Raw genomic sequence first — 115,343 nt, forward strand, 5'->3', positions numbered from 1 at the left:
CACCGGCACCAGCCGGTGGCGTGTGAGATCGACTGATCGACTGCACAGAGGAACCGGCTCTAGAACCGACCGGACCGACTATCGGGGACCTGCCACCCAGGTTGACGTCGGGAAAGCTGCGCCAGCGTTGTTGCGCGGGCGGGCCACATACGATGCCCGTTCAATGCCGAACGCTCAGTCTGATCCGTAACCTCATCAGAAACTTTGAACTGCTAAATACTTTTCATGAACCGTTGGTGAGGCACCTTTCCTGACCATCCTCGATCCCAGCCCGCGCACTGCGTTGAGACCGGCATGCTCAGCCCCCGATGCGCGCCTGATCGAAACCCGCGATGGGCAATTCGGGCCACCTCAAGTGCCCCGCAGGCGCTCTGGCGAGGGCGAGATCGCCCGCCGGGGTGGACGTGCGGTCCGTCAAAATGTGTCCAAATGCTCGCCGATCTGGCCGGTGGACACCGATCCCGCCATCGGCCAACACATGCGTAAATACACTCGGCAGCTGGTGCTGATAATCGACGACTGGGCGATGTGCGAGCACACCGCCCAGTCCTAACATCTCTACGATCTCGCTTCCGTCCGGGCGATCGCCGTCAAGTCACTGCTCTGACGAGTAAGAACGCTACGAAGGACTGGTATTCGCAGCTTCTGAATCCGGTCGTGGCGGAATCTCTGCTTCAAGACCAGTCTCCAGATTTTGAGGACGGCCCGGCCTACTGGCCCCGAATGTCCCGCGAACCGCACCGACCTGAGGTTGGTGCCGGCGCGGGAAGGCGTGGCCGGAACCCGGGGGCGTACACCCGGTTCCGGGGTGAATGGTCCGGGTCAGCGCAGTTTGATGGTCCCGCCGTCGACCATCAGCGTCTGGCCGGTGATGTAGGACGCGTCCTCGCTGGCGAGGAAGACCGCGACGCGCCCGATATCGGCCTGCGGGTCACCGAACCGGTGCAGTGGGGTCTTCGCCAGCAGTTCTTCCTCGACACCGGGATTGGCCGCGATGTACGCCTCGACGCCTTCGGTCAGCGCCAGAGGTGAGATGAGGTTGACGTTGATGTCGTCTGCAGCCCACTCGTTGGCAGCCACGCGGCTGATCGCTCTGATCGCTTCCTTCGCGGCGGCGTAGGACCCCTGCCGCACATTTCCCTCGATCCCGGCTCCCGACGCGAAGTTGATCACCGACCCTCTGTTCACGGCGAGCTCGGGATAAGCGGCCTTCATCAGTCGGAAGGTCGGGTAGAAGCCCGTGCCGAACGACAGGTCGAGCATCTCCTGCGTGGTTTCCAGTAGCGGTGCCTGCCTGGACGCGTGCGCGTTGTTGACGAGGATGTCGACCTTGCCGAATCGCTCGACGGCGGCGGCGACGATCGTCCCGGCGCTTGCCTCCTCGGAGATGTCCGCGCGGAGGAACTGTCCGGCTCCGCCCAGTTCGGTTTCGAGGGCCTCACCCGCGTTTCTGTCGATGTCGACGAACAGGACTCGGGCGCCTTCCTCCACGAACGCCCGGACGATGCCGCGCCCGATCCCTCCGGCACCACCGGTGACGATCGCGACCTTCTCCGCAAGTCTCATCCCGTGCTCCCTTCGCTGACGTGGCGCGGGGCGATCAATCGACTTCGAGTGCAACTTTCTCGAGCTCCGCAATACTGTACGCGGCGTACGTCTCGTACGGGCCGCGACCGGAGAAGTACGACGAGAGCTGCTGGTCGAGCTCTTCGGCCGTGAAGGCGGAACCGGCTGCATCGAAGCGGTTCTCGACCTTCGGTGATGCCATGAGCGCGACCATCTTTCCGTACACCACGAATACCTGCCCGGTGATCTCCGCGGACGCGGGAGATGCGAGATAACGCACCAGCGTGCCTACGCGCTCGGGGGCGAGCGGGTCGAGTCCGGTCGTGGCATCGGCGTCGCCGAAGGCCTCCGCTGTCATCGCGGTGCGCGCGCGGGGGCAGATCGCGTTGGCCGTGACGCCGTAGCGGCCCAGACCCTGAGCCGTGGACAGGGTGAGCGCCGTGATGCCGGCTTTCGCGGCGGCGTAGTTCGGCTGTCCGGCCGGACCGAAGAGGAAAGCTTCCGACGAGGTGTTGACGATGCGTCCGTAGACCGGTCCACCGGCCGACTTGCTCTTCTGGCGCCAGTGGACGGCGGCGGCGTGTGAGGTTGCGGCGTGTCCTTTGAGGTGAACTCGGATCACGTCGTCCCAGTCGGACTCCGTCAGATTGAAGATCATCTTGTCGCGGATGATGCCTGCGTTGTTGACGAGAATGTCGAAGGATCCGAATGCCTCGACCGATTCGTCGACGAGGCGGCCGCCGAGAGACCAGTCGGATACGTCTCCGGTGACGGCGATCGCCTGGCCGCCGGCCGCCACGATCTCCTCCGCGACCTGATGTGCCGCGTCGCCCATGTCGTTGACGACGATCGCCGCGCCGGCTTCGGCGAGAGCGAGGGCTTCGGCGCGGCCGAGACCTGCCCCGGCACCGGTCACTACGGCTGCGCGCCCGGCCAGACTCAGAGATTCACCCATGCAACGTCTCCTGTTCGGTCGCCGAGGTAGGTCATTGCACCGCGGCAGAATTAGTATTCATTCTAGTCTGCGGCGGCGTGTGATCCGGCCGTCGAACCGGTCCCGCTGGCCGGGACGGGTGGGGCTGCGACCTGCTCTGCCTGGAACGTTCGTCGCCGCGACGGTCGAAGTGCCGATCGGTCACCAAGGGGAGGAGTCGAGGATGCCGAGGCTTGCGGAGGCACGGGATGCGGCCGAGCCGAGTTCGGTGGAGCAGCACGCGCGTTACGACAGAATAATCGGTGCCGCAGCGCAATTGGGTGCAGAAAAGGAACTCGAGCGGGTGCGGATGCAGGAGGTCGCCGAACTCGCGGGCGTCGCCATCGGCACCCTCTACCGTTACTTCCCGTCCAAGACCCACCTGTTCGTGGCGGTCATGGTCGACCGGATCGATCGAATGGGGGTCCAGCTCACCAGGCACTCTCGCGCGTCTGCCTCGCCGGTGGACGCCGTCTACGAGGCGTTGTTGCAAGCGACCCGGGCCCTGGTGCGTACGCCGCTGCTGGCGAACGCGATGATCCAGTCCGCCGCCTCGTCGAACGCTGCCACCATTCCCGATGTGGCGAAGATCGATCGGCATTTCGATCGGCTTCTCCTGGCGGCGGCGGGTATCGAGGAACCCACGGTTCGTGACGCGACCCTCGTGCGACTGGTGGTGGCGCTGTGGTTCGGTCTCGTTCAATCCGCACTCAACGGCCGATCCTCGATCCCCGAGGTCGAGGCCGATCTGGGCACAGCCTGCCGGCTGCTGCTGGTCGACCTTTCGGTCCGTTCGCGCTGACCGGCTTCCCGAAGTGCTGCCTGCAAGCGCGGTCCCGCTCGGTGGGACAGCGGGAGAATCTGTGATCTACGTCAATAGAATAAATTTCAATATCGTCAAACAGCTTGGAGTGGGCATGAGCAACGTCGTCATCGTGGAGGCTGCGCGCACACCGATCGGCCGCCGCCGCGGTCAACTCGCCGGGGTGCATCCCGCGGTGTTGCTCGGTGCCGCCCAGAAGGCGGTCCTCGACCGCACCGGCCTCCCGCCCGAGCAGATCGGTCAGCTGGTCGGGGGCGCCGTCACGCAGGCGGGGGAGCAGTCCAACAACGTCACCCGCCAGGCCTGGCTCCATGCAGGCCTCCCGTACACGGCCGCTGCGACGACCATCGACTGTGCGTGCAGTTCTTCGCAGCAGGCGGTGCACATGGTTGCAGGGTTGATCGCCTCCGGGCAGATCGACGCCGGCATCGGGTGCGGTGTCGAGGTCATGAGCCGGGTGTTCCTCGGCCAGGCCAACGCGCCGGGCACGGGAAATCCCTATCCGGACGACTGGTCGATCGACATGGGCGACCAGTTCACCTCGGCCGAGCGGATCGCGGCGAAGCGCGGAATCAAGCGAGGCGACGTCGACGCCCTCGGGCTCGAGTCGCAGATGCGCGCCGCAACCGCATGGGCGGAAGGCCGATTCGACCGCGAGATCGTCCCCGTCCAGGCGCCGGTGGTGACCAAGGAAGGTGAGCCCACCGGCGAGATCGCCACCGTGACCCGTGACGGCGGGCTTCGCGAGACCACCGCGGAGGGGCTTGCAGGTCTCCGGCCGGTGATCGAGGGCGGAATCCATACCGCCGGAAACTCGTCCCAGGTCAGCGACGGTGCTGCCGCAGTACTGCTGATGAGCGAGGAAAAAGCACGGGCTGCGGGATTACGCCCGCGCGCCCGCATCCTCGCGTCCACGCTCGTCGGCTCCGATCCGTACTACCACCTCGACGGACCGATCGACGCGACTCGCGCGGTGCTCGATCGCACCGGGATGTCGCTGTCGGACATCGACATCGTCGAGATCAACGAGGCATTCGCCTCCGTCGTGCTGTCCTGGGCTCAGGTCCACGACGCCGACATGAGCAAGGTCAACGTCAACGGTGGGGCCATCGCACTCGGACATCCGGTCGGTTCCACCGGTTCCCGGCTGATCACCAGTGCCCTGCACGAACTCGAGCGATCGAACCGTTCGACTGCGCTGGTCACGATGTGCGCGGGTGGCGCGATGGCCACGGCGACCATCATCGAGCGCATCTGACGCCGGACACTCTTCCAACAAAAGGACCCGTTCATGACTCTGGGACTCAGTGACGAGGACCGCGAGCTCCGCGATTCCGTACGCGGCTGGGCTGCGCGACACGCGACATCCGAGGTGATCCGCGCGGCCGTCGATGCGAAGGCGGAAGCGCGCCCCACCTACTGGAACTCGCTCGCCGCGCTCGGCGTGCTGGGACTGCACCTCCCCGAGGAGGTCGGCGGTGCCGGCTTCGGCCTGCTCGAAACAGCGATCGTCGCAGAAGAACTCGGCAGGGCCATGGTTCCCGGCCCCTTCCTGCCGACCGTCATCGTCTCCGCGGTCCTCGACGCGGCGGGACGACGCACCGAACTCGAAGGACTTGCGGACGGTTCCCTGTTCGGGGCGGTCTCCCTGCAGCCGGGCGGATTACGCGTCGTTCGGGACGGCAGCTCCGTCACTCTCTCGGGAACCTCGGGTGTCGTCCTCGGGGGACAGGTGGCCGATCTGTTCCTGCTCGCGGCCGATGACGCCGGCAAGCGGGTATTCGTCGTCGTCGCTCGCGATCGGGTCGAGGTCACGAACCTGCCGAGTTACGACGTGGTTCGGCGGAACGCCGAGATCACCGCGAGTGCCGCAGCCTTGTGCGACGAGGACGTGTTGACGCTGGACCCGCAGCGGATCGTCGATATCGCAGCGACCCTGTTCGCTGCCGAGGCTGCCGGGCTCGCGGATCGGGCAACCACCACGGCCGCCGACTACGCCCGGGTCCGAAAGCAGTTCGGTCGCGTGATCGGACAGTTCCAGGGCGTCAAGCACACCGTCGCCCGGATGCTCTGCCTCACCGAACAGGCCCGGGTCGTGGCGTGGGATGCGGCGCGAGCACTGGACGATGATGTCTCTGACGACGAGGCATCGCTCGCCGTGGCCGTCGCCGCGTCCATCGCCCCGGAGGCGGCCTTCCAGGTCACCAAGAACTGCATTCAGGTTCTCGGCGGCATCGGCTACACCTGGGAGCACGACGCGCACCTGTACATGCGTCGCGCTCAATCGCTCCGGATCCTGCTGGGCTCCACGGCGTCCTGGCAGCGCCGGGTCGCCCGACTCACGCTCGGTGGGGTCCGCCGCGTGCTGAGTGTCGACCTGCCGGCCGAGGCCGAGCAGATCCGCGCCGACATCCGCGCAGAACTGGAACCGGCCACGACACTCGAGGGCGGAGCACGCAAGGCGTATCTGGCCGAAAAGGGCTACACCACCCCGCATCTGCCCGCGCCGTGGGGTAAGGCCGCCGACGCCGTCACACAACTGGTCATCGCCGAGGAACTGCGTGCCGCTCGACTCGAGCCACACGACATGATCATCGGCAACTGGGTGGTGCCCACACTGATCGCACACGGAAGCACCGAACAGATCGAGCGATTCGTCCCGCAGTCGCTGCGCGGGGATCTCGTGTGGTGCCAGCTCTTCTCCGAACCCGGCGCCGGGTCGGACCTGGCGGGCCTGTCCACGAAGGCCGTCAAGGTCGACGGCGGCTGGAAGCTCGACGGCCAGAAGGTGTGGACGTCGATGGCGCGGGTCGCCGACTGGGGAATCTGTCTCGCCCGCACCGACACGAACGCTCCCAAACACAAAGGCCTGTCCTATTTCCTGATCGACATCAGGAACACGGAGGGTCTGGACATCCGGCCGTTGCGGGAGATCACCGGCGAGGCCCTGTTCAATGAGGTGTTCCTCGACGGCGTCTTCGTGCCCGACGAGTGCCTCGTGGGCGAGCCCGGCGACGGATGGAAACTGGCTCGCACCACCCTCGCCAACGAGCGCGTCTCTCTCTCGCACGACTCGACCTTCGGGGCGGGTTGCGAGGTCCTCATGGGGCTCGCGGAGAACACTCCCGGCGGGCCGGACGACGAACAGCTCACCGTCCTCGGCAAGGTGCTCGGTGATGCGGCGTCCGGTGGCCTCATGGGCCTGCGTACCGCCATGCGCTCCCTGGCCGGTGGGCAACCGGGTGCCGAGTCGTCCGTCGCCAAGCTGCTCGGTGTCGAACACCTCCAGCAGGTCTGGGAGCTCGCGATGGACTGGGCCGGACCGGCCTCGTTGCTCGACGATCAGGACCGCGACTCGGCCACCCATATGTTCCTGAACGTCCAGTGCATGTCCATCGCTGGTGGGACGACGAATGTGCAGCTGAACATCATCGGTGAGCGGATCCTCGGTCTGCCCCGCGACCCCGAACCCGGAAGGTGACCGCTATGCCCATCGATCCGAATGCCGCGCTCTCTGCCGCTCCCGCCGTCCGCGAGGCCGCCTGGACCGAACGCGACGTGATCCTCTACCACCTCGGACTGGGCGCCGGCGTCGCCTCGCTGGATCCCGGCGAACTCCGGTGGGTGTACGAGAAGGACCTACAGGTCCTGCCGACCTTTGCGATGGTCGCCGGTCAGGGGATCTCCGCCGGGACGGTAACCCCCGCCGGGCTGAACCTGCCCGGAATCGACATCGATCTGCGCCGGATTCTTCATGGTGGCCAGTCCCTCACCGTGCACGCGCCCATCCCGCTCGCGGGTTCGGCCACGATCTCCTCGCGAATCGCGGATGTGTGGGACAAGGGCAAGGCCGCGGTGATCGTGCTCGAGCAGACTGCCACCGATGCTGACGGAAATCCGTTGTGGACCACGGCAATGCAGATCTGGGCGCGTGGTGAGGGCGGTTTCGGCGGTAGCCCCGGTCCCGACGTGCCGAATGCGGTGCCCGAACGCGAAGCCGACAAGATGCTGGTTTCGCCCACGGGCACCCAGCAAGCGCTGGTGTACCGCCTCAGCGCCGATATGAATCCCCTGCACGCCGACCCCGAGTTCGCGAAGGCGGCCGGCTTCGACAAACCGATCCTGCACGGACTCGCGTCGTACGGCGTCGTGTGCAAGGCGGTCGTCGACGGTGTGCTGGACGGGGATCCCACACGGGTCCGGTCGTTCTCGGTCCGGTTCGCCGGTTCGGTGTATCCGGGAGAGACGATCGAGACGGCGGTCTGGCGCGACGGCGACACCCTCACGCTGCTCGCCACATGTCCCGAACGCGACGGGCAACCGGTGCTCACCCACGCCGCGATGGAGGTCCGATGAAAGTCGATCCCGATGTCCACCCCACCGTGGGGACGGCACCCGACGGCACGGTCCTGACGTCGGCGCCGCAGGACACCGCCGTCGACCGCGCCACTGCTGCTGCCCGGCGCGTGGTGGACGCGTTGCTGCGCACCGACCGGGCCAACGCGAACCTCGAGCGGGTCGCGGAGGAACTCGACAGCATCGCCGAGCACCTCGAGGAACATGCCCCGGAAGTGCAGGAGAGACTGATCGACATGTGGCACGGAGAGGGTGTCACCCGGCACGATCCCGTCACGGGACCGGAGAACGCCCTCGCCCCACCGCTGGTGCTCGCCGGTCGCGAGGACGGATCGGTCGAAGGCGTCGTCGAACTGACCTTTCCGTACCAGGGCCCGCCCGGCCATGTACACGGAGGAGTCTCGGCTCTTCTTCTCGATCACACCCTGGGCGTGGCCAACGCGTGGGCCGGACGCAGCGGCGCCACCGCCCAGCTCAATGTGAGATACCACCGCCCGGCCCCCTTGTTCGAGCCGCTGACGATCAGTGGCCGTCTGGTCGGGCAGGACGGCCGCAAGATCGAGACGGTCGGCGAGATCAGAACTTCGGACGGCACCGTATGTGTGTCCGTCGAGGCGCTCTTCATCGACAAGACCGTTCCCCGTCCTCGCTGACGGACATCGGCGGGCACCTCGTCGGCACTCGGGAAAGGAATCGGACTTGGGGAAACTGGATGGACGGGTGGCGATTGTCACCGGAGCCGGTATGGGAGTCGGCCGTGGGGTCGCGGAGGCGCTGGCCCGCGAGGGCGCGAGCGTCGTGGTCGCCGAGATCGACGAGGCGGCAGGGGCGGAAACCGCCCGTCGGCTCGCCGATCGGTGGGGAGTGCGGGCACACTTCGTGCCGACCGATGTCACCGACCGTGAGCAGGTTCACGCAATGGTGGACACGGCTGTCGGCGAGTTCGGCCGCCTCGACATTCTGGTCAACAATGCCTGGCGTTCATTGGGTTTCGCTCGTCTGGAGAAGACGCCCGAACAGAGCATGCAGGCCGGTTTCGACATGGCCGTGATGGCTGCATTCTGGGCGATGCAGCGTGCGTATCCGGAGCTTGCCCGGCGCGGAACCGGACGTGTGATCAACATGTGCAGTCTCAACGGGGTCAACGCGCACATGTACTCGGTGTCGTACAACGCCGCGAAAGAGGCGTTACGCAGTATGACCCGTACCGCGGCGCGAGAATGGGCTCCGAAGCAGGTGTGCTGCAACGTGATCTGTCCCGGCGCGCAGAGCGCGGCGTATCAGCGGGTTGCGGAGGCAGATCCGCAGATGGCGGCGACGCAGGCCACGGCGAACCCGATGGGCCGTATCGGCGATCCTCTGGACGACATCGGCACGGTCGCGGCCTTCCTCGCGAGCGACGACTCGCGTTATCTCACCGGCAACACGCTGTTCGTCGACGGCGGAAGTCACATCAACGGTGTGCAGTGGGCGCCCGATGTGGACTGAAATCCCAATGGAGGATGCATGATCTGTCGTACTCCCCGGAGCGTGGTTGCAGTAGTCGCCGTCGCTTCGGTGCTCGGTATCACATCCTGTTCCGACAGCGGCGGCCACGGCGAGAAGGAAACCGGCGGACCCGGGTCGTTGGTCACCGAACGTCCGCTCGCCGGCGCCGCGGCACTCCCCAGTGCTTCGCGAACGCACCTGATCACCTACCTGTCCGAGGGCGCCGATCGACGTCCCGTCCTGGTGTCGGGCACCGTGGCGATCCCGGAAGGGGAGGCGCCCGAGGGAGGTTGGCCCGTGATCAGCTGGGCGCACGGCACCACGGGTGTGGGCGACGCCTGCGCGCCCTCCGCCGACACCCCCGGCGGCCCGGCCCACTCCTATGTCGGCAGGACCACGGCCGTACTGGATCGCTGGGTGGCCGACGGCTATGCCGTGGTCCAGACCGACTACGAGGGCCTCGGCACTCCGGGCGGGCATCCTTACATGAACGGAGACAGCGCGGCGGCCAGTGTCGTCGACATCGTGCGTGCCGCCCGAGAACTGGATCCGGGTATCGGTGCCCGGTGGGTGGCGATGGGGCACAGCCAGGGCGGGCACGCCGCGCTGTACGCGGCAGCACGGGGCGAAGAACGTGCCCCCGAGCTCGAACTGCAGGGTGCGGTCGCCTTCGCCCCCGGAAGCCGGACCAGCGAGACGGCTCAGTTCTACGCCACCGCCGGTCCCGCGATCGGTCCGGCGCTCGGCTTCCTGCCGGTCCTGCTGCTCGGAGCCGAGGCGGCGGATCCGAACATCGATGCCGACGCGATGCTCACGGACGCGTCGCGCCCCCTGCTCGACGCAGCGCGCACCGGGTGCATGGACGACATCCGCGAGGTGGCGAACTCGATCCCGGTGGATCAGGTGTTCGCGCCCGGTGCGGACCTCGACGTGCTCCGTGAGTACTACGCGGGCCAGGAGCTCGAAGACCTCGCCCTGTCGGTGCCGACGCTCGTCGTGCAGGGCACCGACGATGTGCTGGTCTCACGTGCGACCACGGACGGGGTGACCGCGGCGCTGTGCGGTAACGGCGCCGGTTTGACCTACCGGGTGTACGAGGGAGCCGACCATCGCGCGGTGCTCGAGGAGTCCCTCGACGACGTCCGGGCATTCGTCGACGGAGTCCGCGCGGGCGAGATACCGGAAGGTACGTGCAGCTGAGGTCGATGTCTCAGTCGGTCTTGATGCGCTCGGGTGCGGTGTAGACGTTCATCGAGTCGCCGCGGAGGAAGCCGACCAGGGTCAGGCCGGACTCCGCGGCGAGGTCGACCGCCAGCGAAGACGGTGCCGACACTGCAGCGAGCACGGGAACCCCGGCCATGACGGCCTTCTGCACGAGTTCGAAGGAAGCACGTCCGCTCACCATGAGCACGCTGTCCGACAGCGGGATCCGGTTGTCGGTCAGTGCCCGCCCGAGCACCTTGTCGACCGCATTGTGCCTGCCGACGTCTTCCCGCAGCGTCAGCAGGGCACCGTCGACCGTGAACAGTGCGGCTGCGTGCAGGCCGCCGGTGGACTCGAAGACCTGCTGGTTGCGGCGCAGCGTGTCGGGAAGTTCGGTGAGTGTGTGCTTCCCGATCGACGCACTCGTCGAATCCCGGAGCGGGTACCGGGTGCGGGTGCGTACCTCGTCGAGCGAGTTCTTCCCGCACACGCCGCATGCGGAGGTGGTGGTGAAGGCGCGGCGCCCCGTGCCTTCCGGAATCGTCATGCCGGGAGCGAGAGTGACGTCGAGAACGTTGTAGGTGTTCGCGCCGCTCTCGTCGACCCCGTCGCAGTACCGGACCGAGGCGATGTCCTCGCGACTGCCGATGATGCCTTCGGCCAGCAGGAATCCGTGTACGAGATCGACGTCGTGCCCAGGGGTGCGCATGGTGATCGTCAGCGAGTCACCGCCGACCCTGATCTCGAGTGGTTCCTCGACGGCGAGGGTGTCGGGCCGCCGCCCCACCCTGTCCGCGGTGATCCGCAGGACCGGCCGGCGTGTCGTGACGCGTCCCATCGCCTACCTCCCCGCTGCAGATGCAGTGGATCCGAAGTGTCGTTCTCGCGGCGTTCGGCCGGTGTGGGATACCCGGAAGTCGCGGGCTCCGTGAACCGGCTGGGTGCGTCGCATCATTTCTCCATCTTGCCCGTTCGTTGCGGCGCCCGGCTCGCATCGCCCTGGTGTGGCGGCGTTACACGAAGTTCACCCCGCCCTCGCAGGGACATTACAGAATCGGTCCACTCTCAGGGGACGGTGATGAATGTGGGTCACCGATTGGCGTGGGGGTCGCGTACCCCGGATGAGCAAGGTGGGCAACTATGGAACAGGCACTCGCGGCCGCCGACACCGCCTGGATATTGGCGGCATTCACAGCAGTCGTACTGATGATTCCCGGTCTGGCGCTGTTCTACAGCGGCATGCTCGGCATCAAGAGCGCACTCAACATGATCATGATGGTCTTCGGCGGCTTCGCGGTCACCGCCGTGCTGTGGGTGCTCTTCGGTCCCGCCGCTGTGCTCGGAGACAGCGTCGGAGGGCTCGGCCTCATCGGTGATCCGTTCAGCGACATCGGTCTCGGTTCACTGCTCGAAGAAGACCCGGCCGGCGGTATGCCCGCCGCGTTGACTGCGGCCTTCCATCTCCTCTTCGCCGGGATCACCGTCGCGATCATCGCCGGTGCTGTGGCCGACCGGATGAAGTTCTCGGCCTGGCTGGTGTTCTCGGGCATCTGGGTCGTGCTGGTCTACTTCCCTGTCGCGCACTGGGTGTTCGCCTTCGACGACGAGGAGGCCGGCACGAAGGGCGGATGGATTGCCAACACGCTGGCCGCACACGACTTCGCAGGTGGCACCGCGGTGCACATGAACTCGGGCGTCGCGGCCCTCGCGCTCGCGATTGCGCTCGGACGCCGTCGTGGATTCCCGCACGTGGCACGTCCCCACAACCTGCCCCTGGTCGTCCTCGGCGGTGGCATCCTGCTGTTCGGCTGGTTCGGCTTCAACGGCGGGTCCGCGGGCGGTGCCAATCACATGGCGGGTGTCGTCGTGCTCAACACCCTTGTCGCGGCCATGGCGGGTCTTCTCGGGTGGCTGATCGTCGAACGCATCAGGGAGAAGCACGCCACCACGCTCGGGGCGATCTCCGGCGTCATCGCCGCACTCGTGGGCATCACGCCTGCGGCGAGTCTCGTCTCCCCGCTCGGCGCCCTGCTGATCGGTGCGGTCGCGGGTGCGGTGGGCTGCTTCGCCGTGGGCTGGAAGTTCCGGGCGGGATACGACGACTCCCTCGACGTCGTCGCCATCCACCTCATGGGCGGTGTCGTCGGCACGACCCTCATCGCGTTCGTAGCGACGGCGGCGGCACCGGCGGGAGTCGACGGTCTGTTCTTCGGTGGCGGTATCGACTTCCTCGGGCGTCAGGTCGTGGCGATGGCGGCAGTCTTCGCGTACTCGTTCGCGGTCACCTTCCTGATCGCCAAGGCGCTCGACAAGATCATGGGCATCCGGGTGGACGCCGAAACCGAGATGCAGGGTATCGACGTCCCCGTGCACGGGGAGACGGCCTACGTGATGGACTCGATCTCTCCGGCCGGCCCGTCGTCACTGCGTCCCGAGGCGTTCTCCGAGGATCGCGAGATCATCGTGCCCACGAAGCCCTGACGGACGCATCCGTCTATCGAACCGTAGGAGCCCTCCCCACTCGGTGTGGGGAGGGCTCCGGCGTGTTCACGGCTGGTGATTGTCCGGATACGCCGTGACGGCGAGGAACCGGATGGGCAGAGTCACGAGCTCGTTCGGTCCGTGCAATCCTTCGCCGTCGAGGAGCAGGGCGTCACCCGGTTGCAGGTGATATTCGGAATCTCCGTGCCCGTAGAGCATTTCACCTTCGAGCATGTACAGCAGTTCGGTACCCGGATGCTGGAACAGGGGGAAGACGTCGCTCGCGTCGTTGAGGGTCACCAGGACCGGTTCGAGCCGCTTGTGCTGGCCGCGCAGTGCGCCGAGCAGTTCGTAGTGGTGGCCCACCCGCGTACCGCGGCCGACGATCTCGGCGCCGTGACCGTTCTTGGTGAACACCGCGTCGCGGTGCGCGTCGGCACCTCGGAAGAGCGAGGTGACGGGTACGTCGAGACCGGCGGCGAGCCGGGCGAGGGTCGACAGACTGCACGAGGTCTGGGCGTTCTCGATCTTCGAGAGCATCGCCTTGGAGATCCCCACCTTGGCGGCCATGTCGCCGACGGACAGGCCACTGGCGAGGCGCAGCGAGCGGACCTGATGTGCTATCGCCCGTTCCAGATCGACGCCGGTGGGAGTGCCGCGCGGGACTTCGCGTCCGGAATCGTCGTACAGGACGTCGCGGTCGGGGCTGGTCATGTCGTCAGCGTAGCGCCTGTCCACTGGTAGTGGACACACGTGAGCCCTCCGTGTGCTCCCGGGAGTCGGGAGCACACGGAGGGCGGGGAGTGATCGACCGCTGCGTCAGGCCGGTCGGCCGGGAATCCAGTCGGTTCCGGCGAGCGGCACCCGAGCCATCGCCGCTGCCTCCATCGTGACGGCGACGAGATCCTGCGGTTCGAGGTTGCGCAGGTGTGACTTGCCGCATGCGCGCGCGATGGTCTGGGCCTCCATCGTGAGCACCCGCAGGTAGTTCGCGAGCCGCCGGCCACCCTCGACGGGATCGAAGCGGGCCTGCAGATCGGGATCCTGGGTGGTGATGCCTGCTGGATCCTTGCCGTCCTGGAAGTCGTCGTAGAAGCCGGCAGCCGATCCCAGTGCTTCGTATTCGGCCTGATAGCGCGGATCGTTGTCGCCGAGGGCGATCAACGCGGCCGTGCCGATGGCGACGGCATCGGCGCCGAGCGCCATGGCCTTGGCGACGTCGGCGCCCGAACGGATGCCGCCCGAGACGATCAGTTGCACACCACCCGGTGTGCGGTGCACACCCATCTCCTGCAGCGCCTGCACGGCCTGGGGGAGCGCGGCGAGCGTCGGGATGCCGACATGTTCGATGAACACGTCCTGGGTGGCTGCCGTGCCGCCCTGCATCCCGTCGACCACCACGACATCCGCGCCGGCCTTCACTGCGAGCTTGACGTCGTAGTAGGTGCGGGTCGCGCCTACCTTGACGTAGATCGGCTTCTCCCAGCCGGTGATCTCCCGCAGTTCGATGATCTTGATGGCGAGATCGTCGGGGCCGGTCCAGTCCGGATGGCGGCAGGCGCTGCGCTGGTCGATACCGACCGGCAGCGTCCGCATCCCCGCAACACGCTCGGTGATCTTCTGGCCGAGCAACATTCCTCCACCGCCCGGCTTCGCGCCCTGGCCCAGGACCACCTCGATCGCGTCGGCCTTGCGCAGATCATCGGGGTTCATCCCGTAGCGCGACGGCAGGTACTGGTAGACGAGGTGCTTGGACTGCCCGCGCTCCTCGGGGGTCATCCCGCCGTCGCCGGTGGTGGTGGATGTGCCGACCTCACTTGCTCCGCGTCCGAGAGCCTCCTTCGCGCGCCCGGACAGGGCGCCGAAGCTCATCCCGGCGATGGTCACCGGAATATCCAGGTGCAGTGGGTATTTCGCATTCCGATCGCCGAGGATCACGTCCGTCTCACACTTCTCGCGGTAGCCCTCGAGTGGGTACCGTGACATCGACGCGCCGAGGAAGACCAGGTCGTCGAAGTGGGGAACCTTGCGCTTGGCGCCCCAGCCGCGGATGTCGTAGATGCCGGTCGAAGCGGCACGCTGGATCTCGTGGATGACATTGCGGTCGAAGGTGGCGGACTCGCGCAGTCCGGGGCGGAAGGTCATGGAAGTCTCCTCGGGTGTCGAGCGGGTGAACGATGGCGAGCGATCAGTACGCTGCGGCGTTGTCGACGTGGAAGTGGTAGAGCCGGCGGGCCGAGCCGTAGCGGGTGAACTCGGCGGGGTCCGCGTCGAACCCGGCGGCATCGAGCAGTTCCTGCAGCTCGGCGACGTGTTCGGGGCGCATCTCCTTCTTCACGCAGTCCGCGCCGAGCGAGGCGACGGTGCCGCGCACGTAGATCCGCGCCTCGTACAGCGAGTCACCCAGGGCCTCGCCGGCATCACCGAGGACGACGAGTCGCCCCGCCTGGCCCATGAAGGCGCTCATGTGCCCGATATCGCCGCCGACGACGATGTCGACACCCTTCATCGAGATTCCGCAGCGCGCCGCGGCGTTGCCTTCGATCACCAGCAGTCCACCGTGGGCGGTCGCGCCCGCGGATTGGGAGGCGTCACCGGTGACGCGAACCGTGCCCGACATCATGTTCTCGGCCACTCCGACGCCGGCATTGCCGTCGATGGTGACGCGCGCATGCTTGTTCATTCCGGCTGCGTAGTAGCCGACGTGGCCCTCGATGCGGACGTCGATCGGCCGGTTCAGGCCGCACGCTACGGCGTGGCCGCCTTGCGGATTCGTCACGTACGCCGAGGCCGGTGCTTCCATCGCGTGCAGCGCCGCGTTCAGTTCACGGGTGGTGGTCACGTCCAGGTCGAACCGGGTGGCCTCGGTCAGGCTGTCGGGAGAGAGGATATCGGCGGTCATGGTGGTCTCCGGGGGCGGGATGAGGGCGGATGCGGTCAGCGATGCCATACGTAGACCCGTTCCGGTTCGGGTTCGAAGATGTGGGCGTCGGCGATCCCGGGAAGTCCGGCAAGCGCGCGGAATTCGGATGCCATGGCGACGTAGGCGTCGCATTCGGCGACGATCGCGGGCTTGCAGGCGATGGGATCGCGGACCACGGCGAACGAGTCGGAGGTCGAGACGAGCAGGGTGTAGAAGCCGTCGAAGCGCTCGCCGAGCAGGCGCAGCGACTTCTCGAGGTCGGCGCCTTCGGCCAGATGCTTCGCGACGAACCGGGCACCGACCTCGGTGTCGTTCTCGCTGTCGAAGCGCACCCCTTCCGCTTCGAGTTCACGCTTGATCGACAAGTGATTCGAGAACGACCCGTTGTGGACGAGGCACTGGTCGGGCCCGACCGCGAAGGGGTGAGAACCCGCTGCTGTGACGGCCGATTCGGTGGCCATGCGGGTGTGGCCCACACCTTGCCATCCCGACGCCGCCGGCAGTCCGAAACTCTCGGCGAGATCACGCGGGTCGCCGGTGCCCTTGAGCACGGTCACGTCGTCGCCGAAGCCGATGACGGTGGCCGTCGGAGTGATCGCCCGGACGGTGTCGGCGAGCAGAGCCGCGGGGACGGGTGCGTGAACGACGGTGGTCGGTGCGAGCTCGACCACGCCCACCGTCACTCCGAGGGCGTCGCCCAGTCGTTCGTCGAGGTCTGCGGGTGCGTCCAGCAGCGAGACCGACGATTCGCCGGCGGGCGAGAAAGTCGGGTTGCCGTAGACGGCGACACCCGCCGAATCCGGACCTCGGTCCACCATCTGCCCGAGCATCCCGGTGAGCAGCGCGCCCAGTCGAGGTTCGAGCGTGGTGTCCCGCAAGTGAAGTCCGACGATTCCGCACATGGTCGTCTCTCCTGTTCGATCGGTTCAGAAAGCTGTCAGGTAGCTGTCGATCTCCCATGGCGTCACGGTGTTGTGCCACTGGAAGAATTCCTCCCTCTTGAGGGAGGCGAAGTAGTCGGCGACGCCTGGCCCGGCGGTGTCGAGAGCACCGGAGACGACCGGGTCGGCCGAGAGCGCGTCCATCGCGTGTAGCAGCGTCATCGGCAGGGTGTCCGACGATCCACCGACACCGGGGACGCCCGGGTCGAGGCATCGTTCGATTCCGTCGAGTCCTGCGGCGACCGTCGCAGCCGTCGCGAGGTAGGGATTCGCCGAACCGTCGCCGCCGCGCAGTTCGACGCGGTTGGCGTCCGGGACACGCAGGTAGTGCGTGCGATCGTTGCCACCGTAGGTCGCGTATCGGGGCGACCACGTCGCACCCGACGAGGTGGTGGTCGCGCCGGTGCGCTTGTAGGAGTTCACGGTCGGCGCGATCACCCCCTGCAGCGCGCCGGCGTGTTCGAGGATCCCTGCGATGAACGAGTACGCGGTCTCGGAGAGGCCGAGCCCGCGAGGATCTGCGGCGTCGGGGAAGACAGGAGTCTCACCGCGCCAGAGCGACAGGTGCATGTGCATCCCGGAGCCCGTGCGATCGGCGAACGGTTTGGGCATGAAGGTCGCCGTCATGCCGCGCTGCTCGGCGAGAACCGAGAGCAGATAGCGCAGCGTCACAACGCGGTCCGCGGTGGTCAGTGCGTCGGCGTACTGGAAGTTCTGCTCGAACTGGCCGTTGCCGTCCTCGTGGTCGTTGGCGTAGTTGCCCCACCCGAGCCGGTTCATCGCGGCCGAGATCGATGTCAGGTGGTCGTACATGCGGGTCACGTCGCGGGCGTCGTAGCAGGGCTGACGTGAGGTGTCGAGACGGTCGGCGGTCCGAAGTGCTCCGTGCTCGTCGCGCTGGACGAGGAAGTACTCGATCTCCGCGCCGACCTTGACCGACAGGCCCTTGCGCGCGGCCTCGGCGAGCACACTCTTCAAGATCACGCGCGGTGCGAACGGCCAGGGCTTGCCTTCGACGTGCGGGTCGCAGTGGACGAGCGCGAGGCCTTCGCGCACGAACGGGATGGGGGTGAACGAGCTCGCGTCGGGGATGGCGACGAGGTCGGGATCCTTGGGGACCTGTCCGATGGTGCCGGCGGCGTAACCGGCGAAGCCCACGCCGTCGGTCTGGAGCTCTTCGACCGATTCGACGGGAACGAGCTTGGCGCAAGGCTTTCCGGAGAGCGTGGTGAAGACCGCGAGGATGAAGCGGGTGCCGGTGGTTCGGGCGAGTTCGGCGAGGTCAGGGGATTCGGAAGTTGCAGGCGACCGGCCGTTCGTCGACTGGAGACGCAACACGGACATGTCGGTGGCTTCCAGCGTCATGGGAACTCCTCGGTTTCTACGGCGTGGTTTCACAATATGAATCAGTGTCGAACATTAGGAAACAGTCTTGTCATGACGTGTGTGTTACGCAGCAGTGAGATTGCGGTGACGCTTGCCTGCGGCCGGTGTGGAGGGTCGCCGTGGCACGGCTCTGGACGGTCGCGCGCGATCGGGGGTGGTGGGTCCGAGATCGGTTACACGCGTTAACCGATCGGCAACCATCGCCTCGTTTCTTCGTATTACCGTCCGTTTCACATCAGCGATCGACGTCTCGTCTCAGCGCGTGTTCCGCACCGTTCGAAGGAGTCCTCATGCTCGACATTCGATCCACCCGACTCGGGACGCATGCGCGTACTACTCCGTCTTCCGGGGTGTTACGTCTTCGGGCGCAGCCATGAGTGTCCATATGGAGACCACCAGTGTGCCGCGGTGGGACGAGGAGCGGCACATCGCCGCCGGGGCGCGGACCGTCACGATCCTGTCCTTCGGTGCGGCAGCTGCGACTCGGGCGCGACAGTTGTTGTCGTCCTTCGACGGTTGCCGGACGGACTGGATGTGCCTGCCCGACGAGTGGGGTGAGACCGCCGCGCGCGTACTCGGCAGTCGACTCGGTGGTGCACGCATCGGGTGGCGCCTGGTTCTCGTCGGGCCCGAAGCGGCGGTTCTCTCGGCCGGTGCCGCGGCAAGGGGAGGGGGACTGCTCGACGCGGAGATCCTTCCGATACCGATCGATACCGCCGACCGCACTGTCTACTGCGGGCACTGCCATACGGCCCATGTCGCCACCGTCGAGGTCGGCGGGTGTACCACCTGCCCGACGTGTCGAACGAACCTTGTTGTCTACCATCATGTCTCGCGTATGCACGGTGCTTACCTAGGCTTCATGTCCGATGCGGAGGAACGGCCATGACCCTGATCTCCGAAACCCCCACGAAAAATTCCTCTGCCGGAAGCGATCTGGTGCTCTCGGTCGCCGAGACGACCGAATTGTCTCCGACGGTGCTGCACGTGCGCATGATTTCGCCCGACGGCCACGCGTTGCCGTCCTTCACCCCGGGCAGTCACATCGTCGTCACCTGCGGGACCGGTCCGAATGGGCGGCCGCGCCGGAATTCCTACTCGCTCACCGGACCCGGGTTCGAGCCGGATCACTACGGGATCTCGGTGCGGCTCGACGACCAGGGGAGGGGCGGTTCGAGGTGGATCCACCGATTGCAGGTCGGCGACCCGGTACGGGTGAGTACGCCACGCAGTGCCTTCGCTCCGGTCCTCACCGCCCGCCATCATGTCCTCGTCGCCGGCGGAATCGGCGTCACACCCATCCTGTCGCACGTGCGCGCTGCCGTGCAGTGGGGACGGTCGTTCGAGGTGCATTACGCCTTCCGTGCCGGCGACGGGCCGCATCTGGACGAACTGCGCCGGTTGTGTGGGGCACGACTCCGCACGTATTCCGGCTCGGGTGAGTTCTGGGAGAACATGGGCCCGGCGCTGCTGGACCAGCCGCTCGGCACGCACATGTACGTGTGCGGACCGTCGGGACTGATCGACGAGCTGACGGCACGTGCCCGCAGCGCGGGATGGCCCGACGCCCGCCTCCACTACGAGCATTTCGGTGTCGGCGACCTCGACCCCGGCGCACCGTTCACCGCACGCCTGCGCCGAAGCGGCAGCGAGGTGGGCGTCGACCCCGGTGTCAGCCTGCTCGAAGCTCTCGAAAACCAGGGGATCGCAGTACCCAGCTTGTGCCGGCAGGGCGTGTGTGGTGAGTGCCGGCTTCCTGTGGTGAGCGGCGACGTCGACCATCGCGATCTGTTCCTGACTGCTGCGGAGAAGGAGGCAGGCGACTGTCTCATGCCCTGCGTCTCCCGCGCGAGCGGACCACGATTGGAGTTGGAACTATGAGTGCGGCAGTAGATTTCGCGGTTCACGACGGTGGTGCCGATCTTCCCGATCGAATCGCACGGTTTCCGTTCCCCTTCCTCCGCGACACGTATCGATACAGCACCAACGTCGAACCCGCCGGAAGCGCGGTGGACACCGCTGCGGGCCGATGGGGAGAGCACCCGGTCGATCTCGACGCGCACTACCGGGACGATCTGGCCGAGCGTGAGCGGATTCTTGCCGAGGATCCCACTCGATTCCAGGCCCTGCCCCACATGGACGTCGCCCAGTGGGACGCGATGGTCACCTTGATGCGGATGCTCGTCGACGCCGATCCCCGGACCTTCTCCCTCGACCGTGACGGTGCGATTCTGTGCTTCACGAACAGAGCGCTCGACGTAGAGCAGGCTTTCGTCTTCGGTGAGCGGTCCACCCTGCCCGAGCCGCCCCTGCGCTTCATCGGTCGGCACATCCAGGAGGACATCGTCCTGCTCGACCAGCGCGACGGCGCACTCTGGGGTGACGCCGGACTCGTGACGTTCGCGGCCGACTGGTCGCTGCGCTTCGACGTCGGTATGTCTTTCCTGCAGATCCACGGACCTGTTCCGCGCGTCCACACCGAAGGAGTCATTCCGCGCGCACAACAGTTCCTCATGGGCCTGCAGCCCGGTCAGTGCTACCGGCGCACGAACTGGTCGCTCAGCGTCGACCGGAGGCTCGATCAGTCCACCGAGGCCTACCCACAGTGGGGCCGCGATCGGCGGCTGCTCGCCGAAGGCCCGCTCGAGGAGGTCGGGCGACGATTGAATCTGCGAGTCGAGGTCCAGCACCTAGTGCGTCTCGGCGTTTCCGGCACGATCATGTTCCTCATCCGCACCCATCTGCTGCCGTTCGAGGACATCGCCAGAGTGCCCGAGTGGTCCGACCGTCTCTACCGTGTGCTCGACGAGCTACCGGCGGACATGGCCGATTACAAGGGCATCACCCGTACCCGCGAGCCGGGCCTGCGCTGGTTGCGAACCTTCGGGGGCGTGCGGGCGTGAAGACCTCCGGATTCGTTCTCGGCGGCCCGCCCCGAACTCGATGGTGCGGATCGTCCTGATGCCGTCGAGACCGGGGTTGTTGCGGATCTTCTCGATCTCTCGCGAACAACCCCGGTCTCGGGAGCACTCCTAGCGCATTTCGCCTGCTCCGGCATACGGATTCAGGCTCGCGAGCGGCTTGCCCTCCTCGAACCGCGAATAACGGAAGTCGGTTCCGTCGACCGCCGGGTCGCTGGAGATGCCGTCCAGCAGGAGGTCGGCAGCGAGGCGGCCCACCGCCGGGGAGATCTTGTATCCGTGCCCGCTGAAGCCCACCAGCAGGAACAGTCCGGGGGCAGGGGAGGGGCCGATGATCGGGTTGTAGTCGGGAGTGGTGTCGTAGCAACCGGCGTAGGTCGACGAGAGCTTCGGGTCGGGCATGTCGGGAAGCAGTCGATCGAGCTTGGCGATCGCGGTCTCGATGTAGTCGTCGGTCGCGTGGTTCGAATAGTTGTCGGGATCGGCGAACTCCGGAGCGGAGTGGTCGCTGTTGCCGACGAGCAGATCGCCGTTCGGTTCGCGACGCACATAGTGCAGGTTGACCAGGTCGGAGAATGTCGGCACGTCGGGGGTGGGTTCACCCTGGTCCACGAGGAGGATGGGCTCACGCTGGGCTCGGATCGGGATGTCGACGCCGGCGGTCGCGCCGAGCGTCGGCGACCACACGCCGGTCGCGAGAACCACCGTATCGGCGTGGATTTCGTCGCCTGCAGCGGTGCGCACGCCGTAGACCTCGCCGTTGTCGCGCTGCAGGAGAGTGGCGACGGGGGTGGACTGTCGCACGCGCACGCCGAGTCGGCGGGCTTTCGCCCCGTATGCCATTCCGGTCATGTAGGCGTCACCGTGACCACCGAGGGGTTCGTAGGCGAAGGCGGCGAAGTCGTCGAGGGAGATCCCCGGCCAGAGTCGGCGCACCTCGTCGGCTCCGATTCCCTCGACCGGCACCCCGAGTGCGCGATGCATCGCGACATTCGCCGCGAGCGGCGCGGTGTTGTTCTCACCGACACCCACGATGTACCCGGTCTGCCGGAAGCCGATGTCGGTGCCGAAGATGTCGTCGGCCTCGGAGAACACCCGGACGCCGTGCCACGCCATCGCCGCGAGGGACGGGACGCCGTAATGGCAGCGGACGATGCCGCTCGACTTGCCGGTCATGCCCGAGCACAGTGTTTCCCGTTCCAGGACGAGGACGTCGGTCTCACCCCGCTCGGCGAGAGACCACGCTGTCGCGAGTCCTTCGAGTCCGCCGCCGACGATGACTACTCGTGCGCTCTCTGCCATTGGGTTTCCTCACCGCTCCGATATGGCGTCTCCGCCTGTGTCTATTGACGATAAACACTGTTGCAGCTTAAGAAACAGATGTGAACCTCGGTACGTGACAACAACGTAAATTCTCGACCACTGGTGTCGTACCTCGCACCTACCATGCCTTCATGGCTGTGCGGAGGATCGGGGCAAGCGAACGCCGGGCACGACTGGCCGCCAGGCATCGCTTGCATCCGAAACACCGCGCGTTCCACGCCGTCGAGGCTGCGACGAGCATGGTGTGTCTGCACGGCACCGATCCGTCGAGCGTCTTCCTGTCCGCGTGGGCGCGGGTCGACGACTTCACGGTCCGCGACCTCGAGCAGGCGCTCTACAGCGATCGCTCTCTCGTCAAGCACATGGCGATGCGGCGGACGGTCTTCGTCGTCCCTCGCGACGTGCTTCCGGTCGTGCAGGCGGGCGCGAGTGCGCGGGTGGCCGCGGCGCAGCGTCGGCAGGTGATCAAGGACGCCGAGAAAGCCGGACTGCACCGAGACGGAGGGCAGTGGCTCGACGACGTGAGTGCGCACGTCCTCGAAGCCCTGTCCGGCGGACGAGAAGCGACGTCGAGCGAATTGCGTGCCGAGATTCCCCTCCTCGACAGCGCTGTCGACTACGGGATCGGCAAGTCGTGGGGCGGCAAGGTGCCCTTCGCCCCGCGGGTCCTCACGGTGCTGTCCGCCGAGGGAAAAGTGGTACGGGCGTCCAACAAGGGATCATGGCGGGTGTCGCGTCCGACCTGGGCGTCGACGGAATCGTGGCTCGGTGCAGCGATCGAACCACGCGACGAAACCGACAGTGTGCGTGCGCTCGTGGAATCGTGGTTGCGGGTCTTCGGGCCGGGGACCGAGGCCGACATCAAGTGGTGGCTGGGCTCGACCCTTGCCGCAGTGCGCGCGGCCCTCGCCGAACTCGATGTGGTCGAGGTCGACCTCGACGGCCGTCCCGGATATCTCCTTCCCCACGACCTCGAGGAGCCCGCTCCCGTCGAACCGTGGGGTGTGTTGTTGCCGGCGCTGGATCCCACCGTGATGGGGTGGACCGAACGAGACTGGTATCTGGGGCCGTACAAGAACGATCTGTTCGACTCGAACGGCAATGCCGGTCCCACAGCCTGGTGGGACGGCCGGATTGTCGGAACGTGGTGGCAGAGCGAGTCGGGAGCTGTGGAACTGCACCTGCTCGAGGACATCGGAGCGGACGGGAGGTCGGTGCTCGAGCAGGAGGCCGAGCGCCTCGACGAGTGGCTCGGCAAAGTCAAGGTCATGGCCCGATTCCCGACGCCGCTCGCGAAAGAACTCGCGGGCGCGTCCGAAGGCAACCGGCCGGGAATGTCCTCGTCGTAGGCTTCGGACATGCCCGTGGAATCGAGAGCCGCCACGCCCGGCGACATCCCCACCTTCGCTCCGGTGCTGGCCGAAGCATTCTCCGACGACCCGACCTTCATGTGGATGTTCCCGGACGAACAGCATCGGATCCGGCGCATGACCCGCTTCTTCGCGGCCGACGCCCGCCACCATATGGTCCCGCTCGGTGCCACGGACCTTGCCGTGTCCGACGGCATGGTCGGAGGCGCAGCGATGTGGGCTCCGCCCGGTCGGTGGCGCGGCGATCTGTGGACCTCGCTGCGGCTGCTTCCGGCGTTCTACGCAACGCTCGGCAGGAACATGGGACGAGGGCGGGACGTGAGCGAGACGCTCGACGCGGCGCACCCGGAGGAGCCGCACTGGTATCTGTCGACGATCGGCACGTCGCCTGCTGCACGCGGCGGGGGCTTCGGGTCGGTGCTCATGAACGTCGGGCTGAGCCGTGCCGACGCCGGACATGCTCCTGCCTACCTCGAATCGAGCAAGGAGCAGAACATCTCCTACTACGAGAGGTTCGGGTTCGAGGTCACTCGCGAAATCGTCGTCCCCCGTGGAGGACCGACACTCTGGGGGATGTGGCGACAGCCGCGCTGACCGGGCGGGCATCCGGAGCGAATCTGTTCATCGACGTGATAGGAGGAGGCGAGTGACGGATACCGCGTCGTATGCCGCCTTCCTCCCCGAGCGTCACCGTTCCGACGCGGTAGCGCTCACCTCGACTTGGTGGGAGTGGCGCGGCCGGCGTGTGCACATTGCGCGAGCTCCGAACCGCGATGCGCAGGTGCGCCTTCTGGGCATTCACGGAGCGGGCGGGTACTCCGGAGCGCTGTGGCCGTTCACATCCGCCGCGGCCCGGCAGGCGGAGATTCTCGTCCCGGACATGCCGCTGTACGGGCACACCGTCGAACCCCGGCCCGGACGTGTGCGCTACGGCCACTGGCTCGACCTCCTGTGCGATCTCGTCGTTGCCGAACGAACCACCGACCCGCGTCCGCTGATCCTGTTCGGCGCGAGTATGGGCGGAATGATGGCCTACGAGACGGCAGCACGAACAGGGCAGGCCGACGCGGTGATCGTCACGTGCCTGCTCGACCCGTCCGACCCGGACGCGAGAGCCGCCGCGGCACGGTGGGCTGCGGTCGGGCGCACCGCTCCCCGGACGCTCCCGGTGGCTTCGCGCGTCGCAGGAGATGTGCGCCTGCCCATCCGGTGGCTCACTCGCATGGACCGGATCAGCAACGATCCGGCCCTGTCGAGCCTGTGTGCCTCGGACCCGCGTGGGGGAGGCACTCGCGTCCCCATCGGGTTCCTCGACAGTTGGTTTCGGTACCGCCACACTCCGCCCGAGGACTACGACGGCCCGCCGGTCACCCTGGTGCATCCGGCCGACGATCGGTGGACGCCACCGTTCGTCAGCACCCGCTTCGCCGATCGCATCGCCGCGCCCACCCGGACAGTGATGCTCGACGGTTGCGGGCACTTCCCGATCGAGGAACCAGGCCTGACTCAGATGAGGGAAGCGGTCGAAGACGTCGCGCGATCCTTGCTCGCCTGATCCGAAGGCACTGTTCGCCCGACTGCACCGGTCTGCGATGGCTAGCATGGCACCCGCACGTGCACCCACGAATGCTCGAGGAGCGCCGACATGCAGGTACTCGTGGTCTACGAATCCATGTACGGCAACACCCGTCACGCCGCCGAGGCCATCGCCCGGGGAATGGAAGGACGTGCCGCCACCGAGGTCGTCGCGGCCTCCGAGGCCGTCGGCAAGGACACATCCGCCTACGACCTGATCGTGGTCGGCGGACCCACTCACGTCCACGGTATGAGCCGAGCGAGCACCCGGCAGGGGGCAGCGGAGGCGGCGCACCAGCCGGACAGCAACCTCGAACTCGAACCCGACGCGGAAAGCGACGGCGTGCGTGAATGGCTCGCCTCGCTCGACGAAGTGTCAGGTGCTGCTGCGGCATTCGATACCCGCCGCGACGTTTCGCCGACGTTCAGCGGGCGTGCTTCGAAGACGATCGCCAAGAAACTACGTAAAGCGGGGTTCACGCTCGTCGCCGACCCTGAGAGCTTCCTCGTCGACAAGCAGACGGTCCTCGAGCCGGGCGAAGTCGACCGCGCGAGCCAGTGGGGGCGGGCGCTCGTCGACGGGCGCTGACGCCGCATGGTGACGAAGCGGAATGCCTCGCCCGGCCGCAAAGTGGGCTATTCGATCGGGATCGCCGTCGATGCGGTGCTGCTGTACCTGGTGAACGGATGGCCGGGTTGGGAGGCGGTGCCGTTCCTCACCGAGGACACCACCCGGGTCCTGGGGTGGGTGAACGCCTCGTTCATCGCCGGCATCGTCACGAACGCACTGTATCTCGTCGTCGACCCGCCACGACTCAAAGCAGTGGGCGACCTGGTGGTGGCCGGCATCGGCCTGTCCGGGCTCGTGCGGATCTGGCAAGTATTTCCGTTCGCCTTCCCCGACGAATCGGTGCCGTGGGATCTGATCGCCCGGAGCCTGTTGGCGGTCGCCATGTTCGCAACGATCGTCGCCCTGATCGTTGCGGTGGTCCGGTTCGTCACCGGTCGCGCGTAGGTGAGCCCGTCGAAGTCCCTCCGCGTCGAAGTGCCTCAGGGGACGGTGTACTCGGAGGAGCAGTCGAGGGTCGTGACGTCGTTGCCGTTGTCCGCGATGTTGCTCACCCCGGTGACCGCGGTGATCCGGCCAGGTCCGGTGTCCTGAACTGGGATTACGATCGTCGTCTCGCCGGGTTCGACGCGGGCCGACACGGTGTCCCCTCCGCTGATGCCGCTGTCGAGATTCGCCCAGATGACCGATGCGCGCTGCGTGTACGGCGCCGTGCTTCCGGAGCGGGTGTGAAAGGTGAACTCCACCCTTCCCGCGCCGGGTGACGACACCGTGACATCGCTTCTGTCGTAACGGTCGAAGTCGTTGGGGTCGGGGTACTCGATGCTGCAGAACGGTGTTTCGACCGGATCGGCCGACGACCCGAAGTCGAGGGAGCCGAGGAGGTCGGCGTGAGCGACACCTGCGTTCAACGATGCTGCGACGGCTGCAGTTACAAACGATCCAGCGATGAGGCGGGTCAGCTTCCCGGTCATACCACTCCTGACGAGTTCGGCGAAATATCCGACGCTGTTCGAGCAGTTGTCCAGCCGATTGTGTCACCCGGCCTCCGATTGTGCGGCCGCATCGCCGAATTCGCGATCAGCGTGCTTCGGCAGAAGGCGCGGGCCGAGAAGAGACCGGGCTCACGAACTCCTACGGCACGCTACGAACCCGTCGATGCGAACACGGAGCCGCGCGCCCCGACATACAAGTCGGAAGCCGTGCGGAACCTCAGACGCCTTGCCAGACGGTATCGAACGGGGTGTTGGCCGACACCCGCGCCTTGATGCCGGCGGTGACGAAGTCCTTGGCGCGCGCCGCAGCGTCCGCCACCGACGCGCCCTTCGCGAGCTCGGCGGTGATCGCAGCAGCGAGGGTGCAGCCTGCGCCGGACACTCGCTCGTTGCCGATCTTCGGGGCCTCGAGCAAAGTGACCTCCGAACCGTCGAACAGCACGTCCACCGCATTGTCGCCGTCGAGTTCGACGCCGCCCTTCGCGACGACGTACTTCGGACCGAGATCGTGGATGCGGCGCGCTGCCTCCACCAGATCGTCGATCGAGGTGACGGCGTCCATCCCGGACAGGGTGCGTGCCTCGAACAGATTCGGGGTGACGACCGTGGCGTGCGGGAGGATCTGCGCGCGCAGTGCATTGTCGGTATCGAGCGCGGCGCCCGCCTCCTGGCCCTTGCAGATCAGAACCGGATCGAGCACGACGTGCCGCCAGTTCTGCTGCTCGAGACCCTCCGCGACCACGTCGATCGTCGCGGGCGTCCCCAGCATGCCGATCTTCACGACGTCGAGGTCGTGGGCCGAGGTGGCTGCCTCGATCTGCTCGGCGATGACCTCGGCGGGCACAGGGAAGAAGCGGTGCCCCCAGTTTTTCTTCGGATCGAACGAGACGATGCAGGTCGTGGTGCCCACGCCGTAGACGCCGAGCTGCTGGAAGGTCTTGAGATCGACCTGCAGACCGGCGCCGCCGGTCGCTTCCGAGCCGGCGATGACGTATGCGAGATCGACCATGTGAGTGCTCCGTTCGGACTGGGAGACGATGTCTCGGCGGTGTGCACCCGCCGGGTGACCAGGTTACAGAGGCGTTCGGCGCCAACTTCGGACCGCCCACCTTCGCTGCCGATATCGTCCAGGCATGACAGCTTTCGGCGAGCTCGACGACTACCTGGCACTTCCGCGGGTCACTTCCCTCACGATGTCTCCCGACGGAACCCGCCTGGTGATCACTCGATCGACGCTCGACGACGAGGCGACCTCGTACACCGGGGCACTGTGGGAGGTGGATCCCGAAGGCCGTGCCCCGGCGCGGCGCCTGACGCACGGCATCACCGGAGAGTCGAATCCGGTGTTCACCTCCACCGGTGACCTGCTGTTCACCGCCGCGCGCGGCAAAGGCGAGCCGCCGGTGTCCGTCTGGCGCCTGCCCGCGGCCGGTGGGGAAGCCGAGCAGTTCGCATCCCGTAAGGGCGGGTTCGTGTCGGTATCTGCGGCGTCCGGCGAGGACCGGACCCTGTTCACCGCACCCGTTCTCGGCCACAGCGACTCGGACGACGAACGGATCCGAGACGCCCGCAAGGACGGGGAGGTCACCGCCGTGCTGCACACGGGCTATCCCGTGCGCTACTGGGATCACGATCTCGGACCCGACCAGCCGCATCTCCTCGTCCTGGACGGCAGTGGCGGATTCACCGATCTCACCCCGGGTATCCGGGGGTCGCTGCGTGATGCGCACATCGATATCGCTGCGGACGGTTCGTTCGCTGCCGTCACCTGGGTGGTCCCGGGACCGCTCGCATCGCGCCGGGTCAGTCTTGTGCGGGTCGATCTGGGCACCGGCCTGCGCACTCCGCTCATCGACGACGAGACGGGTGACGTGACGCAGCCGGCGATCTCACCCGACGGGACGAAGCTCGCCTACCTGCACGAATCTCTCGGCGATGCGGAGAATCCGCCGCGGGTGACCGCCCGTGTCCTCGACATCGCGGCCGGGACTGTGAGCGTCGCGGCCTCGGAATGGGACAGGCGTCCCACTTCGGTCGCCTGGCTGCCCGACGGTTCCGGACTCGTACTCACAGCCGACGACCGTGGCCGGGCGCCGGTGTTCGTGCACCGGCTCGGCAACACCCGACCCGAGCGGTTCACCTCGGACGACGCCGCGTACACCCACGTGCACGTCGCGCCCCACGGCGCCTGCGCATATGCCCTTCGCGCGGCGTACGACGCGCCGCCTCATCCGGTACGCATCGGTCTTGCAGGAGCCGAGGCCGGCCTCGTCACCCCCCTTCTCGTCCCCGGACCGCAACCGGAGTTGCCGGGCCGACTCGTCGAACTGACCACCGAGGCCGACGACGGCACCCCGGTGCGAGCGTGGTTCGCCCTCCCGCACACCGCATCCGCCGCCGACCCGGCACCGCTGCTGCTGTGGGTACACGGGGGTCCGCTGAGCAGCTGGAACACCTGGTCGTGGCGATGGAATCCGTGGCTTCTCGTCGCACGGGGCTATGCGGTCCTGCTGCCGGACCCCGCACTGTCCACCGGATACGGCGAGGCCTTCATTCGGCGTGGTTGGGGTCGCTGGGGTCGTGAGCCGTACACCGATCTGATGGCGATCACCGACGCGGCTGTCGCGCGGGACGACATCGACGAGGAGCGCACCGCAGTGATGGGGGGATCGTTCGGCGGGTATCTGGCCAACTGGATCGCCGGTCACACGGATCGATTTCGGGCGATCGTCACGCACGCGAGCCTGTGGGCGCTGGACCAGTTCACGCCGACCACCGACGTCGCGTGGTATTGGCAACGTGAGATGACTCCGGAGATGGCGGTCGACAACTCACCGCACCTGTTCGTCGCCGACATCGTCACGCCCATGCTCGTCATCCATGGCGACAAGGACTACCGCGTACCCATCGGGGAAGCGCTACGCCTGTGGTACGAGTTGCTCAACGAATCGGGGCTCCCGGCCGATGACGACGGCACCACGGTCCACCGATTCCTCTATTTTCCGACGGAGAGCCACTGGGTGCTCCGGCCGCAGCACTCGAAGATCTGGTACCGCGCGGTCGAAGCGTTTCTGTCCGAGCACGTACTGGGCCGCCCGCTCGACCTACCGGAGGAGTTGGGCTGACCGAGACCACCGGTCGGCTCGCAACTACACCTCGGGACTGCGAGGCTGGTCACCCGGTGCGGTAGGCGGACGTGTCGGCTCGTCGGTCGCAGGTGTCGATGCGCTCGGTGACGAACCGGGCGGTGTCGCCGAAACCTGGCCGCTCGACTCGCTCTGGCCGCGGTTGGTGACCTTCTCTGCCAGGCCGCCGACCGTTTCCTGGAGGTGTGGTGCCTTCTCCTTCACGACAGCGGCCGCTCCCGTGGCCTTGTCCTGCACCGTAGGGATGATCTTGTCCTGCACGGCCGGGTTGTGCCACAGCTCGTTCGAGCGGCCTCGCATCTTGTCGTAGGTCTCACGACCAGCTCTCGTTCCCGCGACGAATCCCGCGGCTGCACCTGCTGCGAAGATCAATGCCCGCATCATGGCGGTCTCCTCCGTCCTGTCCGTTCGGCTCCCGTGCGTTCGGGCGCTCGGCTATGCGATACCCGGTCGATGTTCGGACCACACCCCGAGGTCGTAGCCCCTGTCCAGGCGGTTCGTGTTCGACGCTTAGGATTGACGGGTGACCAGTGCGCCAGAGAACTCGCAGAACCCCGCCGACGCCCTTCCCAAGAGCTGGGATCCCAGCGCCGTCGAAGCGGAGCTCTACCAGCAGTGGGTGGACGCCGGCTATTTCGAGGCAGACCCGTCGAGCGACAAGCCCGGGTACTCGATCGTCCTGCCCCCGCCGAACGTCACCGGCAGCCTGCACATGGGTCACGCCCTCGACCACACCCTCATGGACGCACTCACTCGGCGTAAGCGCATGCAGGGTTTCGAGGTGCTGTGGCTGCCCGGTATGGACCACGCCGGTATCGCCACTCAGACCGTCGTCGAGAAGCAACTCGCCGCGGACGGCAAGACGAAGGAAGACCTCGGCCGCGAAGCGTTCATCGAGAAGGTGTGGGACTGGAAGCGCGAATCCGGCGGCACCATCCAGGGCCAGATGCGGCGCATCGGCGACGGCGTCGACTGGTCTCGCGACCGCTTCACCATGGACGAGGGCCTCTCGCGTGCCGTGCAGACCATCTTCAAGCGCATGTACGACGACGGCCTGATCTACCGCGCCGAGCGCCTCGTCAACTGGTCGCCGGTGCTGCAGACCGCCATCTCCGACATCGAGGTGAAGTTCGAAGAGGTCGAAGGCGAACTCGTCTCGCTGCGTTACGGGTCTCTGAACGACGACGAACCGCACGTGGTGGTCGCAACCACCCGTGTCGAGACGATGCTCGGTGACACCGCCGTGGCGGTGCATCCCGACGACGAGCGCTACAAGGACCTGATCGGCACCACTCTCGAACACCCGATCACCGGACGGCAGATCCCCGTCATCGCCGACGAGTACGTCGACCCCGAATTCGGTACCGGCGCGGTGAAGATCACCCCCGCCCACGATCCCAACGACTTCGAGATGGGGCTTCGGCACAACCTGCCGATGCCGACCGTCATGGACAAGGCCGGCAGGATCGCCGACACGGGAACGCCTTTCGACGGCATGGACCGGTTCGAGGCGCGCGTCGCCATCCGCGAGGAGCTGGCACGGCAGGGCCGGGTCGTCGCGGAGAAGCGACCCTACGTGCACAGCGTCGGGCACTCCGAACGCTCCGGAGAAACCATCGAACCGCGGCTGTCGATGCAGTGGTGGGTGAAGGTCGAATCGCTCGCCAAGGCGGCCGGTGACGCAGTCCGCAACGGCGACATGGTCATTCACCCGAAGAGCCAGGAACCGCGCTGGTTCGACTGGATCGACAACATGCACGACTGGTGTATCTCGCGCCAGTTGTGGTGGGGCCACCGCATCCCGATCTGGTACGGCCCCGACGGTGAGGTGGAGTGTTTCGGCCCCGACGAGACCGCGCCCGAAGGCTGGGAGCAGGACCCGGACGTGCTCGACACGTGGTTCTCCTCCGGGCTGTGGCCGTTCTCGACGATGGGCTGGCCCGAAGCTACCCCCGAGCTCGAGAAGTTCTACCCCACAAGCGTTCTCGTCACCGGCTACGACATCCTGTTCTTCTGGGTGGCGCGCATGATGATGTTCGGTACCTATGTCGCCGACGATCCCGGACTCGGCCCGGTGCCGTTCACCGATCTGTTCCTGCACGGTCTCGTCCGAGACCAGTACGGCAAGAAGATGTCGAAGTCGCGTGGGAACGGCGTCGACCCCCTCGACTGGGTCGAGCGTTACGGTGCCGACGCACTGCGCTTCACGTTGGCGCGCGGCGCGAACCCCGGCGGCGACCTCGCTGTCGGTGAGGACCACGCCCAGTCCTCGCGCAACTTCGCGAACAAGCTGTTCAATGCGACCAAGTTCGCGCTCATGAACGGCGCAGTCGTCGCCGACCTGCCCGCCCGGGGCGAGTTGACCGACGCCGACCGCTGGATCCTCGATCGTCTCGAGCAGGTACGCGCCGAGGTCGATGCGGCCTTCGACCGGTTCGAGTTCTCCAAGGCGTGCGAGGCGCTCTACCACTTCGCCTGGGACGAGGTGTGCGACTGGTACCTCGAACTCGCGAAGGTCCAACTGGCCGACTCCGGTGCCGGAGCCGACAACACCAAGGTGGTGCTCGGCACCGTCCTCGACCAGTTGCTGCGCCTGCTGCACCCGGTGATCCCCTTCGTCACCGAAACGTTGTGGAAGGTGCTCACCGGCGGTGAGTCGGTGGTCGTCGCGTCCTGGCCTGCCGCGAGCGGGGTGGACGCCGATCCGACAGCGGCCCGGCGCGTCGAGGACATGCAGAAGCTGATCACCGAGATCCGCCGTTTCCGCAGCGATCAGGGGCTCAAACCGTCGCAGAAGGTGGCCGCGCGCCTGACCGGCATCGCGGACGCCGACCTCGCGGCGCAGGTTCCGGCCGTGCAGTCGCTGGCTCGCCTGACCGAAGCCGACGAGGCCTTCTCCGCGACCGCTTCCATCGAGGTGCGTCTGCAGCTCGCCACGGTGACCGTCGAACTCGACACCTCGGGCAGCATCGACGTCGGCGCCGAGATCGCCCGTCTGCGCAAGGATCTCGCAGCCGCGGAGAAGGAGCTGGCAGGCACCACCGGCAAGCTGTCGAACGACGCCTTCCTGGCGAAGGCGCCGGAGCAGGTCGTCGAGAAGATCCGCGGTCGCAAGCAGATCGCCGAAGAAGAGATCGCGCGGATCACTGCGCGGCTGAAGGAGCTGGGCGCGGAGTGAGCACGGATACCCCGGGGTCGCCGTCCCCGGTGGACCTCGCCGAACTGGCGCTGGTCGAGGCCGAACTCGACCAGCGCTGGCCGGAGACGAAGATCGAACCGTCCCTGGCGCGGATCTCCGCGCTCATGGACATCCTCGGCTCCCCGCAGAACAGCTACCCGTCGATCCACGTGGCCGGCACCAACGGCAAGACATCGACGACCCGCATGATCGATGCCCTGCTCACCCGCATGCATCACCGTGTCGGCCGCACGACGAGCCCGCACCTGCAACTGGCCACCGAGCGGATCAGTATCGACGGAGCACCGGTCTCACCTCGTACCTACGTCGATACCTACCGCGACATCGAGCCGTACGTCCGGATGATCGACGAGCAATCCGAGGCGGCCGGCGGACCGAGGATGAGCAAGTTCGAGGTGACCACGGCGATGGCATTCGCGGCGTTCGCCGACGCGCCCGTCGATGTGGCTGTCGTGGAGGTCGGTCTCGGTGGACGCTGGGACGCCACCAACGTCGTCACCGGACAGGTTGCGGTGATCACGCCCATCGGCATCGACCACACCGGTTATCTCGGCAACACCCTCACGGAGATCGCGGGGGAGAAGGCCGGGATCATCAAGAAGGCGCCGGACGACGGGCTCGTTCCGCGCGACACCGTGGCGGTCATCGCGCAGCAGGAACCGGAAGCGATGGACGTGCTGCTGCGGCGTGCCGTCGAAGCCGACGCAGCGGTCGCACGTCAGGGCTCGGAGTTCGCAGTGGTGCGCCGCGCGGTCGCCGTCGGTGGGCAGCAGATCGACCTCCAGGGACTCGGCGGCCTCTACACCGATATCTTTCTCCCACTCCACGGTGAGCATCAGGCCCACAACGCGTCGGTCGCGCTCGCCGCCGTCGAGGCGTTCTTCGGAGCCGGACCGGACAAGCAACTCGACGTCGAGGCGGTGCGCGACGCGTTCGCGTCGGTCACCGCACCCGGCCGGCTGGAACGGGTGCGCAATGCACCCACCGTCTTCCTCGACGCGGCGCACAATCCGCACGGCGCGAAGGCTCTCGCAGCCGCACTCGTGCAGGAGTTCGATTTCCGTAAGTTGGTCGGCGTCGTGAGCGTCATGTCCGACAAGGACGTCGCAGGGCTGATCGAGGCCCTCGAGCCGGTCTTCGACGAGATCGTCGTCACTCACAACGGCTCCCCGCGTGCGATGGACGTCGACGATCTGGCGAACATCGCCGTAGCCCGATTCGGCGACGAGCGGGTCGTCACGGCGGCGACGCTTCCGGACGCGATCGAGACCGCTATTGCGCTCGCGGAGGAGGTCGGCGAGCCCGGCGAAGCGGTTTCGGGTGCCGGTGTCGTGGTCACAGGTTCGGTGGTGACCGCGGGTGCGGCCCGCAGTTTGTTCGGAAAGGATCCCGCGTGAGTAACGACAATCCGGAGGAGCCGCAGTTCCGGCCGCCGACGACGGACCCGTGGAAGGGGTTCCGTGGCGTGATGGCAGGCACGCTGGTGCTCGAGGCGATCGTGGTCCTGCTGGTACTGCCGGTCATCGCGACCGTCGGTGGGGGACTGAGCCCATGGTCGACGACCTACGTCGTGGGTCTCGCCGTGGTGATGATCGCCGGGGCGGGGCTGCAGAAGCGTTCGTGGGCGATCCCGTTCAACCTGACGCTGCAGGCTCTCGCGGTCCTCGGCTTCTTCGTCGACCTCGCGTTCGGCGCGGTCGGCGTCCTCTTCGCAGTGGTCTGGGCGTACATCCTCTACCTGCGCAAAGACATCAAGGATCGTGAATCGAGGGGTCTGCTCCCGGGACAGCGGGACTGACCTCTAGGCTTGTCGCGTGACTGAGCGGACCCTGGTACTGATCAAGCCCGACGGCGTCGCACGCCGTCATGTCGGAGAGATCCTCTCGCGTATCGAGCGCAAGGGACTGGACATCGTGGCTCTCGAGCTCCGTACGGCGACCGAGGAGGTCGCCGGAGCGCACTACGCAGAGCATGAAGGCAAGCCCTTCTACGCATCGCTGATCGAGTTCATTACGGGCGGTCCGCTCGTGGCCGCCGTTCTCGAAGGCCCCCGCGCGATCGCGGCCTTCCGGCAGCTCGCCGGTGGTACCGATCCCGTCGAGAAGGCCGTGCCCGGCTCGATCCGGGGCGACCTCGGCCTGGACCCGGGCGAGAACCTGGTCCACGGCTCCGATTCGGTGGAATCCGCCGAGCGCGAGATCGCCCTCTGGTTCCCCGCACTGGCTGCGAAGTAGCCTTCCGCGATCGACCCTCGACGGGCGCACACGGCGTATTGCCTGCGAAACCGTTCGGGCGTTGCGATTCGACCCTTCCGAGACCCGCCGACGGCGCCCTCCGGGGCGCCGTTGGCGTATTCGCGCACGGCTGTGTGGGATACTGGCAACGGTTGCCCCGCACACACCGCGTGCGGAGCGGCCGAACGACATCACGGATCGATGCCCGACATCGCTGTGGCCGAGAACGAAGGAGACACCTCACTCGGCGGCACGCTGGATGTTCCGGCGCTCGATCCGCGATCAAGCCAGGCATTGCTCGGTCGTGCAGTGAAAACGGGCACCGGACGACCGCGCGATGCGAGACCGGAAGCACTCGCGCCCGACGGGCGTGAGTACACAAGCTGCGCCCCCGCGTGGCCGCTCACATCACTGTGGTGGTGATGGACGCGCCCGGGGGCCTTAGGAGACTTACGTGGCCGATCAAGAGCCGCAGGAGAACAACTCGATCGAGGCGTCGGACGCAGGGGGACGGAACCTGCTCGGTCTGCCTGCCAAGATCCGCGTCCATGCCCTCGCCAAGTTGCTCGGGCTCACCAGTAAACAGGTGATCGCGAAAGCCGCGGAGCGCGGCACCGAGTTGCGCAGCGCGCACTCGACACTTCCGCGCGACGTAGCGGAGGATCTGCACGCCGCGCTCAGCGATTCGGGCACGCCCGAACCGACCGTGCAGGACGCCGACACGGCTTCCGAGGTGACTGCCGGATCGCCCCCCGAGACGACAGTCGACACAACCCCCGAGACCCCGGTGGACACGGCCGACGAGACTCCGGCAGAAGCACTCCCGGAGCCCGCGGTGGCAGAGCCGGCGGAGACCGAGGCCGAGGCTGTGCCGATCGAGCAGGGGGAGCTCCGGCCGGCCGAGAAGGCGGCGGACGATACCGCCCCGCAGGCCGTCGACCTCCCTTCCGTGGGAGGGCCCACAGGACTGTTCACGTCGGCGGAGCAGGAAACTCCGCTGTTCCGGATGCCCGAGCCGTCCACCGCGGCCGAGCCGGTCGTCGCCGCGCCGCTGTTCCTGCAGCCCGAGGTGCCCTCGCCGGCCGAGGAGGACGAGACCCGTCCGCGGCGGCGCCGGGCCCGTCGCGGCCCCAAGGACACCGAGCAGCCGGCGAGCAGCGACGATCAGCAGCCCGCTGCCGAGAGCGAGCCCGCCCAGGAGGCTCCGTCCTCGCAGGCGGAGGAAGACCAGGACGACCACCCGCGTCGCCGCCGTCGCGGCCGTCGTGGTCGTGGACGCGGGCGCGGAGAGGGTGCCGACACCGAACAGCAGGACGAGACGACCGCGACCGGTGAGGACACCGAGGCGTCTGCTGCTACGGATACGGCCGAGTCCACCACCGGTGCGACCACCGAGACCGACGAGGACACCTCGGAGGAGAAGGCTTCGACCGACGACCAGGACACCGACGAGCAGGACGGTGACGACGACCAGAGCGGGGGGACCTCCCGCCGCCGCCGCCGTCGTCGGCGCCGGCGTGGTTCTTCCGATACCGACACCGCGAGCACCGACGACGATTCGGTCCCCACGGTGGTCCACGAACGGGAGCCCCGCCCGAAGAGCCGCGTCAAGGACGAGGTCCAGGGCATCAGCGGTTCGACGCGTCTCGAGGCGAAGCGTCAGCGTCGGCGCGACGGGCGCGAGGCCGGTCGCCGCCGTCCTCCGATCCTGACCGAGTCGGAGTTCCTCGCCCGCCGCGAAGCCGTCGACCGGGTGATGGTCGTCCGTGAGCGCACCACCGGTGCGCACGCGGGCATGACGCAGGTCGCGGTGCTCGAGGACGGAATCCTCGTCGAACATTTCGTCACGACCTCCGGCTCGGCATCGATGGTCGGCAACATCTACCTCGGCCGCGTGCAGAACGTCCTTCCGTCGATGGAGGCCGCCTTCATCGACATCGGACGAGGACGCAACGGCGTGCTCTATGCCGGTGAGGTCAACTGGGAAGCTGCCGGACTCGGGGGCAACTCGCGCAAGATCGAACAGGCTCTCAAGCCCGGCGACCAGGTGGTCGTGCAGGTGAGCAAGGATCCGGTCGGGCACAAGGGTGCGCGTCTGACCACCCAGATCAGCCTCGCGGGGCGCTTCCTCGTGTACGTGCCGGGTGGTTCGTCCACGGGGATCAGCCGCAAGTTGCCCGACACCGAACGTAAGCGTCTGAAGGACATCCTCCGCGAGATCGTTCCCGCCGATGCGGGCGTGATCATCCGCACCGCTGCGGAGGGCGTGAGCGAGGAAGAGCTCTCGCGCGACGTGACCCGGCTGCAGACGCAGTGGGAGGCGATCCGAGAGCAGTCCGAGAAGCTTCAAGCCGACGCGTCGGGACAACCCAAGACCCTCTACGAGGAGCCGGATCTGCTCGTGAAGGTCGTGCGCGACCTGTTCAACGAGGACTTCTCCAAACTGGTCATCGAGGGTGAAACGGCGTGGAACACCGTCGAGGGTTACATCCGGACGGTCGCACCCGATCTGTTGCCGCGCGTCGAGCGCTACCGCTCGGAGAACTCGGTGGACGTCTTCGGGGCGCACCGCATCGACGAGCAGCTCGCGAAGGCACTCGACCGCAAGGTGTGGTTGCCGTCCGGCGGCACTCTCGTCATCGACCGCACCGAGGCGATGACCGTCATCGACGTCAACACCGGAAAGTTCACCGGTTCCGGCGGCAACCTCGAGGAGACGGTCACCCGCAACAACCTCGAGGCGGCCGAGGAGATCGTCCGGCAGATGCGCCTGCGCGACATCGGCGGCATGATCGTCGTCGACTTCATCGACATGGTGCTCGAGTCGAACCGCGATCTCGTGCTGCGCAGGCTGACCGAGGCGCTCGGCCGGGACCGTACCCGCCACCAGGTGTCGGAGGTCACCTCGCTCGGACTCGTCCAGATGACGCGCAAGCGTCTCGGGACCGGCCTGGTGGAGGCCTTCTCGACCACGTGTGAGCACTGCAACGGCCGGGGGCTGATCGTGCACTCCGAGCCGATCGAGTCGAAGTCCTCGGACGATTCGGGTCGCTCTTCCGGCGGTGGTTCCCGGCGCAAGCGCGGACGCGACAAGGGCGCGCAGGAGGCTGTCGCCGAGGCGCCCACGCCGCCGGCCACGCCCGACGATGCGGCCAAGCGTGCCGCGCATCCGGTGGCGCTCGCGATGGCGGCGCACGGTTCGACGTCGGCGACAGAAGCGTCGGCGACAGAAGCGCCGGCGACCGAATCGGCAACGCAGTCCGAGACGGTGACGGCGCCCGAGAAGGCAGCCGATGCAGCGACCGAGACGGCGCCGGACAGGGTGTCGGCGTCGGCGCCGGAATCCGACCCGGTGAAGGTCACCGAGCCGCTGCACGCCGTCGAACCGGAGAAGATCGCTGCACAGGTCGGGGACTCCGCCGCCGGTGAGGACACCACGACGGTGACGACAGAGGCCGACGAGCCCGCCGAGATCGAAGCAGAGGTCGCAGCGGCGGAATCAGCGGTCGGGGATACCTCCGACGGAGCGGCGTCCGCCGAGGATGCCGCAGAGGTGGCGGCTCCGCGTCGCCGCCGAGCACGCCGGGTCGCCCGAGCGGCCGCCGCGCCGGCCGGCGACGGGGCGCCCGGTGGCAAGGTGTTCGTCGTTCCGGCCTCGCCGGCGTCCGAGCCGGAGCCCGAGTCCACGACGAGCGCTTCGGTCGAGCCGTCCGTCGAGATCGTGCGGCGCCCGCGCTCGCGGCGTGCTGCTGGTCGCGCGGCAGGTCCTCCGGTGGACGCCGAAGCGTGATCTCCGTTCCGGGCCGGTCACGCACCGGCCCGGAACGGGGGCGTGACCATGCCACCCGGTTTGACCCTGGCAGTCACCTTCCCGTAATCTTGTTCAGTCGCTACTCGGCGATATTGCCCAGCCGCGTCCGGATACGGGATGCCGGCGGGACCCGAGTCAGCAACCACACCAGACCAGTCGCGTCCGCAGCACTGTGGCGCGAGCACGTTCGAAGAAGCAAGGGGTAGCCGTCCGATGGCAACGTACGCGATCGTCAAGACCGGCGGTAAGCAGTACAAGGTCGCTGAGGGCGACCTCGTCAAGGTCGAGAAGATCGAGGGTGAGCCCGGCGCTGCTGTCTCGCTTGCCCCGATCCTCGTCGTCGACGGATCCGAACTGACCACCGACGCCGACAAGCTGGCCAAGGTCTCGGTCACCGGCGAGATCGTCGAGCACACCAAGGGCCCGAAGATCCGCATCCACAAGTTCAAGAACAAGACCGGGTACCACAAGCGCCAGGGCCACCGTCAGAAGCTGACGGTCGTCAAGGTCACCGGCATCAAGTAAACCGAGCTTCGAGCTTCAACCCCAGGAGGGTTCGTCATGGCACACAAGAAGGGTGCGTCCAGCTCCCGTAACGGTCGCGATTCGAACGCACAGCGACTCGGCGTGAAGCGCTTCGGTGGCCAGGCCGTCAACGCCGGTGAGATCATCGTGCGCCAGCGCGGCACCCACTTCCACCCCGGCGTGAACGTGGGACGCGGCGGCGACGACACGCTGTTCGCCCTCGCGGCCGGCGCCGTCGAGTTCGGTACCAAGCGCGGTCGCAAGACCGTCAACATCGTTCCGGCCACGGCAGACGCCTGATCTGTCGTCCGGTACGGACACCGCGAGGACGTCCTCGCGACATACTCCCAATAGGGGCGGGCCAGGGTCGCACACCCTGACCCGCCCCTATTGTGTTGATCATCAAGGTTGTTTTCGGACGGAGAGAAGGTCCACCCATGTCCCGCTTCATCGACCGGGTGGTGCTGCATGTCAGCGCCGGCAAAGGCGGTAACGGCTGCGCCTCCGTCCACCGTGAGAAGTTCAAGCCGCTCGGCGGCCCCGACGGCGGCAACGGCGGCAACGGCGGCGACGTCGTCCTCGAGGTCGACGGCAACGTCCACACGCTGCTCGACTTCCACTTCCACCAGCACGCGAAGGCCTCCAACGGCGCGCAGGGCGCGGGCAGCAACCGCGACGGCGCCAACGGCCGCGACCTCGTCCTGAAGGTTCCCGACGGCACCGTCGTGCTCGACCGCAACGGCCGGATCCTCGCCGACCTCGTCGGAGCCGGGACCCGTTTCGTGGCGGCCCGGGGCGGCCGCGGTGGACTCGGCAACGCCGCTCTCGCGTCGAAGGCACGCAAGGCGCCGGGTTTCGCGCTGCTCGGCGAGGAAGGGGAGGAACTCGACCTCGTCCTCGAGTTGAAGTCCGTCGCCGACGTCGGACTCGTGGGCTTCCCCTCCGCAGGTAAGTCGTCCCTGGTGTCGGTGCTCTCGGCGGCGAAGCCGAAGATCGCCGACTACCCGTTCACCACCCTCGTGCCGAATCTCGGTGTGGTGCAGTCGGGCGACACGACCTTCACCGTGGCCGACGTGCCGGGCCTGATCCCGGGGGCGAGCGAGGGCCGCGGTCTCGGCCTCGACTTCCTGCGGCATCTCGAGCGCTGTGCCGTGCTCGCGCACGTCGTCGACTGCGCGACCCTCGAACCCGGCCGCGACCCCATCTCCGACATCGACGCGCTCGAGGCCGAACTCGCCGCCTACCAACCGGCCCTGTCGGGCGACAGTGGACTCGGCGACCTCGCCGAGCGACCCCGCATCGTGATCCTGAACAAGGCCGATGTACCCGACGCGAAGGAACTCGCCGAGTTCGTCACGCCGGATCTCGAGGCACGTGGATGGCCCGTCTTCACCATCTCCGCGGTCAGCCGCGAGGGACTGCGCCCGCTGACGTTCGCTCTCGCCAAGATGGTCGACGAGTACCGCGCCGCGCATCCTCCGGCCGCGCCGACCCGACCGGTGATCCGGCCCGTCGCCCGCGACGAGGAGAGCTTCACCGTGGCGGCCGATCCGGAGGTGCCGGGTGGATTCATCGTGCGGGGAACCCGACCCGAGCGGTGGGTACGCCAGACGGCCTTCGACAACGACGAGGCGGTGGGTTATCTCGCCGACCGGCTCGCGCGTCTCGGTGTCGAGGACAAGCTCGTCAAGCTGGGCGCGGAACCGGGATGCTCGGTCACCATCGGCGACGTCAGCTTCGAATGGGAACCGCAGACCCAGGCCGGCGTGGACGTCGTGCCCACAGGTCGCGGCACCGATTCCCGTCTCGATCAGGTGGACCGCGTGAGCGCCTCCGAGCGTCGCCACGCCAAGAAGGTGCGCCGCGGCCTGGCCGACGAGGACGACTTCGAGTAGCAGGACCGCGTTCCGCTCGTCCGGAAAGCCCGACCCGTACCGAGGAGAACATGAGCGACACCCGGGAGGTCATCTCCCACGCCCGTAGCGTAGTGGTCAAGATCGGGTCGTCGGCGATCACGAGTCTGGTGGGCGGACTCGACCGGCGGCGTCTCGACCGCCTCGTCGACGCCATCGAAGGCCGGATGCGCACGGGCGCGAGTGTCGTGGTCGTCTCCTCCGGTGCCGTCGGTGCCGGCCTGGCGCCCCTCGGTCTGACGAGCCGACCGCGCGACCTCGCGACGAAGCAGGCGGCGGCGAGCGTCGGTCAGCTCGCGCTGGCACACGCGTGGGGTACCTCCTTCGCCCGCCACGACCGTACTGTGGGCCAGGTGTTGCTCACCGCGGACGACATCGGTCGGCGCACCCAGCACCGCAACGCCCAGCGCACCCTGGATCGGCTGCGCTCCCTCGGCGCGGTTCCGGTGGTCAACGAGAACGACACCGTCGCGACCGTCGAGCTGCGCTTCGGCGACAACGATCGGCTCGCAGCGCTGGTCGCACATCTCATCGGTGCCGATGCCCTCATCCTGCTGTCCGATGTCGACGGCCTCTACGACGGGGATCCGCGCAAGGGAGCCGCGAATCTCATCCCCGAGGTCCGTACGCCCGAGGATCTCGACGGCGTGGTCGCCGGATCGGGGGGAGCGCTCGGCACAGGCGGCATGGCCTCGAAGCTCTCGGCAGCCCGCCTCGCGGCGGACTCCGGCGTGCCGGTGCTCCTCGCCGCGGCCTCGCAGGCCGACCGTGCGCTCGGTGCGGCCGACGTCGGGACGGCGTTCGCGGCTCGTCCCCAGCGACTGTCCGCGCGCCGCTTCTGGGTGCGCCACGCCGCGGACGTGCACGGCTCGCTGTATGTCGACAGTGGTGCGGTCCGTGCCGTCATGGAGCGGCGACGCTCACTGCTCGCCGCCGGAATCACCGGCACCAGTGGCGGTTTCCACGCCGGAGATGTGGTGGGAATCGTGGCGCCGGACGGTCGCACGGTCGCTCGTGGTGTGGTGGCCTACGACGCCTCGGAACTGGATTTCATGATCGGATTCTCGACGAGTCAGCTACCTCCGGATCTCCAGCGGCCCGTGGTGCACGCCGACGATCTGGTGGGGGTCTAGGCCCGATTCAGGAGCTGGTCGCCGCCATCGCATCGGCCAGGAAGACGAGGGTCTCGGAGGTTCCCGCGTCGACCTTGACGCTCGCGAGCGCATCCCCGCGTGTGGGCCCCCGATTGATCACGATCACCGGAATGTTCCGCTGCACGGCGTGGCGAACGAAACGCAGACCCGACTGCACGGTCAGCGAACTGCCGGCGACGAGCAGGGCGTCGGCGGCGTCCACGATCGAATAGGCGAGATCGACACGTGGGCGGGGCACGATCTCCCCGAAGTAGACGATGTCGGGTTTGAGCATCCCCCCGCAGCGCTCGCAGTCGACGACGACGAAATCCTCGGTGTCGGCGACGACCGCGTCGGCGTCCGGCGCGACCTCGAGACCGCTCGTTGCGCGGGTTCGTTCGTCGAATCCCGGATTGGCGGCGCACAGACGTTCGTGCAGCGTGAACCGGGAGATGCGGTGCTCGCAGAACAGACACCGGACCTGCGCATAAGTGCCGTGCAGGTCGACGACCCGCCGGCTGCCGGCCTTCGTGTGCAGCAGGTCGACGTTCTGGGTGATGACACCGACGATGGCTCCGGCTCGTTCGAGTGCCGCGATCGCCCGATGCCCGGCATTCGGCCGGGCGGCGTCCATATGTCTCCAGCCCACATGGTTGCGTGCCCAGTAGCGTTGCCGGAACTCGCGATCGCCGACGAACTGCTGGAAAGTCATCGGATTGCGTGGAGGGGAGTCCGGACCGCGGTAATCGGGGATACCGGAATCCGTCGACAGGCCGGCGCCGGTGAGAACAGCGATCCGACGCCCGTGCAGGAGCGAGTGCAGGTCGTCGGAAGCGGGTGGAACGTCGATCACTCCATCTACGGTAGGCCGTTCTCGGCGACCGGCGTCGAGGGCAGGAGTGCGCGGACCGTCTCGATGGTGTCGGCATCGGCGGCGGATCGGTCGGGCCGATAGCGCAGCACCCGCGCGAAACGCAGCGCGACCCCACCCGGATATCGGGTGCTGGCCTGCACCCCGTCGAGTTCGATCTCCACGACGATCGCGGGCCGCAGGTACACGGTGTGCTCGTCGCGGTGCGTCTCGTGCCGCGGGAATTCTTCTGTCTGCCAGAGCAGCAGCGCGTCGGTGAGCCCCTTGAAGGTCTTTCCGACCATGATCGGTGGGCCGCCGTCCGGGTCCCGCGCACCGAGATGGAGGTTGGACAGGTATCCGCTGCGGCGCCCGTAACCCCATTCGGCGGCGAGCACCACGAGATCCAGCGTGTGCTCCGGCTTGACCTTCTGCCACGCCCGTCCCCGTCGGCCGGCGGTGTAGGTCGACGTGAGGGACTTCACCATGACACCTTCGTGCCCGTGGCCGAGCGAGGCCCCGAGATGCGCCTCGGCGCTCGCAGCAGCAGGACGGACGAGCCTCGGTATGCGATGCTCACCGGCGACGCGTTCGAGGTATTCGAGCCGCACCGACAGTGGCTCGTCGAGCAGGTCGTCACCGTCGAGGTGCAGGCAGTCGAAGAAGTAGGGGTGTAGCAACAGTTCGCGCTCGGTGCGGGCGCCGAACCGGCTCATCGTCTCCTGGAAGGGCCGGGGGCGTCCGGCGTCGGTGAGTGCGAGCGTCTCGCCGTCGAGCACTACGCTGCGACAGGGTAGGGCCCTGACCAGATCGACGAGTTCGGGGACCGAAGTGGTGATGTCGCGCAGGGTACGGGTGAACACCCACACGGTGTCGTCGCGACGATGTACCTGGATGCGTGCGCCGTCGAGTTTGAACTCCACGCTCACCGCACCGTCGAATTCGGTGAGGGCGGCCTCGAGCGATTCGGCGGGGGAGGCGAGCATCGGTCGTACCGGACGCCCGAGTTCGAGACCGAAACCGGCCAGCGCATCGACACCTCCCTCGAAGGCTGCGGCCGCCGCCTGCGCGAGGCGGCCCGACAACATGACCGCGCGGCGGACCGGTGCGACGGGGAGCCCCGCTGCGGCCGCGACCGCATCGGTCATCACACCCTCGAGCGCACCCTGCCGCAGTTCTCCTCCGAGAAGCGCCACGAGGAAGCCTTGCTCGGCTTCGGTGGCCTGCTCGAAAAGTCGGGTGAGCAGGCCCGTGCGTGCTGCTGTGGATCCGGGACCCGAGACGGCGCCGAGCCGGTCGAAGAAGGCCGACACCTCACCGACGGTGAGGGTCGGATCTGCCGCGGCAGACACGGACAGTGCGGTCAGGGTGCGGTAGCCGACACCGATCCGACCCTGAGTCATCTCGCCGGAGAGCCACGAGACCACCGACTCCACCTCGTGGGGCTCTGCCCGCTCGAGCAGGTCGCGCAGCAGATCGATCTTGGCGCGCCGGGACCGTGTGGCGGCGACGTCAGCGGAGGTGTCGGCGACCGAGTTCAGCAGCATCGTCTCGACGTTAGCCGGGCGGCCCGCCGGTCGGAGGAAATCGTCGCGGGGTGGTGCAAATATCCACACGTGGGTGAACCCGACGCGCGAGGATGATGCACGAGCCGAGTAGACGGAGGCACGGATGAGTAAGGATCGGGATGCGGCCGAGCTCGAGGTGGACGGTCGCACAGTGCGCATCTCGCACCCCGAGCGCGTGTACTTTCCGGAGATCGGCGCGACCAAAATCGATCTCGCGAACTACTACCTGAGTGTGGGGGAGGGCATCGTCCGGGCGCTGCGTGAGCGACCCTGCATGCTGCATCGGTTCCCCGATGGCCTCGAAGGTCAGAAGGTACACCAGAAGAGGCTTCCCCGAGGAGCACCCGACTGGGTGGAGACCGTTCGCGTGCACTTCCCGCGATACGACCGCGATGCCGACGAGCTGTGCGTCACGCACCTGTCGGATGTCTTGTGGGCGGTGCAGATGTCCACCGTCGAGTTCCATCCCTGGAACTCGCGACGCGGCGACGTCGAACGTCCCGACGAGTGGCGCATCGACCTCGACCCGATGCCGGACTGCGATTTCGATCGGGTCCGGCGGGTCGCGAAGGTCGCCCACGAGGTGCTCGACGAACTCAGTGCCGAGGGCTGGCCGAAGACGTCGGGGGGCACCGGTCTGCACATCTACGTCCGGATCGAGCCCAATTGGGGCTTCGAGGACGTGCGAAGGGCTGCATGGGCTTTCGCGCGGGAGGTCGAGCGACGCGCGTCCGGGGAAGTGACGACGGCGTGGTGGCGCAAGGAACGCGACCCGGCGGCGGTCTTCGTGGACTACAACCAGAACTCGCGCGATCACACGATCGCCAGTGCGTATTCGGTTCGCGGTGTGCCCACGGCGACGGTCTCCACTCCGGTGCGGTGGGAGGAAATTGACGACCTCGATCCGAAGGATTTCACGATCCGGACGGTGCCGAAGCGGTTCGAGGAACTCGGTGACCTGCATGCGGGGATCGACGACGCGGTGTTCTCCCTCGATCCACTGCTCGAGTGGGCAGAGCGCGACGAGAAGCACGGTGGGCGGGCGAAATGAGGGGTGCTGCTCAGTAGCCCGCGCTCGGATCGATCACCGCCGTCGGCACGAGACCCGAGGCGAACCGGGTGACGTTTTCGGTGACGTGCTCGAGATAGGCCGGAATGCGCAACGGGGGAGGGTTGGAATCGTGGGGGGTGATCACGGCGTTGGGCAATGTCCACAAGGGGTGGTCGTCCGGAAGTGGTTGGGGTTCGGTGACATCGAGGCCCGCACCACCGATTGCGCCGGTCTGGAGCGCGGCAACGAGCGCATCGGTGTCGACGAGATCTCCACGTGCGACATTGATGACCCAGGCAGTCGGTTTCATCGCGGCGAGTTCACTTGCTCCCACGAGTCGCTCGACGTCGCGCGTGGCTGTCGCCGAGATGACGAAATGGTCTGCGAGGGACCATATCTCGTCGATACGCTCGACGGGGTACGTTTCGACGGCACCAGGGACCGGACGACCACTGCGGGTCACGGCGAGAGTGTGGGCTCCCAGCGTGGCCAGCATCGGGATCAATGCCCGGCCGACGCCACCCGCACCGACGAGGCCGACGGTCGCACCCCGGAGGGTGCCGACAGCGGGGGCGAGGGCCTCGGGTGTCCACGAAGTGGCGGCGAGGTGGGCGGGTAGCGCGCGTACTCCTGCAAGGAGAAGCATCAGTGCGTGCTCGGCGACGGCCGCCGCATATGCGCCTGCCGCCGAGGTCCAGGTGACGCCGGGGTGTGCTCTGACGATGCCCTGGGACAACCAGTACTCGACTCCGGCGGTGGGTAGCTGCACCCACTTCACGGAGGAAGGCAAGACCTCGGGAAAGCCGTCCGGACCGGCTGTCCAGACGAGTGCGTCGGGAGTGTCCTCGAAGTCGCACGGTATGCCGCCCCCGCCGACGACCGCCCGTTCGAAACGAGGGTCGCGCTCGGGACCGACAGCGATGCGGGGCGCACGCTCGGAGGTCATGGTCTCGACTCTAAGCGTCCGCCCCGCATCGGTCACGTGGTTGCCCCTCAGGCAGGCTCCTCGATCAACGGGTACACACCGTTCTCGTCGTGAACCTCACGGCCGGTGACCGGGGGGTTGAAGACGCACAGCATGCGCATCCGCGTCTCGGGAAGCACGCGATGCCGCTCGTGTCCGTTGAGCAGGTACATCGAGCCCGGGCCGAGTTCGTACTCCACGTCGTTGTCGAGGTCCTGCAGCTTGCCGGTGCCCTCGACCAGCCACACCGCCTCGATGTGGTTCGCATAGTGGAACTCGTTGACAGTGCCGGGCTCGATGGTCGTCTCGTGGAACGAGAAACCGACCTTGTCGCCGGCGAGCACGATGCGCTTGCTGCGCCACTGCCCGTCCTCCGAGACGACATCGCGCTCGGTGCCGGTGATCTCTTCTGTCGTGCGAACGATCATGGGTGTCGAAAGTCCTTCTCTGTACAGCGGTTCGAGAGGTGTGGAGCGGCGATCAGGTCAGGAACGGACCTTGGCCGTCGCTTCGGCGAGGATATTGAGTCCGAACTCGAGTTCGTCGTCGGTGATGGTCAGCGGCGGGAGCAGCTTGACGACCTCGTCCGACGGGCCGGACGTCTCGGCGAGCAGTCCCTGTTCGAAGGAGAGTGCGCACACCTTCTCGGCATCGTCCGGGTTCTCGAAGACCAGACCCTGAACCAGACCGCGTCCGCGAGTCGAGACACCGTCGAACATGTCCGACAGGTTCATGAAGGTCTGACGGATACGCTCACCCTTGCGCAGGGTGTCGCGTTCGAGCTTGTCGTCGGCCCAGTAGTGCTCGAGCGCGGCGGTTGCCGTCACGAATGCCGGGTTGTTGCCGCGGAAGGTGCCGTTGTGCTCGCCCGGACCCCACACGTCGAGTTCGCGTTTGAAGAGGGTGAAGGCGAGCGGCAGTCCGTAACCACCGATCGACTTCGACAGAGTCACGATGTCGGGCGTGATCCCGGCGATCTCGAACGAGAAGAACGGACCTGTCCGGCCGCAACCCATCTGCACATCGTCGACGATGAGGAGGATGTCGCGCTCGCGGCACAGATCCGCCAGGGCGCGAAGCCATTCGGGCCGAGCGACGTTGACGCCACCCTCGCCCTGGACCGTCTCGACGATGACCGCCGCGGGCCGATTGAGGCCGCTGCCCGCATCGTCGAGGACTCGCGAGAACCACTGGAAGTCTTCGGTGACGCCGTTGAAGTAGTTGTCGAACGGCATCGGGGTGGCGTGGACCAGCGGGACACCTGCACCGGCGCGCTTCATCGAGTTACCGGTGACCGACAGAGCGCCGAGCGTCATGCCGTGGAAGGCGTTGGTGAAGTTGATGACCGACTCGCGACCGGTGACCTTGCGGGCGAGCTTGAGTGCTGCCTCGACGGCGTTCGTGCCGGTCGGGCCGGGGAACTGGACCTTGTAGTCGAGGCCGCGGGGTGCGAGCACGTGCGACTCGAAGGTCTCGAGGAGCTTGCGCTTGGCGACGGTGTGCATGTCGAGGCCGTGAGTGATGCCGTCGCTCATGATGTAGTCGACGAGGGCCGATTTGAGGATCGGATTGTTGTGCCCGTAGTTCAGGGCGCCCGCGCCGGCGAAGAAGTCGAGATAATCCTTCCCGTCCTCGCTGCGCAACCAGGATCCCGACGCCTTCTCGAATACTGTGGGCCATCCGCGGCTGTAACTCCGGACCTCGGATTCGAGATGCGAGAAAATCGCTGTATCGGACTTCGGGGCGGTCTCGGGCTTGTGCTCCAGGATGGTCATGTTGTGGTCCTCCTGTGATAACTTCGAATATTTCGAGATTTATGGGATTTCTGAGCGGCGATCATTCGCCGATGGTGTAGAGATCCTCGGCGAGATGCGAATCGGGGAAATCGTCCGGCGCGAACAGTTCGGTGCGAGTTATATGTGTTCCGCGACGACGGGCGAGTGCGGTGAACATCGCGATCGACGCCTCGTTGTCGGGGCTCACCGTCGTTTCGAGACGGGTCACGCCCAGCGGCTCGAGACGGTCGAGCAGAGCGTCGAGCATCCGGCCGGCCACACCGCGTCCGCGCTGGTCGGCATCCACTGCCACCTGCCAGACGAACAAGGTGTGCGGGGCATCGGGCCGGCGGTAGCCGGTCACGAAGCCCACGGGGCGATCAGCCTCGTCGGTGGCAACGACCGAAGTATCTGCAAAATCGCGACACCACAGCACATATGCGTAACCGGAATTGACGTCGAGAACCTGCGAGTCTCGCGCGATCTGCCATAGCCGTTTTCCGTCGGCAATACGCGGACGCCGGAATTCGATCGGATCCGGCTCACTACCGGACTCGGCGATATCGGCCATCTCTTGCGAGACGGCCGCACTGTCCATTTCAGCCGAGTCGGGGGACGGGGTACTTCTTTCCTTGACGGGCCTCATATGTCCTCTCAACCTAACAACTTGCGGTGTCGAGATCACCCCAAAAGCCGGATTCGGGACCGGAACCTTGTGGTCCGCGCAGGTCGCATGTGTGTTGTGATACCGGTCACAAACATGTTACGTCGGGCCTCCTCGTGGCGATTACTTCGGGCTTGCGAGGGCATACGGCAACACCGCGTCGGCTCCCGCGGCGACGAGGGTTCTCGCCGCCATCGTGAGCGTCCAGCCGGTGTCGGTCGCCGCGTCGACGAGCAGGATCGGACCACGCAGCCCGAGCAGGTCGGGCTGTTCCCACGCATCGATCAGTGCGGCGACCCGGTATGCCGAGTTCGCAGCCGTCGGCTCCGTATTCCCATTTCGTCTGCGAAGTACACCTAGATCTCGTAATCGTCCGATTTGTGCCAATCGGGACGCGAGGGACTGCACCAGGAGAGGATGGGTGTGGGAGTCCATGGCCATGACCGCGGTCGGCCGTTCCTCCCAGTCCCAGGCGGCGAGCACCGCGATCGACGCGTCGATCACCCCCTGTGGTGCCTCGCGGTCCGGGCCGTCGAGCAGTTCGCGCAGCCGCGGGCCCCATCCGAGATCCGACAGCCTCCCCAGGACGCGGCCCGCGCGCGGACCGTCCGTGATGCGACCCGACAGCTGTACACCGAGGGTCGCCATACCGGTCGGCCACTGCCGCCGCGGGGGTAGGTCCACGCCCGGTCGTTCGAGCCGGGCCCGGGTCCGGGCGAGGTCCTCGTCGTCGACCGTCGTCTCCCATCTGGAGCCGGTGCAGTTGTCGCAGCGACCGCAGCCGGTGCCCTGCGCGTCCAGTTCGGGATCGTCGAGCTGGCGGCGGAGGAACAACATCCGGCATTCGGTGGTGCGCTCGTATTCCAGCATTGCTTCCTGCTCGGCTGCGCGAGCCTCTTCGAGGCGCCCGTAACGGTCCTCGTCGTACACCCACGGCTGTCCGGTGGCCACCCAGCCGCCCTTCACCCTTTTCACCGCCCCGTCGACATCGAGGACCTTGAGCACCATCTCGAGGCGGGCGCGATTGAGATCGACCCGCGGTTCGAGCGCCTGAGTAGACAGTGGCCGTTCGGTGTCGAGTGCTGCGATGACGCGCCGCACGAGTGCTTCCTCGGGGAAGGCGACCGAGGCGAACCATTCCCAGATCCGGCTGTCCTCCGGGCCGGGCAGCAGCACCACCTCGGCGCGCTCGGTGGAGCGGCCGGCACGCCCGACCTGCTGGTAGTAGGAGATCGGGGACGAGGGGGCGCCGAGATGGACGACGAAACCGAGATCGGGTTTGTCGAAGCCCATGCCGAGTGCGGAGGTCGCGACGAGGGCCTTGACCTTGTTGCCGAGGAGATCGGCTTCGAGCTGTTCACGTTCGGTCGGTTCGGTCTGCCCGGTGTAGGCGGCCACCGCGTAGCCGCGGTCGGACAGCAGGGCGGCGAGGTCGCGTGCGGCCGAGACCGTCAGCGTGTACACGATGCCCGAGCCCGGCAGATCCTCCAGATGCCGTGCGAGCCATGCCGCGCGTCGCGCCGGCTCGTCGATCCGCACGACCGACAGGTGCAGTGACGGGCGATCGAGGCCCCCGCGCAGAATCAGGGTGTCGTCGGACGGAGCATTCCCGCTTCCGCCGACTCCCAGCTGGGTGGCGATGTCGGCCACCACCCGGTCGTTGGCGGTGGCCGTCGTCGCGAGCACGGGAACGTCCTCGCCGAGTTCGGCGACGAGTGTGCGGATACGGCGGTAGTCGGGCCGGAAGTCGTGCCCCCAGTCCGACACGCAGTGCGCTTCGTCGACGACCACGAGTCCGGCGTCGCGTGCGAGGGAGGGCAGCACCTGGTCGCGGAAGTCGGGGTTGTTGAGACGTTCCGGGCTGACGAGCAGGACGTCGATCTCGCCTGCGGCGATCCGGCGGTGGATGTCGTCCCATTCCGTGACGTTGCCGGAGTTGATGGTGGCCGCGTGGACGCCGGCCCGATCTGCGGCTGCGACCTGATTGCGCATCAGTGCGAGCAGTGGGGAGACGATCACGGTGGGGCCGCGTCCCTGCCGGCGCAGCAGCTTGGCCGAGATGAAGTAGACGGCGGACTTCCCCCAGCCGGTCCGCTGTACGACGAGGGCGCGTCGACGGTGGACGACGAGGGCTTCGATCGCGATCCACTGGTCGTCGCGTAACCGGGCGCCGGGTCCGGCCAGTTCGCGGAGAAGTCGTTCGGCATCGTCACGCAGCAGGACGCTGGAGTTCGTCATGGTGCAATCGTGCCCGACGGCCTTCCCTCGCGAAGGCGGCGAACGGTCCGTCGCAGGCGGTGAACGGTATCGGTGCGGCGGTGAACGGGGATACCGTGAAACGGTGTGACGGATGCGCAGCGTGAGGCACGTGGCACCGAGTGTCAATCAAAGTGCCGGAAATCGTGATGTAAAATATTGCGAAACAATAACTTTCAATGACAATGATCTTGGAGCGCGAGTCGTGACACTCTGTGTCGAAATTGGTGACGGCGATCGCCGGTCCGGCCCGAGTGTGATGAGGGGATCAGGCGCGCCGCTATGGTCGTCGGCATGCATGCAGCCCTTTCATCCTCTGCAGCGCCTGCGGAGCCGGTCGTGGTGAGCCCGGCCGAGGCTCGGGTACGGCACGAGGCCTACCGCAGCAAGATCGTGACGGCGCAGGAAGCAGTGCAGTGGATCCGCCCCGGCGACACCGTCGCCATCAGTGGGTTCGCCAGCGCGGGCACTCCGAAAGCCGTGACTCCCGCCCTCGCCGAGCACATCCGTCGTACACGGGCGACCGGTGGCGATTTCCGGGTCAACCTCCTCACCGGCGCCTCGGTCGCCGCCGATACGGAGCGCATGCTCGCGGAAGTCGACGGCATCGCGCTGCGCATGCCCTACCAGTCGGAACCCACCGCACGTGGGCGGATCAACGACGGGCGGATGGAGTACGTCGACATCCACCTCTCGCACGTCGCGCAGCAGGTCTGGGAGGGTTATTACGGACATGTCGACGTCGCAGTCGTCGAGATCTCCGGCATCACCGAGACGGGCGAACTGATCCCGGCGACCTCCATCGGCAACAACAAGACCTGGCTCGACGTCGCGGAGAAGGTCATCCTCGAGGTCAACTCGTGGATCCCGGACGCGATGGACGGGGTGCACGATGTCTACTACGGCACCGCCCTTCCTCCGAACCGGCGGCCGATCGAGCTGACCGACGTCGAGGACCGCATCGGCCGGCCCCATTTCCGCATCGATCCGGAACGGGTCGTGGCTGTGGTCGAGACCGACCGCCCCGACAGCGCCACGAAGTTGACCGCTCCCGATGTCACGAGCAGTGCCATCGCGGCCCACGTCCTCGACTTCTTCGCACACGAGGTCGCCGCGGGACGGCTGCCCGCCGACACGCTGCTTCCGTTGCAATCGGGTATCGGCAACGTCGCCAATGCCGTGCTCGCCGGACTCGGCCGCGGACCGTACCGGGGCCTGACCTGCTACTCCGAGGTCATCCAGGACGGCATGCTCGATCTCGTCAAGAACGGCACAGTCCGTTTCGCGTCGGCGACCGCGCTCGCGCTCTCGGAAGCGGGACTGGCCGACTTCGTCGAGAACATCGACTTCTACCGCGACCACATCGTGTTGCGTCCGCAGGAGATCAGCAATCACCCGGAGATCGTGCGCCGGCTCGGCATCATCGCCATGAACGGCATGCTCGAGGCCGACATCTACGGCAACGTCAACTCCACCCACGTCATGGGCACCCGAATCATGAACGGCATCGGTGGTTCCGGCGACTTCGCCCGCAACGGCTATCTGTCGATGTTCCTGAGTCCGTCGACCGCCCGCGACGGTGCGATCTCGTCGATCGTTCCGATGGTGCCGCATGTCGACCACACCGAACACGACGTGCAGGTCATCGTCACCGAGCAGGGGCTCGCCGATCTGCGCGGCCTGTCACCGCGGCGGCGGTCGCGGGTCGTGGTGGAGCGCTGCGCGCATCCCGACTACCGCGCGGAGCTGCTCGACTACATCGAACGCGCCGAAGCGACCCCGGGTGCCGGCCACACACCGCACCTGCTCGGTGAGGCGTTCTCCTTCCACGACCGCTTCCAGCGCACGGGAACCATGCGCACGTCCTGAGCGCGCGACCGATACGTATGTCGGCCTCGGCACCGCGGTGCCGAGGCCGACATACGTTCGTCCATTTTCAGCGGATCGGTGCCGGGTCGATCTCTTCCTGCGGCAGCGTCGCCGCGATCGCCGTCGTGATGTCCTGGAGCGGCGTCGGCCCGGAGCCGTCGGGCACCGTCAGTGCCACATACACCGGGCGATCGACGACGAACCACGTACTCGCGGGGATACCTTCCGCGGCACCGGACACCTCGAACCACTGCACACCGTCGATCACCTGGAGCGCAGCCGCCTGATCGAACTCGGCAGGCCGGTCGAGGCCGCAACGCAGAACCACCTCGTCACCCTCGGGGGACTGCCAGGCCGCCGCACCGATCGGTGCCGGATCGGCCAGTTCTGCACGTGTGTAGTCGCCGAGATCCTCAGGGAGGGCACCGAGCAGTTGTGAGCAGGATTCGGATTCGGCTTCCGGGGCGGGCACGGGACCGAGACCCACGGGAGTGTTCACCGGACTCCGGGACACGATCACCGCGGCCACGACCACGCCGACGAGCAAGGCGACGGGCAGTGCGATCGCCGTCGCGATCAGAGCGGGACTGCGTCGGGTCTTGTCCGATTCGTGGCCCTCTGTAGAGGCGTCGTCGGAAGACTCGCGGTCGGGATCAGGGGTGTCGTTCATCGTGTCCAGCGTCCGGGCTCGGGGGCAAGGGGCGGTAGCGTGATCGAACGTAGCAGGGCACGCGCCGGCTCTCTCCCACCGCCGACCGAGAAAGAGGCGACCGTCACCGTGACGAACCCGACCCGACCCACCGTATCCGACATCGGGGAGTTCCCCGTGATCGAACGTGCGGTGAGAGCACGGCGACAGCCCGACAGCACGCTGGTCGGCCCGGGCCACGATGCTGCGGTCGTCGCGGCCGCCGACGGGCGTATCGCAATCTCGACCGACATGCTCGTCGAGGGCCGCCATTTCCGTCTCGACTGGTCGACTCCGCGGGAGGTCGGCCGCAAGGCCGTCGCTCAGAACGGCGCCGACGTCGCTGCGGTCGGTGCGCGGCCCACCGCGTTCGTCGTCGGTCTCGGGTGCCCGCCCGACACTCCGGTCGCCGTTCTCGACGAGATCTCGGCAGGGATCGGGGAGGCCGCGGAGGAGATCGGTGCCGGAGTCGTGGGTGGAGATCTCGTACAGGCGGCTCAAGTGATCGTCTCGGTCACCGTGCTCGGCGAACTGGAAGGGCGCCCGCCCCTGCTCCGATCGGGTGCACGCGCCGGTGACATCGTCGCTCTGGCCGGAACTACCGGTCGCTCGGCAGCCGGATTGGCTCTGCTCCTGGCCGGCAACCGGGAGTTTCCCGAACTGGTCGCGTCGCATCTCGTGCCGGAACCGCCCTACGCGGCCGGTCCCGCCGCAGCCGCGGCCGGAGCCCACGCCTGCACCGACATCTCCGACGGTCTCGTCGCAGACCTCGGACACATCTGCGCTGCATCGGAGGTGGCGATCGATCTGGACTCCCGAACGCTCACTCCCGGCCGCACGCTGCGGGAAGCCGGGGCCGCATTGGCAGCCGATCCGTGGGAATGGACCCTCGCCGGCGGTGAGGATCACGCGCTCGCGGCGTGCTTCCCGCCCGAGGTCGTGCTGCCCGAGGGGTGGCGGCCGATCGGAGTGGTGGCCACCGGGCGAGGAGTGACCCTCGACGGGAAGGAACGCTCCGCACCGGGAGGCTGGGAGAGCTTCGCTCCGGGCAGTGCACGTTAGGCGGCTTCGCTCGAGATAGGTTCTGCAGTCATGGCTGTCTACGCACTCGGCGAGCGTGTCCCCGATATCCATCCCGACGCGTGGGTTCATCCCGACGCGGTCGTGATCGGCAACGTCACCCTCGGTGCCGGGGCCTCCGTCTGGCCCTCCGCGGTGCTGCGTGGGGACTACGGCACGATCACCGTCGGAGAGAAGACCAACATCCAGGACGGCACGATCATCCACTGCACCGCGATCGAGCCCACGAGCATCGGAGCCCGGTGCGTCGTCGGCCACAACGCCCACATCGAAGGCTCCACCATCGGCGACGGCGTGCTGATCGGGTCGGGTTCGCTGGTCCTCAACGGATCGGTCATCGGTGCCGGTGCCCAGGTCGCGGCCGGTGCCCTGATCCCTCCACGATTCGAGCTTCCGCCGCGCCGCATGGCTATGGGTATCCCCGCGAAGGTCCGCGAGGGATACGAGATCCCCGAGGGGAACTTCGACGCGAACGCCGAGATGTACGCGGCGAATGCCGCCTACTACCGGACCGCCCTCCGCCGCATCGACCAGGAGTGACCAGGGTGGACGACACCGTCGATACGCAGTCCGTGGTCGGGCAGGCGGGTGAACCCCGCTCCGGTCGGCCTCTCGCAGAACTCGTCGATCCGGGTTGGGCGCGGGCGCTCGCACCGGTCGCCGACGACATCACCGCGATGGGACACTTCCTCCGCGCGGAACTCGCCGCGGGACGCAGCTACCTGCCGTCGGGCCGGAACGTGCTGCGCGCGTTCACCCAGCCGTTCGAGTCGGTGCGGGTGCTCATCGTCGGGCAGGATCCGTATCCCACACCCGGTCACGCTGTAGGGCTGAGCTTCTCGGTGGCTCCGGACGTGCGGCCGATTCCGCGGAGTCTGGTCAACATCTACCGTGAGTACACCGAGGATCTCGGTCTTCCGACGCCGTCCACGGGCGACCTGTCGCCGTGGACGGAACACGGGATCCTGCTGCTCAACCGGGTGCTGACCGTGGCGCCCGGCCAGCCGGCATCGCACCGCGGCAAGGGCTGGGAAGCGGTGACCGAGCAGGCGATCAGGGCGCTGGTCGGCCGCGGGACTCCGCTCGTGGCGATCCTCTGGGGTCGCGACGCCGCGACCCTCGAGCCGATGCTCGGGGATGTGCCCACCGTCAAGTCGGCCCATCCCTCGCCACTGTCGGCCTCGCGCGGATTCTTCGGATCGCGCCCGTTCAGCCGCGCTAACGCACTCCTCGTCGAGCAGGGCGGCGAACCGGTGGACTGGCGCCTGTCCTGACCACCGGTTCGGTGCCGGATCGACGTCGTCAGTTACGGACCGACTCCCAATCGGGTCGCCGCTTCGCCACGAACGCGTCGACGCCCTCGATGCCCGTGGGTGTCGTCGCAGCCGCAGAGATCGCAGCAGCTTCCACGTCGAGCTGCTCGGACAGCGACCGGCCTGCGGACCCGGCGACGAGCGTGCGGACAGCAGCGTAGGACTGCGTCGGGCCGTGCGCGAGGGTTCGGGCGATGCGCAATGCTTCGCTCTGGATCTCTCCGTCGGCGACGAGCCGGCTGAGCAGGCCCAGGCGCACGGCTTCGTCCGCGCCGATCACCGAGTCGGTCATGATGATCTCTCGTGCCCGCGACGGACCGACGATCCGCGGCAGGGTCCAGGACATCCCGCCGTCGGGGGAGAACCCGATCGACGGATACGCGGCGCGCATCTTCGTGCCCGGACCGGCAAGTGCGATGTCGGCAAGCAAGGCCAGGCTCATACCCGCGCCCGCGGCCCAGCCGTGCACGGCGGCGACGACCGGTACGGGGGCCTTCTCCAACTCGCGGACGAAGTCGTGGAAGAGATTCGCGATCTCGAGGAGGTGGGCACCGCGGTCCTCGGCCGCGGCGAATCCGAGGACGTTTCCGCCCGCACAGAAGTTCGCACCCTCACCGACGAGCAGAACGGCGCCGATCTCGGATCCGGCGGCGCGCAAGGCTGCGGTGCCTTGCTCCATCCCGAGCGGGGACAGGGAAGTGCCGTGCTCGGATGTCGCCACGGCGATTCGCAGGACGCGGTCCTCGACACTCACCAGCGAATGCTGCGGATTGTCGCCTGCGGGGAAGGAAACTTGATTCTCGGTCATTCGGGCACGATAACCGGCGTGCCGGATCGAGCGACGAAGGCCCCCGGCGCAATCGCGCCGGGGGCCTTCGCTACAGCTCTACCGGGTCTCAGCCCCGAACGACCTTGCCGGCCTTGAGGCAGGAGGTGCACACGTTCATCTTGCGGGTGTTGCCCGGAGCAACCTGAGCGCGCACGCTCTGGATGTTCGGGTTCCAGCGACGGTTGGTACGCCGGTGCGAGTGCGAGACCGACTTCCCGAAGCCGGGGCCCTTGGCGCATACGTCGCAGACGGCAGCCATGTCGCGAACTCCTTGTGTCTAGTGGATAGATCTTCTGTCTGTTGGTTCGACCTGCAAACACGGGGAACGAGTCACCCGTGCGAGGCAACCCGGCAAGCTTAGCGAACTCGAGGGCGGATGGCCAAACCGGACGGTGCAGCCACCCACGGCTACCCTGTCGGGCAGGACCCGACACACCTGCCTGTCGGCGTCGGGTGAACAGCATGACGGTGCCCGGAAGGTGAGAGGCGAAGGGGGTGGAATCGTTGCTCGGAGCCGAGGACACAGTGGACGGCCGGGCGCTGCGCCGATGGGTCGAGTTCGGCGTCGAAGCGCTCGACCAGCGTCGGGCGGAGATCAATTCGCTCAACGTCTTCCCGGTTCCGGACGGGGACACCGGCAACAACCTGCTGTTCACGCTGCAGGCTGCGGCGGCCCGGATCGGGGGTCCCGTGGACGGCGCTCTCACCGCCTCGGACGTCGCCGAAGGTCTCGCCCGCGGCGCGTTCGAGGGTGCTCGGGGCAATTCGGGAATCATCCTGGCGCAGGCACTGCGCGGGGTCGCCGATGCCGTCGCCGGCCTGAAAACGGTCGGCGCCCGGGATCTCGCCGCAGCTCTCGCGAACGCTGCGACTCTCGTCACCGGGGCGCTCAGCGCGCCTGCGAAGGGCACCATCGTCAGTGTTCTCGAAGCCGCTGCGGACGGCGCCGGACGGGCCGCCCAGGGCACCGATGCAACGGTGTGCGAGGTGGCCGTCGCGAGCGCGGACGCCGCCGCCGACGCCTTGCAGCGCACCACCACCCAACTCGACGTTCTCGCCGAGGCCGGGGTGGTCGATGCAGGCGGTCTCGGGCTGCTCGTGCTGCTGGACTGCCTGGTCGAGGTCACGACAGGAACGCGCCCGGACCGCCGGATGGAGCTCGCAGGTGCCTCACGACCCGTGGTGGAACCCGAGATCGTCGACGACCACCACGACCGCGACCACCAGGAATACGAGGTGATGTACCTCGTCGAGCAGACCGACGAAGCGCGGGTCGCCGCGCTGCGTTCGGATCTCGACGCCCTCGGTGACTCGGTTGCCATCGCCGCCGGTGAGGCCGGTTGCTGGTCCGTGCACGTCCACTGCTGTGATCCCGGCGCGGCGGTGGAGGCAGGCCTCGCGGCGGGTGCTCTCAGCCGCATCGACATCACCTGCTTCGCGCTCGAGTCCGTTCGCCGCGGATGCGCCGACGACTCCGCTGCGGCCGGATCCGGCGCGGCTGCCCCGGCGCGCGTCGAGAGGGCAGGGGAGCAGCCGCGGGCGATTCTCGCGGTGGTCGGCGGTGACGGTGCCGCCGAACTGTTCGAGGCAGAGGGAGCGACGGTGTTGCGGGCGGAGGAGATCTCCGCTCCGGACGACCTTCTCGAAGCGATTCGCGCCCTGCCGAGCCGTGATGTCCTCGTCCTGCCCAACGGGGCGCTCTCGGCGCAGGACGTGGTCGCGGTGGGTGCCCGGGCGCGGCGGGAGGACCGGGACGTGATGTTTCTGCCCAGCTCGTCGGTGGTGCAGGGGCTGGCGTCACTGGCCGTGCACGACCCGATGCGGGCGACCGTCGACGACGCCTTCGCGATGTCGGAGGCCGCATCGTGCGTGCGCTGGGGGTCCTTGCGGTATGCGGACGAACGGGCGCTGACCTGGGTCGGAACGTGCGAACCAGGCGACAGTCTCGGACTCTCGGGTCACGATGTCGTAGTGATCGAGCATGATCTGGTGACAGCGGGAGCGTCGCTGCTCGACAAGATTCTCGCCGCGGGTGGTGAGCTCGTGACGATGCTCGTCGGTGCGCATGCCCCCGCCGAACTCGTCGAGCAGCTGGCCGCGCACCTCGATCACCGTCACCCGGAGATCGACGTAGTGGTGTATCAGGGGGGTCAGCGCAGCGACCTGCTGCAGCTCGGCGTCGAGTAGCCGGTGTGCCGAGAGGTCACCGCGCGAGAAGCAGAAGGGACGGCAGTGGCGACACTCGCGGACCGGCTCGACCATGTCCTCGGCCGCAAGACGGCGGACGCATTGCACGACGCGTTCGGGATGGTCACGGTCGAGGATCTGCTACGTCACTATCCGCACCGCTACGCCACCCAGGGTGCCGAGCTGGGCGAGAGCCGGCCCGAAGAAGGTCAGCACATCACGATCATCGCGCGGGTCGAATCGGCGCAGGAGGTGCCGATGAAGTCGCGTGCCGGCAAGAGACTCGCCGTGCGGCTGCGCTCCGACCGCCACAGCATCGACGTCACCTTCTTCAACCCGCACCGGGTCAAGCACAACATCAAACCGGGAGTGCGCGCGATGTTCTCGGGCACCGTGAAGTACTTCCGCGACAAATGGAGCCTGACCCACCCCAGCTATCTCGTGCTGCCCGAGCCGCGCGACGCAGAGGACCTAGTATCCGCGGCGCCTGCCCGGGTGCGGGGCGCCGGTGCCCTCGCGGGTCTTGCGCGTACCGCCCAGGACGGCTCGGGCGTGGACATGTCGGTCTTCGACCGTGCGCTCATCCCCATGTACCGCGCGACCCGCGAGGTGGAGTCGTGGACCGTCATGCGGTGCGTGCGGCAGGTGCTCGACCAGCTCGACCGGGTCGACGATCCGCTGCCCGCATGGGTGCGCGAAGAGCACGGTTTCATGGGTCTCGACGAGGCGCTCCGGTCGATCCACCTTCCCGACACGAAGCAGGAGATCGATCGTGCGCGCGACCGCCTGCGGTTCGACGAGGCCGCCGCGGTGCAGCTCGTACTCGCGGGTCGCCGGCACGACGTCGAGGTGCGGTCGGCGCCGGCGTGTCCGCACCGTGACGGTGGGATCGCCGACGAGTTCGATCGCCGGCTTCCCTTCGAACTGACGGCGGGGCAGCTCGCCGTCGCCGACGAGATCTCGGCCGACCTGTCCCGCGGGCATCCCATGAACCGGCTGCTGCAGGGCGAGGTCGGTTCGGGCAAGACGATCGTGGCGCTGCGGGCGATGCTGCAGGTGATCGACTCGGGGCGGCAGTGTGCGTTGCTCGCTCCGACCGAGGTGCTCGCGGCACAGCACGCGCGTTCGCTCACCACGATGCTCGGCGATCTCGCCGCGGCGGGCGAACTCGGCGCTCACGAACTCGCGACCCGCGTGACGCTGCTGACGGGTTCGATGGGTACCGCGCGCAAACGGCAGGCGCTCAACGAGGCGGTGACCGGCGATGCCGGGATCGTGATCGGCACCCACGCGCTGATCGAGGACAAGGTGCAGTTCTTCGATCTCGGTCTCGTGGTGATCGACGAGCAGCACCGCTTCGGTGTCGAGCAACGCGATGCATTGCGGTCGCGAGGTCGCGACGGCGCGTCTCCGCACGTGTTGGTGATGACGGCCACGCCCATCCCACGCACCATCGCCATGACCGTGCTCGGCGACCTCGAGGTATCCACACTCCGCGAACTGCCGCGTGGCCGGTCACCGATCGTCAGTCGCGTGGTGCCCGCGAAGGTGCACCCGAAGTGGGTCGACCGCGCGTGGGAGCGCATTCGCGAGGAGGTCGCCGAGGGACGTCAGGCCTATGTGGTGTGCTCGCGAATCGGCGACGGCGATGCCGACGACGACGCGGCCTTCGACGCCGGTGCGCCCGAGCCGTCCGGCAAAGGCAAGCAGGCTCCCCCCGAGACGACCTCGGTGCTCGAGCAGTACGATTTCCTGACCTCCGGGCCGCTGAGCGAGCTGCGGGTGGGGCTGCTGCACGGCCGGTTGCCGGCCGACGAGAAGGACGCGGTGATGCAGGCGTTCAACGCCGCGAAGATCGACGTTCTCGTGTGCACGACCGTCGTCGAGGTCGGCGTCGATGTGCCGAACGCGACCGTGATGGTGATCGTCGATGCCGACAGATTCGGCGTCAGCCAGCTGCATCAGCTGCGCGGCCGCGTCGGTCGTGGCGGCCATCAGGGCCTGTGTCTCCTGGTGACCGACGCGAAGCCCGGGACGCCCACGATGATGCGGCTCGAGGCCGTCGCCGGCACGACCGACGGGTTCGAACTCGCCCAGCTCGATCTGCAACTGCGGCGGGAGGGAGACGTCCTCGGTGTCGCACAGTCCGGCACGGTCTCGACGCTGCGGCTGCTCTCGCTCGTCGACGACGCCGACGTCATCGAGTCCGCCCGTGCCTTTTCCCGGGCGGTGACGGAGAAGGATCCCGGACTCGACCGGCATCCCGGGCTTGCGAGCATGGTGCGGGCCGCCCTCGACGCCGAGCGTGTCGTGTATCTCGACAAGTCCTGAGTTACGTTCTGCGCACTCTCGAACCGAATCTGCGGTGAGGTTTCCGGGAGTGCTCCCGCAATGTTGACATCGTGTTACGGCCGGGGCCGACTGCATCGTTCCAGTCATGGGATCCGGGCATTCCGTCTCAGGATGTGGAACGCCCGCGGAAGTTCGCATGTCACGGCGCGGTACCGTCGACCAATGTTCTCGAAAGTGCTTGTCGCCAACCGTGGCGAGATCGCGATCCGCGCGTTCCGCGCTGCCTACGAACTCGGTGCCGGAACGGTCGCGGTGTTCCCGTACGAAGACCGGAACTCCCTCCACCGGCTGAAGGCCGACGAGGCCTATCAGATCGGCGAGGAGGGCCATCCGGTCCGTGCCTATCTGTCGGTGGAGAAGATCGTCGAAGCGGCCGTGGCGGCCGGTGCCGATGCGATCTACCCCGGATACGGCTTCCTGTCGGAGAATCCGGACCTCGCCGCGGCGTGCGCGGAAGCGGACATCACCTTCGTCGGTCCGTCGGCGGAGATCCTGGAGCTGACCGGGAACAAGGCCCGGGCGATCGCCTCGGCCAAGGCTGCCGGTCTGCCGGTGCTGGCGTCGTCGCAGCCGTCCGCGGACGTCGACGAACTGCTCGCCGCAGCCGAGTCGATGACCTTCCCGGTGTTCGTCAAGGCGGTCGCGGGCGGTGGCGGGCGTGGCATGCGCCGAGTCGCCGAACCCGCCCAGCTGCGCGAGGCGATCGAAGCCGCCTCGCGGGAGGCGGACGCGGCCTTCGGTGATCCGACCGTCTTCCTCGAGCAGGCCGTGATCAACCCGCGGCATATCGAGGTGCAGATCCTCGCAGACAAGTACGGCAACGTCATCCACCTGTACGAGCGTGACTGCTCGGTGCAGCGCCGGCACCAGAAGGTGATCGAGCTCGCGCCTGCCCCGAATCTCGATCCCGAGCTGCGCGACCGTATCTGTGCCGACGCCGTCGCCTTCGCGAAGGAGATCGGCTATCAGTGCGCGGGCACGGTCGAGTTCCTCGTCGACGAGCGTGGCAATCACGTGTTCATCGAGATGAATCCGCGCATCCAGGTCGAGCACACCGTCACCGAGGAGATCACCGACGTCGATCTGGTGCAGTCTCAGCTGCGCATCGCGGCCGGTGAGTCGCTCGACGATCTCGGCCTTTCGCAGGAGAACATCACCATCCGCGGCGCGGCGTTGCAGTGCCGCATCACGACCGAGGACCCCGCGAACGGATTCCGCCCCGACACCGGCCGTATCACCGGCTACCGCACCCCGGGCGGTGCGGGTATCCGTCTCGACGGCGGCACGTCGGTCGGTGCGGAGATCTCGGCGCACTTCGACTCCATGCTGGTCAAGCTCACATGCCGGGGCCGCACCTTCGAGACGGCGGTGGCCCGTGCCCGCCGCGCGGTCGCCGAGTTCCGTATCCGGGGCGTGGCCACCAACATCCCGTTCCTGCAGGCGGTCCTCGACGACGACGACTTCCGCGCCGGGAATGTGAACACCTCGTTCATCGAGGAGCGCCCGCACCTTCTGACGTTGCGCTCGTCCGCCGACCGCGGCACCAAGATCCTCCGGTACCTCGCGGACGTGACGGTCAACAAGCCGCACGGGGAACGCCCCACGACGATCTACCCGCACGACAAGCTCCCCGAGATCGATCTGAGCACCGAGCCGCCCGCCGGTTCGCGCCAGCGCCTTCTCGAACTCGGACCCGAAGGCTTCGCCCGCGCCCTGCGTGAGCAGAAGGCGATCGGGGTCACCGACACCACCTTCCGCGACGCCCACCAGTCGCTCCTCGCGACCCGGGTGCGCAGCAAGGATCTGCTGACGGTCGCCGGGCACGTGGCCCGGATGACCCCGCAGCTGCTGTCCATCGAGGCCTGGGGCGGCGCGACCTATGACGTCGCACTGCGATTCCTGCACGAGGATCCGTGGGAACGCCTCGCCGCGCTGCGTGAGGCGATCCCGAACATCAACCTGCAGATGCTGCTGCGCGGGCGCAACACCGTGGGGTACACCCCCTACCCGGAGGCTGTCACCCGCTCGTTCGTGCAGGAGGCAGCAGACACCGGCATCGACATCTTCCGCATCTTCGATGCGCTGAACAATGTCGACCAGATGCGTCCGGCGATCGATGCGGTGCGTGAGACGGGCACCACTCTCGCCGAAGTAGCGATGTCGTACACCGGCGATCTGTCGAACCCGAACGAGACGATCTACACGCTGGACTACTACCTGCGTCTGGCGGAGGAGATCGTGGAGGCCGGCGCGCATGTGCTGGCCATCAAGGACATGGCAGGTCTGCTGCGCGCCCCGGCCGCGGCGACGCTGGTCTCCGCACTGCGCAAGAACTTCGACCTGCCCGTGCACGTACACACCCACGACACGCCCGGTGGCCAGTTGGCGACCTATCTCGCGGCATGGCACGCCGGTGCCGACGCGGTCGACGGTGCGTCCGCGGCGCTCGCGGGAACGACGAGCCAGCCTGCCCTCTCGGCGATCGTCGCCGCAGCAGCCAACAGTGAGTTCGACACCGGGCTCGACCTGCAGGCGGTGTGCGATCTCGAGCCGTACTGGGAGGCTCTGCGCAAGGTCTACCGGCCGTTCGAATCGGGACTGCCCGCGCCGACGGGCCGCGTGTACACCCACGAGATCCCCGGCGGTCAGTTGTCGAATCTGCGTCAGCAGGCGATCGCTCTCGGGCTCGGCGACCGCTTCGAGGAGGTCGAGGCCGCATACGCCGGTGCCGATCGGCTTCTCGGCCGCCTGATCAAGGTCACCCCGTCCAGCAAGGTCGTCGGTGATCTCGCGCTGCACCTCGTCGGAGCGGGTGTCTCGGTCGACGACTTCGCCGCCGAACCCGACAAGTTCGACATTCCCGATTCGGTGATCGGTTTCCTGCGCGGAGATCTCGGTACCCCGGCCGGTGGCTGGCCCGAGCCGTTCCGGAGCAAGGCACTGTCGGGTCGCGCCGAGCCCAAGCCGGTGACCCCGCTCGCCCCGGAGGAGGAGAAAGCCCTCGGTGGTTCGTCCGAGGAGCGACGCCGGATGCTCAACCGACTGCTGTTCCCGGGCCCTGCGAAAGAGTTCGAGCAGCACCGCGAGACCTACGGCGACACCACCGAGTTGTCGGCCAACCAGTTCTTCTACGGGCTGCGCCACGGTGACGAGCACCGGGTGCGCCTGGACAAGGGCGTCGAACTGCTCATCGGTCTCGAGGCGATCTCGGATCCGGACGAGAAGGGCTTCCGCACGGTCATGTGCATCCTCAACGGGCAACTGCGCCCGGTGTCGGTGCGCGACCGCACGGTCGCGGCGGAGATCCCGGCCGCGGAGAAGGCCGACCGTAACCATCCCGGTCACGTCGCCGCGCCGTTCGCCGGCATGGTCACCCTCGTCGTGTCCGAGGGCGACAGTGTCTCGGCGGGCGACACCGTCGCGACCATCGAGGCCATGAAGATGGAGGCCGCGATCACCGCCCCGCGCGGTGGCCGTATCACGCGGGTCGCGATCGGCGCGGTGCAGCAGGTCGAAGGCGGCGATCTGCTCGTCGAGGTGTCCACAGGAGACAGTGCCGAGTGACACGGATCGTCGCCGGCCGGGCCGGGGGGCGGCGCCTGAAGGTGCCGCCCCGCGGGACCCGGCCCACCTCCGAACGGGTGCGTGAAGCCCTGTTCTCCTCGCTGGAATCGCGTATGGACCTCGACGGTGCCGCCGTCCTCGACCTCTACGCGGGGTCGGGAGCGCTCGGTCTCGAGGCTCTGTCCCGCGGCGCGGCACATGCGACGCTCGTCGAGTCCGATGCCAAGGCGGCGGGGGTGATCCGCGAGAACATCGCTGCTGTGAGTCTGCCGGGCGCGGTGTTGCGCGCCGCACCGGTGGCCGCGGTGCTCGCGGGTACCGCCGACCGTGTCTACGACCTCGTACTGGCCGACCCGCCTTACGCGGTGACCGAGAGTGCCGTGACCGCGGTACTCGAGGCGTTGGTGGCCGGCGGCTGGGTCGACGAGGGCTCCGTCGTTGTGCTCGAACGCTCCTCGCGATCGCCGGAAACGCTGTGGCCGCAGGCATTCGACGTCGGCAAGGTACGGCGCTACGGCGAGACCAGAGTGGAGATCGCCACCTGCTACGGTGCTGGATCATGAGCCGCGCGGTCTGCCCAGGATCCTTCGACCCGGTCACCAACGGGCATCTCGACGTCATCGGCCGGGTCTCGGCCCAGTTCGACGAGGTCGTCGTGACCGTCACGATCAATCCCAACAAGCAGGGGATGTTCACGATCGACGAACGCCTCGAGATGCTCACCGAGGCCACTGCACATCTGCCGAACGTCACGGTCGACGCGTGGCAGGGCCTGCTCGTCGACTACGCACGAGAGCGGGGGATATCCGCGATCGTCAAGGGGCTGCGTGGCGCCAACGATTTCGACTACGAACTGCAGATGGCGCAGATGAACCACAAGCTCACCGGCGTCGACACCCTGTTCGTGGCCACCAATCCGGTCTACAGCTATCTGTCGAGCTCGCTCGTCAAGGAGGTCGCGACCTACGGCGGCGACGTCTCCGACATGCTTCCCGCGTCCGTGCACGACCGCCTGCTCGCGCGTCTCGCCGAACGAGCCGCCGCGAAGTAGAGGACACCCGATCCCGACACACCGTGTCGGGGGCACGCAACCGCACCCTGCGCTACGGCAGACTGGACCGTGGCGCGACCGCACCGGTCGCGCCGGGCGAGTGATTGGGGTTGGGCGTGTACCGGGTATTCGAGGCACTCGACGAGCTGGTCGCAATCGTCGAAGAGGCACGTAGCGTTCCGATGACGGCGAGTTGTGTGGTGCCGCGTGGCGATGTCCTCGAACTGCTCGACGACGTGCGCGACGCCCTGCCACCCGAACTCGACGATGCCCAGGATGTGCTCGACCACCGCGACAAACTGATCGGCGACGCGCGGGCGCAAGCGGACAAGACGGTCGGCGATGCCGATGTGGAGGCGCGCACGCTTCTCGAGGATGCGCGGGCGGACGCCGACCGAATGCTCGCGGAGGCGAAGGCGCAGGCCGACCGGATGGTCATGGAAGCGCGGGCCCATGCCGACGAGCTCGTGCGAGACGCGCAGCTCGAGGCCGACGATCTCGTCGCCGAGGGCAACAAGCAGTACGAGAGCGTGACCGGGCGTGCCCGCGCCGAGGCCGATCGCTTGATCGAGTCCGGCCAGGCGTCGTACGAGCGCTCGGTGGCAGAGGGTGAGGCGGAGAAGGCGCGGCTGGTCTCGCAGACGGAGGTCGTGCAGGCTGCGCATGCCGAGTCGGCGCGTGTCATCGATTGCGCGCACGCCGAGTCGGACCGGCTCCGGACCGAATGTGACGAATACATCGACGGCAAGCTCGCCGAGTTCGAGGAATTGCTGGGCACCACACTGCGTTCGGTCGGCCGTGGCCGGCAGCAGTTGCGGCTGTCGGGTGCCCCCGACTATGCAGAGGCGGACCACCGAGCGGGTCGCCGCCGCTGAGCAGTGCGAGTTTTCACCGCTGTGCTCCATCGCGTATCATGGAGCGGTTGCCCTATCACGACCGAGTCGTGTTCCCGAGTCGTCCGAAGAAGGTGAGTTCCCCGTGTCCGCTCGTGGTTCCAGCACGTCTCGTCCTGCACGGGACACCGGACTGGTGCTCGACACGCTCTCCTTGGGCCGGCAGCCCGGCTCGATGCGCACGGTCGAGCGAAAGGTGGCGGCGCCGTCACGTATCGGCCTCGACCTGATCGCAATCGAAGAGGGTTCCGAGATCGATCTCGATCTCCGGATGGAGTCGGTGTCCGAGGGTGTCCTGGTCACCGGTACAGTTCGCGCCGAGGCAGTCGGTGAGTGCTCGCGGTGTCTCGAGTCGTTCACCCTGCCTGTGGACCTGTACCTCACCGAGCTGTTCGCCTACCCGAACAGTGTCACGGAGCAGACCACCGAGGACGACGAGGTCTACCGCATCGAGAACGATCTGATCGATCTCGAGCCGGTCCTCGTCGACGCGGTGGGACTGGAACTTCCGCTGCAGCCGTTGTGTAGTGACGACTGCGCGGGATTGTGCCCCGAATGCGGCATTCGCCTGGCGATTGCGGAATCCGGGCACCGTCATGAGACAATGGATCCTCGCTGGGCTGGGTTGGCAGCCAAGTTCGGCGCGGGCTCCGAAGAACCCAGCAGTCAAATCGACAGCATGAACAACGAGGAGAAGTAGACGTGGCCGTCCCCAAGCGCAGAATGTCGCGTTCCAACACCCGGTCGCGGCGCAGCCAGTGGAACACCACTGCGCCGACGCTCGTCACCTGCCCGAACCGGGGTTGCGGAGAGAAGAAGCTCCCCCATGTGGCGTGCCCGTCCTGCGGCACCTACAACGGCCGTCAGGTGACCGCGCCCGTCTAATCGGTACCTCACGTGACGAGCAAGTCCTCCGAGACAGCCACCGAGGGCGGCGAAGAGAGCCATGAGTCTCTCCTCGCCGCCCTCGGTGTGCCTCTGGACGCAGAACTACTGACCTTGGCGCTGACCCATCGCTCGTACGCCTACGAGAACGGCGGGCTGCCCACCAACGAACGTCTCGAGTTCCTGGGCGACGCCGTCCTCGGGCTCGCGGTCACCGAGAAGCTCTATCTCACCCACCCCGACAAGTCCGAGGGTGAACTCGCCAAGATCCGCGCGAGTGTCGTCAACATGCACGCGCTCGCCGAAGTTGCGCGCGATCTCGGGGACGGCGGCCTCGGCGCTCACCTCCTCCTCGGTAAGGGCGAGGAACTGACGGGCGGCCGCAACAAGGCCAGCATTCTCGCCGACGGTATGGAATCGCTCCTCGGCGCCGTGCACCTCGAGCACGGCATCGACGTCGCTCGCGAAGTGGTTCTTCGTCTGTTCGCCGATCTCCTCGAACGAGGACCCCGGCTCGGTGCCGGCCTCGACTGGAAGACGAGTCTGCAGGAACTCACCGCCGAACGTGCTCTCGGTGTTCCGGCCTACGAGATCACCGCGACCGGCCCGGACCACGACAAGGAATTCACGGCCACCGCCCTCGTCGGCGGTAACCCTTACGGAACCGGCATCGGACGCACCAAGAAGGAAGCCGAGCAGAAGGCTGCGGCGGCCGCGTGGAATGCGCTCTCCGCCGAGGACGCCAGTGATGCCGAAACGCAGTCCGATTCCGATTCGGAAACGTCTTCCGGGAGCAACTGACCGCACGTGCCGGAACTTCCCGAAGTCGAGGTGGTCCGTCGCGGACTCGACGCGCACGTCGTCGGCGCGACCGTGAGTTCGGTGCAGGTGCTGCATCCGCGTGCTGTGCGCCGGCACGAACTCGGCCCGCGTGATCTCGCCATGCAGGTGACCGGTCAGAAGGTCGCTTCGGTCGAGCGCCGCGGCAAGTACATGTGGCTCGTTCTCGAGCCGGCCGATCTCGCCCTCGTGGTACATCTGGGGATGAGCGGGCAGATGCTCGTGCAGCCCCCTACCGTTCAGGACGAGAAGCACCTCCGTATCCGTGCGGTTCTCGACAACGGCGCCGACCTGCGCTTCGTGGACCAGCGCACTTTCGGGGGATGGGCTCTGGCTCCTCTGGTGGAGGTCGACGGCGATCGTCTGCCGCTGCCTGTCGCGCACATCGCGCGGGATCCGATGGACCCCCGATTCGACCCGGACGCGGTAGTGGCCGTGCTGCGCAACAAGCACACGGAGATCAAGCGTGCCCTGCTCGATCAGACCGTCGTCTCAGGGATCGGCAACATATATGCCGACGAAGCCCTGTGGCGTGCAAGGATTCACGGCAATCGGGTGACCGACGCGTTGTCGCGCCCGAAACTTCGTGGGGTCCTCGACGCCGCGACCGAGGTCATGGCGGAGGCCCTCGGTCATGGCGGAACGTCGTTCGATGCTCTCTATGTCGACGTCAACGGAGAGTCCGGCTACTTCGAGCGTTCACTGAATGTCTACGGGCGTGAGAACGAGGGCTGCCGACGCTGCGGCGCCCCGATCCGCCGGGAGAAGTTCATGAACCGCTCGTCGTACAGCTGCCCGAAATGTCAGCCGCGACCGCGAACGGCCCGGTAGCGCTGGGCGTACCGGGCCGTTCGGGAGCGGTGAGGCGTCAGATGTCGAAGAACACCGTCTCGGCGCCGCCGTCGGGGGTGTCCTGTAGGCGGATGTCGATGGTGTAGACGGTGCGGCCGTCCCGCTGGGAGCGCGAGGCGATCAGCGTGTTACGCCGGACCTCCCACTCGATGCCCTTCAGAACCGGGTCCTGAGCGTTGAGTTCGGCCTCGTCCTCGAAGTAGACCCGAGTGTGCAGGCCGATGTTGATGCCGCGCGCGAAGATCACCAGCAGGATGTGAGGTGCGGAGACCGATCCGTCGGGATTGGTCACCGCGCCCGGCTTGACCGTCTCGATCGTGAAGATCCCGGTCTCGAAATCGCCGCCGGTACGACCCCACCCGCGGAAGGCCGGATCGAGATCCTTGTCCTGCTCGTCGTCCGGATGCGCGTACCGGCCGTGGGCGTTCGCTTGCCAGCTCTCGAGCAGAGCGTCACGCACGGGTGTCCCGGTACCGTCGATGACCCTGCCTTCCAACGTAATTCGTTCGCCCACGGTCTCGTCGGTCACGAGGACGTTGCCGAAGTTGTTGTCGAAGATGTCGAAGCCGGCCTGCTGCGGTGCGAGGCCGATGTGGACGTACGGGCCACCGGTCTGCGAGGGCGTCTCGGGGAACCGGGTGACCATCGGCCGGGGGAGGAGCGGGGGGACGGGCTGGTACGGGTCGGTGGGCAGGCTCATCGCGGGGCTCCGGGAAGGTTGACGTTGTCGAAGAAGGTGGCGCGGCGACCGCGCAAGGTGATGTCCCACCGGTAGGCACGCGCGTCGAAGGGCGCGTTCGAGGCGGGATCCTCCTGGGCGATCAGGCTGCGCAACTGGTCCACGGTCGGGATCGTGCGTGCGATGGGGCACTTCTCGATGAGCGGGTCGCCTTCGAAGTAGAGCTGGGTGATCAGGCGCTGCGCCCACCCCCGTCCGAGGATCGACACGTGAATGTGGGCCGGCCGCCATGCATTCCGGCTGTTGCCCCACGGATAGGCACCCGGCTTGATCGTCCGGAAATGGTAGTAGCCCCTCGCGTCGGTGAGCATCCGGCCGCAGCCGCCGAAGTTCGGATCGATGGGCGCGAGGTAGGTGTCCTTCTTGTGCCGGTACCGTCCACCGGCGTTCGCCTGCCAGACCTCGACGAGCGCGCCTTCGACCGGGTTCCCGAACTCGTCCTTGACGAAGCCGTGGACGATGATGCGCTCCCCGATGGGGAGTCCGTCCTTCGAGAAGTTCAGGATCAGGTCGTTGTCGAGGGCGCCGAGCTCCGTCGGTGAGAAGACCGGACCGGTGATCTCGGAGAGGGTCGGCTTCGGCGTGATGAGCGCGTTCTTCGGGGCGCGCAGCACCGACGTGCGGTAGCCGGGAGTGAGCGCGGGCGGATGCAGTGTGTGGTCACGCTCGACGTATTCACCGGTGGGCATTCGATCTCCGATCTTTTGAGCTGTGAGCACCACCATATGTGCGAGAAAAACTCATGTAAATTGACAAAACCAGGGTTTATCCATAACTTTTGCTCATGCAATCGGATTTCGTCCTGTCGCCTTCCGCGCCGGAATCGACGGGACGCATCCGCCTTCGGCACCTTCGGTGTTTCGTGGTGGTGGCTCGCGAGGGGCAGGTCGGGCGCGCGGCCGAACTGCTGCATCTGAGTCAACCCGCCGTCACCAAGACCCTCAACGAGCTCGAGGCCCTCGCCGGGAGGAAGCTTCTCGACCGCGGCCGGCACGGCGCCCGTCTCACCGCAGCGGGGCAACGTTTCCTGCGGTACGCGCAAGACGTCACGACTTCGCTGGACGCCGCCGAAGCCGCCCTGGCGGGAGCCGGTGAACCTGCCCCCGCTCCGCTCCGTATCGGCGCGCTGCCGACCGTGGCCGGAGCAGTCGTCCCGGCGGCTCTGACCGGATTGCGAGCACTGCGCCCCGACCTGGGCGTGCGGGTCCGCACCGGCCCGAACGCGGTCCTGCTCTCCGCTCTTACGGCCGGTGCACTCGATGTCGTACTCGGGCGCATGGCGGAACCGTCCAGAATGGTCGGATTGTCGTTCGAACTCCTGTACGCGGAGACACTCATCTTCGTGGTTCGACCCCATCATCCCCTCGCGGGCAGAGCCGTCTCGCCCGGTGAAACGCTCGAACACCCACTCGTGGTGGCTACCGGCGGAACGGTGCCGCGGCACGCGACCGACGCCTTGTTCGAACATCACGGACTGCGGTTGCCGACGGGGCTGGTGGAGACGCTGGATCTCGCCGTGGCCCGCGGTGTCGTCCGACGCAGCGATGCCGTGTGGATCACGACCGAGCGAGCCGTGCGCGACGATCTCGCCGAGGGTGTGATGCGACGTCTGGAACTGCCCACCGCCGGTACCGTCGAACCGGTGGGGGTGCTGCGACGCAGTGCCGACGCGTCCTCTGCCGCGCTCGAGGACTTCGTGACCATCCTGCGCGAGATCACGGTGGAGGGCACATGGCAGGATTTGTCCCATGGCTGATCAGACTCCCGACCGTCCCGCCACCGAACTGTGGGTAGAGCGCACCGGAACGCGCCGCTACACCGGGCGTAGTTCCCGCGGTGCCGAGGTGCTCATCGGTTCCGAGAACGTCGAGGGCGTCTTCACCCCGGGTGAATTGCTCAAGATCGCCCTGGCCGCGTGCTCCGGTCTGAGTTCGGATTTCCCGCTGTCGCGGCGTCTCGGCGACGACTACGAGGCGACCATCCGCGTGTCCGGCGCCGCCGACCGCGAGAACGAGGTCTACCCCCGACTCGACGAGGAGATGATCCTCGATCTGTCCGAACTGGACGCGGACGCCCGGGAGCGGCTTGTCGCCCTCGTCGAACGTTCCGTCGACAAGGTGTGCACGGTGGGTCGCACACTGAAGGCGGGAACGAAGGTCTCGCTGACGATCACCGCCGAAAGCTGAACCATGACTACTCCCGACGATCTCGAGCGGCTCACCGCGTGGGTGCACGGCCGGGTCCAGGGGGTCGGATTCCGCTGGTTCACGCGTGCCCGCGCTCTGGAACTCGGACTCGTCGGGCACGCGACGAACCACCCGGACGGCAGGGTCCTCGTGGTCGCCGAGGGTCCCCGTGCCGCCCTCACACAACTACTCGGGTGGCTGCGTTCCGGGGAGACTCCGGGTGAAGTGAGTCTGGTGGTCGAGTCCTGGGACGACGCTCGCGGCGACCTGATCGGTTTCGTCGAACGGTGACGCCTGCCGGGTCGAGATACATACGCACATCTACAAAACAGACCTGAATCCTGTTTAAATAGTTGAAGCCGAACTCCTGGTATGAAAAGGCGGCTTCATGGATGTGACGACAGGCAACGAAGTCGCGGTCGTGTCGGAGAGGCGGCACGAGCGCTATGTGCTGCTCGAGCCGCTACGCGCCGTCGCCGCCCTGATGGTGCTCGGCTACCACGTCTACCTCAGGTGTTCTCCCGACCCGGAGAACACCTGGGACGTCGCGAGACTCTTGAACATGGGGGTCCCGATCTTCTTCGTGCTCTCCGGCTTCCTCCTGTATCGCCCATTCGCTGCGGCGCGACTGCAGGGACGCCCGATGCCGAATGTCGGCCGGTATGCCAAACGCCGGTTCTTCCGCGTCGTTCCGGGTTACTGGGTCGCACTGACGGTGTTCGCCCTGGTGCTTCCGACGTGGGTGGACGTACTGCACCGGGACGCCTGGATCTATTACGGACTTGCGCAGACGTGGGTGCCCGGCCACACCTTCGGCGGTCTGTCCCCGGCGTGGAGCCTGTCTGTCGAAGTTGCGTTCTACCTCTCGCTACCGCTCTACGCACTCGTCGTCCACAGGACTCTCGCCCGGCGGCCCGCCCGGGCCCAGTTACTGATCGAGGCCGGGATTCTGTGCACCGCAGCGGTGCTCTGCCTACTGGCCCGACGGTTCCTGTTCGGGCTCGGCGAGGGGCCCTCCGGATTTCTCGTCTGGTCGCTGCTCGGCCACCTCGACTGGTTCGCGGCCGGAATGGGACTGGCACTGGCGACGATTGCGTGGAGTGGTGCTTCCGAACGGCCTCGGCCGGTGCGCTTCGTCGAACAGTATCCGGGCACGTGCTGGTCGATCGCAGTCGGGCTCTTCCTCCTGCTGGGATTCGTCGTCGGAAGCCCTGGGGACATTCTCCATGTCGCAGGTGTGATCATCGCCCTTCTGCTCGTCGCGCCCGCGGTGTTCGGTGACGAGACGGCCGGTCGTGCCCGGAACTTCCTGGCGATGCCGGTCATGGCCGGCCTCGGTGCCGTCTCCTACGGAATCTTCCTGTGGAACGAGCCGGTCGCGGTCTGGCTCCAGTCCGCAGGCGCCGACGACTGGGGTTTCGCCACCGGCACGCCTGTGCTGCTGTTCCTCACCGTCCTGGTGACCATCGTTGCGGCGGTGATCAGCTACGTCCTCGTGGAACGTCCGATGATGGCGTACGCCCGAAGGGAGTCAAGGCACCGCCGCGCGCTCCGACCGGGACGGCGGTGAGAGCACTCGCGACAGCGCCACCGATGGTGCCCCCGGCCTTGCAGGGACGGTCACAGGCCGCCGGTAGAGTTTGCCCCCATGTACCTCAAGAGTCTGACGTTGAAGGGCTTCAAGTCCTTCGCCTCGTCGACGACTCTCCGCTTCGAACCCGGAATCACCTGCGTCGTCGGTCCGAACGGTTCCGGAAAGTCCAACGTCGTGGACGCACTCACGTGGGTGATGGGGGAGCAGGGCGCCAAAGCGCTGCGCGGTGGCAAGATGCAGGACGTCATCTTCGCGGGAACCGCAGGCCGCCCGCCTCTGGGGCGCGCCGAGGTCACGCTCACCATCGACAATTCCGACGGCGCGCTCCCCATCGAGTACTCCGAGGTCTCGGTCACCCGTCGTATGTTCCGCGACGGGGCGGGTGAGTACGAGATCAACGGCAGCGCCTGCCGCCTCATGGATGTACAGGAACTGTTGTCCGATTCCGGTATCGGCCGCGAAATGCACGTCATCGTCGGGCAGGGGCGCCTCGCCGCCATCCTCGAATCCCGCCCCGAAGACCGGCGAGCTTTCATCGAGGAGGCCGCCGGCGTCCTCAAACACCGCAAGCGCAAGGAAAAGGCGCTGCGCAAGCTCGACTCGATGCAGGCCAATCTTGCCCGCCTGAACGACCTGACCGCCGAACTGCGGCGCCAGCTCAAACCGCTCGGCCGCCAGGCAGAGGTCGCGCGGCGTGCTCAGACCATCCAGGCCGACCTGCGTGACGCACGCCTGCGCCTGGCCGCCGACGATCTCGTCACCCGACGCGCCGAACTAGCCGGCCACGACGAGCAGGAGCGGATGATCCGTGAGCGGCTTGATCATGTGCTCTCGGCATTCGACGACGCGAACGCCGAACTGGCCCGTCACGAGCAGACGCTCGCGAAACTCACGCCGGGTGCCGAGGCGGCGTCGCAGACCTGGTTCCGCTTGTCCGCTCTCGCCGAACGGGTCTCGGCGACTGTGCGGGTCGCGCAGGAACGCGCTCGCCACTTGCACACCGAACCGGAGGATCGCTCCGGTCAGGATCCCGACGAGATGGAGGCGCGCGCCGACCGGATCGCCGCCGAGGAAGCGGAACTGATCGAGGCCGTCGAGATCGCGCACGGCGCTCTGGAAGCGGCGCGTGAACAACTTGCCGCACAGGAGGACGCCGCAGCGGCCGCCGAACGCGCGCATCTGGCAGCGGTCCGCGCCGTCGCCGACCGCCGAGAGGGACTCGCGCGCCTCGCCGGTCAGGTGGACACGGTCCGCACCCGTGCCGAATCGATCGACGCGGAGATCGCGCGGCTGACCGTGGCCATCGAGGAGGCGCGGCTGCGTGGGGTCGCTGCCCAAGCAGAGTTCGAGACCGCGCAGGCACGGATCGACGATCTCGACGCCGGTGAGGTCGACGCCGACGCCCAGCACGAGCGGGCGCTCGAGGCGCAGCGACTTGCGGACGAGCGGGTCGCCGAACTTCAAGAGGCCGAACGGGCCGCAGGTAAGGAGGTCGCGTCCCTCGGCGCGCGGATCGAGGCCCTGTCGATGGGGCTCGAACGAACCGACGGTGCCGCCTGGCTGCTCGACGCGCGTTCCGGTGACGGACTCGTGGGCAGGCTCGCCGACCGGCTTCGCGTATCTCCGGGATACGAGGCGGCGGTGGCCGCGGCTTTCGGTGCGGCGGCCGACGCCCTCGAGGTCGAGTCGGTCGAAGCTGCGACCGCGGCGATCACAGCCCTCGCGGAGGCCGACCAGGGGCGGGTGGCCTTCGTCGTCCCGGGTGCGCCCGGCGGCCCCCTCGACGCCGGTGATCTGCCGGCGGGGGTGCGATGGTTGCGGGAGGTCGTCGAGTGCCCCGCCGTCCTCCGGGCCGGTGTCGATGGACTCCTTGCCCGCACCGTCGTGGTCGACGACCTGCTCACGGGACTGGATGTGTGTGCCACACGGCCCGACCTGCGTGCCGTGACCCGCGGGGGAGATCTCCTCGGCGCGGGCTGGTTGATCGGTGGCTCCCACCGCGCGCCGAGCACGCTCGAGATCCAGGCGGCGATCGACACTTCGCGTGCCGGTCTCGAGCAGGCGGTGCGTCGCTCCGAGGAGTTGGCTGCGGCGCTGGCAGGTGCGCTCGCGGAGCAGGCCGAACGAGCCGAGCATGTCGAACAGACCCTTGCTGCACTGAACGAATCCGACGCCGCGATGTCGGCCGTCTACGAGCAACTCGGCCGTCTCGGTCAGGCGGCACGTACCGCCCATGCCGAGTCCGAGCGGCTCGCCGTCCAGCGCACCGAAGCGGAGAAGGAACGCGACGCGGCACGCGAGAAACTGGTCGAACTCGAGGAGCGGCTGCTCCTGGCCGAGGATGACTCCGCCGGTAGCGGCGATGGTGCAGGCACCGAGCACACCGCCGCCGAACGTGAGATGGCGGCGGCCGCTCTCGCCGAGGTCCGAGCAGTAGAGGTCGAGGCGCGACTCGCTGCACGCACAGCCGAGGAACGCGCCGAAGCTCTTCGGGGCAAGGCCGATTCGCTTCGCCGGGCGGCGCAGACCGAGCGGGAGGCCCGCGCGCGTGCCGAACGCGCCCGGATCGCCCGCCGTCAGGCCGCGGCCGTCGCGGCTGCCGTGGCGGAATCGGGCCGGCGACTCGCCGAAGAACTCGAAGCGGCGGTGGCTGCAGCACTCGCTCAGCGGGACGAGCTCAATCGGCGGCGCGCCGAATGCTCCGAGCAACTCGACCGGGCCCGTGAACTCGTTCGCGAACTGAGCGCACAGCGCGACCAGCTGACCGACGCGGTGCATCGCGACGAGGTCTCCCGAGCCCAGGCCGCACTCCGTATCGAGCAACTCGAGCAGACCATCCTCGAACAGCACGGGATCGCCCTCGACGATCTCGTCGCCGAGTACGGTCCCGACGTGCCGCTGCCGCCCACGCCGCTGGAGATGGCCGAATACGAGCAGGCCCGTGAACGCGGCGAGCAGGTCGTCGCTCCGCAACCGATGCCCTACGACCGGGCGACGCAGGAGCGACGGGCGAAGCGGGCGCAGAAGGACCTAGCGACTCTGGGGCGTGTGAATCCGCTCGCGTTGGAGGAGTTCGCGGCTCTCGAGGAGCGCTACAACTTTCTCTCCACTCAGCTCGAGGACGTCAAGGGTGCCCGGAAGGATCTGCTCGCCGTCGTCGAGGAGGTCGATGCGCGGATCCTGCAGGTCTTCACCGAGGCATATGCCGACGTCGAGCGCGAATTCGAGCAGGTCTTCGCGAAGCTTTTCCCGGGCGGTGAGGGACGGCTCGTGCTCACCGACCCGAGCGACATGCTCACCACCGGCATCGAGGTCGAGGCTCGCCCACCCGGCAAGAAGGTCAAGCGATTGTCGTTGCTGTCAGGTGGTGAGAAGTCCCTGACGGCAGTCGCGATGCTCGTCGCGATCTTCCGGGCACGTCCGTCGCCCTTCTACGTCATGGACGAGGTCGAAGCCGCGTTGGACGACACCAATCTTCGGCGGCTGATCGGGTTGTTCGAGCAGCTCCGCGAGAAGTCCCAGCTCATCGTCATCACCCACCAGAAGCCGACGATGGAGGTGGCCGACGCGCTGTACGGCGTGAGCATGCGGGGTGACGGCATCACCCGAGTCATCTCGCAGCGACTGCGCGGACGGGAGATCGCGACACCGGTCCCCGAACCGGAAGAAGAGCTCCGCGCCTGACAGTATGGGTGCGTGAGTACCGGAGCCTGGATAGTCATCGCCGCCGCGCTGGCGGTCGTTCTCGTCGCGCTCGTCGTCGGTCTGACCCTCTACCGTCGGCGGCAGGTGTCGCTGAAGGCGCCCGAGACCCCGCAGCTCGACTCCGCCGAGACCAAGGACCGCTCCGGCGGTTACAAGGCGCAGAGCGGATTCAGCTTCTCGCAGGGCGCCGCCGCGCCCCCGGCGCCTGCACCGAAGCCTGCGCCCGAACCGCCTGCGCCGCGTACCGTGCCGCTGCCGGAGGAGGTGGCGGAAGCCCCGCCGAGTGCGCCGGCACCTGCCGAGCCGAAGCCTGCCGAGCCGAAGCCCGCGGAGCCGAAGCCCGCCGAGCCGGAGACCGCGGAGCCGGAACCGGTCGAACCCGAGGTCGCTCCGGAACCGGTGCGTCCGGCACCCGAACCGATCGAGCCCGAGGTCGTTCCCGAACCCGAGCCGAAACCGGCACCCGCCCCGGAACGTGAGCCGGCGCCGAAGGCGGAGACGGTCGTCGAACCGGAGGTACAGCCGGAACCCGTCGAACCCGCAGGACCCGAGGCCGTTCCTCCGGCCGCCCCGATCGAGGAGATCGAGCCGACCGCGGGTCGTCTCGTGCGCCTGCGAGGCCGGCTGGCCCGCTCGCAGTCCGCGGTCGGCAAGAGCCTGCTCGGTCTGCTCGGTGGCGGCGACCTCGACGAGGACTCCTGGGAGGAGATCGAAGACACTCTGCTCGTCGCGGACCTAGGTGCAGCTACGACGACGAAGATCGTGGATCGTCTGCGCGAGGAGATGGCCGCACACAACGTGCGCAGCGAAGCCGACGCCCGTGCGGTGTTGCGCAGCGTGCTGGTCGACGAGTTGCGGCCGGAACTCGACCGTTCCATCCGGGCGCTGCCCCACGAGGATCATCCTGCGGTGCTGCTCGTCGTCGGTGTCAACGGAACCGGTAAGACCACCACGACGGGCAAGCTTGCGCGCGTGCTCGTGGCGGACGGACGCCGGGTGCTGCTCGGTGCCGCCGACACCTTCCGTGCCGCCGCCGCCGACCAGCTCCAGACCTGGGCCGAGCGTGTCGGTGCCGAGGTGGTTCGCGGTAAGGAGGGTGCGGACCCGGCAGCGGTCGCTTTCGACTCCGTTGCGAAGGGCATCGACAACGGGGTGGACGCGGTCCTCATCGACACCGCGGGTCGTCTGCATACCAAGACAGGTCTGATGGACGAGCTCGGCAAGGTCAAGCGCGTCGTGGAGAAGAAGGCCGCCGTCGACGAGGTGCTGCTCGTCCTCGACGCGACGATCGGCCAGAACGGTCTGATGCAGGCCCGTGTGTTCGCCGATGTCGTCGATATCACCGGCGTGGTGCTCACCAAGCTCGACGGAACCGCCAAGGGCGGCATCGTCTTCCAGGTGCAGCACGAGCTCGGCGTCCCGGTCAAGCTCGTCGGTCTCGGTGAGGGAGCCGACGATCTCGCCCCCTTCGAGCCCGAGGCATTCGTCGACGCCCTACTCGGTTGATCCTTCGCGATCCGGAGTTACCGGCCGCTGTTCCGCCCCGCGGACAGCGGCCGGTTTCGTCGGTGGCGCGTTCGTATGAGGCCGTGAAACAAGGATGAAACAAGGCCGGTTCGTGCGTTCACGTCCATGAAACAGCGCAGCGCCTCCGTTGAAACATCCGGGCAGCAAGCTTTCCTCGACGAAGCGCCGATCGGCGCGGCCTACAGGGAGGTTGCAAGTGGAGGAAGTGGTGAACACGGGCGACGCGGCATGGATGCTGATGGCAGCGTCCCTCGTGCTGCTGATGACCCCGGGACTGGCGTTCTTCTACGGTGGGATGTCGCGGTCCAAGTCTGTGCTGAACATGATGATGATGTCCTTCGGCGCGATGGCGCTCATCGCCGTCATCTACGTGCTGTGGGGCTGGTCGATGTCCTACGGAACCCAGAACGTGCTCGGTCTCTTCGCGAACCCGTTCGAACAGTTCGGCCTGCAGGGTGCCATCTACGACGAGAACGGTGAATTCCTCGCCGGCCTCGGCAACTACCCGCAGATCATCGACATCGGCTTCCAGGTGACCTTCGCGATCATCACCACCGCTCTGATCAGCGGTGCGCTCGCCGAGCGCGTGAAGTTCGGCACGTGGATGGCCTTCGTCGCGATCTGGGTGACCTGCGCGTACTTCCCGCTCGCCCACATGGTGTGGGGTGGCGGCCTGCTGTCGGGCTCCGAGGACAGCATCGCGGCCGCGCTGTTCGGAACGGTCGACGACGGCGAAGGCGGCCTGACCGCCGCGGTCCACCCGATCGACTTCGCCGGGGGCACGGTCGTGCACATCAACGCCGGTATCGCGGCTCTGGTCCTCGCACTCGTCGTCGGCAAGCGCGCCGGCTTCGGACGCACGGCTTTCCGTCCGCACAATCTGCCGTTCGTCATGCTCGGCGCTGCGCTGCTGTGGTTCGGATGGTTCGGCTTCAACGCCGGTTCGGCCTTCGCCGCCGACGGCACCGCCGGTCTCGCCTGGGTCAACACCACCACCGCCACCGCTGCCGCCATCCTCGGCTGGCTCGTCACCGAGCGGGTCCGTGACGGCAAGGCGACGAGCCTCGGTGCCGCGTCCGGCGCCGTCGCAGGCCTGGTCGCAATCACCCCCGCTGCCGGCTCCCTGAGCCCGGTCGGATCGATCGCACTCGGTGTCATCGCCGGTATCCTCTCGGCCCTCGCGGTGGGACTGAAGTACCGCTTCGGTTACGACGACTCGCTCGACGTCGTGGGTGTTCACCTCGTGTCGGGCCTGTGGGGCACCGTCGCGATCGGTTTCCTCGGAACCGAGACCGGATTGTTCTACGGTGGCGACTACAAGCAGCTCGTCATCCAGATCGTCATCGCGGTCGTCGCCCTGGTGTTCACCGCAATCGTCACCGCAGTGATCGCGTTCGCGCTCAAGCCGATGGGTTGGCGTGTGACCGACGAGGAAGAGTCCCGCGGTATCGACGAAGCCGAACATGCGGAATCCGCATACGACTTCGCGCCGGCTCTCAAGTGATAAGAAGACCACGACAGCGAGCAGTGATGACAGCGGCCAGCGGGCTCTGGGAAGGATGAGGATATGAAGCTGATTACGGCGATCATCAAGCCGTTCACGCTCGAGGACGTCAAGGCCGGCCTGGAGCAGGCGGGTGTGCTGGGAATGACGGTCAGCGAGGTGCAGGGGTACGGCCGGCAGAAGGGCCACACCGAGGTCTACCGCGGGGCGGAGTATTCCGTCGATTTCGTCCCCAAGGTCCGGGTGGAGGTCGTCGTGGACGACTCGGCTGTCGAGAAGGTTGTCGAGACGATCGTCGAGGCTTCGCGTACCGGGAAGATCGGTGACGGCAAGGTGTGGGTCACTCCCGTCGAAGCCGTGGTCCGGGTACGCACCGGAGAACGAGGTTCGGATGCGCTCTGACCCCCAGGGGTCCGGCACTCGAGGCCCTGGTCCCGCTGCTCACGCAGCGGGGTCGGGGCCTCAGGCGTCCCGGGCCGGAAACGCCGCACCGTCGGGTGCTGCCGACCTCGCGGCAGCCCGCGACACCCTGCTCGCCGGTGGTCCCCGCAGTCGCCGCCTCGACACCGTGGCCCTGCGTCACGCTCTCGTGGACCTCCACGAGTTCTGGTTGACGACGAAAGGGGCCGAGGTCGGCATCGGGCGTGAGAGTGGTTTCGCCATCGTCGCGGTCGGCGGACTCGGCCGCCGCGAGATGCTGCCGTATTCCGACCTCGACCTCATCCTGCTTCACGACGACATGGCGCCCGCCGTCGTCTCGAACGTCGCCGACCAGCTCTGGTATCCGCTGTGGGATGCCCACATCAAGCTCGATCACAGTGTCCGGACGGTGCCCCAGGCCCTTCAGGTGTTCTCCTCCGACCTCACCGCCGCACTCGGAATGCTCGAGGCCCGCCACATCGCCGGCGACGCCCAGCTCAGTAATCTCCTCATCGGCGGTGTGCGGCGCCAGTGGCGTACCGGAATCCGTTCCCGCTTCGACGAACTGATCGAGCTGACCGAGGTGCGATGGCAGCGCAGCGGGCAGATCGCTCATCGAGCCGAGCCCGACCTCAAGAGCGGTCGCGGCGGGTTGCGGGACGTGCAGTTGCTCAATGCCCTGTCCGTTGCGCAGCTCACCGACGGCATGCCGGGACTCGGACCGGAAGTCCCGGGTGGTGGCCTCGCTGCCGCTCACCGGCGGCTGCTCGACGTACGGACGGAACTGCACCGGGTCGCGGGCCGCTCGCGAGACCAGCTGCGAGCACAGGACGCCGACGAGATCGCGGCGGCACTGCGAATCGGCGACCGCTTCGATCTCGCACGGGTGCTCACCGAATCGGCCCGGACCATCAGTTATTCCGTCGACGTGGGTCTGCGCACGGCAGCCAACTCGCTGCCTCGCAAGGGACTGTCCCGGCTGCGGCGCGGTCCGGTGCGGCGTCCCCTCGACGAAGGCGTCGTCGAGCACGGCGGGGAGGTGGCGCTTGCGCGTGACGCCCACCCACGCCGCGATCCGGGGCTGATCACACGAGTCGCCGCCGCGGCTGCGCAGGCGGGGCTGCCCGTCTCTGCCGCGACCCTCAACAGACTCGCCGACAACGCCCCGGAACTTCGCGAGCCCTGGCCTCGCGAAGCTCTCGACGACTTCCTCGTGCTGCTGGGGTCCGGGCGGCGAGCGGTCGACGTCATCGAGTCGATGGATCGAACCGGGCTGTGGGGGCGTCTGCTCCCCGAATGGGGTGCGGTACGCGATCTGCCTCCGCGCGACGCGGTCCACACGTGGACGGTCGACCGGCACCTCGTCGAGACCGCGGTCTACGCGAGCGAGCTGACGACGCGGGTCGCCCGCCCGGATCTGCTCGTACTCGGGGCTCTGCTGCACGACATCGGTAAGGGGCGAGGTGGCGACCACAGCGTGGTCGGTGCCGACCTCGCCCTGCAGATCGGGCGGCGGATGGGATTGTGGCCCTCGGATCTCGCCCTGCTCACAGCGATGGTGCGCCATCACCTACTGCTGCCGCACACCGCGACCCGCCGCGACCTCGACGATCCGGAGACGGTGGCATCCGTGGTGGATGCGCTCGGCGGTGACCCGGTGCTGCTCGACCTCCTCCATGCGCTGGCCGAAGCAGACTCGCAGGCCACCGGCCCGGGGGTCTGGGGCGACTGGAAGGCGTCCCTGATCAGGGAACTCGTTCGCCGGTGCCGGATGATGATGGCGGGCGACGAGCTACCCGCGCCGGATCCCATCGATCCCGCTCTGGCGAAAATTGCCGAGGACGGCGCGATGCACGTCGCGCTCGAGGCCCGAGAAGACGGCCGCAGCTTCACCGCGACCTTCGTCGCACCCGACGAGAGGGGTGTGCTGTCCGACGAGGCCGGGGTGCTCTCCCTGCACGGGCTGCGTGTGCTCTCTGCCTCGATCGGCAGCCACGCCGGCAGCACGGTCAACACCTTCGTGGTGGTGCCGCGGTTCGGTTCACCTCCGGACGCCGCCCTGCTGCGGCAGGAACTGGTTCGAGCGAGATCCGGGGATCTGGACCTGCTCGACGCCCTCGAGAGCAAGGATCGAGCGGTGCGGGAGAGTCGGCTTCCTGAACGACCGGAGCGGGCGGTCCCCGTCAGCGCGGCACTCGCACCGCCCCGGATCATCTGGTTCGAGACATCCGAACCGGATCAGGTCGTGCTCGAGATCCGATCGGAGGATCGCATCGGACTGCTGTGCAGGCTCGCGGACGTCTTCGAGCGGGTCGGAGCCGACGTGCGGTGGGCACGGGCGAGCACCCTGGGTTCGACCGTGATCGACTCGTTCTGTGTCGATCTCGCCGGCGCCCACACCCGTGTCTCCCGGGAACATCTCGAACGCGCGCTTCTCGCGGTCCTGCCCGCTCCCGGGCCTGCCGGGGACACCGACGCACAGTGACCGCGTGGTGGCCCGCCGCACCCGGCGTGGCCACCCGCGGTCGTGGCCGAACGCGAACGGTTACCCTGGTTCGCAGAATTGTCCGCATCTTCGTCAGAGCTCAGGAGCGCATTCGGTGTTCGAATCCCTTTCCGACAGGTTGACAGGGGTCCTGAAGGACCTGCGCGGCAAGGGGCGGCTGTCCGACGCGGACGTCGACGCGACCTGCCGCGAGATCCGGCTCGCCCTGCTCGAAGCCGACGTCGCGCTGCCCGTCGTGCGCGAGTTCATCAAGAAGATCAAGGTCCGGGCCAAGGGCGCCGAGGTGCACGGCGCGCTGAACCCGGCCCAGCAGGTCGTCAAGATCGTCAACGAAGAACTCGTCGGCATCCTCGGCGGCGAGACCCGGCGGTTGCAGTTCGCGAAGACTCCGCCGACGGTCATCATGCTCGCCGGCCTTCAGGGTGCGGGTAAGACGACCCTTGCGGGCAAGCTCGCGAAGTGGCTCAAGGACCAGGGGCACACCCCGCTGCTGGTCGCGTGCGACCTGCAGCGCCCCGGCGCGGTCACCCAGCTCCAGGTCGTCGGTGAGCGCGCCGGCGTCACGGTCTTCGCACCGCACCCCGGCACGTCCGTCGGCGGCGGCGACAACGCGCTCGGTGTCACGGCCGCCGACCCGATCGCCGTGGCCGAGCAGGGCATCGCCGAGGCCCGCAACAAGCAGTACGACGTGGTCATCGTCGATACCGCCGGTCGCCTCGGTATCGACGAAGAACTCATGGCGCAGGCCGCGGGTATCCGCGATGCGGTCCAGCCCGACGAAGTGCTGTTCGTGCTCGACGCGATGATCGGCCAGGACGCGGTCAGTACCGCAGAGGCGTTCCGCGAGGGCGTCGGCTTCACCGGCGTGGTGCTGACCAAGCTCGACGGCGATGCGCGCGGTGGTGCCGCCCTCAGCGTCCGCGAACTGACCGGCCGGCCGATCATGTTCGCGTCCACGGGCGAGAAGCTCGAAGACTTCGACGTCTTCCATCCCGAGCGCATGGCGAGCCGCATCCTCGGCATGGGCGATGTGCTCACCCTCATCGAGCAGGCCGAACAGGTCTTCGACGCCCAGCAGGCCGAAGCTACCGCCAACAAGATCGGTTCCGGCGAGCTCACCCTCGAGGACTTCCTCGAACAGATGATGGCCGTGCGGAAGATGGGTCCCATCGCCAACCTGCTGGGCATGCTGCCCGGAGCCGGGCAGATGAAGGACGCGCTCGCCAACGTCGACGAGAAGCAGCTCGACCGGATCCAGGCGATCATCCGCGGCATGACACCGGAGGAGCGCGCCAACCCGAAAATCATCAACGGGTCGCGGCGGCTGCGTATCGCCAACGGTTCCGGAGTGAAGGTCTCCGACGTCAACCAACTCGTCGACCGCTTCTTCGAGGCCCGGAAGATGATGACGGCGATGGCCGGGCAGATGGGTATGCCGGGAGCCCGCAAGAACCAGCGCAAGAAGGGCAAGAAGGGCAAGAAGGGTGGTCGCGGCCCCACCCCGCCGAAGGTGCGGGGCGGTCTGCCCGGTGGTTTCCCCGGTCTTCCGGGCGGGATGCCGGCCGGGATGCCGGACCTGTCGAAGATGCCGAAGGGACTCGACGAGCTTCCTCCGGGCCTCGAGGGCTTCGATCTGTCGAAGCTGAAGTTCCCCAAGAACTGAGTGGGGATCGGGGATGACCGTGGCCGACGGTGATTCGCGTTCCTTCGTGGTGCGGGGCCGGCTGCTCTCCGACGAGGAGCCCGTCGAGGTGTACGTCGGGGCCGACGGTTTGTTCGGCACCGAGCCCGGCCGGGACGCCGAGGTGCTCTCGACCGACGGGTGGATCCTGCCCGGTCTCGTCGACGCCCACTGCCATGTCGGCATCCGTTTCGGTGGTGGCGCCGAGGACGTCGACGGGACGCTCGCCCAGGCGATCACCGAACGCGATGCCGGCGTACTGCTGCTACGAGATGCCGGATCACCGGTCGACACCCGCGGTCTCGATCGGCGGGCGGACCTGCCGCGCATCATCCGCGCCGGTCGGCACATCGCTCTGCCCAAGCGCTACATCCGTGGACTGCCCGTCGACCTCGACCACGAGTCGCAGTTGCCCGAGGAAGTCGCACGTCAAGCTCGGGCGGGCGACGGCTGGGTCAAACTCGTCGGCGACTGGATCGACCGGGAGGCCGGCGATCTCGCTCCGCTGTGGAGCGACGAGATTCTCGTCGAGGCGATCGCCGTGGCGCATCGCGAAGGGGCGCGCGTGACCGCGCACGTCTTCGGCGAGGACGCACTGCCCGGTCTGCTGGCGGCCGGCATCGACTGCATCGAACACGGCACGGGGCTGACCGACGAGACCATCGCAACGATGGCCGCCCAGGGCACCGCTCTCGTTCCCACGCTGGTCAACATCGAGAACTTCCCCTCGATCGCCGATTCCGCCACACGTTTCCCGCGGTACGCGGCGCACATGCGCGATCTGTACGCGCGCCTCGACCGGACGATCGGTGCCGCCCACGACGCCGGCATTCCGATCTATGCGGGCACCGATGCAGGTGGTCAGGTCCGGCACGGACGCATCGCCGACGAGATTGCGGCGCTCGTGCGGGTGGGGCTCGATCCGACCGAGGCGTATGCGGCGGCGAGCTGGAAGGCCCGTGCGTGGCTGGGGCATCCGAGCCTCGAACCGGGCACGCCGGCGGATTTCATCGTCTACGGGGAGGATCCGCGGCGCGATCCCGCGGCGGCACGACCGGATCTCGTGGTGCTGCGTGGAAGGGTCGTGGCGGGCACTCCTGCGCGGATGTGAGAGCTGGGGGATGCGAGACCTGAGGGTTTCGGCGGTGCCGCGCCGGAGACGGCGGGCCCACCGGGTGCCGGTTTCGTCCCCGCTCGCACGTCTGGCAGAATGGTTCGCTGTCGTCGCATCCGGTTACGTACCGCGCGGCGGTCACAGGCTAGAGGCAAAACCGGGCGTGCCATAAGGGCGCGTCGTCCGAATTGCACGTGACACGCGCTCATGCGCACCCCGAAGGAGAACACAGCAGTGGCTGTCAAGATCAAGCTCACCCGTCTCGGCAAGATCCGCAACCCCCAGTACCGCATCGTCGTCGCGGACTCGCGTACCCGCCGCAACGGCCGGGCCATCGAGACCATCGGCAAGTACCACCCGAAGGAAGAGCCTTCGCTGATCGAGGTCGACTCGGAGCGTGCGCAGTACTGGTTGGGTGTCGGCGCGCAGCCGACCGAGCCGGTCCTCAACCTCTTCAAGATCACAGGCGACTGGCAGAAGTTCAAGGGCCTGCCGGGCGCCGAGGGCACGCTGAAGAAGGCGGAGCCGAAGCCCTCCAAGCTCGAGCTGTTCCAGGCTGCGCTCGCGCAGGCCGAGAACGAGCCGGCTGCCGAGGCCGTGACCCCCAAGAAGAAGAAGGCCGCCAAGGAAGACGCCGCCGAGGCGCCTGCCGAGACCGAGGCCGCCGAGTAATGAGCGCCGTGGTCGCCGATGCCGTCGAGCATCTCGTTCGTGGAATCGTCGCCCATCCCGACGACGTCCGCGTCGACCTGATCGCAGGTCGACGGGGACGCACCGTCGAGGTGCATGTCAACCCCGACGATCTCGGCAAGGTCATCGGCCGGGGTGGCCGCACCGCCACCGCTCTGCGGACCCTCGTCACCGGTATCGGTGGCCGGGGTATCCGTGTCGACGTCGTCGACACCGACCGCTAGGCGAGCGAAGGTGGAGCTCGTCGTGGGCCGTGTGGCCAAGTCGCACGGCATCAAAGGTGAAGTGGTCGTCGAGGTCCGTACCGACGAGCCCGAACAGCGTTTCGCAGTGGGCGCGGTCCTGCGCGGCCGCAAGCCTCGCGAGCAGCACCTGCACGACTACACAGTGGAAGCCGCCCGGGAGCATTCCGGGCGGCTTCTGCTGCGCCTGCGGGGCATCGACGGCCGCGACGCCGCCGATGCACTGCGTGGGGTGCTGTTCGTCGTCGACAGCACCGAGCTGCCCCCGTCGGACGACCCGGACGAGTTCTACGACCACGAACTCGAAGGTCTCACCGTGCGGATCGTGGCGGGACGGCCCGACGGCGGGACGGAGGTCGGCACCGTGCGGGAGGTTCTGCACACCGCCGCCGGCGAACTGCTGTCCATCCGGCGGTCCGGCCAGGACCGAGGAGAGGTGCTCGTCCCGTTCGTCACCGAGATCGTGCCGAGGGTGTCGATCGGGGAAGGGCTCATCGAGATCGATCCGCCCGACGGTCTGCTCGACCCCGACTTCGGCGAGCCTCCTTCCAAGAAGAAATCGAGCGAGGGGAAGCAGTAGTCCGTGCGACTCGACGTCGTCACCATCTTTCCCGAATATCTCGAACCCCTACGTGTCGCGTTGCTCGGCAAGGCGATCGACAAGGGACTGATCTCCGTCGACGTGCACAACCTGCGCGACTGGACGCACGACGTACACAAGGCTGTCGACGACGCGCCCTACGGTGGCGGGCCCGGCATGGTCATGAAGCCCACAGTGTGGGGTCCGGCGCTCGACGAGGTGCTGGCAGGTCCCGACGGCGAGACCGATCCCGACGTGCTGCTGGTCGTTCCGACACCTGCCGGGCGCCGATTCGATCAGGCCACAGCCCAACGCTGGTCGCAGGAGAAGCGGATCGTCTTCGCATGCGGCCGGTACGAGGGCATCGATCAGCGCGTGTTCGACGACGCCGCGCGGCGGGTGCGCGTCGAAGAGGTGAGCATCGGCGACTACGTCCTCATCGGTGGTGAGGTTGCCGTGCTCGTCATGGTCGAGGCGGTCGTGCGTCTGTTGCCCGGTGTGCTCGGCAATCAGCAGTCGCACCAGGAGGATTCGTTCTCCGACGGGTTGCTCGAAGGCCCGAGCTACACCCGGCCGGCGGTGTGGCGCGATCTCGAGGTGCCGTCGGTGCTGCTGTCGGGCGACCACGGCAAGGTTGCACGGTGGCGCCGCGAGCAGGCGCTGGAGCGCACGCGCGAGCGTCGCCCGGATCTGCTCCCGTCCGACGACTGACGCGCCCGGACAGCGTCGTCACCGCTGGTGCCCGGAACCGAGGAACGTCTCGACAGCCATGGTCATCGTCTCGCGTGCGTGCTGCGCGCTGCCGTCGGTGGTCGCGTCGTAGAGCGCGGTATCGGGCAGGAATCCCGTCTCGTACAACGGATCGGAAGCGTCGTAGGTGACCGCTTCGCGGGCGACCACCACGACCACGTACCGGTGGTCCTCGCCGAAGAATCCCGAGGACAGGTGTAGCCACTCACCGGACAGGCAGCACATCCATCCCTGTTTCACGCCCAGTTCCACCGGGTCGTCGAGTCCGGCGGGAAGCCCGAACCGCTGATCGTATCCGTCGAGGCCGTCGTCCGTGTACTCCATCAGGTGACCGACGATCCGGGCGCCGGCTTCCTCACCGGTGTCGTCGAGCAGGTCGTCGTACCAGCTCAGCAGATCGGACGCGGTGGTGATCGTATTCCACCACCACGCATCCGGATCGGGTGGTGCGGTGCCGGTGAGGGCATGGCGCTCGACGACGCGCTCGATGATCTCCGGACCGCCGTAGGCCTCCCACAGCGACGTCGCGGCATAGTCGTCGGACGAGCGCAGCATCGAGCGGATCAGGTCGTGATCGTCGTCGGAGAGCGCCGATTCACCGAGCGCCTCCTGCCGGAGGACCTCCTCGGCGATGAAAAGCTTCACGGTCGAGGCCGTTTCGAAGGGTTCGTTTGCGCCGCCGAGCATTCTGGTTCCCGATTCCCGGTCGAGCACCCCGACCGTGAGGCGGGCTCCCCGGCGCTCCGCGAGTGCGACAGCGGCGTCGATACGGCGGGGGAGATCATCCATGGACAGCGACGTGGTCGACGCTTCGCCGGCGTCCGAGTCCGCGACGGAGCCGAGTGCGAGCGCATCGCGGGTGAGGGGGTGCGATTCCACCGAATCGCAGGCGGACACGAGCAGCGCAGTAGCAATGAACAGCATCATCGCGCCCGATCGTGCGCGCCCGCGCCTGCATTTCATTCCCGGCTCCTCATTCCATTGTGCTGTGGACAATAGCGCCGGGCCACCGGCAGGCCCGCCGGGGATCCCGTGCGGGCACAGGCGCGGTCGTGGAAGAGCAACTGTAGGGTCGTTCGACGTGACGACCGAACTCGACACCGTGAACCGGCGGATCGCCCAGGAACTCGACGTCCGTGAAGACCAGGTCGCTGCGGCCGTGGGTCTGCTCGACGGGGGCGCGACCGTGCCGTTCGTCGCGCGCTACCGCAAGGAAGCAACCGGCGGACTCGACGATGCTCAACTGCGCACTCTCGAAGAACGCCTCCGCTATCTGCGCGAACTCGACGAGCGGCGCACCGCGATCCTCGAATCGATCGAGGCGCAGGGCAAGCTGGACGACGCATTGCGCGGGCAAATCATGCTCGCCGACACCAAGGCTCGGCTCGAGGACATCTACCTGCCGTTCAAGCCGAAGCGGCGCACCAAGGCCCAGATCGCCCGCGAGGCCGGTCACGAACCCGTCGCCGACGCACTCATCGGCGATCCCACCACCGACCCCGCCGGGTACACCTCCGAGCAGCTCGACGGTGCGCGCGCCATCCTCGTCGAGCGCTTCGCCGAAGACGCCGATCTCGTCGGCGAACTCCGTGAGGCGATGTGGACGCGTGGCAAAGTGAGCTCTGCCGTGCGTTCCGGCAAGGAGAACGACGGCGCGAAGTTCTCCGACTACTTCGAGTTCTCGGAACCGTTCACCCAGCTGCCCTCGCACCGCATCCTCGCTCTCCTGCGCGGCGAGAAGGAGGAGGTGCTGTCGCTGTCGTTCGACCCGGAGATGGAGGAACCCGTCCCCGGCGAGCGCAGCTACTACGAGGGACGCATCGCGACGCGTTTCGGCATCGCCGACCAGGGGCGGCCCGCCGACAAATGGCTGCTCGACACCGTGCGGTGGGCGTGGCGCACCAAGTTGCAGATGTCGCTCGCACTCGACATCAGGATGCGCCTGCGGCAGTCCGCGGAGAAGGACGCTGTGGACGTCTTCGCGGCGAACCTCAAGGACCTGCTTCTCGCTGCACCGGCAGGCACACGACCGACGATGGGCCTCGACCCCGGTTTCCGCACCGGAACGAAGGTCGCGGTGGTCGACGCGACCGGCAAGGTCGTGGACCACACGACGATCTATCCGCACCAGCCGCACAACAAGCGCGACGAAGCTCTCGCGGTACTCGCCGCGCTCGTCGCGCGGCACGGCGTCGAACTCATTGCCATCGGCAACGGCACGGCATCGCGTGAGACCGATGCTCTCGCCTCCGAGCTCGTCTCGCTGGTGAAGGTGCCCGGGCTGACGAAGATCGTGGTGTCCGAAGCCGGCGCATCCGTCTACTCGGCGTCGGAGTACGCGACCAAGGAACTGCCGGACCTCGACGTGTCCATCCGCGGCGCCGTCTCCATCGCACGCCGCCTGCAGGATCCGCTCGCCGAACTCGTCAAGATCGATCCGAAGTCGATCGGTGTGGGCCAATACCAGCACGATGTGTCGGAGACGATGCTCGCGCGGTCGCTCGGCGCGGTGGTCGAGGATGCGGTGAACGCTGTCGGCGTCGACGTCAACACGGCCTCGGTGCCGCTGCTGTCCCGGGTCTCTGGCATCACCGGATCCCTCGCGGAGAGCATCGTCGCCCACCGCGACGCGCACGGACCGTTCCGTGCGCGTACCGCGCTGAAGGACGTTCCGCGTCTCGGCCCCAAGGCCTTCGAGCAGTGCGCGGGCTTCCTGCGCATCCCCAACGGAGACGACCCGCTCGACGCGTCCGCAGTACACCCGGAGGCGTATCCGGTGGTACGTCGGATCGTCGACAGCACCGGAAGCAGTGTCCGCGAGCTCCTCGGCAACACCGCCACCCTGCGAAAGCTGCGGCCGGGCGAGTTCGCCGACGACCGCTTCGGTGTTCCGACCGTCACGGACATCATCTCCGAGCTCGAGAAGCCCGGGCGCGACCCGCGTCCGGAGTTCAAGACGGCGACCTTCGCTGCGGGTGTGGAGAAGGTCGCAGACCTGAAGCCCGGCATGGTGCTGGAGGGCGTGGTCACCAATGTGGCGGCGTTCGGTGCGTTCGTCGACGTCGGCGTGCACCAGGACGGACTCGTGCACGTGTCCGCCATGTCGCGCAGCTTCGTCAAGGACCCGCACGATGTCGTCCGGTCCGGCGAAGTCGTCAAGGTGAAGGTTCTCGAAGTCGATCTCGCCCGGCAACGCATCGGTCTGACGTTGCGACTCGACGACGAGGTCCCCGCGCCGGGTGCCGACAAGTCGGATGGTCAACCACGCGGGGGCGCTCGCCGCCCCGGAAACCAGGGAGCCGGACGGGGCAGGAACGGCCAGGGCAACCGCGCGCAGCAGAGCCGGGGAGGCGACCGCCGATCGGCGCCGGCGGCGTCCGGATCGATGGCCGACGCTCTCCGCCGGGCCGGTTTCGGCAACAACTGACACGAATCACCGGGTCACGCCTGCGATGCTGTGGACATGAACTCCACGGCGCGGGGGTGACCCGGTGATTCTGGACTGGATGCGGCGCGAGATCGTCGACGAAGGAAACCTGCCGCTGTTGTTCTTCCTGCTCGGCTTCGTACTCGCCTTCCTCTTCATCCGGATCAGCGTGCGGTTGATCCGGGCCGACGTCCGTTGGTGGCCCGGCAACATCACTCCCGGCGGGCACCACGTGCACCATGTCGTGTTCGGGATCGTCACGATGGTGATCGCCGGAGGGGGACTGATCGCGATCGCCGAGGACGGGAACCGGGTCGCCACCACCGTTCTCGCTGCACTGTTCGGCGTCGGTGCGGCGCTGACCCTCGACGAGTTCGCATTGATCTTCTATCTCAACGACGTGTATTGGGAGGAACAGGGGCGGGTATCCGTCGACGCAGTCTTCGTGGCGATCGCGGTGACCGGGATGTGGCTGCTCGGTCTGCGCCCCTTCGAACTCGGCGACGCGACGAACTTCGAGGACAGCGGTGACTGGGCCGAGCGTGCCGGACTCGTTGTGGGGGTGCTCGTGAACCTGCTCCTCGCCGCGATCGTCCTGGCGAAAGGCAAGATCTGGACCGGACTCGCAGGGTTGTTCGTCGCGCCGTTGCTGTGGATCGGTGCGATCAGACTGTCTCGTCCCGGTGCACCCTGGGCACGCTGGCGTTACGTCGGGCGACCGCGCCGCATGAGCCGGGCTCTCGCGCGGGAACGCCGCCTGCGACGTCCGGTGATCCGTGCCAAGCTCTTCGTGCAGGAGCTCGTCGCGGGAGCGCCGACTCTCGAGACCGTGCGGGGGAGTGTGGAGCACTCGCGGAGTGCCGCCGAAGCCGAACTGGACCGGCGCGTGCGTCCCGCTCCGCCACCGATTTCGGCGATCGCTGTTTCGTCTGGCACAATGGACGGGTTGCCCCGTTCGGGCACGCCTACCTGACCTGGGCACGAACCGGTCGAGCCCGCCGCACGGCGGTCGCCGCCAGGTTCCTCTGCTCGAGCGAACAAGAGGATGAATAACCGATGAACACCCTGGACTTTCTGGACGCCAAGTCGCTGCGCGACGACATCCCGGACTTCCGTCCCGGCGATACTCTCGATGTGCACGTCAAGGTCATCGAGGGCAGCAAGGAGCGCGTGCAGGTCTTCAAGGGCGTCGTGATCCGGCGTCAGGGCGGCGGCATCCGCGAGACCTTCACCGTCCGCAAGGTTTCCTTCGGCGTGGGTGTGGAGCGCACCTTCCCGGTGCACAGCCCCAACATCGCCAAGATCGACGTGCTGACTCGTGGCGACGTCCGTCGCGCGAAGCTCTACTACCTGCGTGAGCTGCGCGGCAAGGCTGCCAAGATCAAGGAGAAGCGCTGATCCTCGGCTGCTGACCCAGCGCGTCGGCTGCTCGAAACAGCTTCTGACGACCCGGCCCGGACCGATGTCCCGGCCGGGTCGTCGTCGTTACGGGGCGTTTCCGCGCCGGCCGTTCGGCCCGTGCTCGTCCTGGACGGTGCGGCTCCCGGCAGACGCTAGTCTGTCGAGGTGGCAGATTCCCCGCACGATCCGGGCGACCCGGATGCGAACCGCAACGACGTTCGAGGCTCGGCTCGCAGTGATCGAGCCGAAGGTGCACATCACCGGCGCGAGGACCCGCCATCGAGCAACACTCGATCGAGGGACAAGAAGCAGAAGTCCTTCTGGCGTGAGTTACCGATTCTCGTCGTGGTCGCGCTGGCCCTGAGTTTCCTGCTGCAGACGTTCGTGGCGCGGGTCTACCTCATCCCGTCGGAATCGATGGAGCCGACACTGCACGGGTGCCCTGGCTGCACCGGCGACCGCATCGTCGTGGAGAAGGTCGGATACCACTTCACCGATCCCCGCCCCGGCGACGTCATCGTCTTCGAGGGCCCGGAATCGTGGTCCGAAGGGTACGTCTCGACGCGGTCCGACAACGTCGTCCTGCGCGGACTGCAGGAGATCGGCTCGCTCGTCGGTGTCGTCCCCCCGGACGAGAACGATCTCGTCAAGCGCGTGATCGCGGTCGGCGGGCAGACTGTAGAGTGCTGCGACGACCAAGGACGTGTCATGGTCGACGGGGTGCCGCTCGACGAGCCGTATGTGACCATGGATTTCCCCTTCACCCCGGGTGTCGTCACGTGTGAGACCGAGGTGAAGTCCGGGCGGTGTTTCGGGCCCGTCACGGTCCCTGAAGGACATGTCTGGGTGATGGGGGACAATCGGAGCAACTCCGCCGACTCCCGATACCACGTCGGTGACGAGAACCAAGGTGCCATCCCCCTGGAGAATGTCATCGGAAAAGCCCGCTTCATCGTGCTGCCTCCCGGCCGATGGGGCCTGATCGATTCACCGGAGATCCTGCCCTCGTGACTGCTTGGCCACCGCGACCTGTGATCCGCCGGTCCTCGGGACTGCGAACGATGGAGTCCGCCCTCGTGCGCTGCGGCCTCGGGCCGGTCGCAGGAGTGGACGAAGCCGGTCGTGGGGCGTGCGCGGGCCCTCTGGTCGTCGCTGCATGTGTGCTCGGCGACCGGCCGCACGCCGCGCTCGACCGCCTCGACGACTCCAAGAAGCTGACCGAGCGGACGCGCGAGGAGTTGTACTCGGTCATCGTGCGCCGCGCACTCGCGTGGAGTGTGGTGGTCGTCCCCGCGACCGAGGTCGACGCGATCGGCATCCATGTGGCGAACATCGAGGGCATGCGACGCGCGGTGGCACGTCTGTCGACTCCGCCGGGATATGTCCTCACCGACGGTTTCCGTGTGCCTGGACTGCCGGCTCCGTCCCTGCCCGTGATCGGTGGTGATGCGGCGGCCGCGTGTATCGCGGCGGCCAGCGTGCTGGCCAAGGTCACACGAGATCGGATGATGGTCGAACTCGACGGTGAGAGCCCGGAGTACGGTTTCGCACTACACAAGGGTTACAGCACGCCGACCCATATGGCAGCGTTGGCCGAGCACGGCCCGTCGCCGCATCACCGGCGGTCGTGGGCCAACGTGCGTGCGGTGTGCGGAGTGCCCGCAGCCAGGCGCCGATTGTTCGCCGACGATGTGAGGGGCCGATTCTTCACCGACGACGTGAGGCGTCGATTCTTCACCGACGAGGCGGATGCGGGATGATTGCAGGACACACCAGATTGGGAGGACACCGAGACCGATGAGTGCCGAAGATCTCGAGAAGTACGAAACCGAGATGGAACTCTCGCTGTACAGGGAGTACCGGGACATCGTCGGTCAGTTCGCGTATGTCGTGGAGACCGAGCGCCGGTTCTACCTGGCGAATGCGGTCGAGTTGCTGCCGCACAACGCCAACGGCGAGGTGTACTTCGAGGTACGTATGTCCGATGCCTGGGTGTGGGACATGTACCGCCCTGCGCGTTTCGTGAAGCACGTCCGAGTCATCACGTTCAAGGACGTCAACATCGAAGAACTCGACAAGCCCGAACTGAGACTGCCCGACAAGCTGGGCTGACGACTACCGGTTCGCGTCGGGCGGGGCGCATCCTAACCGGACGTCCGACACGGAGCCGCCCTCGGCGGCGCGTCGTCCGCGGTTGTCCACAGGGACCGCAGTCATCCACAGACCCCCCGATTCCGCGCCCGGTGGCCGTTGCAGCCGGTTGCGCTACTCCACAGTGAGGGCATGCAGGGGAGACATGGGACAGGGCACAATCGGGCACTGGGTGCACGAGGCGAGGACCTCGCCGCGGAGTTTCTCGAATCGGCCGGCATGGTCGTTCTCGAACGGAATTGGCGGAGCCGATACGGCGAACTCGACCTGATCGCGCAGGACGGTGCGGCGGTCGTCTTCGTCGAGGTCAAGACACGCACCGGAACCGGATACGGAACACCCGCCGAGGCGGTGACACCGGTCAAGACCGAGCGTATCCGCCGGCTGGCCGGGATGTGGCTGTCGGAGCAGTCCCGCCGCTGGTCGCACATCCGCGTCGACGTGGTGACCGTTCTGCTCACGAGGGGGCACACACCCGAGATCACCCACCGCAGGCAGGTGCTCTGATGGCACTCGGACGAGCGTGGTCGGTCGCGGTCTCGGGGATCGACGGTCAAGTCGTCGAGATCGAAGCGGACATCGGCCGGGGCCTGCCTGGGGTCACGATGGTCGGACTGCCCGATACCGCGCTCCAGGAATCACGCGACCGCGTGCGTGCCGCTGTGGCGAATTCCGGTGCCAAGTGGCCGGATTCGAAGGTGGTTCTCGCGCTCTCACCGGCCACCTTGCCGAAGGTCGGCAGTGTCTACGATCTCGGTCTGGCATGCGCAGTGCTCGACGCCGCGGATGTCGTGCCGGCCGAGGCCGTGACGCGGACGGTGCTGCTCGGCGAGCTAGCGCTCGACGGGCGGGTTCGTCCGGTGCGCGGGGTGCTGCCCGCTGTGCTCACCGCGAAGAAGCACGGCTGGTCGCGCGTGGTGGTGCCGATCGCGACTATGACCGAGGCGGCGCTCGTCGAGGGCATCGACGTGTACGGGGCCGAGACGTTGCGTGATCTCGTGTTGTGGCTCCAGGGTGACGGTCCGCTCGAACGGCCCGATCCTCGTGCCGTGCCGCCGCGTGCGGTGCGTGGCGATCTCAGCGAGGTGGTGGGCCAGCACGAGGCGCGCCGCGCAATCGAGGTCGCTGCGGCCGGCGCACACCACCTGATGTTGACCGGCCCGCCCGGAATCGGCAAAACGATGCTTGCGCAAAGGCTTCCGGGAATTCTTCCGGACCTCGACGAGCGACACGCCCTCGAGGTGACAGCCATCCACTCGGTGGCGGGCACGCTCACCGGCGATCGGCCACTGGTGACCGAACCACCCTTCATCGCGCCACACCACACGGCGTCGGTGAGCGCACTGATCGGCGGTGGGACCGGAATGGCGAAACCCGGTGCGGTGAGCCGGGCACACCGCGGAGTGCTGTTCCTCGACGAGGTCGCCGAGATGGGCACGAAAACCCTCGAAGTGTTGCGCACACCTCTCGAGGACGGGGAGGTGCGCATCGCGCGGCGCGACGGCGTCGCACGCTATCCAGCCCGGTTCCAGCTGATCCTCGCGGCCAACCCGTGCCCGTGCGCACCCCCGCGCGATGCCGACTGCGTGTGCGCGCCGAGCGCCCGGCGCCGCTATCTGGGACGACTGTCCGGCCCGCTCCTCGACCGCGTGGACCTGCGGGTCCGGATGCAGGCTGTCGCGACGAGCGCGCTGATGTGGGAGACGGGCGAGAGCACCGACGACGTCCGGGCGCGCGTCGCCCGAGCGAGAGCCGCTGCGGCCGAAAGGTGGGCCGATTACGGATGGGCGACAAATGCCGAAGTCCCCGGACCTGCACTCCGGCAGAAGTTCCGGCTACCTCGCGCCGCGCTCGAGCCCGTCGAACGGGCGCTGCGTAAGGGGGCGATCACCGCCCGCGGGGCCGATCGGGCACTGCGGGTCGCGTGGACTTAGAAAACACATATTTCAACGGAGAACTCGATACGATCGAGATGTGACGAAAGCCGCGGTGTACCTGCGTCAATCAATGGACCGTTCCGGCGATGAGCTCGCGATCGATCGTCAGCGCGAAGATGTTCTGCGGTACGTCAACGCGATGGGGTGGGAGATCGTAGGGGAGTTCGTCGACAACGACGTGAGTGCCACCTCCGGCAAACGTCGACCGGAGTTCGACCGCATGATGTCGCTCGTAGACGAGGGTGAAGCCGACGTGGTGGTAGTGCGCCATCTCGACCGGTTGCTTCGACGGATGATTGAGCTTGAGACGGTGCTGGAGCGGTGTTCGCCGCACGGAGTGCGGGTGGTCAGCACTGCTGAAGGCATTGACACCGGAACAGACGGGGGGCGCACCACCGCCCGAATCCTGTGTTCCGTCGCACAGGGGGAGGTAGAGCGCAAGAGTGCCCGTCAACGGTCCGCGGCGGAGCAAGCTGCGAAGCAAGGACGGTGGGTGGGTGGACGACGTCCGTTTGGATATGAAGCCGATGGCGTGACGGTCTGTGAGTCCGAAGCTGAGCTGATCCGACGGGCATGTGACGACATCCTGGCGGGGGAGTCGTGTACTTCGGTGGCGCGGCGCTGGAACGCCTTGGGGGTCGCCCCCACTCAGAAGCGGCGAGACGGCAGCGGAGAATCGAAGTGGACGCACAGTACCGTTCGCGACGTTCTCACCAACCCACGACATGCGGGACTGCGCCGGTACCGCCCGGGAGCTTCCAACCCTGCTAAGCCTCGGACAGGCGCTGCCGTGTCGAACCGAGCCGCGATACGGCAGAACCCGAGACTGGGCATCGTCGGAAAGGCCCAATGGCCGGCGATAGTCTCCGAGGAAACCTGGCACGCAGTAGTCGACGTACTCGTCGATCCCAGTCGTTGGAAGCTTGCTAAAGGCAGCAAGCGTCTGCTGACTAACGTCGCTAGATGCGGTATTCCAGGGTGCGGTGAATATGTGCACGGAGGTGCAGCAGGGCATGGGAAGCCTGGCTATCGCTGCCGCTCAGGCGCTCATGTCGCTCGGCTTTCGGCACCGATCGACAGTTATATCGAACTATTGACCCTGAAGCGTCTGCTGGAGCCCGACGCGATTGTGGTTTTCGCGAGGACTGCCGATAGAGAGTCGGCAGCCCCGCTGATCGCTGAACTCAACGGAGTACGCAGGCGACTAGACGCGGTTCCACTCGAGTTCGCAGACGGAGTCTTAGACGCACGTCAGGTCAAAGCCATGACCACACGCCTACGCGAGCGCGAGGCCGACCTCCAGCAGCGAATCGCCCAACTGGGTCGGGGCGACATCATCGGACCACTCGTAACATCGCGGGATGTCGAGACAACCTGGCGAACGATGTCGACGGCCCGCAAGCGCGCCGTTATCAACCTCCTATTCGAGGAAATTCTGATCCACCCTGTCGGCCGGGGCGTACGCACTTTCCATCCGGAGTCCGTCACGGTGGCCTGGCGCGTACCCGAGTCTCCGGTCACTACCTGACCGCCCACGAAACCGTAGTGCTCCCAGTGGATGGACCTCGCAATAATTTGCGCGCAGTCATGCTCGTTTGATCCCTATCTCCCGCATTAAGGAGAGAGAGGGACACATCGTCTCGCTCGGCGACGGTCGCCATCGACCGATCAGGGACTGATTATGAGCAGTGGCACGAGCGAGTTGATGTCGCGGCGGAGGTTCGCCCAGTGGATGGGCATCTCGTCGGCCGGGGAGGCCAGGGGACGTACCGGCGGGGGAGAGTGGCCGCCTCACGTACGGATCGGACACAAGGTCTATTACCGCCGCGAAGCGGTCGAGCGGTGGCTTCGAGAGCAGGAGCAGGCGGGTGGTCGCCGTGCCTGACTTGCGAGCGATATTCCCGAACTTCGACGAGAAGACGTTCCAGGCGGCAAAGGAGTTGGTTGATCGCGCTCCCAAACTCAGCCAGGAACAGCTCGCCTCGATCCAGGCCGTCCTCGGGGGAGGCGATCGGCGGTGAAGTCCAGGAACAAAATCCGCCCCGCCGGACGGGGCAGGGCGGATCACCAGGGCGGCGAAGCCTCTATCGGCGATTCTACGGACTTCGAGACGTGCTACGCATGCAATGTCGTTCGGCCTCTGCGGGAGTTCGCCGTAGACCGCTGCCGGCCGTCTGGCTACCGCGGCGTGTGCGCGGCCTGTAGGGCCGAATATGAACGTCAGCGGTACCGGCATCACCGCGGGCAAATTCTTGATCGGCAGCGCGAGCACCGGCGTGCCCACCCGCACCTCGGATGGGAGGCGCGCTACCGTGCCCGCTGCCGGAGACATGGGCTAACCCCGATCATGGATTCGTTCAACCGTGAAGAACTGATCGCGGCGCACGGCGATCGGTGCTTCGACTGCGGTGGTCCCTGGGATCAGCTCGATCACCGTATCCCGGTCGCCGCGGGGGGATCGCACGACCTCGCCAACTGCCGCCCGATTTGTATGCGGTGCAACGGGAAGAAGCTTCACGCCTCCGACCGCCGTGCGATCGCCGACTTTCGGGCGGGTCGGATCATGTTGTGGGCGGCGGCGTCATGACCGATACGGCGCACGACGCGATCTACTCCCGGCGTGCGCCGGAGTATCGGAAAGCAGGCTGGACGCGTCGCTTCCCCTCACTCGGAACCAAGTCCAGCTTCGAAAATGAGACCGCGCCTGCCCGTCCGCGGCTGCACGGCGGTCACAGTCAAGTGCGCCGTAGTGCCGTCCAGGTGCACGGACAAGCAGTAAGTAGTGAAGGCGCAAACAGACCTCGGTAGGGAGGGATATCAGCATGCCTGAGTCACAGGTCGTCGACGACCTCGTCAACGAGACGCTTTTGTCGGCGCACAATCCGCGGATTGAGCCGCGCTGTCGGGTGTGCCGGGACGATCAGGTCCGCGGGACGGTGAACGAGATGTTAGCGCGGGGAGCGTCGTATGCGGGCATCGTCCGGGCTCTCACCAGTGAGGACGCCACGTCCGGCGAGCAGAGGGTCACGGTCGACTCCGTCCGTCGGCACTGCGAGCGGCACTTTCCGGTGCAGCAGACCGCTGCGGCCACTTATCGGGAGGTCCTCGAACGCCGCGCCCGGGAGAACCGCATTGACTTCGCCGATGGCCTGGCGGTCGCGCTGACGCCGGTCGCGATGTTCGAGATCGTCATGCAGAAGGCGTTCGAGCACCTTGTCGACGACGACACGACCGTGAGCGTGGAGACCGGGCTGCGGGCTGCGGAGAAGCTCCACGCCATCGCTCAGGAGACTTCGAACAGTCCCGACATCGCTGACATGCTGCTCCAGCTCCAGCGGATCACCGCTGCGGTGAAGGCAGTCGTGCCTCGCGAGATGTGGGGGCAGATTCTGCGGAAGTTGGACGAGTCGGTCCCTACCGAGGGATAGGCGGCGATCCTGCCGCTGGTACAGCTCGACACGTACCGGTCGACCCTCCGGGTGGGAAAGATCAAGTCCTCCTTCCGCGGTGGAGGAGGACCTGACTTCGTATCGGTTTCCGGTCAGACCAGCGGACGCCTAATCCGTCCGGTAACGTCAACGGTGACACAACAATTTACAGGTGACAGCCTACCGGAAACGGCTGCAACCACGCTGTGTGGTTGGAGGTTCCGTGACGCGATCTCGGATGCAAACACCTCTTGAGCCACCGGCTGGCCCCCGGGTGTAGCGAGACCAAAGGGCAATCAAGAGCTTTCACTGCGAGCGGGTCCAAGGCGGACCCACCCGCTCAGGGCGCGCAGAGCGACTCTCACCAGGCGATGTCGAGCCGGTGGGGCAGGTGAAAGCAGTACAGACACCCGGCAACCGACGCAAGCGACTAATACCCGCAGCGTGCATGTGGGGTTGTCGACACCGGAAGCAGGCCCCGCAGGGGTACTCACATCCACTTACCGAGGAGACTGTCCACGCTGAATCCGAGAGCAGCAGCACCCACACTTCCAAGGGTTGACAACTCTCCCCTTTCGACGAAGAGCAGCACGTCGTTTGGGGGCGGATACCTTCACCTATACGAAGTACCCATATGCCCCCCTCCTGACAGACAAGTCCCACCTCGCTCTGTCAGGAGGGGGCATATTGCGTTGTCCTTTCCTGCCGAAGTCCCTACTCGAAGTGCGGATGCTGGGTTTCGCCACGGCGACACTCTATGCCCGGTGGTGCGGTGCTGGGACAGGCATCTGTGTAGCCGGGCTGCGGGGGCAGTCGCGGGGGAGGCGTCTACCGTCTCGGTATGAGCGCGAACATTGATCCCCTCGACATCGTCGCTGTCCTCGTCGAGGCACACTCGCGGTATCCCAGCGTCGGGAGCGGGTCGTACTACGACGAGGTACTCGTCGAGGTACAGGATCGGGCGGAGCGCACCGGCTCGATCGGCAAGGCCGACATCGGTGCGCTGATGCTGTGGAAGCGGCTCAACCTGAACACCCGATGGACCCGCGAGCTGAACACTTTGCCGGATCGGGAAGTTCGCACGATCACCGGTGCAGCTCTCGACCGTGCTCGGGACTACAGTGCAGCGCCTCCCGTCGCGGCGAAAGAGGCGCGGCGGGAGCTGCTGAAGTTGCCGGGGTGTCAGCACGGGCCGGCTGTCGCCTCTGCGATTCTGACCGCCGGAGCTTCCGATCGTATGGCCGTGTACGACCGGCGGGCGGTGGCGGCACTCGGCGAGTTGGGATACGTCGACGTGGACGCCCGGTACAGCCGGTTCATGACGATCGTGTGCGAACTGGCGGAGCGGGTGAACAGCACTAAGGGGACGGGATGGTGCCCGCGTGACGTGGACAAGGCTCTGTTCATGCTCGGCGGACAGGAGTTCAAGAGGGTGGATGGGAAGCACTGATTGCGGGGGTCATGACGTCGTAGCCACCGGCACACGGGGGGTTGAGCGAAGCGGCCCCGTCTGCCGGTTCAGGTACTGACGACATCTCGCCAGTGCTTGTATACGTTCGTACGTTCGGAACTCGGATTGCCCCCGAAAGCCGACCCCACCTCGCCGGTCGACTGAGACACGACGAGCGCGGCAAGGGAAGGCTCGCCGCGGCGGAAGCAGTCTTCGGACAACAGGTCGAGTACGCGTCCCAGCCCGTTGGTGGCGTACGGCAACTCCAAAGCCTTGATTACGTCCGAGTAGTGGATGGTGCCGCCGGATAAGGCGATGCCGATAAGCAGGGGGCGTAGGACCGTAAGTGTCACCACGTCGAGGTCTGTGACCCTCAGTGTCGATCCTTTCGACGTGATCTTCTCACCGAGCTGCAGGTGTAAACCCATTCCGCGATCATCCCCGACTTTAGTTACTGCCACCAGTCGACGAGGGTCGGGACGGCCCGGCCTTCCGGTACACGGTGTAGACAGCGATCAATACGTCCTATCGGCGGTGTTTCCCGGGCCGCTTCCGCAGAGTCGCGACCCCCAACTTTCGTAGGTGAGCCGACCACAGTTTCTCCAACAACGCTTCGTCGGTGGCGGATAGGGGCCAACACGATTGCTGTGCTTGCTTCCAGCCACCCTCGGGATTCGCCTTCATGAGCTCTTCGCGAGGTAAACGATCGGCGATCGAAACGACCTTGTCGAACGTGACATTGATGGAGGAGGGCCAGTAGGGGTTGTCGTGGTAGATCAGGCCATCGTCGAGATGACCGCTTCCGAAGATGCCGTGTTCAGTATCTTGCCTCAGCAGGAACACCCGAGCACCGGCGGGAAGAGGATTAACCCGGCGTCCGGCACTCCACCCGAATTCGCAGGTGCGACTGCCCGCAGTCTCGCGAATCAACATCTGTAGTTCTTCGTCGGAGAAGTTCTCCTGGTCGCCATTCCATGTCAGCAAGTAGCCCACGGGGTGACTTTATGTCCTCGGAACGAGAGGCACACGAGTTCTAACTTCGACGCCGGGGATCAAGGAGTTGCTCCCCCAACAGGCACTCACTTCCGTGGAAGTGTCGGGGGGAGGAAGGCAGAGTTGAATCTGTGACACGTCCTCATGCTGAGCAGCGCCTCGAGGCTGCCTCTTATGCCGCTCGCAGCCTTTCTCGGCTACTCGACGAAATTGAAAGCGGAGGGCTGGTCGCGAGCCCGACATTTATTGCGCGAGTAGAAGGTGCAGTCGATGCCTTATGCGCTGTTGCGACTCCCGAATCTTCGACTCCTTCTTAACATTGACGACCGTCAATGTTAAATTGGGGGCGTGAGCACATCTCGTCGAGGTACTCCCGCTCGTCGACGACGCGGCCGGGTTATAGCTCCCGAAGGAACTGTCGTCGCGTACTTGCGAGTGTCGACGAGCGAACAAGCTGCCTCAGGCCTCGGACTCGAAGCTCAACGGGCCACGATTGCCGATTACGCCGCACGGAAGGGACTAAAGGTTGTTGGCGAGTACGTCGACGAGGGGATCAGCGCCAAGTCCCTCAAGGGTCGTCCCGGGGCGCTAGCGGCTCTTAAGGCGGTGCGGTCGGGGCAGGTCGCCGGCCTGCTGGTAGCAAAGATGGATCGTCTCAGTCGGTCCGTCGTCGACGGTGCCAGCCTCATGGACCAGGCTCGCACCGAACAATGGGCCTTGCACTTCGCCGACCTCGATCTCGACACGAGCACCCCAGCGGGCGAGATGGCGGCGAACATCATCATCTCGGGTAGCCAGTACGAACGGCGTCTGATCTCATCCAGGACGAAGGATGCGCTCGCGGCGAAACGCGCCCGGGGAGAGCGGCTAGGTGCGGAGCCGTCGCTAGCGCTTGAGGTCACTCGTCGAATAGTCACCGAGCGAACCGAAGGCCGTACCTTTCAGGCGATCGCCGACGGACTAATGGCCGACGGCATCCCGACCTCTCGGGGTAAGGCAACCTGGTACCCGGCGACGATCAAGGCTGTAGTAGAGAGCGACAACGCCACCGAGTTGCGCGTCGAACTTGGCCTAGGAGTTCAACGACGCGAGGAAGCGACCACCGACTTGTCGCAAACGCATGCGTCGAACCCCTAGATTTGGTCGTATTTTCCGCGCAGTGATCCGATGGCGGTCGTGAAGGTAGCAGCGATCATGTGGAGTTCAGTCTCGGTTGTTTTCGCACTAGGCGACTGATTCAGTCGTGCACCGACTGCGTTGTTGAACTTCATCACCGCTTTATACGAGTCCTCCATGTCGAGGAGGAGTAGGAGAGCGGAGTCCGCGGTCAGACGCGCTCGCGCAGACTCGCACGCACGCGCAGCTTCCTTCTCGTGTAACCCGAGCTCCGGAGGTGCGGCCGGGTCGCGCACCAGATTCTTCGACGCCTCTCTCAGAGACGCCGGAACTGTCAAGTCCTCGTCGATCGCCCTATCGATCGCGATGCATGCGTCTCGAACTGAGATCACTGACGACACAGTTGAACGCAGCGCCTCGAAGGTAGCTTCCCGCCGGTGCTTCTTGCGCTCGACCTCGGCTTGAGCAGAAAGTTGCGCCTCATGCTGGGATTGCTGAGCTGCCATCGCCTTGAGCTGCTGATCGAGCTGCGCCCTGTGTTGCCTTTCTTGGCGAATCATCGCGGCGCGTTGTTGCCGCAGCTGAGCTTTCGTGGTGTTCACGTGCGTGCGTTGAGTGAGAAGAACCCCTGCGAGCGCGAAGGTGGCCGCGACGACCGCGAGGAGGCCCGTTCCGAGAGTGGCAAGCGGCTGGGCGACGATGCGCCAGAACGCGCTACTACCTAGACTTCCGCGTGCCGCTGCTGCTGCGAGAAGACCGGACGCGAACGAACCGAGAACGATGCCGAGGGCCGCGGCTGGTACCCATACTCGCTTTTGCTCGACGAAGTGCTGAATCGCCTTCGCTCTTCGGCGCAGTGCCATGTATGAGACTTCTGCGGTCGGCCGGACTCCCAAGCTCGCTCCTGAAGTAGTGATTAGTGCTCGTGGCGAAATGTACCGATTGTGTCGGTGCCACTCCTTACACTTCCACCTCGTCGGGAGGGACCGCGAGTTAAGGGGAAATGTGAGCGAAGCAGTCGAACGGCAGTGGAACGTCCGTGACGCGGTCCTGAAGTGGCTGTACTTACGTACAGCGGAGGGGGCGCACGCTCCGGTGCCCCACGTGGACGACGTCATGGAAGCAGTCGGATGGGAGGGGAGACCGATCACGCGAGAAGAGGTCGCGAAGGCGACAACTCATCTCCGGGACCGAGGCTTCATTAAGGGCACCGCCGTCATGGGCGGTGGCGTAGCGCGTCCGATGATCACCGCAGATGGCGAACTGTATGCAGACAGAGGTGTTTCGGTGCGGGACCAGTTCGAAGCTCGCGTACCTGCGAACACAACAAACAACATCACCTTCCACGGCAACGTGACGGGGAACGTCGCTGCCGGGTCGACGCATGTCACGCAGTCGTTCGATGCCAGAGTAACGATCGAAAAGGTGAACGCGGTCGCCGACATGCTGGCGAAGGCGGTCGCCGATCGAGGTGTTGATGATGAGCAGGCCCGTGAAGCGACCGAGATAGTAGAGACGCTGCGCCTGGAGGCCGGCAGATCGAATTGGGTGCGCGTGCGGGAGATGCTTGGAAAAGCCTTCAGCGCGGCGGCGATGGCTACTGCGACTGCCGGTGGTGAAGCGCTTCCTCAGTTAGTGATGGATGCGATGCAGTCTTTGCCCATGTGAGGACGGTTGTGGGAGATGCCCCGAGTGAGTGTTGGGGTATCTCCTATTCGGCGGCTTGGTGCTGCTAGCCGATCACTGCCTGTAACTCCGCGTAGCGCCCTCTATTCGTCGTACGGTCCGAGGAATCGCTCACCGTTGAAATGGATCAGATGGGTGGGGTTGTCGGCACACCACACTTCGGTCTCCCATGCGATCTCGGCGAGGTATTTCCGCATCTCTGCTCTCGACGGGAAGCACGAGACATAGACCAATCCCGCTGTTGATCCGGCGAACAGCTTCTTCAGCTCTCCGTGCCGTTTAGCGTCGACAGGGCCATGCGTCGATGCTGCTTCGAGCAGGACGAGCCAGTTCTTGCCCGGAAGATAGACCACGAGGTCAGGCATCTTGCCGTGGTGGTCGACAGTGACCCCGAGGCCGGCGAGCTGGCTTTCCTCGAAGACCGCCCATTTCTCGTCGGCGTCTCCGACGTACAGGACCTGTCCACCAGGGGTGTAGTACGAACAGAAGTCCTCGACCATCTCCTTGATAAGGACGTTTTGCCCACCGGGACTGAGAGTGAGCGGTTTGCCGTCCGGCAGGGTAACGGGGATGCGATTCATCTCTCGTGCCGCTGCGTACTGCTGCCTGAGACTCGGAACGTCAGCCATGTAGGCCTTGAGAAGGCCGGGTGCCGCGGACGTCCCCCAGGCTCGTATGACTTCGAGAGCCCGAGGATGCACCTGATACACGGTTTTGGGTGAGTTCACCGGACGATCCGGCTTATCGGGGTTGAGTTCGACGAGGCTGGCGTCTACGAACTGATGAAGCGTGAACCGTCGGACGGTCTCGCGGGTGTTGGGCTTGTATTCCTTCTCGTAGTGCTCAGCGATCCAGTCCATGATCGCTCGCGTCCCTAACATCGGGCTGGTGGCTTCGCTCCACGGGGTCGTGGGGGTCATATGAAGCAGAGCGAGTAAGACGAGTGCCGAACGCTCGTTGCTGCGCTCGTCGTCGAAACCCAGATCGTCGAGGAGCTGACGGGTCTTCTCGACACGTTCGTCAATCTGGGTACTCATGCAACCGCCTCTGATCCGCGGACGTGCTTCTCTACGAGCGCGTCGACCTCTTCTTGATCAGGAAGGCTAGCGGGAACGTTGGTGCCGAGCGCTCGAAGGGTGTCGAGGTCGGGGAATCGGAGCGAGCGGAGGTCAGTGGCGTTGACCTGTGTGTGTCCGGAGAACATGCGGAAGAACTTGTCGACGAGGGTGCTGTTGAGCCATAGGCTCAGTCCGATAGCTAGGGGGCGATCCAGTCCCTGTCCGCCCTTATGGACGATGTTCAAGTGGTTCTCGAACGCAACGGGTGTCTCGCCGTTGGTGGCGGGGTCCCAGATGCCGGCGACGATGCGACGGCGCTCTTCCTTCGCCGAGAACCGCTTAACGACCACGTAGCACCCTGAAGGAAGTAGGAGTTTCTCAGACGCCGGACCGGTCAGGGCGAAGCCTTGCGGTTTGCGAATCTCACGTGGCCACTCGATCACTCCGCCTCGGACGTTGCCGGGGTAGATGAGGGGCACGCAGTTCTCCTCCACTGCCTCGCGCAGATTCTCACGCGAGCGGAAGTCCACCACCTTCCCGGTCGAGACCTGAATTCCTAGCGTCGCCGTCGTATCAGGTTGGGAGGCCATCTGCTCGGCGACCTCAGTGGCTTCGTCACCCGACGCGATTCTCAAGAACTGATGGGGGTCGTTAGGGTGAACCAAGTCGGTGTAATCCACGACGTGTTCGGTGCCTTCATCCGTGTGTCCGTTGCTGGCAGTCAGGCGGACCTTATCCCGGACACCTTCTCGGGTGGCCGAAAGGATGATGTTTTCCTGAAGGACTCCCGTGTCGGCGAAGACGGTCGACCGTGATTCGAAGGTGTGAAGGCGGTCTACAGCGACGTTTCGCAGCAAGTACTTCCGGAACTGTGCGAAGTAGGGTCCGTTCGCGAACGAGCGGGGAGTGATCGCTACCAGTTGGCCACCTGCCCCGAGAGCTGCCGTGCCGAGCGCGAGAAACGCGGCATAGAGATTGGGGCAGTCGACGCCCTGACTGATCAGCGCTTTGCGCTGGGGGGAACTCGCCGCGAGTTTCGCATAAGGGGGATTCATCACCACGATGTCGAACGGCTCGGTTAACGCGGCGTCGGAGTCAACACCGCCGTCGCTCAAGTCGATGTAATCCCCCTTGACGAGGACAGTCGAGACTGAGGTGCCCTGAGCCTGTCCGTAGCGCTCGCAGTCCGCCAAGGTCTCGGCCAAGTACGGATGCACCCCGGGATCGAGCTCGACAGCGACGATCTCGAGAGTGAGGTGTGGAGACTCCTCAAGTACGCGGCTGACGAGTGCTGCTGCCAGTGACCCCGCGCCAGCACCGGGATCGAGAACCCGTAGTCGGCCGGACTTGGGAAGGCGCGGGAAAGTAGCGATCAATTCTGCTGCGCGCTCCGGAGTGAAAAACTGACCGAGCTTCGCTTGGGTTGTCGAGTCCAACGTTGCGAGGGCTGCTTTGCGGCGCGTTTCGGTCCGGCTCATCAGGGTGTCATCCACGCCAACACGATATGCGGCCACGCAGACAGCCTCTGCGAGGACGCCGGAAGTCGGTACCGGAGCTCCGGCAGGTACGCCTACCGGTCGTGGACGCCGCAAGACCGTGACCACTGATCGCTCGCCGGCTGGGCAGTGACGAGTCGGACATCGTGCTGCCATCACCTTCATCCGAAAGAACCCTTGCCGCTAACACCTGAGGTCAGGGCACAGGGTGTTTAAGCGATCGACTCGGATTTCCAGAATCGTCGCGACCTCTCGGTGCTAAAAGCCTGCCGGTGGTCCGTGTGGGACTAACCACGCTCGACGTTGTCCGACGCTCTGCGAGGCTCGTCCCAGTTCTACCTGTCCGATCGAAGACCTATGAGCCACTCAAGCACGGGCGGCTCAAGGACACTCGTCCAGATAGCGACAAAAAGGGCGAACCCGATGAACAGTGCTAGCGATGCAAAGCCACCACCGGCTGAAGTTGCCAGCCGGAACCGCTCCTTCAGGTACGCGACCCGGCCTTGTTGCGCCGCACGGCGAAGTTTCTCGATGTTGTCAACCTCATGCGCGATCGCTACCCGTAGCATCTCGAACCTCTCGGGAAAGTCCGAGGGGTGATTCGCCAACTTGTCGTAAATGTCCGCAAGGGCCGCGAGTTTTTCGTGTGGGGTCTTGCGGGCGTTTCGTCCCCCGAAGTAGCCCGCGATGACGGCGGCCATCACGACGCCGATAGGGACGAGCGTGCCCGGCCACCACTGGGTGCCGCCGGTTGCAGGCACGGTGTCGTTCGCTGCCTGGGCAAGAGTCGCAATCACTGCGACATCATGCATGCCTACCGAGACATCCGCAGCAAAGGTGTGAGCCCGGTCTGTCCGTGTCGGAGGTCACGGGCGGGGCTGAGGAGGGGCTTCGAAGTGGTGGAGCGTGTCCTAAGAGAGACTGTCGCCGACCGATTGATCTCTCGGAAGGCCAACACACGTGACGACGCCTGAGTGGACAAAAGGGCTTGACGCATATGAGGGGAGGAGTCCAGAGGAGATTCTGGCCGATCTCGAAGAGGAAGAGAAAGAGCCTCAGGAAAAGCCCGACATCTTGTACCACTACACCGACGCAGTTGGGTTCCTTGGAGTTCTTGACAAGGAGGAAATATGGGCCTCCGAAGTCAGGTGCATGAACGACGCGCAGGAAATCGAATACGCGGCCGGTCTAGTTGCCGAGGAATGTAAAAAGTTCGGAGACGAATTTGTTTCTTGGAAGACACCGGAACTCTCCACAGCTCCGAGCGTGAGTGGGCTCCCTCAATGGATGAGGGAAAATTTCGATCCGAAGGGAGGGAACGGCCCCTACCCACACGGAGCAAGGTTGATGTACAAGCTGGCCTCGTCGTTTGCCAAGGTAGCGAGGTCGCGGCACCAAGGTGGTCCGAACACCTATGCAGCGTGCTTCACCACCGAACCGGACTCGCTCGGTCAGTGGCGTGGCTATGCCGGGGGAAGGGGTTATGCAATCGGTTTCCGGTATGAAGCGCTGTCGCAGGTGCGGGTGGGTGAGTCCGGTCCACTGATCGGCGAGCCGCAGAGAGTCTTGTACGGAGAAAAAGGAGGAAAAGAGCAGGTCGCCCGTCTTTATCGCCAGATCGGAAAACGGATGTTGACTGTTGCTCAGATTCTCGAACAAAACGAAGAAGCGCGGAAATCCGGTAACCCGGTCTCGGATGAAAAACCGTACCTAGGGAGTTTCGGGCCGAAGTTCCCTGAGCTCGCAACCGTCAAGCACAAGGCGTTCGAGGAAGAGCGGGAGTGGCGATTGATCCTCTCCGAGGAGTACGAGAATGTCGCTGAGTTGGTACCGGACTTTCGTGCCGGTGGAGTTGGGGGAGTTCTTCCCTATCTACGTCTCAAGGTCCCTGAGGGCGCGATCACGAGTGTTCGAGTGGGACCGGGTGAGGAAACCGATCTACGAGTCTTGATGGCGCAGCAAGCGTTGGCTCGATACGGGCATCACGACGTCAAGGTGCTGACCTCGGACGCTCCGTATCGTCCCTGACCTCTGCTAATCCGTAGCACTGCGGGTCGCGTGGACGCTGAGCGACCTCGAAGGTCTCGGCTCGCCCTCGGCGACTCATGTCGCCGCCGCCCTCGACTTCCGGGATCGGGGCGTCGCGTGAACGAGAAGCCGGACGAACGCCGCCTGGCGTGGGCCTATCTGTCCACGGTCGCACAGGGTGCGTCACGGTCGCTGTCGGCGGCGATCGATGCCTGCGGCGTGCTCGAGGTCGCCGCCGCGATCCGCTCGGGTTCGCCTCGCGACGAGTTCGCCTCGCGTTACGCGGTCCGGGCTCATCTCGACACCGCGGCAGACGATCTCGAACGCCTGGGCCGCGTCGGAGGGCGGTTGGTGACACCCGACGATGACGAATGGCCTGCATGGCAGATGCTCGGCTTCGGCACGCTCGATACTGCGACCGACGCGGAGGGGCCGCCGCTCGCGCTGTGGGTGTGGGGGAGCCGCCGACTCGACGAGTTGGCCGAACGTGCCGTCGGCATCGTCGGTACCCGTGCCGCGAGCGGCTACGGCGAGCACGTGACCGCCGAAATATCCGGTGACCTCGCGGCCGACGGCTGGACCGTCGTCTCGGGTGCGGCTTTCGGTGTCGATGCGGCTGCCCACCGGGCGGCTCTCGGTGTCGGCGGCGCGACGGTCGCGATCCTCGCCTGCGGTGTCGACCGGGCGTACCCGGCGGCGCACACGACGATGTTGCGGCGCATCTCCGAATCGGGTCTGGTGGTCAGTGAGTATCCGCCGGGCACCACTCCGGCGCGGTACCGGTTTCTCGCCCGGAACCGCCTGATCGCAGCGTTGTCGGGTGGCACGGTCGTCGTCGAGGCGGGTTGGCGCAGCGGCGCGCGGAACACTGCGGCGTGGGCGAGGAGACTCGGACGACCGGTCATGGCGGTGCCCGGACCGGTGACATCGGCGGCTTCGCAAGGATGCCACCGCATGATCAGGGAGGGGGAAGCCCGTCTGATCGGTACGGCTCGCGACGTCGTCGACGAATGCGGCAAGCTCCTGGAACGGGACGATGATCGGGACGCGCACTTCACGCGGGCGCTCGACGGTCTGTCCGGCGACATGGCCATGGTCTACGAGGCGTTTCCTGGCACGGGTAATTGCAGTCCCACCGACTTGGCCGAATCTGCCGGCCTGCCTGCAGATCGGGTGCGGGCGGCGTTGCCCATGCTCGAACTCGAGGGGTTCGTGGAATCTACGGATGGGGGCTGGCGACGTACATGAGCGGTGGCTATCACCGTCCCTCGGCGCGGGGCCCGGACTCGAAGGATTCGAGCATGCGGGTCCGAAGGCTGTCGTAGATGGGAACACTGCCCACAGCCTCGGTGACGACGACCGCACAGGCTGTGGCGACCAGCATCGGAACGGCAACACTGGTTACTGCGGTCATCTCCATGATGAGCACGACGCCCGTGAGGGGTGCCCGAACCGACGCACCGAACAGCGTCGCCATCCCCACGAGAGCCATCGGAACGGTGATGGAGGAATCGACGCCGGGTATCAGCGCCGCGCAGAGCCCGGCGAACAGCACACCCCACAACGCGCCGAGGGCGAGCATCGGGGCGAAGAGGCCACCCGGGGTCCCCGCCGTGTAGGACACAGGTCCTGCGACGAAACGCACCAGAACGTACAGCGCTACCACGGGAAGAGCGAGCGTGCTCCCCGCGACGATGTGCTGAACCAGGGCGTCCCCGCCGCCGGCGGCCCACGGAGCGGCACTTCCCGCCATTCCCACGGCTCCGCCGATCACGGCGGCCTTCACGACCGGTGGGAGTGAACGGATCGAATCGACCACCCGCAAGGAGGACATGATCATCCGGTTGTAGGCAGCGCCGAAGAGGCCCGTGAACAGCCCGAACACCACGAAGAGGGGTAGCAAGGCCAGGGGCTGGGATCGGACCTGGTCGGTGGCGAAGTCGGGAAGGTCGCCGATGACCAGGCGTGAGCATCCCACTCCGGTTGCTACCGCGAACATGGTGGGAACGACCATGCGAAGGCGGAGCGTGTGCGTCACTTCTTCCAGGGCGAACAGAGCGCCGGCGACGGGCGCTCCGAACGCCACGGCCAGTCCTGCGCCGGCGACCGAGGACTGGAGCAGACGGACGTCCTCGATGCTCATGCGCGCGCGGCGACCGGCCTCGGCACCGACCGCGGCACCCATGTGTACGATCGGCCCCTCCCGGCCCAGTACGAGTCCGGAGCCGATGGCGAGAAGTCCGCCGACGAACTTGGCGGGGAGGATCGCGAACGGGGGAGGATCGGCCTGTCTACGGGCGACGGCCTCGACGTGCTGGATGCCGCTTCCCGACGCCAAGGGCACGTGCCGGACGATCATCGCTGCCAGGGCGGCACAGAGGGCGGTGATCCCGGCCGGTATCAACCAGCCCGGGCCGGGCAGGTCGTGGGTCCACTCCGTCAGGTGCAGCCGCCGGCCGTCGGCCCATTCGAGACACCAGCGGAACACGCCGCCCACAAACCCGGTGACGACTCCGGCGGCCGCGGCGAGCAGGCAGATGATCGGCAACGCGTACGGAGGAGCGGGCCGTTCCTCCGTGGAGTCTTCGGGTTCCGTCACGTCGTCTCCGAACCACGATGTCAGCTCCTCGGGTCCGCCTCACCGACGGCGGGGCGTGCCCGGCGGCACACGATCAGTCTGTGGCTTCCTCGGGTGTGGATGCCTCGATGTACCAACTGCGGGCCTCACGGTCCCACTTCACACCACCACGATGAGCTTTGCGGAACTCCTTCAGTATCGCCCGGTCGATCGACGGGTGGCCGTTGTCGTTCACGTAGATCCAGTCGGACCCGAACTTCGCTTCGATCGCGTCGACCATATCGGTCTGGGTGACTCTGCGCTCGGTGGTGATGATGTCGGTCATCCAGGTGGCGATCTCGGCTGCGGTGGTGCTCATGCTTTCGAGCCTAGAGCCTTCGCTGCCCACACTTCCCCGCCGTACCCCGGCAGGGAGTACGGTGACCGAGGATAGGTAACCCTAATAGGAGGTCCAGTGGTCCGGAAAGCTCCCACGTCGACGACACTCACGGTCCTGCGAACCGAGCCGATCGGCGAGCACTTCGTTCGAGTCGTGCTCGGTGGCGACGGATTCGATGCGTTTCCGGCCCGCCCCGAGACCGACAGCTACGTGAAGATCGAACTGCCGGTGGGCGACGAGACCGTGATCCGCACGTACACGGTGCGGCGTGTCGACCGGGCTGCCCGGGAGATCTGGATCGACTTCGTCGTTCACGGGGACGAAGGTGTCGCGGGACCGTGGGCGCGATCCGTGCAGCAGGGTGCGCAGGTCGTGGTGCGAGGCCCGGGCGGCGGATACCGCCCGGATCCCTCCGCCGACTTCCACCTGCTCGCCGGCGACGAGACGGCGATCCCGGCGATCGCGGCGGCGCTCGAAGACCTTCCCGGTGATGCGCGTGGGGCGGTCTTCCTGGAGGTCGCCGGTCCCGCCGACGAGATGAAGCTCGCCGCTCCGGAAGGCGTGGACATCGTCTGGCTCCATCGCGGCGTTGC

109 protein-coding genes and 1 pseudogene (1 of these 110 running past the window's edge) are annotated in these 115,343 nt (G+C 66.8%); 77 read left to right on the forward strand and 33 right to left on the reverse strand.

From position 1 onward, the window contains the following. Positions 1 to 822: 822 nt before the first annotated feature. Together ABZ789_RS00005 and ABZ789_RS00010 are read right to left on the reverse strand one after the other, a co-directional pair. Complete coding sequence (locus ABZ789_RS00005; protein WP_358417104.1) at positions 823 to 1,566, reverse strand: SDR family oxidoreductase; 744 nt, start codon at positions 1,564 to 1,566, stop codon at positions 823 to 825. Positions 1,567 to 1,600: 34 nt separating this feature from the next. After that, positions 1,601 to 2,521, reverse strand: coding sequence for a 3-oxoacyl-ACP reductase (locus tag ABZ789_RS00010; RefSeq protein ID WP_358417107.1), 921 nt, complete (start codon positions 2,519 to 2,521; stop codon positions 1,601 to 1,603). Between the two features lie 202 nt (positions 2,522 to 2,723). On the opposite strand from ABZ789_RS00010, the gene ABZ789_RS00015 reads away from it, so the two are divergent. The 7 genes from ABZ789_RS00015 to ABZ789_RS00045 all read left to right on the forward strand — a co-directional run bounded on the left by ABZ789_RS00015 (position 2,724) and on the right by ABZ789_RS00045 (position 10,406). Beyond that, the gene (locus ABZ789_RS00015; RefSeq protein ID WP_358417110.1) at positions 2,724 to 3,341 is read left to right on the forward strand and encodes a TetR family transcriptional regulator; all 618 of its coding nucleotides are present in this window, start codon (positions 2,724 to 2,726) and stop codon (positions 3,339 to 3,341) included. A 115-nt stretch (positions 3,342 to 3,456) separates the two neighbouring features. After that, positions 3,457 to 4,620, forward strand: coding sequence for a steroid 3-ketoacyl-CoA thiolase (locus ABZ789_RS00020; protein ID WP_358417113.1), 1,164 nt, complete (start codon positions 3,457 to 3,459; stop codon positions 4,618 to 4,620). A gap of 33 nt (positions 4,621 to 4,653) precedes the next feature. Further along, entirely contained in the window at positions 4,654 to 6,843 is a 2,190-nt protein-coding gene (locus tag ABZ789_RS00025; protein ID WP_358417116.1) for an acyl-CoA dehydrogenase, read from the forward strand. Positions 6,844 to 6,848: 5 nt separating this feature from the next. Beyond that, entirely contained in the window at positions 6,849 to 7,718 is an 870-nt protein-coding gene (locus ABZ789_RS00030; RefSeq protein WP_358417119.1) for a MaoC/PaaZ C-terminal domain-containing protein, read from the forward strand. Continuing rightward, positions 7,715 to 8,371: a PaaI family thioesterase gene (locus tag ABZ789_RS00035; protein ID WP_358417122.1), complete on the forward strand. Its 657-nt coding sequence runs from the start codon at positions 7,715 to 7,717 to the stop codon at positions 8,369 to 8,371. Before ABZ789_RS00030 ends, ABZ789_RS00035 begins: the two co-directional genes overlap by 4 nt. Before the next feature lie 46 nt (positions 8,372 to 8,417). Then, positions 8,418 to 9,206, forward strand: a complete 789-nt coding sequence (locus tag ABZ789_RS00040) for a glucose 1-dehydrogenase (protein ID WP_358417125.1) — start codon at positions 8,418 to 8,420, stop codon at positions 9,204 to 9,206. An 18-nt stretch (positions 9,207 to 9,224) separates the two neighbouring features. Then, the gene (locus ABZ789_RS00045) at positions 9,225 to 10,406 is read left to right on the forward strand and encodes a lipase family protein (protein WP_358417128.1); all 1,182 of its coding nucleotides are present in this window, start codon (positions 9,225 to 9,227) and stop codon (positions 10,404 to 10,406) included. Positions 10,407 to 10,416: 10 nt separating this feature from the next. Here ABZ789_RS00045 and fdhD read toward each other — a convergent pair whose 3' ends face one another. Further along, the gene (gene fdhD / locus ABZ789_RS00050) at positions 10,417 to 11,247 is read right to left on the reverse strand and encodes a formate dehydrogenase accessory sulfurtransferase FdhD (RefSeq protein ID WP_358417130.1); all 831 of its coding nucleotides are present in this window, start codon (positions 11,245 to 11,247) and stop codon (positions 10,417 to 10,419) included. A 302-nt stretch (positions 11,248 to 11,549) separates the two neighbouring features. Here fdhD and ABZ789_RS00055 point away from each other — a divergent pair, with 302 nt between their 5' ends. After that, entirely contained in the window at positions 11,550 to 12,890 is a 1,341-nt protein-coding gene (locus ABZ789_RS00055; protein WP_358417133.1) for an ammonium transporter, read from the forward strand. A 66-nt stretch (positions 12,891 to 12,956) separates the two neighbouring features. On the opposite strand, the gene ABZ789_RS00060 is transcribed toward ABZ789_RS00055, so the two are convergent. From ABZ789_RS00060 to glnT, 5 genes are all read right to left on the reverse strand, one after another. Next, complete coding sequence (locus tag ABZ789_RS00060) at positions 12,957 to 13,604, reverse strand: XRE family transcriptional regulator (RefSeq protein WP_358417135.1); 648 nt, start codon at positions 13,602 to 13,604, stop codon at positions 12,957 to 12,959. A 105-nt stretch (positions 13,605 to 13,709) separates the two neighbouring features. After that, positions 13,710 to 15,035, reverse strand: coding sequence for an FMN-binding glutamate synthase family protein (locus tag ABZ789_RS00065; protein ID WP_358417137.1), 1,326 nt, complete (start codon positions 15,033 to 15,035; stop codon positions 13,710 to 13,712). Between the two features lie 43 nt (positions 15,036 to 15,078). Beyond that, entirely contained in the window at positions 15,079 to 15,792 is a 714-nt protein-coding gene (locus ABZ789_RS00070; protein WP_358417140.1) for a protein glxC, read from the reverse strand. Positions 15,793 to 15,827: 35 nt separating this feature from the next. Then, positions 15,828 to 16,715, reverse strand: coding sequence for a glutamine amidotransferase (locus ABZ789_RS00075; RefSeq protein WP_358417143.1), 888 nt, complete (start codon positions 16,713 to 16,715; stop codon positions 15,828 to 15,830). A gap of 24 nt (positions 16,716 to 16,739) precedes the next feature. Next, positions 16,740 to 18,119 (reverse strand): type III glutamate--ammonia ligase, encoded by a 1,380-nt coding sequence (glnT, locus tag ABZ789_RS00080; protein WP_358417146.1) that lies wholly within the window; start codon positions 18,117 to 18,119, stop codon positions 16,740 to 16,742. Between the two features lie 406 nt (positions 18,120 to 18,525). Here glnT and ABZ789_RS00085 point away from each other — a divergent pair, with 406 nt between their 5' ends. Genes ABZ789_RS00085 through ABZ789_RS00095 form a run of 3 tightly spaced genes read left to right on the forward strand, consistent with a single transcriptional unit; the run spans position 18,526 to position 21,043 of the window. After that, the gene (locus ABZ789_RS00085; RefSeq protein WP_358417149.1) at positions 18,526 to 19,029 is read left to right on the forward strand and encodes a dimethylamine monooxygenase subunit DmmA family protein; all 504 of its coding nucleotides are present in this window, start codon (positions 18,526 to 18,528) and stop codon (positions 19,027 to 19,029) included. Further along, entirely contained in the window at positions 19,026 to 20,021 is a 996-nt protein-coding gene (locus tag ABZ789_RS00090) for a PDR/VanB family oxidoreductase (RefSeq protein ID WP_358417152.1), read from the forward strand. Before ABZ789_RS00085 ends, ABZ789_RS00090 begins: the two co-directional genes overlap by 4 nt. Next, positions 20,018 to 21,043, forward strand: a complete 1,026-nt coding sequence (locus ABZ789_RS00095; RefSeq protein WP_358417154.1) for a DUF3445 domain-containing protein — start codon at positions 20,018 to 20,020, stop codon at positions 21,041 to 21,043. Before ABZ789_RS00090 ends, ABZ789_RS00095 begins: the two co-directional genes overlap by 4 nt. A 129-nt stretch (positions 21,044 to 21,172) precedes the next feature. On the opposite strand, the gene ABZ789_RS00100 is transcribed toward ABZ789_RS00095, so the two are convergent. Further along, complete coding sequence (locus tag ABZ789_RS00100) at positions 21,173 to 22,363, reverse strand: FAD-binding oxidoreductase (RefSeq protein WP_358417157.1); 1,191 nt, start codon at positions 22,361 to 22,363, stop codon at positions 21,173 to 21,175. A 152-nt stretch (positions 22,364 to 22,515) separates the two neighbouring features. On the opposite strand from ABZ789_RS00100, the gene ABZ789_RS00105 reads away from it, so the two are divergent. The 5 genes from ABZ789_RS00105 to ABZ789_RS00125 all read left to right on the forward strand — a co-directional run bounded on the left by ABZ789_RS00105 (position 22,516) and on the right by ABZ789_RS00125 (position 26,344). Further along, positions 22,516 to 23,733, forward strand: a complete 1,218-nt coding sequence (locus ABZ789_RS00105) for a winged helix DNA-binding domain-containing protein (RefSeq protein WP_358417160.1) — start codon at positions 22,516 to 22,518, stop codon at positions 23,731 to 23,733. 9 nt (positions 23,734 to 23,742) lie between these two features. Continuing rightward, positions 23,743 to 24,348, forward strand: a complete 606-nt coding sequence (locus tag ABZ789_RS00110; protein ID WP_358417163.1) for a GNAT family N-acetyltransferase — start codon at positions 23,743 to 23,745, stop codon at positions 24,346 to 24,348. 52 nt (positions 24,349 to 24,400) lie between these two features. Further along, on the forward strand, positions 24,401 to 25,309 hold the full coding sequence (locus ABZ789_RS00115) for an alpha/beta hydrolase (protein ID WP_358417166.1): 909 nt from the start codon (positions 24,401 to 24,403) through the stop codon (positions 25,307 to 25,309). A 90-nt stretch (positions 25,310 to 25,399) separates the two neighbouring features. Continuing rightward, a complete protein-coding gene (locus ABZ789_RS00120) occupies positions 25,400 to 25,918 on the forward strand; it encodes a flavodoxin domain-containing protein (protein WP_358417168.1) in 519 nt (172 codons plus the stop codon). Between the two features lie 6 nt (positions 25,919 to 25,924). Then, a complete protein-coding gene (locus ABZ789_RS00125) occupies positions 25,925 to 26,344 on the forward strand; it encodes a hypothetical protein (RefSeq protein ID WP_358417171.1) in 420 nt (139 codons plus the stop codon). A gap of 35 nt (positions 26,345 to 26,379) precedes the next feature. On the opposite strand, the gene ABZ789_RS00130 is transcribed toward ABZ789_RS00125, so the two are convergent. Together ABZ789_RS00130 and thiD are read right to left on the reverse strand one after the other, a co-directional pair. Then, on the reverse strand, positions 26,380 to 26,871 hold the full coding sequence (locus tag ABZ789_RS00130) for a hypothetical protein (protein ID WP_358417174.1): 492 nt from the start codon (positions 26,869 to 26,871) through the stop codon (positions 26,380 to 26,382). Between the two features lie 238 nt (positions 26,872 to 27,109). Beyond that, positions 27,110 to 27,901: a bifunctional hydroxymethylpyrimidine kinase/phosphomethylpyrimidine kinase gene (thiD, locus tag ABZ789_RS00135; protein ID WP_358417177.1), complete on the reverse strand. Its 792-nt coding sequence runs from the start codon at positions 27,899 to 27,901 to the stop codon at positions 27,110 to 27,112. Positions 27,902 to 28,025: 124 nt separating this feature from the next. On the opposite strand from thiD, the gene ABZ789_RS00140 reads away from it, so the two are divergent. Beyond that, positions 28,026 to 30,017 carry a S9 family peptidase gene (locus ABZ789_RS00140; protein ID WP_358417180.1) on the forward strand — a complete coding sequence of 664 codons (1,992 nt, stop codon included), beginning with the start codon at positions 28,026 to 28,028 and terminating at the stop codon, positions 30,015 to 30,017. Between the two features lie 24 nt (positions 30,018 to 30,041). Here ABZ789_RS00140 and ABZ789_RS00145 read toward each other — a convergent pair whose 3' ends face one another. Continuing rightward, positions 30,042 to 30,422 (reverse strand): YtxH domain-containing protein, encoded by a 381-nt coding sequence (locus ABZ789_RS00145; protein WP_358417183.1) that lies wholly within the window; start codon positions 30,420 to 30,422, stop codon positions 30,042 to 30,044. Between the two features lie 139 nt (positions 30,423 to 30,561). Here ABZ789_RS00145 and ABZ789_RS00150 point away from each other — a divergent pair, with 139 nt between their 5' ends. The 10 genes from ABZ789_RS00150 (at position 30,562) to proB (ending at position 42,853) form a co-directional block, all read left to right on the forward strand. Further along, positions 30,562 to 33,216 (forward strand): valine--tRNA ligase, encoded by a 2,655-nt coding sequence (locus ABZ789_RS00150; protein WP_358417186.1) that lies wholly within the window; start codon positions 30,562 to 30,564, stop codon positions 33,214 to 33,216. Then, the gene (locus tag ABZ789_RS00155) at positions 33,213 to 34,634 is read left to right on the forward strand and encodes a folylpolyglutamate synthase/dihydrofolate synthase family protein (protein ID WP_358417189.1); all 1,422 of its coding nucleotides are present in this window, start codon (positions 33,213 to 33,215) and stop codon (positions 34,632 to 34,634) included. The genes ABZ789_RS00150 and ABZ789_RS00155 overlap by 4 nt, the downstream gene beginning before the upstream one ends. Further along, complete coding sequence (locus tag ABZ789_RS00160; protein WP_358417192.1) at positions 34,631 to 35,035, forward strand: DUF4233 domain-containing protein; 405 nt, start codon at positions 34,631 to 34,633, stop codon at positions 35,033 to 35,035. Before ABZ789_RS00155 ends, ABZ789_RS00160 begins: the two co-directional genes overlap by 4 nt. 16 nt (positions 35,036 to 35,051) lie before the next feature. Next, positions 35,052 to 35,471 (forward strand): nucleoside-diphosphate kinase, encoded by a 420-nt coding sequence (gene ndk, locus ABZ789_RS00165; protein WP_358417195.1) that lies wholly within the window; start codon positions 35,052 to 35,054, stop codon positions 35,469 to 35,471. Between the two features lie 201 nt (positions 35,472 to 35,672). After that, complete coding sequence (locus tag ABZ789_RS00170; protein WP_358417198.1) at positions 35,673 to 35,894, forward strand: hypothetical protein; 222 nt, start codon at positions 35,673 to 35,675, stop codon at positions 35,892 to 35,894. A gap of 64 nt (positions 35,895 to 35,958) precedes the next feature. Further along, positions 35,959 to 39,261, forward strand: coding sequence for a translation initiation factor IF-2 N-terminal domain-containing protein (locus ABZ789_RS00175; RefSeq protein ID WP_358418166.1), 3,303 nt, complete (start codon positions 35,959 to 35,961; stop codon positions 39,259 to 39,261). A gap of 234 nt (positions 39,262 to 39,495) precedes the next feature. Then, positions 39,496 to 39,807, forward strand: coding sequence for a 50S ribosomal protein L21 (gene rplU / locus ABZ789_RS00180; protein ID WP_059381127.1), 312 nt, complete (start codon positions 39,496 to 39,498; stop codon positions 39,805 to 39,807). Between the two features lie 36 nt (positions 39,808 to 39,843). Next, positions 39,844 to 40,107 (forward strand): 50S ribosomal protein L27, encoded by a 264-nt coding sequence (gene rpmA, locus ABZ789_RS00185; RefSeq protein WP_016934951.1) that lies wholly within the window; start codon positions 39,844 to 39,846, stop codon positions 40,105 to 40,107. A gap of 137 nt (positions 40,108 to 40,244) precedes the next feature. Next, positions 40,245 to 41,702, forward strand: coding sequence for a GTPase ObgE (gene obgE / locus ABZ789_RS00190; RefSeq protein WP_358417202.1), 1,458 nt, complete (start codon positions 40,245 to 40,247; stop codon positions 41,700 to 41,702). Positions 41,703 to 41,752: 50 nt separating this feature from the next. After that, entirely contained in the window at positions 41,753 to 42,853 is a 1,101-nt protein-coding gene (proB, locus tag ABZ789_RS00195) for a glutamate 5-kinase (RefSeq protein WP_358417205.1), read from the forward strand. 7 nt (positions 42,854 to 42,860) lie between these two features. On the opposite strand, the gene ABZ789_RS00200 is transcribed toward proB, so the two are convergent. Both ABZ789_RS00200 and ABZ789_RS00205 read right to left on the reverse strand, forming a co-directional pair. Further along, entirely contained in the window at positions 42,861 to 43,706 is an 846-nt protein-coding gene (locus ABZ789_RS00200) for an NAD-dependent protein deacetylase (protein WP_358417208.1), read from the reverse strand. A 5-nt stretch (positions 43,707 to 43,711) separates the two neighbouring features. Next, the gene (locus ABZ789_RS00205; protein ID WP_358417211.1) at positions 43,712 to 45,250 is read right to left on the reverse strand and encodes an ATP-dependent DNA ligase; all 1,539 of its coding nucleotides are present in this window, start codon (positions 45,248 to 45,250) and stop codon (positions 43,712 to 43,714) included. A gap of 124 nt (positions 45,251 to 45,374) precedes the next feature. Here ABZ789_RS00205 and ligD point away from each other — a divergent pair, with 124 nt between their 5' ends. Next, a complete protein-coding gene (gene ligD / locus ABZ789_RS00210; protein WP_358417214.1) occupies positions 45,375 to 46,322 on the forward strand; it encodes a non-homologous end-joining DNA ligase in 948 nt (315 codons plus the stop codon). 10 nt (positions 46,323 to 46,332) lie between these two features. On the opposite strand, the gene ABZ789_RS00215 is transcribed toward ligD, so the two are convergent. The 5 genes from ABZ789_RS00215 to ABZ789_RS00235 form a co-directional block, all read right to left on the reverse strand. Further along, complete coding sequence (locus ABZ789_RS00215; protein WP_358417216.1) at positions 46,333 to 47,268, reverse strand: D-isomer specific 2-hydroxyacid dehydrogenase family protein; 936 nt, start codon at positions 47,266 to 47,268, stop codon at positions 46,333 to 46,335. 47 nt (positions 47,269 to 47,315) lie between these two features. After that, positions 47,316 to 47,714 carry an ectoine synthase gene (locus tag ABZ789_RS00220; RefSeq protein ID WP_358417218.1) on the reverse strand — a complete coding sequence of 133 codons (399 nt, stop codon included), beginning with the start codon at positions 47,712 to 47,714 and terminating at the stop codon, positions 47,316 to 47,318. 57 nt (positions 47,715 to 47,771) lie between these two features. Then, positions 47,772 to 49,061, reverse strand: coding sequence for a diaminobutyrate--2-oxoglutarate transaminase (ectB, locus tag ABZ789_RS00225; RefSeq protein ID WP_358417220.1), 1,290 nt, complete (start codon positions 49,059 to 49,061; stop codon positions 47,772 to 47,774). A 61-nt stretch (positions 49,062 to 49,122) separates the two neighbouring features. After that, positions 49,123 to 49,632 carry a diaminobutyrate acetyltransferase gene (gene ectA / locus ABZ789_RS00230; protein ID WP_358418169.1) on the reverse strand — a complete coding sequence of 170 codons (510 nt, stop codon included), beginning with the start codon at positions 49,630 to 49,632 and terminating at the stop codon, positions 49,123 to 49,125. Positions 49,633 to 49,848: 216 nt separating this feature from the next. Further along, the gene (locus ABZ789_RS00235; RefSeq protein WP_358417223.1) at positions 49,849 to 51,963 is read right to left on the reverse strand and encodes a RecQ family ATP-dependent DNA helicase; all 2,115 of its coding nucleotides are present in this window, start codon (positions 51,961 to 51,963) and stop codon (positions 49,849 to 49,851) included. Between the two features lie 312 nt (positions 51,964 to 52,275). Here ABZ789_RS00235 and ABZ789_RS00240 point away from each other — a divergent pair, with 312 nt between their 5' ends. Beyond that, a complete protein-coding gene (locus ABZ789_RS00240; RefSeq protein WP_358417226.1) occupies positions 52,276 to 53,850 on the forward strand; it encodes an acetyl-CoA hydrolase/transferase family protein in 1,575 nt (524 codons plus the stop codon). 67 nt (positions 53,851 to 53,917) lie between these two features. Here the strand turns inward: ABZ789_RS00240 and ABZ789_RS00245 are convergent, their stop codons facing one another. Beyond that, entirely contained in the window at positions 53,918 to 54,520 is a 603-nt protein-coding gene (locus ABZ789_RS00245; RefSeq protein ID WP_358417229.1) for a DUF3515 domain-containing protein, read from the reverse strand. A gap of 156 nt (positions 54,521 to 54,676) precedes the next feature. On the opposite strand from ABZ789_RS00245, the gene ABZ789_RS00250 reads away from it, so the two are divergent. From ABZ789_RS00250 to ABZ789_RS00260, 3 genes are read left to right on the forward strand one after another with little or no spacing between them, the layout of a single operon-like run. Then, the gene (locus ABZ789_RS00250) at positions 54,677 to 55,600 is read left to right on the forward strand and encodes a thiamine-phosphate kinase (protein ID WP_358418172.1); all 924 of its coding nucleotides are present in this window, start codon (positions 54,677 to 54,679) and stop codon (positions 55,598 to 55,600) included. Positions 55,601 to 55,630: 30 nt separating this feature from the next. Next, a complete protein-coding gene (locus tag ABZ789_RS00255; RefSeq protein WP_358417232.1) occupies positions 55,631 to 56,158 on the forward strand; it encodes a gamma carbonic anhydrase family protein in 528 nt (175 codons plus the stop codon). 5 nt (positions 56,159 to 56,163) lie between these two features. Then, the gene (locus ABZ789_RS00260; RefSeq protein WP_358417235.1) at positions 56,164 to 56,892 is read left to right on the forward strand and encodes a uracil-DNA glycosylase; all 729 of its coding nucleotides are present in this window, start codon (positions 56,164 to 56,166) and stop codon (positions 56,890 to 56,892) included. A gap of 28 nt (positions 56,893 to 56,920) precedes the next feature. Here the strand turns inward: ABZ789_RS00260 and ABZ789_RS00265 are convergent, their stop codons facing one another. Further along, positions 56,921 to 57,739 carry an enoyl-CoA hydratase-related protein gene (locus ABZ789_RS00265; protein WP_358417238.1) on the reverse strand — a complete coding sequence of 273 codons (819 nt, stop codon included), beginning with the start codon at positions 57,737 to 57,739 and terminating at the stop codon, positions 56,921 to 56,923. A gap of 88 nt (positions 57,740 to 57,827) precedes the next feature. Further along, the gene (gene rpmB, locus ABZ789_RS00270) at positions 57,828 to 58,019 is read right to left on the reverse strand and encodes a 50S ribosomal protein L28 (protein ID WP_006551201.1); all 192 of its coding nucleotides are present in this window, start codon (positions 58,017 to 58,019) and stop codon (positions 57,828 to 57,830) included. Between the two features lie 236 nt (positions 58,020 to 58,255). Here rpmB and ABZ789_RS00275 point away from each other — a divergent pair, with 236 nt between their 5' ends. The 10 genes from ABZ789_RS00275 (at position 58,256) to mutM (ending at position 70,363) form a co-directional block, all read left to right on the forward strand. Then, a complete protein-coding gene (locus tag ABZ789_RS00275; protein ID WP_358417244.1) occupies positions 58,256 to 59,947 on the forward strand; it encodes a DAK2 domain-containing protein in 1,692 nt (563 codons plus the stop codon). Positions 59,948 to 59,992: 45 nt separating this feature from the next. Continuing rightward, a complete protein-coding gene (gene recG, locus ABZ789_RS00280; RefSeq protein WP_358417246.1) occupies positions 59,993 to 62,278 on the forward strand; it encodes an ATP-dependent DNA helicase RecG in 2,286 nt (761 codons plus the stop codon). A 183-nt stretch (positions 62,279 to 62,461) separates the two neighbouring features. Beyond that, the gene (locus ABZ789_RS00285) at positions 62,462 to 65,863 is read left to right on the forward strand and encodes a pyruvate carboxylase (RefSeq protein WP_358417249.1); all 3,402 of its coding nucleotides are present in this window, start codon (positions 62,462 to 62,464) and stop codon (positions 65,861 to 65,863) included. Continuing rightward, positions 65,860 to 66,426, forward strand: a complete 567-nt coding sequence (rsmD, locus tag ABZ789_RS00290) for a 16S rRNA (guanine(966)-N(2))-methyltransferase RsmD (RefSeq protein ID WP_358417252.1) — start codon at positions 65,860 to 65,862, stop codon at positions 66,424 to 66,426. Before ABZ789_RS00285 ends, rsmD begins: the two co-directional genes overlap by 4 nt. After that, on the forward strand, positions 66,423 to 66,914 hold the full coding sequence (gene coaD, locus ABZ789_RS00295) for a pantetheine-phosphate adenylyltransferase (protein ID WP_358417255.1): 492 nt from the start codon (positions 66,423 to 66,425) through the stop codon (positions 66,912 to 66,914). Before rsmD ends, coaD begins: the two co-directional genes overlap by 4 nt. Before the next feature lie 116 nt (positions 66,915 to 67,030). Continuing rightward, entirely contained in the window at positions 67,031 to 67,789 is a 759-nt protein-coding gene (locus ABZ789_RS00300; RefSeq protein ID WP_358417258.1) for a DivIVA domain-containing protein, read from the forward strand. A 103-nt stretch (positions 67,790 to 67,892) separates the two neighbouring features. Next, positions 67,893 to 68,507 carry a DUF177 domain-containing protein gene (locus ABZ789_RS00305; protein ID WP_358417261.1) on the forward strand — a complete coding sequence of 205 codons (615 nt, stop codon included), beginning with the start codon at positions 67,893 to 67,895 and terminating at the stop codon, positions 68,505 to 68,507. Positions 68,508 to 68,509: 2 nt separating this feature from the next. Next, on the forward strand, positions 68,510 to 68,692 hold the full coding sequence (rpmF, locus tag ABZ789_RS00310) for a 50S ribosomal protein L32 (RefSeq protein WP_006551208.1): 183 nt from the start codon (positions 68,510 to 68,512) through the stop codon (positions 68,690 to 68,692). A 12-nt stretch (positions 68,693 to 68,704) separates the two neighbouring features. Further along, the gene (gene rnc / locus ABZ789_RS00315) at positions 68,705 to 69,493 is read left to right on the forward strand and encodes a ribonuclease III (RefSeq protein WP_358417264.1); all 789 of its coding nucleotides are present in this window, start codon (positions 68,705 to 68,707) and stop codon (positions 69,491 to 69,493) included. Between the two features lie 6 nt (positions 69,494 to 69,499). Further along, positions 69,500 to 70,363, forward strand: a complete 864-nt coding sequence (mutM, locus tag ABZ789_RS00320; RefSeq protein ID WP_358417267.1) for a bifunctional DNA-formamidopyrimidine glycosylase/DNA-(apurinic or apyrimidinic site) lyase — start codon at positions 69,500 to 69,502, stop codon at positions 70,361 to 70,363. A gap of 37 nt (positions 70,364 to 70,400) precedes the next feature. Here mutM and pcaG read toward each other — a convergent pair whose 3' ends face one another. Then, a complete protein-coding gene (gene pcaG, locus ABZ789_RS00325) occupies positions 70,401 to 71,084 on the reverse strand; it encodes a protocatechuate 3,4-dioxygenase subunit alpha (RefSeq protein ID WP_358417270.1) in 684 nt (227 codons plus the stop codon). Next, positions 71,081 to 71,812, reverse strand: a complete 732-nt coding sequence (gene pcaH / locus ABZ789_RS00330) for a protocatechuate 3,4-dioxygenase subunit beta (RefSeq protein WP_358417273.1) — start codon at positions 71,810 to 71,812, stop codon at positions 71,081 to 71,083. The genes pcaG and pcaH overlap by 4 nt, the downstream gene beginning before the upstream one ends. A 95-nt stretch (positions 71,813 to 71,907) precedes the next feature. Here pcaH and ABZ789_RS00335 point away from each other — a divergent pair, with 95 nt between their 5' ends. The 15 genes from ABZ789_RS00335 to trmD all read left to right on the forward strand — a co-directional run bounded on the left by ABZ789_RS00335 (position 71,908) and on the right by trmD (position 89,583). Next, positions 71,908 to 72,879, forward strand: coding sequence for a LysR substrate-binding domain-containing protein (locus ABZ789_RS00335; protein ID WP_358417276.1), 972 nt, complete (start codon positions 71,908 to 71,910; stop codon positions 72,877 to 72,879). Continuing rightward, positions 72,872 to 73,309, forward strand: a complete 438-nt coding sequence (locus tag ABZ789_RS00340) for an OsmC family protein (protein ID WP_358417279.1) — start codon at positions 72,872 to 72,874, stop codon at positions 73,307 to 73,309. Before ABZ789_RS00335 ends, ABZ789_RS00340 begins: the two co-directional genes overlap by 8 nt. Positions 73,310 to 73,312: 3 nt before the next feature. Then, entirely contained in the window at positions 73,313 to 73,600 is a 288-nt protein-coding gene (locus tag ABZ789_RS00345) for an acylphosphatase (protein WP_358417282.1), read from the forward strand. Between the two features lie 97 nt (positions 73,601 to 73,697). After that, positions 73,698 to 74,879: an acyltransferase gene (locus ABZ789_RS00350; RefSeq protein ID WP_358417285.1), complete on the forward strand. Its 1,182-nt coding sequence runs from the start codon at positions 73,698 to 73,700 to the stop codon at positions 74,877 to 74,879. A 78-nt stretch (positions 74,880 to 74,957) separates the two neighbouring features. Continuing rightward, positions 74,958 to 78,587: a chromosome segregation protein SMC gene (gene smc, locus ABZ789_RS00355; RefSeq protein WP_358417288.1), complete on the forward strand. Its 3,630-nt coding sequence runs from the start codon at positions 74,958 to 74,960 to the stop codon at positions 78,585 to 78,587. 12 nt (positions 78,588 to 78,599) lie between these two features. After that, positions 78,600 to 80,114 (forward strand): signal recognition particle-docking protein FtsY, encoded by a 1,515-nt coding sequence (ftsY, locus tag ABZ789_RS00360; protein ID WP_358417291.1) that lies wholly within the window; start codon positions 78,600 to 78,602, stop codon positions 80,112 to 80,114. A gap of 217 nt (positions 80,115 to 80,331) precedes the next feature. Beyond that, positions 80,332 to 81,639 (forward strand): ammonium transporter, encoded by a 1,308-nt coding sequence (locus ABZ789_RS00365; RefSeq protein ID WP_358417294.1) that lies wholly within the window; start codon positions 80,332 to 80,334, stop codon positions 81,637 to 81,639. 63 nt (positions 81,640 to 81,702) lie between these two features. Beyond that, positions 81,703 to 82,041, forward strand: coding sequence for a P-II family nitrogen regulator (locus ABZ789_RS00370; RefSeq protein WP_358417297.1), 339 nt, complete (start codon positions 81,703 to 81,705; stop codon positions 82,039 to 82,041). Continuing rightward, a complete protein-coding gene (locus ABZ789_RS00375) occupies positions 82,031 to 84,544 on the forward strand; it encodes a [protein-PII] uridylyltransferase (protein WP_358417299.1) in 2,514 nt (837 codons plus the stop codon). The genes ABZ789_RS00370 and ABZ789_RS00375 overlap by 11 nt, the downstream gene beginning before the upstream one ends. Before the next feature lie 115 nt (positions 84,545 to 84,659). Continuing rightward, complete coding sequence (gene ffh, locus ABZ789_RS00380; RefSeq protein WP_358417302.1) at positions 84,660 to 86,228, forward strand: signal recognition particle protein; 1,569 nt, start codon at positions 84,660 to 84,662, stop codon at positions 86,226 to 86,228. A gap of 13 nt (positions 86,229 to 86,241) precedes the next feature. Further along, positions 86,242 to 87,357 carry an amidohydrolase family protein gene (locus tag ABZ789_RS00385; RefSeq protein WP_358417305.1) on the forward strand — a complete coding sequence of 372 codons (1,116 nt, stop codon included), beginning with the start codon at positions 86,242 to 86,244 and terminating at the stop codon, positions 87,355 to 87,357. Between the two features lie 237 nt (positions 87,358 to 87,594). Beyond that, positions 87,595 to 88,032, forward strand: coding sequence for a 30S ribosomal protein S16 (gene rpsP, locus ABZ789_RS00390; RefSeq protein ID WP_358417308.1), 438 nt, complete (start codon positions 87,595 to 87,597; stop codon positions 88,030 to 88,032). Next, entirely contained in the window at positions 88,032 to 88,274 is a 243-nt protein-coding gene (locus tag ABZ789_RS00395; protein WP_006550954.1) for an RNA-binding protein, read from the forward strand. Before rpsP ends, ABZ789_RS00395 begins: the two co-directional genes overlap by 1 nt. Positions 88,275 to 88,284: 10 nt before the next feature. Continuing rightward, positions 88,285 to 88,872, forward strand: coding sequence for a ribosome maturation factor RimM (gene rimM, locus ABZ789_RS00400; protein ID WP_358417312.1), 588 nt, complete (start codon positions 88,285 to 88,287; stop codon positions 88,870 to 88,872). Positions 88,873 to 88,875: 3 nt separating this feature from the next. Further along, a complete protein-coding gene (gene trmD / locus ABZ789_RS00405; RefSeq protein ID WP_358417315.1) occupies positions 88,876 to 89,583 on the forward strand; it encodes a tRNA (guanosine(37)-N1)-methyltransferase TrmD in 708 nt (235 codons plus the stop codon). An 18-nt stretch (positions 89,584 to 89,601) separates the two neighbouring features. On the opposite strand, the gene ABZ789_RS00410 is transcribed toward trmD, so the two are convergent. Next, positions 89,602 to 90,585, reverse strand: coding sequence for a hypothetical protein (locus tag ABZ789_RS00410; RefSeq protein ID WP_358417317.1), 984 nt, complete (start codon positions 90,583 to 90,585; stop codon positions 89,602 to 89,604). Between the two features lie 118 nt (positions 90,586 to 90,703). On the opposite strand from ABZ789_RS00410, the gene ABZ789_RS00415 reads away from it, so the two are divergent. The 14 genes and pseudogenes from ABZ789_RS00415 to ABZ789_RS00480 all read left to right on the forward strand — a co-directional run bounded on the left by ABZ789_RS00415 (position 90,704) and on the right by ABZ789_RS00480 (position 103,416). After that, the gene (locus ABZ789_RS00415; RefSeq protein WP_358417320.1) at positions 90,704 to 93,049 is read left to right on the forward strand and encodes a Tex family protein; all 2,346 of its coding nucleotides are present in this window, start codon (positions 90,704 to 90,706) and stop codon (positions 93,047 to 93,049) included. Between the two features lie 67 nt (positions 93,050 to 93,116). After that, a complete protein-coding gene (locus ABZ789_RS00420) occupies positions 93,117 to 94,022 on the forward strand; it encodes a hypothetical protein (RefSeq protein WP_358418175.1) in 906 nt (301 codons plus the stop codon). An 83-nt stretch (positions 94,023 to 94,105) separates the two neighbouring features. Next, positions 94,106 to 94,447 carry a 50S ribosomal protein L19 gene (gene rplS, locus ABZ789_RS00425; RefSeq protein ID WP_264154185.1) on the forward strand — a complete coding sequence of 114 codons (342 nt, stop codon included), beginning with the start codon at positions 94,106 to 94,108 and terminating at the stop codon, positions 94,445 to 94,447. A 168-nt stretch (positions 94,448 to 94,615) separates the two neighbouring features. Continuing rightward, positions 94,616 to 95,461, forward strand: a complete 846-nt coding sequence (lepB, locus tag ABZ789_RS00430) for a signal peptidase I (protein WP_358417323.1) — start codon at positions 94,616 to 94,618, stop codon at positions 95,459 to 95,461. Continuing rightward, positions 95,458 to 96,210: a ribonuclease HII gene (locus tag ABZ789_RS00435; protein WP_358417326.1), complete on the forward strand. Its 753-nt coding sequence runs from the start codon at positions 95,458 to 95,460 to the stop codon at positions 96,208 to 96,210. The genes lepB and ABZ789_RS00435 overlap by 4 nt, the downstream gene beginning before the upstream one ends. 37 nt (positions 96,211 to 96,247) lie before the next feature. Continuing rightward, entirely contained in the window at positions 96,248 to 96,562 is a 315-nt protein-coding gene (locus ABZ789_RS00440; RefSeq protein ID WP_006550963.1) for a DUF2469 domain-containing protein, read from the forward strand. A 171-nt stretch (positions 96,563 to 96,733) separates the two neighbouring features. Continuing rightward, positions 96,734 to 97,108, forward strand: coding sequence for a YraN family protein (locus ABZ789_RS00445; RefSeq protein WP_358417329.1), 375 nt, complete (start codon positions 96,734 to 96,736; stop codon positions 97,106 to 97,108). Further along, positions 97,108 to 98,532, forward strand: a pseudogene (locus tag ABZ789_RS00450) (YifB family Mg chelatase-like AAA ATPase); the annotation flags it as partial. The gene ABZ789_RS00445 and the pseudogene ABZ789_RS00450, both read left to right, overlap by 1 nt. Positions 98,533 to 98,575: 43 nt before the next feature. Next, a complete protein-coding gene (locus ABZ789_RS00455; RefSeq protein WP_358417332.1) occupies positions 98,576 to 100,066 on the forward strand; it encodes a recombinase family protein in 1,491 nt (496 codons plus the stop codon). Positions 100,067 to 100,219: 153 nt separating this feature from the next. After that, positions 100,220 to 100,423 (forward strand): hypothetical protein, encoded by a 204-nt coding sequence (locus tag ABZ789_RS00460; protein WP_358417335.1) that lies wholly within the window; start codon positions 100,220 to 100,222, stop codon positions 100,421 to 100,423. Next, positions 100,416 to 100,559, forward strand: coding sequence for a hypothetical protein (locus tag ABZ789_RS00465; RefSeq protein WP_358417338.1), 144 nt, complete (start codon positions 100,416 to 100,418; stop codon positions 100,557 to 100,559). The genes ABZ789_RS00460 and ABZ789_RS00465 overlap by 8 nt, the downstream gene beginning before the upstream one ends. 326 nt (positions 100,560 to 100,885) lie before the next feature. Further along, entirely contained in the window at positions 100,886 to 101,125 is a 240-nt protein-coding gene (locus ABZ789_RS00470; RefSeq protein WP_358417341.1) for an HNH endonuclease signature motif containing protein, read from the forward strand. A 235-nt stretch (positions 101,126 to 101,360) separates the two neighbouring features. After that, positions 101,361 to 101,966 (forward strand): hypothetical protein, encoded by a 606-nt coding sequence (locus ABZ789_RS00475; RefSeq protein ID WP_358417344.1) that lies wholly within the window; start codon positions 101,361 to 101,363, stop codon positions 101,964 to 101,966. Between the two features lie 841 nt (positions 101,967 to 102,807). Beyond that, positions 102,808 to 103,416 (forward strand): hypothetical protein, encoded by a 609-nt coding sequence (locus ABZ789_RS00480; RefSeq protein ID WP_358417347.1) that lies wholly within the window; start codon positions 102,808 to 102,810, stop codon positions 103,414 to 103,416. Positions 103,417 to 103,484: 68 nt separating this feature from the next. On the opposite strand, the gene ABZ789_RS00485 is transcribed toward ABZ789_RS00480, so the two are convergent. After that, a complete protein-coding gene (locus ABZ789_RS00485; RefSeq protein WP_358417350.1) occupies positions 103,485 to 103,844 on the reverse strand; it encodes a hypothetical protein in 360 nt (119 codons plus the stop codon). A gap of 97 nt (positions 103,845 to 103,941) precedes the next feature. Continuing rightward, positions 103,942 to 104,409 carry a hypothetical protein gene (locus ABZ789_RS00490; protein WP_358417352.1) on the reverse strand — a complete coding sequence of 156 codons (468 nt, stop codon included), beginning with the start codon at positions 104,407 to 104,409 and terminating at the stop codon, positions 103,942 to 103,944. Positions 104,410 to 104,757: 348 nt separating this feature from the next. On the opposite strand from ABZ789_RS00490, the gene ABZ789_RS00495 reads away from it, so the two are divergent. Continuing rightward, positions 104,758 to 105,546 (forward strand): recombinase family protein, encoded by a 789-nt coding sequence (locus ABZ789_RS00495; RefSeq protein ID WP_358417355.1) that lies wholly within the window; start codon positions 104,758 to 104,760, stop codon positions 105,544 to 105,546. Here the strand turns inward: ABZ789_RS00495 and ABZ789_RS00500 are convergent. Next, positions 105,543 to 106,388 carry a hypothetical protein gene (locus ABZ789_RS00500; protein WP_358417358.1) on the reverse strand — a complete coding sequence of 282 codons (846 nt, stop codon included), beginning with the start codon at positions 106,386 to 106,388 and terminating at the stop codon, positions 105,543 to 105,545. The genes ABZ789_RS00495 and ABZ789_RS00500 overlap by 4 nt on opposite strands. Before the next feature lie 142 nt (positions 106,389 to 106,530). On the opposite strand from ABZ789_RS00500, the gene ABZ789_RS00505 reads away from it, so the two are divergent. Then, a complete protein-coding gene (locus ABZ789_RS00505; protein ID WP_358417361.1) occupies positions 106,531 to 107,193 on the forward strand; it encodes a hypothetical protein in 663 nt (220 codons plus the stop codon). Between the two features lie 101 nt (positions 107,194 to 107,294). Here ABZ789_RS00505 and ABZ789_RS00510 read toward each other — a convergent pair whose 3' ends face one another. The 3 genes from ABZ789_RS00510 to ABZ789_RS00520 form a co-directional block, all read right to left on the reverse strand. Beyond that, on the reverse strand, positions 107,295 to 108,248 hold the full coding sequence (locus ABZ789_RS00510; RefSeq protein WP_358417364.1) for a BsuBI/PstI family type II restriction endonuclease: 954 nt from the start codon (positions 108,246 to 108,248) through the stop codon (positions 107,295 to 107,297). Next, on the reverse strand, positions 108,245 to 109,762 hold the full coding sequence (locus ABZ789_RS00515; protein WP_358417367.1) for an Eco57I restriction-modification methylase domain-containing protein: 1,518 nt from the start codon (positions 109,760 to 109,762) through the stop codon (positions 108,245 to 108,247). The genes ABZ789_RS00510 and ABZ789_RS00515 overlap by 4 nt, the downstream gene beginning before the upstream one ends. A gap of 338 nt (positions 109,763 to 110,100) precedes the next feature. Beyond that, positions 110,101 to 110,577 (reverse strand): hypothetical protein, encoded by a 477-nt coding sequence (locus tag ABZ789_RS00520; RefSeq protein WP_358417370.1) that lies wholly within the window; start codon positions 110,575 to 110,577, stop codon positions 110,101 to 110,103. Between the two features lie 148 nt (positions 110,578 to 110,725). Between ABZ789_RS00520 and ABZ789_RS00525 the strand changes: the two genes are divergently transcribed. The 3 genes from ABZ789_RS00525 to dprA are packed head-to-tail and all read left to right on the forward strand — an operon-like array spanning position 110,726 to position 113,041. Continuing rightward, positions 110,726 to 111,793, forward strand: a complete 1,068-nt coding sequence (locus tag ABZ789_RS00525) for a DUF2971 domain-containing protein (RefSeq protein WP_358417372.1) — start codon at positions 110,726 to 110,728, stop codon at positions 111,791 to 111,793. Between the two features lie 37 nt (positions 111,794 to 111,830). Then, entirely contained in the window at positions 111,831 to 111,914 is an 84-nt protein-coding gene (locus ABZ789_RS00530; RefSeq protein WP_358418178.1) for a hypothetical protein, read from the forward strand. Then, entirely contained in the window at positions 111,911 to 113,041 is a 1,131-nt protein-coding gene (gene dprA / locus ABZ789_RS00535; RefSeq protein WP_358417375.1) for a DNA-processing protein DprA, read from the forward strand. The genes ABZ789_RS00530 and dprA overlap by 4 nt, the downstream gene beginning before the upstream one ends. 10 nt (positions 113,042 to 113,051) lie before the next feature. On the opposite strand, the gene ABZ789_RS00540 is transcribed toward dprA, so the two are convergent. Continuing rightward, on the reverse strand, positions 113,052 to 114,392 hold the full coding sequence (locus ABZ789_RS00540; protein WP_358417378.1) for a ClC family H(+)/Cl(-) exchange transporter: 1,341 nt from the start codon (positions 114,390 to 114,392) through the stop codon (positions 113,052 to 113,054). A gap of 73 nt (positions 114,393 to 114,465) precedes the next feature. Continuing rightward, entirely contained in the window at positions 114,466 to 114,729 is a 264-nt protein-coding gene (locus tag ABZ789_RS00545; RefSeq protein WP_358417381.1) for a hypothetical protein, read from the reverse strand. A 96-nt stretch (positions 114,730 to 114,825) separates the two neighbouring features. Here ABZ789_RS00545 and ABZ789_RS00550 point away from each other — a divergent pair, with 96 nt between their 5' ends. Then, positions 114,826 to 115,343, forward strand: the 5' portion of a protein-coding gene (locus ABZ789_RS00550) for a siderophore-interacting protein (protein WP_358417384.1). Its footprint extends 265 nt past the window's final position; 518 of the gene's 783 nt are visible here — the first part of the coding sequence; the start codon lies at positions 114,826 to 114,828; the stop codon falls past the right edge of the window.

The sequence above is a fragment of the Rhodococcus sp. NPDC047139 genome (assembly GCF_040643435.1).
GTDB lineage: Bacteria > Actinomycetota > Actinomycetes > Mycobacteriales > Mycobacteriaceae > Rhodococcus.

Coding starts and splice junctions, on each gene's coding strand:
- ABZ789_RS00470 (WP_358417341.1), top strand. CDS start 100,886: ATGGATTCGTTCAACCGTGAAGAACTGATCGCGGCGCACGGCGATCGG.
- ABZ789_RS00030 (WP_358417119.1), top strand. CDS start 6,849: ATGCCCATCGATCCGAATGCCGCGCTCTCTGCCGCTCCCGCCGTCCGC.
- ABZ789_RS00070 (WP_358417140.1), bottom strand. CDS start 15,792: ATGACCGCCGATATCCTCTCTCCCGACAGCCTGACCGAGGCCACCCGG.
- ABZ789_RS00520 (WP_358417370.1), bottom strand. CDS start 110,577: ATGCATGATGTCGCAGTGATTGCGACTCTTGCCCAGGCAGCGAACGAC.
- fdhD (WP_358417130.1), bottom strand. CDS start 11,247: ATGGGACGCGTCACGACACGCCGGCCGGTCCTGCGGATCACCGCGGAC.
- ABZ789_RS00460 (WP_358417335.1), top strand. CDS start 100,220: ATGAGCAGTGGCACGAGCGAGTTGATGTCGCGGCGGAGGTTCGCCCAG.
- obgE (WP_358417202.1), top strand. CDS start 40,245: ATGTCCCGCTTCATCGACCGGGTGGTGCTGCATGTCAGCGCCGGCAAA.
- ABZ789_RS00170 (WP_358417198.1), top strand. CDS start 35,673: ATGCCCGACATCGCTGTGGCCGAGAACGAAGGAGACACCTCACTCGGC.
- ABZ789_RS00345 (WP_358417282.1), top strand. CDS start 73,313: ATGACTACTCCCGACGATCTCGAGCGGCTCACCGCGTGGGTGCACGGC.
- ABZ789_RS00370 (WP_358417297.1), top strand. CDS start 81,703: ATGAAGCTGATTACGGCGATCATCAAGCCGTTCACGCTCGAGGACGTC.
- ABZ789_RS00025 (WP_358417116.1), top strand. CDS start 4,654: ATGACTCTGGGACTCAGTGACGAGGACCGCGAGCTCCGCGATTCCGTA.
- glnT (WP_358417146.1), bottom strand. CDS start 18,119: ATGACGCTGGAAGCCACCGACATGTCCGTGTTGCGTCTCCAGTCGACG.
- ABZ789_RS00060 (WP_358417135.1), bottom strand. CDS start 13,604: ATGACCAGCCCCGACCGCGACGTCCTGTACGACGATTCCGGACGCGAA.
- ligD (WP_358417214.1), top strand. CDS start 45,375: ATGAGTAAGGATCGGGATGCGGCCGAGCTCGAGGTGGACGGTCGCACA.
- ABZ789_RS00120 (WP_358417168.1), top strand. CDS start 25,400: ATGCAGGTACTCGTGGTCTACGAATCCATGTACGGCAACACCCGTCAC.
- ABZ789_RS00410 (WP_358417317.1), bottom strand. CDS start 90,585: ATGAAATGCAGGCGCGGGCGCGCACGATCGGGCGCGATGATGCTGTTC.
- ABZ789_RS00285 (WP_358417249.1), top strand. CDS start 62,462: ATGTTCTCGAAAGTGCTTGTCGCCAACCGTGGCGAGATCGCGATCCGC.
- ABZ789_RS00010 (WP_358417107.1), bottom strand. CDS start 2,521: ATGGGTGAATCTCTGAGTCTGGCCGGGCGCGCAGCCGTAGTGACCGGT.
- ABZ789_RS00245 (WP_358417229.1), bottom strand. CDS start 54,520: ATGAACGACACCCCTGATCCCGACCGCGAGTCTTCCGACGACGCCTCT.
- ABZ789_RS00065 (WP_358417137.1), bottom strand. CDS start 15,035: ATGACCTTCCGCCCCGGACTGCGCGAGTCCGCCACCTTCGACCGCAAT.
- ABZ789_RS00440 (WP_006550963.1), top strand. CDS start 96,248: ATGAGTGCCGAAGATCTCGAGAAGTACGAAACCGAGATGGAACTCTCG.
- ABZ789_RS00090 (WP_358417152.1), top strand. CDS start 19,026: ATGACCCTGATCTCCGAAACCCCCACGAAAAATTCCTCTGCCGGAAGC.
- rplS (WP_264154185.1), top strand. CDS start 94,106: ATGAACACCCTGGACTTTCTGGACGCCAAGTCGCTGCGCGACGACATC.
- rpmB (WP_006551201.1), bottom strand. CDS start 58,019: ATGGCTGCCGTCTGCGACGTATGCGCCAAGGGCCCCGGCTTCGGGAAG.
- ABZ789_RS00085 (WP_358417149.1), top strand. CDS start 18,526: ATGGAGACCACCAGTGTGCCGCGGTGGGACGAGGAGCGGCACATCGCC.
- ABZ789_RS00220 (WP_358417218.1), bottom strand. CDS start 47,714: ATGATCGTTCGCACGACAGAAGAGATCACCGGCACCGAGCGCGATGTC.
- pcaG (WP_358417270.1), bottom strand. CDS start 71,084: ATGAGCCTGCCCACCGACCCGTACCAGCCCGTCCCCCCGCTCCTCCCC.
- ABZ789_RS00055 (WP_358417133.1), top strand. CDS start 11,550: ATGGAACAGGCACTCGCGGCCGCCGACACCGCCTGGATATTGGCGGCA.
- ABZ789_RS00500 (WP_358417358.1), bottom strand. CDS start 106,388: ATGGCACTGCGCCGAAGAGCGAAGGCGATTCAGCACTTCGTCGAGCAA.
- smc (WP_358417288.1), top strand. CDS start 74,958: ATGTACCTCAAGAGTCTGACGTTGAAGGGCTTCAAGTCCTTCGCCTCG.
- ABZ789_RS00375 (WP_358417299.1), top strand. CDS start 82,031: ATGCGCTCTGACCCCCAGGGGTCCGGCACTCGAGGCCCTGGTCCCGCT.
- ABZ789_RS00265 (WP_358417238.1), bottom strand. CDS start 57,739: ATGACCGAGAATCAAGTTTCCTTCCCCGCAGGCGACAATCCGCAGCAT.
- ABZ789_RS00035 (WP_358417122.1), top strand. CDS start 7,715: ATGAAAGTCGATCCCGATGTCCACCCCACCGTGGGGACGGCACCCGAC.
- ABZ789_RS00015 (WP_358417110.1), top strand. CDS start 2,724: ATGCCGAGGCTTGCGGAGGCACGGGATGCGGCCGAGCCGAGTTCGGTG.
- ABZ789_RS00095 (WP_358417154.1), top strand. CDS start 20,018: ATGAGTGCGGCAGTAGATTTCGCGGTTCACGACGGTGGTGCCGATCTT.
- ABZ789_RS00385 (WP_358417305.1), top strand. CDS start 86,242: ATGACCGTGGCCGACGGTGATTCGCGTTCCTTCGTGGTGCGGGGCCGG.
- ABZ789_RS00480 (WP_358417347.1), top strand. CDS start 102,808: ATGAGCGCGAACATTGATCCCCTCGACATCGTCGCTGTCCTCGTCGAG.
- ABZ789_RS00100 (WP_358417157.1), bottom strand. CDS start 22,363: ATGGCAGAGAGCGCACGAGTAGTCATCGTCGGCGGCGGACTCGAAGGA.
- ABZ789_RS00020 (WP_358417113.1), top strand. CDS start 3,457: ATGAGCAACGTCGTCATCGTGGAGGCTGCGCGCACACCGATCGGCCGC.
- ABZ789_RS00510 (WP_358417364.1), bottom strand. CDS start 108,248: ATGAGTACCCAGATTGACGAACGTGTCGAGAAGACCCGTCAGCTCCTC.
- ABZ789_RS00350 (WP_358417285.1), top strand. CDS start 73,698: ATGGATGTGACGACAGGCAACGAAGTCGCGGTCGTGTCGGAGAGGCGG.
- ABZ789_RS00255 (WP_358417232.1), top strand. CDS start 55,631: ATGGCTGTCTACGCACTCGGCGAGCGTGTCCCCGATATCCATCCCGAC.
- ABZ789_RS00145 (WP_358417183.1), bottom strand. CDS start 30,422: ATGATGCGGGCATTGATCTTCGCAGCAGGTGCAGCCGCGGGATTCGTC.
- ABZ789_RS00235 (WP_358417223.1), bottom strand. CDS start 51,963: ATGACGAACTCCAGCGTCCTGCTGCGTGACGATGCCGAACGACTTCTC.
- ABZ789_RS00125 (WP_358417171.1), top strand. CDS start 25,925: ATGGTGACGAAGCGGAATGCCTCGCCCGGCCGCAAAGTGGGCTATTCG.
- ABZ789_RS00475 (WP_358417344.1), top strand. CDS start 101,361: ATGCCTGAGTCACAGGTCGTCGACGACCTCGTCAACGAGACGCTTTTG.
- thiD (WP_358417177.1), bottom strand. CDS start 27,901: ATGGTCGATCTCGCATACGTCATCGCCGGCTCGGAAGCGACCGGCGGC.
- pcaH (WP_358417273.1), bottom strand. CDS start 71,812: ATGCCCACCGGTGAATACGTCGAGCGTGACCACACACTGCATCCGCCC.
- ABZ789_RS00445 (WP_358417329.1), top strand. CDS start 96,734: ATGCAGGGGAGACATGGGACAGGGCACAATCGGGCACTGGGTGCACGA.
- ectA (WP_358418169.1), bottom strand. CDS start 49,632: ATGGCCGATATCGCCGAGTCCGGTAGTGAGCCGGATCCGATCGAATTC.
- ABZ789_RS00045 (WP_358417128.1), top strand. CDS start 9,225: ATGATCTGTCGTACTCCCCGGAGCGTGGTTGCAGTAGTCGCCGTCGCT.
- ABZ789_RS00075 (WP_358417143.1), bottom strand. CDS start 16,715: ATGTGCGGAATCGTCGGACTTCACTTGCGGGACACCACGCTCGAACCT.
- ABZ789_RS00485 (WP_358417350.1), bottom strand. CDS start 103,844: ATGGGTTTACACCTGCAGCTCGGTGAGAAGATCACGTCGAAAGGATCG.
- ABZ789_RS00105 (WP_358417160.1), top strand. CDS start 22,516: ATGGCTGTGCGGAGGATCGGGGCAAGCGAACGCCGGGCACGACTGGCC.
- coaD (WP_358417255.1), top strand. CDS start 66,423: ATGAGCCGCGCGGTCTGCCCAGGATCCTTCGACCCGGTCACCAACGGG.
- ABZ789_RS00240 (WP_358417226.1), top strand. CDS start 52,276: ATGCATGCAGCCCTTTCATCCTCTGCAGCGCCTGCGGAGCCGGTCGTG.
- ABZ789_RS00545 (WP_358417381.1), bottom strand. CDS start 114,729: ATGAGCACCACCGCAGCCGAGATCGCCACCTGGATGACCGACATCATC.
- ABZ789_RS00340 (WP_358417279.1), top strand. CDS start 72,872: ATGGCTGATCAGACTCCCGACCGTCCCGCCACCGAACTGTGGGTAGAG.
- rpmA (WP_016934951.1), top strand. CDS start 39,844: ATGGCACACAAGAAGGGTGCGTCCAGCTCCCGTAACGGTCGCGATTCG.
- ABZ789_RS00395 (WP_006550954.1), top strand. CDS start 88,032: ATGAGCGCCGTGGTCGCCGATGCCGTCGAGCATCTCGTTCGTGGAATC.
- ABZ789_RS00205 (WP_358417211.1), bottom strand. CDS start 45,250: ATGCTGCTGAACTCGGTCGCCGACACCTCCGCTGACGTCGCCGCCACA.
- ABZ789_RS00110 (WP_358417163.1), top strand. CDS start 23,743: ATGCCCGTGGAATCGAGAGCCGCCACGCCCGGCGACATCCCCACCTTC.
- ABZ789_RS00005 (WP_358417104.1), bottom strand. CDS start 1,566: ATGAGACTTGCGGAGAAGGTCGCGATCGTCACCGGTGGTGCCGGAGGG.
- ABZ789_RS00130 (WP_358417174.1), bottom strand. CDS start 26,871: ATGACCGGGAAGCTGACCCGCCTCATCGCTGGATCGTTTGTAACTGCA.
- ABZ789_RS00215 (WP_358417216.1), bottom strand. CDS start 47,268: ATGACCTCCGAGCGTGCGCCCCGCATCGCTGTCGGTCCCGAGCGCGAC.
- ABZ789_RS00335 (WP_358417276.1), top strand. CDS start 71,908: ATGCAATCGGATTTCGTCCTGTCGCCTTCCGCGCCGGAATCGACGGGA.
- ABZ789_RS00140 (WP_358417180.1), top strand. CDS start 28,026: ATGACAGCTTTCGGCGAGCTCGACGACTACCTGGCACTTCCGCGGGTC.
- ectB (WP_358417220.1), bottom strand. CDS start 49,061: ATGACCATCCTGGAGCACAAGCCCGAGACCGCCCCGAAGTCCGATACA.
- rplU (WP_059381127.1), top strand. CDS start 39,496: ATGGCAACGTACGCGATCGTCAAGACCGGCGGTAAGCAGTACAAGGTC.
- proB (WP_358417205.1), top strand. CDS start 41,753: ATGAGCGACACCCGGGAGGTCATCTCCCACGCCCGTAGCGTAGTGGTC.